Here is a 110,523-nt window from a genome sequence, read left to right on the forward strand (position 1 = left end):
GGCCGTCGTTTCCTCAACGCGTGATATCCCCGTCGTCTTTACCGCCGTGTCCGATCCGCTCGGCGCGCAGCTTGTCAAAAACATGGACAAGCCAGGTGGCAACGTGACCGGTCTTTCCGACATGTCGCCGGTCGGCGAGCATATCGCGCTCATCAAGGAAATCCTGCCGAACGTGAAGACGATCGGCTACCTCTACAATTCCGGCGAGGCGAACTCCGTCTCGCTGCTCGCCGCGCTGAAGGCCGAAGCCGACAAGGCCGGCATCACCATTGTTGAATCGGCTGCAACGAAGTCCGCCGAAGTGCAGGGCGCAGCGCGTGCGCTCGTCGGTCGCGCCGACGCCATCTACATCCCGACCGATAACACGATCATCTCGGCCCTCGAAGGTGCGGTTGCCGTTGCGGAAGAAAGCAAGCTGCCGCTCTTTACCGCTGATACGGATTCCGTTTCGCGTGGCTCGATCGCAGCGCTTGGCTTCAACTACTATGATGTCGGCAAGCAGACGGGAGAGATCGTCGTGCGGGTGCTGAAGGGTGAAAACCCGGGCGACATCGCGGTGAAGACCGCAGCTGGCAGCGACCTCGTCATCAACAAGTCTGCCGCGGCGAAGATGGGCGTGACTCTGCCGGAAGGCGTCGTTTCGCGCGCCAACAAGGTCATCGAATAAACGACCGTCGTTCCAAGGTCTTAGTGACAATCAGCCGCTCCCGTTTGCACGGGGCGGCTGTTGCATTACAGCGCCGCGCGCCAGATGGCGCGCAAAGGACGCTGTAACAGTGTAAAAACTGCGCATAATCCTTTCCTTAAATCGGTTCCGATTTAAGGGGTTATGCGCTAAAAGGCTCCGGTTTCGCGACGGGCGGAACGGAAACAAAAAGGGGCTGAAAGCCTTGAGCCAAATCGCATTCTGGGGGGCCGTCGAGCTCGGCCTGGTCTATTCCTTCGTCGCTCTCGGCGTCTATCTAGCTTTCCGAGTCCTCGATTTTCCGGACCTGACGGTGGATGGCTCGTTTCCGCTCGGTGCAGCCGTGACAGCCGTATTGATCATCGCCGGCGTCAATGCGTGGGTTGCGGCGCTGATCGCGATGGGAGCGGGGGCTGCTGCCGGCATGGTGACGGCACTCCTCAATGTGCGCTTCAAGATCCTCAACCTTCTCGCCTCGATCCTGACGATGATTGCGCTTTTTTCCGTCAATCTGCGGGTGATGGGAAAGCCGAATGTCGCGCTCATCAATGCCGATACGATGATCAGCCCCTTCTTCGGCCATGGGCTCAGGGATTTTTACGTGCGGCCGCTCTTCGTTGGCGTTCTGGTTGTCATCGCTGTCATCGTCGTCTGGCGCTTCCTTGAAAGCGATGCCGGGCTTGCGATGCGTGCGACAGGCGCCAATGCCCGCATGGCCCGCGCCCAGGGCGTCGATACCAGCCGGCAGATCTATCTGGGCATGGCGATTTCCAATGCGCTGGTGGCGCTTGGCGGCGCGCTCTTTGCGCAGACCAACGGGTTTGCGGATGTCACTTCGGGGGTCGGCACCATCGTCGTCGGCCTTGCTGCCGTCATCATCGGCGAGACGCTTCTCGGGCGGCGGGGGCTGCTGATTGCGCTTGTCGGATGCGTGTTCGGCTCGATCATCTACCGCATCGCCATCCAGCTTGCGCTGTCGAGCGATGTCATCGGCCTGCAGGCCTCTGACCTCAATTTCGTGACCGCGGTTCTCGTGACAGTCGCGCTCATTCTTCCCCGCCTTCGCGGAGGTGCTGCATCGTGATCAGTGTCAAGGATATCAAGGTCGTTTTCGGGCGTGGCACGCCGCTGCAGAAACAGGCGCTGAACGGCGTCAGCCTGACCATCGAGGAAGGCTCCTTCGTCACCGTCATCGGCTCCAACGGTGCCGGCAAATCGACGCTGCTCGGCGTGCTCGCCGGTGATGTCATTCCGAGCGAAGGCTCGGTTCTGATCGGCAAGACCGATGTAACTCGCAAATCGACATCGGCTCGTGCCGGTCTGGTCGCCCGTGTCTTCCAGGATCCGTTGACGGGAAGCTGCGGTGCGCTGTCGATCGAGGAGAACCTTGCTCTGGCCGCCCGCCGCGGCGAAAAACGCGGGCTTGCATCGGCGCTTGGCGGCAGCAGGCGCGATTATTTCCGGGAGCGGATTGCCGAGCTGAACCTCGGGCTGGAAAACCGGCTGAAGGACCGAATGGATCTTCTCTCGGGCGGCCAGAGGCAGGCCGTGTCGCTCGTCATGGCGACACTCGCCGGCTCCGAAGTGCTGCTGCTCGATGAACATACGGCAGCGCTCGATCCGGGCATGGCAGAGTTCGTGATGAATCTCACGCAGAAGATCGTTGCCGAGCGCAAGCTGACGACGATGATGGTGACACATTCCATGCGGCAGGCGCTGGATTACGGCCACCGCACGATCATGCTGCATGGCGGCGAGATCGTTCTCGACGTGGCCGGCGACAACAGAAAGAACCTGCAGGTCGAAGACCTGATCGCCATGTTCCGCAAGATGCGCGGGCAGACGCTCGACGACGATGCCCTGTTGATCAGCTGATCAACGTGCCTGTGTAAGGAGGATCTTGGCGGCAAAGACCGAGAAGACGCCGGCGAAGGTATAGTCCATGCCGCGCAGGACCTTCCTGTTGTTCTGCAGCCAGCTCGACAGCCAGTCGGCCGCCATGACGACAGCAGCGTTGACCGGCATGCCGACCAGGATGAAGCAGAGGCCGAGGAAGAGCAGCTTGTGCGTGACGGCGGGGTCGTTGGCGCTGACGAATTGCGGCAGGAAGGTCATGAAGAAGATGATGACCTTCGGGTTCAGCAGGTTGACCCAGAAACCCGACGAGATGTTCGAGAGGATCGTGCCCTTGGGGCCTTCGACCTTGGCAACCGTCAGCTTGGAGCCGTAGCGGATCGCCTGCACAGCCAGCCAGAAGAGATAGGCCGCACCGCCGGTCTTCAGGATCAGGAAGGCGGTCGGGGAAGCGGTAATCAGCGCCGAAATGCCGAAGGCAACCAGCATCGTGTGCACGACGATGCCGAGGCTCGTGCCGAGCACCACGAAAAGCGCTGCCTTCTTGCCCTGCGCAAGCGCACGGCTGATCGACAGGGTCATGTCAGGGCCGGGGGTTGCCGCAAGCAACAGCGTGGCGGCGGCAAAGGCGAGAAGCGTCGGAAAGCTCGGCAGGAAATCCATGGTCTACTCTGAAAGCCGGAAAAGTTCTGACGATTTCTTACCCGGCTTTCAGAAAATTACCAATCAAACCTTGTGATGGCCCCGATTACTTCTGTTCGAGGAAGGCCTTGAACTTGTCGGCATAGTCCTTGTGCCAGCGCGACAGCGGCGGGCGGTTCTCGATGATGTCGCCGATCGCCCAGGCCATGCGGCGTTCGTCCACCGGGCGGGCGACGTCGTTGTCAGGGCAGAGGATGTAGAAATCGCCGCGCTCAAGGCTTTCGACCATGAAATCGACGGTCTGTTCCGGCGTCCAGGCGCCAGCAGGCTTTTCCCTGCGGTCGCCTTTGGTGAGACCGGTGAAGACGAAGCCGGGGATCAGCAGATGCGCGGAAATACCTGCGCCTTCAGTGTTGCGCAGTTCATGCTCAAGCGCTTCGGTGAAGACCTTCACACCGGCTTTGGAGACGTTATAGGCCGGGTTGCCGGGCGGTGTGGTGATCCCCTGCTTGGAGCCGGTGTTGATGATGAGGCCGGGTTCGTTATGGGCGACCATGCCGGGACCGAAGGTTCTGACGCCGTTGATGACGCCGAGAAGATTGACGGCGAGAATATTGTCCCAATTGGACTGGGCGCTGAAGATCGAGGTTTCCGGGCCGATGCCGGCATTGTTCATCAGCACATGCACGCGGCCGAAGCGCTGGATGACGGCGCGTTCGAGGGCTTCGATCTGCTCCTTCTGAGAGACATCGGTCTCGACGGCCATCACATGTTCCTGGCCGGCAATTGCCTCGAGTTCGGCGCGGGCATCCGCCAGCCTGTCGCCGCCAAGGTCGGCGATCACGACGCTCATACCGACCTTTGCAAAGTATTTTGCGGCGGCAAGGCCGATGCCGGAAGCGCCGCCGGTGATGACGGCAACATTGGATTTCTTGAAAATGGCTTGAATATTCGTCACGGGACGGGCCTCTCCTCAGAGCATTGTTCGGACGATGCCGAATATGGGCTCCGGTTCCGTGCTGTCAAACCTTATCGGGCCCTATCGGGCCGGTTGCTATCCTCGTTGCCCTTGCGTCACGCGCCAATCTCGATAAAAGTGCCGCGATACCGGGCTTTGCGGGTGTGCCGCGGCCTCTATGCAACGGACCTCATCATCATGGCATCATACAAAGACGTGAAGAAAGTCGTGCTCGCCTATTCGGGCGGTCTCGATACCTCGATCATCCTGAAGTGGCTGCAGACCGAACTCGGCGCAGAAGTCGTCACCTTTACGGCCGATCTCGGCCAGGGCGAAGAGCTGGAACCGGCGCGCAAGAAGGCCGAGATGCTCGGCATCAAGGAGATCTACATCGAGGACGTGCGCGAGGAATTCGTGCGCGATTTCGTCTTCCCGATGTTCCGCGCCAATGCCGTCTACGAGGGCGTCTACCTGCTCGGCACTTCGATCGCCCGTCCGCTGATTTCCAAGCACCTGATCGAGATCGCCAAGAAGACCGGTGCTGATGCCATCGCCCATGGCGCGACCGGCAAGGGCAACGACCAGGTTCGTTTCGAGCTTTCGGCCTATGCGCTGAACCCCGATATCAAGATCATCGCGCCGTGGCGCGACTGGTCGTTCAAGAGCCGCACCGATCTGCTGGAATTCGCCGAGAAGCACCAGATCCCGGTTGCCAAGGACAAGAAGGGCGAGGCGCCGTTCTCCGTGGATGCCAACCTTCTGCACTCCTCTTCCGAGGGCAAGGTTCTGGAAGATCCGGCGCAGGAAGCGCCTGAATATGTGCATATGCGCACCATCTCGCCGGAAGCGGCCCCCGACAAGGCGACCACCATCAAGGTTGGCTTCCGCAAGGGTGATGCCGTCTCGATCAATGGTGTCGAGATGTCTCCGGCTACGCTGCTCGCGACCCTCAACAATTACGGCCGTGACAACGGCATCGGTCGCCTCGATCTCGTCGAGAACCGCTACGTCGGCATGAAATCGCGCGGTGTCTACGAGACTCCTGGCGGCACGATCCTGCTTGCGGCCCATCGTGCCATCGAGTCGATCACGCTCGACCGGGGTGCTGCTCATCTCAAGGACGAGCTGATGCCGCGTTATGCCGAGCTCATCTATTACGGTTTCTGGTTCTCGCCGGAACGCGAGATGCTGCAGGCCCTCATCGACAAGAGCCAGGAGCATGTCGAAGGCGAAGTGACGCTGAAGCTCTACAAGGGCAATGTCATGGTCATCGGCCGCGAGAGCGAAAAGTCGCTCTATTCCGACAAGCTCGTTACCTTCGAGGACGACCAGGGCGCTTACGACCAGAAGGATGCTGCCGGCTTCATCAAGCTCAACGCGCTGCGTCTTCGCACGCTCGGCAAACGTAACCTCAAGAAGTAAGTCACGCCAGACCGATCCTGAAAGGCCCGCCTGCTCTGCCGCGCGGGCCTTTTTTTGTGGCGCCGATTGCAGGTTGTAATGTCTTGACGCGGCAGGGCTATCGCATAAGCTGAGTCGTCATTACCGGAGCATTTCCATGCCGCTTTCCCTGCTTCTCGGCGCCTTTCTGGCGGCGCTTTTTTATGTACTCATTCCCGGCCCGGCCTTCCTGCAGCTTCTCGGCATTGGCGCCGGTCAGGGGCGCAAGGCTGGTGCCTTCTTCATGATGGGTCATCTCGTTGGCGACATCATCTGGTCGGGACTGGCGCTGGTTGCGATCGTCGGGGCCAAGACGATCGGCACCTTCATGTTCGACCTGCTCGGGCTTGCCTGCGGTTTCTATCTCGCCTGGATCGGCTGGAGTGCCGTCAATGCCAAGCCGAAGGCCGAGGGGCAGGCGCTGATGGTGGTGGAGCGGCCATTCCGCCGCGGGCTGATCTTCGGCGTCACCAATCCGAAGGGCTATCCAGTGGCGCTTGCCACCTTCACGGCACTGGTCGCGGGCTCGGCAAGCGCGCTCGATTTCGAGGCTCTGCCCATGCTGCTCAGCGTTTCCTTCGTCGGTTTCGTCACGGCTGACATCATCCTGATCGGCATCATCGGCGCCGGCGTCGTGCGTCGCTTCTACCGCGCGCATGAGCGGCTGATCGTCCGCTGCTCCGGTGTGCTCTTCATGGGCTTTGCCGTACAGGCGCTGTGGCACGCCACACCCGGCCTGCTTGGCTGGCGAAAGGCCTGATCAGGCCTCGTTGACGAGGAAGCCGACGACCGAATTCAGCGTCTGAACCTCATTCGGATCGCCGATCGACATGGCGATCTGAAGCTGGTTGCGATAATAGTCGAGGAAGTTGAAGCTCGTGCCGTCTGTGACGTTGGACAGGTCGATGACATTGCCGAGCGGATCGATCGCGTGCATCGGCAGCGGTTCGGATATTGCGGCAAACGTATTCTGATCGATCAGGCCGTTATCGTAGCCCTGGCGCGCATAGCTGCGCAATTCACCCGGGCTGACGGCTGTAAAATCGAGCGCCTGCCTGTTGTCAGAGTCTTCGATCTGGAATGAGCCTTGGGCGAGAGTGGGCTTCGGCTCAATTGTAGTATCAGCGGTCTTCGAACTTTTTGCGTTATTATTGGGATTATTTTTGAATAGCAAACTCTGAGAAGACCGCACGGAAAAGATTTCCATGCGCATGTCCTCTTACATGAAGATTAAAGAGAAACTAGCGTCTTGGCCTGATTCGCGTCAATCGTTAACGATTGGTTAATTTTTATGTATCAATTCTTGCCCCTAAGATTTAGCCGGGCGGGCAAAAGTCCAAGTCAGCCACATATCAATCCCATGATAGCCTCCCTATATTACCGATCCACTTGCCGGCATAAAGGACTTTCATATGTCTTCTCCCAGTCAATTCAATCAGGCACTTGTCAACTGGAATGGCCTTCATGGCCTGCCGCGTTTCGATGCGGTCGCCGATGGCGATTTCGCTGACGCCTTCGAGTCTGCACTTGCCTCGCACGAAAGAGAGATCGACGCGATCGCCGGTAACAAGGAAGAACCGAGTTTCGACAATACGGTCGTCGCGCTCGAAATCGCCGGAGATGAGCTGTCGCGCGTTTCCGCGCTTTTCTGGAATCGGGCAGGCGCCCATACCAACGACGTAATCCAGGCGCTGGAGCGGGATATTTCGCCGAAGATGTCGCGGCATTATTCGAAGATCGGCATGAATGCGGATCTCTTCAAGCGCATTGATACACTCTGGGAAAAGCGCGAAAGCCTCGGTCTGACGCTGGAACAGACACGCGTGCTGGAGCGGCACTGGAAAGGCTTCGTGAAATCGGGCGCCAAGCTGCCGAAGGCCGAGCAGGAGAAACTTGCCACGATCAACGAAAAGCTCGCAGGCCTCAGCACCAGCTTCGGGCAGAATGTGCTCGCCGACGAGAAGAGCTGGTCGCTGATCCTCTCCAGCGAAGACGAACTTGCCGGCATTCCCGATTTCCTGCGCGACGCGATGGCGGCGGCTGCCCGTGAGCGCGGTGAGGGTGGCAAATATGCCGTGACCCTGTCGCGCTCGATCATCGAGCCCTTCCTGACTTTTTCGGAGCGCCGGGATCTGCGTGAGCAGGCCTTCAAGGCCTGGGTGGCGCGCGGTGAGAATGTCGGTGCGACCGACAATCGCGGCATTATCAGAGAGACGTTGGCCCTGCGCGACGAAGTGGCGAAACTTCTCGGCTACGGCAACTTCGCCGAATTGAAGCTCGATAACACGATGGCGAAGACACCCGAGGCTGTGAACAATCTGTTGCGCGCTGTCTGGGCCAGAGCGGTGAAACGCGCTCATGAGGAAGAAGCCGATATCGCCGGGCTGATCGCTGCCGAGGGCAAGAACCACGAGGTCATGCCTTGGGACTGGCGCCATTACGCGGAGAAGATCCGCGCGCTGCGGTTCAATTTCTCGGAAGCGGAATTGAAGCCCTATCTGCAGCTCGAAAAGATCATCGATGCCTGCTTCGATGTAGCCGGCCGGCTGTTCGGCATTCGCGCGGTGGAGAAGAAGGGCATTGCTGCCTATCATCCCGACGTGCGCGTCTTCGAGATCCGCGATCGGGATGACAAGCTGGTCGCGCTCTTCCTCGGCGATTATTTCGCTCGTAGCTCGAAACGCTCAGGCGCCTGGATGAGCTCCTTCCAGTCCCAGCACAAGCTGGTGCTGAAGAATGGCCATCACGGCGAGTTGCCGATCATCTACAATGTCTGCAACTTCGCAAAACCCGCCGAAGGCAAGCCCGCCCTGCTTTCGCTCGACGATGCGCGCACGCTGTTTCACGAGTTCGGTCATGCGCTGCATGGCATGCTCTCCAACGTCACCTATCCCTCGGTCGCCGGTACAGGCGTCTCGCGTGATTTTGTGGAATTGCCCTCGCAGCTCTACGAACACTGGCTGACGGTTCCCGCCGTCCTCAAGGAATATGCCGTACATTTCGAGACCGGGCAGCCGATGCCGCAGGCATTGCTCGACAAGGTTCTGGCAGCCCGCACCTTCAATTCCGGCTTCAACACGGTGGAGTTCACCTCCTCGGCATTGGTCGACATGGCCTTCCATACCCGCGACAAGGTGGAAGACCCGATGGCGGTGCAGGCGGAAGTGCTTGCTGAAATCGGCATGCCGAAATCGATCGTCATGCGCCACGCCACGCCGCACTTCCAGCATATCTTCTCCGGCGGCTATTCGGCGGGTTATTACAGCTACATGTGGTCGGAAGTGCTCGATGCCGATGCCTTCGCCGCCTTCGAGGAGACGGGCGATGCCTTTAATGGCGAAATGGCCAGGAAGCTTCGGGACAATATCTACTCCACGGGCGGCTCCGTCGATCCGGAAGATGCTTACAAGGCTTTCCGCGGCAAGCTGCCGAGCCCGGACGCGATGCTGGTCAAGAAGGGGCTTGCGACCTTCGAGGAATTGACAGGCAGCGACGCTTAAGACAGTTTGATGACATGGAGCAGAGCGGCATGGTGATAGCCATGCCGCAGCTTTCGCGTGCCACCCCCTTTCGCAATCGCGAAAAAAACGGTATGAGCGCGCCAAACATAAATGGCGCGTCCACTAAGCGTAGCGCCCCAGCCTCAGAGATTATGACAAATGGCACTTCGCAACATCGCGATCATCGCGCACGTTGACCATGGCAAAACGACCCTCGTCGACGAGCTCCTGAAACAGTCCGGTTCGTTCCGCGAGAACCAGCGCGTTGCAGAACGCGTGATGGACTCGAACGATCTCGAAAAGGAGCGCGGCATCACCATTCTCGCCAAGGCGACCTCGGTGGAATGGAAAGGTGTCCGCATCAACATCGTCGACACCCCCGGCCACGCCGACTTCGGCGGTGAAGTCGAGCGCATTCTTTCGATGGTGGATGGCGCGATCGTTCTCGTCGACTCCTCCGAAGGCCCGATGCCGCAGACGAAGTTCGTTGTCTCGAAGGCATTGAAGGTCGGTCTTCGTCCGATCGTCGCGATCAACAAGATCGACCGTCCGGATGGCCGCCATGAAGAAGTCATCAACGAAGTCTTTGATCTCTTCGCCAATCTCGATGCGACCGACGAGCAGCTCGACTTCCCGATCCTCTACGGTTCCGGTCGCGATGGCTGGATGAACGTCAACCCGGAAGGTCCGAAGGATCAGGGTCTCGCGCCGCTTCTCGACCTGGTGCTCAAGCATGTGCCTGAGCCGACTGTCGAAGAAGGTCCGTTCCGCATGATCGGCACGATCCTCGAAGCCAACCCCTTCCTCGGCCGTATCATCACCGGCCGCATCGCATCGGGCTCGATCAAGCCGAACCAGGCCGTCAAGGTCCTCGGCCAGGACGGCAAGCTGATCGAAACCGGCAGAATTTCCAAGATCCTCGCCTTCCGCGGCATTGAGCGCACGGCGATCGAAGAAGCGCATGCGGGCGACATCGTCGCGATTGCAGGCCTCTCCAAGGGTACCGTCGCCGACACTTTCTGTGATCCGGCCGTCTCGGAAGCCATGAAGGCGCAGCCTATCGATCCGCCGACAGTCACCATGTCCTTCATCGTAAACGACAGCCCGCTGGCGGGCACCGAAGGCGACAAGGTGACGAGCCGCGTCATCCGCGACCGTCTCTTCAAGGAAGCCGAAGGCAACGTCGCCCTGAAGATCGAGGAAGCCGAAGGCAAGGATTCGTTCTACGTGTCCGGCCGCGGCGAACTTCAGCTCGCCGTTCTCATCGAAACCATGCGTCGCGAAGGCTTCGAACTTGCCGTATCGCGTCCGCGTGTCGTGATGCACAAGGATGAAAGCGGCCAGCTTCTGGAGCCGATCGAGGAAGTCGTCGTCGACGTCGACGAAGAACATTCCGGTGTCGTCGTGCAGAAGATGTCCGAGCGCAAGGCCGAAATGGTCGAGCTGCGTCCGTCGGGCGGCAATCGTCTTCGCCTGCGTTTCTACGCACCGACCCGTGGCCTGATCGGCTACCAGTCGGAGCTACTGACGGATACGCGGGGCACGGCGATCATGAACCGCCTGTTCCACGACTACCAGCCCTACAAGGGCGTCATCGGTGGCCGCGTTAACGGCGTGCTGCTCGCCAACGCTTCCGGCGAAGCCGTCGCTTACGCAATGTTCAACCTGGAAGATCGCGGCCCGATGATCATCGAGCCGGGCGAAAAGGTCTATGCCGGCATGATTATCGGCATCCATTCGCGCGACAACGACCTTGAAGTGAACGTCCTGAAGGGCAAGCAGCTCACCAACATCCGCGCCGCCGGCAAGGACGAAGCGGTGAAGCTGACGCCGCCGATCCGCATGACGCTCGATCGCGCGCTCTCCTGGATCCAGGACGACGAACTGATGGAAGTGACGCCGAAGAACATTCGTCTGCGCAAGATGTATCTCGATGCCAACGACCGCAAGCGTTTCGAAAAGTCGAAGGCAGCTCTCTAAGAGCCTCGGCTACTCCTTTAAAACCCCGGCCTTCGCGCCGGGGTTTTTTATTGTGCGCTGCGTCGATTCCGACTTGTGACAATCGTTAAAAAAGCGTTAAATTTTGCCTGTCGTCCACATATCAAGTCTGTGGGCAATCGATCACAATGCGGTCGACGCATATGGTTAATTGCCTCCGGCAGGACCAGAGTAAGCGTTATGAAGACGTTGTCGATCGATGTCCGGCGGGCTGAACCGCATGATGCCCGAGCCATTTCGGAAGCCCATCGGCTTTCCTGGCAGCATACTTATGCGGGCATCATTCCGCATCGTGCTCTGAACCAGATGATCGAGCGCCGCGGTGAAAACTGGTGGCGCAAGGCAACTCGCGGCCCGGCGACATTGCTCGTTCTAGATGTGGCGGGGACCGTCGCTGGTTACGCGACCCTCGGCCTTAATCGCGCACGCGCGCTGCCTCAGGAAGGCGAAATCTACGAGCTCTATTTGCGTCCGGAATATCAGGGTATCGGCCTCGGCAAGCTGCTTTTTGGCGAAGCCCGGCGGCTTTTGAAATCTCTGGGCTGCAACGGCCTGGTCGTCTGGTGCCTGGAAGAAAATGAAACGGCCGCCGACTTTTATCGCGACCATGGCGGTATCGATTTCTGCGAAGGTATAGAAAATTTCGACCATAAGCAGATTAAAAAGATCGGCTTCATCTGGAACTGATCGCGGCTTCACAAGCGGCCCATTTCATACTGCAAATATTCCACCTTTGGATGTCTTCGCATATTAAGCATTGCTTGCGAGGCATGTTGCGTTGCGAGATGAAACCGATTAACTGGCTTCGAAGCAATTCAATCTTGCGGGAGTTTCCTATGCGCATCGATGCCGTTTCAATCGGTAAGAATCCACCTGAAGACGTCAACGTTATCGTCGAAGTTCCCGTCGGCGGTCATCCGATCAAGTATGAAATGGACAAGGAAGCCGGTACGCTGGTTGTCGATCGCTTCCTCTATACCCCGATGACCTATCCGGGTAACTACGGCTTCGTGCCGCACACGCTTTCCGAAGACGGCGACCCGATCGACGTGCTGATCGCCAGCACCCGTCCGCTGGTTCCGGGCTGCGTCATCAACGTCCGCCCGATCGGCGTTCTGAAGATGGAAGACAATTCGGGCAAGGATGAGAAGATCATTGCCGTTCCGTCGCCGAAGCTGACGCAGCGCTATGACAAGGTCAAGGATTACACCGACCTTCCGGAAATCACGCTGAAGCAGATCGAACACTTCTTCGAGCACTACAAGGATCTGGAACCCGGCAAGTGGGTAAAGATCTTCGGCTGGGGTGATTACAAGGAAGCCGGTGAGCTCATCCTCGAAGCGATCGAACGCGCCAAGAAGGAAAAGGCCTGAGCCTAGCTTTTACGCAATTTCGGACGCAAAACCGCTGCACAGTTTTGCTGGAATTGCTTTAGCCGAACAGCCCTTCGAGCTTTTTCATCACATCCTCCGGGTCGCCATCGATCCGGAGGATTTTTTTGCGCGACGTATCGCCGGAAGCAAGGCTGACCGAGGACTTAGGAATACCCAAAGACTTGGCGACGAGCGCTATCATTGCCTTGTTGGCTTTTCCCTTTTCCGGTACGGCGGTGACGCGCGCCTTCAAGAGCATGCCGCCTTCGCCATCTGGTTCGATGCCGTCGACGGCATCCCGCCCGCCATTCGGCGTCAGCCGTACAGCAAGACGGATGTGATCACCGGAAAGCCTCCAGGGGTGGTTCAAGCGACCAGCGAGAACAGGAAGGGCCTGATCGGATTGTTGAGTATGGCCTGTATGAATAGGATGATCAGCAGCAGGATAATCGGAGAGATGTCGATGCCACCCAGATTGGGCAGAAAGCGGCGTATGGGCCGCAATGCAGGTTCAGTCGCGTTATAGAAGAACATACCCAACTGGTTCACAAACTGGTTGTTCGAATTGATGACGTTGAATGCGTACAGCCACGAGAAAATGGCGCTGGCAATGATCACGTACCAATAGAGGTTCAAAGCCACATTGATGATTAGAAATATGGCTTCAAGAATTCCCGCCATTACCGTCTCCAGTTCGTTGTTGACAGATATGTAGACATTGGCGATTAAACGAGCAAGGGCCGTGTGGAGACGCACGGCAAATCATGTTTAACGGGTCGCTCCGCAGGCAATTCCGCACCCGCTTTCTCGGAAAAGCTTCATGTCGCTTTCGCCCACCGGAGACCGTTTTGCCGCGTTCCGGCATCCGTCCTATACACGCTTCTTCTTCGCGCGGTTCCTGCTTTCCTTCTCACAGCAGATCGTCAGCGTCGCGGTTGGCTGGCAAATGTACGACCAGACCGGGAGCGCCATCTATCTCGGTCTGATCGGGCTTGTGCAGTTCCTGCCGTCTCTTGTGCTCATCCTCGTCACCGGCTCGGTGGCGGATCGGCATAATCGCCGCGCCATCGCCTCGATCTGCTCGCTCGTCAGCGCGATCTGCACGCTCGCGCTGCTCGGAATGACGATCACCGGCAGCTTTTCACCGATCCCGGTCTTCATCGTGCTTTTGGTCTTCGGCATCGAGCGGGCGTTCATGACGCCGGCCGTGCAGTCGCTTGCGCCGAACCTCGTGCCGGAGAAGGATCTCTCCAATGCGATCGCATGGAATTCGTCCTCCTGGCAGCTGGCGGCCATCACCGGCCCTGTGCTCGGCGGTCTGCTTTACGGCGTCAGCGCTTCGACGGCCTATACGGTCGCCGTCATCTTTTCTGCGCTCGGTGCGATCCTGCTCTACATGATCCCCAAGCCGCCGCAGAAGACGATGGGCGAGGCCAGGAACTGGGACATGATCCTCGGCGGCTTCCGCTATATCCGGGAAGAAAAGGTGGTGCTTGGCGCCATCTCGCTCGATCTATTCGCCGTTCTGCTTGGCGGCGCTACCGCGCTGATGCCGATCTTTGCGCGCGATATCCTGACGCTCGGGCCGTGGGGTCTCGGCCTGCTTCGCTCGGCGCCGGGCGTGGGCGCCATCATCATGGCGATCTTCCTTGCCGCCTATCCGCTGAAGCATAAGGCCGGCATATACATGTTCATCGGCGTGGCGATCTTCGGCCTCGGTACGATCGTGTTCGGCCTCTCGACCAATACCGAGGTGTCCATCGCTGCGCTTGCCATCATGGGCGCTGCGGACATGATCTCGGTCTATGTCCGTGAAAGCCTGATCGCGCTCTGGACGCCTGATCATCTGCGCGGCCGTGTCAACGCGGTCAATACGGTGTTTGTCGGCGCATCCAACGAGCTCGGGGAATTCCGTGCGGGTACTATGGCAGCGGTTTTCGGCGCCGTCCCGGCCGTCATTATCGGTGGCATCGGTACGCTCGCCGTAGCCGCCATCTGGGCAAGCGGTTTTCCGAAACTCAGGAAGATCGATACGCTCGACGCGCCTATACGAGAAGCGGTGTAGCAGCTGCTGCCGTTTTGCCCTCGAAGACGATATCCAGGAAGTCGCCGAGCCACGCTTTAAGCGGCGCATCGAACAGCATGCGGCCTTCCAGATGCTCGCGTCCCTGCTGCGCGTTCGGCAGGATGAAGCGGTGCGCGCCGTGCACGACCCAGCGATGCATCATCACCCGTGTCAGCTCCGCATGGAATTGCAGGCCCCAGGCATTGTCGTTGTAGCGGAAGGCCTGGTTGGGATAGGCGTCGCCGGATGCCAGCAACTCGGCGCCATGCGGCAGTTCGAAACCTTCCCGGTGGAAGTGATAGACCATTTTCGGCCAACGCATCAGCCGCCGGCCTCTCTCGGTCGTATGCAGCGGATACCAGCCGATCTCTGTCGACCCGTCACTATTGGCGGCGACCTTGCTGCCGAGATTGCGAGCCAGCATCTGTGCACCGAGGCAGATGCCGAGATAGGGGCGATTTTCCCTGAGGGGGACATCTAGCCAGTCGATCTCCGCCTTGACGAATTCGTCTGGGTCATTGGCGCTCATCGGGCCGCCGAAAATCACTGCACCGGCATGGTTTTCAAGGGTGCAAGGCAAGGGGTCGCCAAGGACGGGGCGACGGATATCGAGATCATAACCTTTCTCGACGAGAAGCTGGCCGACACGACCGGGGCTGGAACGCTCCTGATGAAGAATGATGAGAATGGGGCGCCTGTCGCGTCTCATGCTTCTGTCAGTCAGTGTCATCCTGCACCACCTGTGCGTCCGTGACCCTGGCGGCCGCCTCCTGCCGCTTCTGAATGCGCTCACGGGAAGACACACCCAGGAGATCGGCAATCCGCCAGATCACATGGTCTTCCATTTCGCTTCGCTCGCCATCGGCATAGACGATATCCCAGAGAATACCGATCAGCTCCAGACGCTGCTCGGTATTGAGATGTCTCTTAAGATCGGAGGTGAAGCGGAAATAATCAACCGCCGAGCTTTCGGCTTCCAGCCCCGCGGCCATCAGCGCATCAAGCTGTTTGCCGTCGAGCGCATATTGCTCCTTCAGGAGTTTGCGCAGCCGCTTCTTTTCGCTGTCCTTGATCTGGCCGTCGGCCTCCATGACCTGCATACAGAGTGCAGCAACTGCGATGCGTGGGTCATCGGGGGCGAAGCCTGCCTTAGGGCGGTCGGCGGTCAGATTCTGGAAGAATGCCTGAAAGCGTTCGAACATGCGGTTTTTTGTTCCATTTTAGAAAAGGCGGAGCCGTGTCTTGGGTTCCGGTTCCACCTTGGGGTCGCGGACGCCCGGATCATCCGGCAGGCCGCCAAAGAAGGGTTTAGGTTCAGACGTAGCAGGAACCGGCCGGGAGGCGGACGGTTCGGCAGTTTTTGCCGGTGTGGGTGCCGAAGTTGCCGGGCGCACGGCTTCGGCAATCGTCGCTGCCCGTTCCAGCTCGATGATGCGGTGGTCGTTGACCACGCTTTCCGGCCGGGTTTCGCGCAGCGGCGGTAGTGTCTTCAGCGCCGTTTCGATAGAGGCGGTCGAACCTTCCTCGACCGGTCCTTCGAGCTGGCCGAAAGGTGCCTTCCATTCGAAGGCGTCGAGACGGCCGGTCACCGGCGAGACCGGCAGCCATTTGTCGGAAACGAAACCATCGGCAACCCAGGCCGGATCACGCGGCGCCTTCAGTGCCTGTGCCAGCCAATGGCGCACGCGACCCTGATCGCCGGTTTCCGCTTCCTCGATATCCGCAAGCAACAAGAAGGCCGCCTCGCGGGGCTCGATACGGGCGGCAGCTTCCGCCTTGGCGCGGGCCTTGGAGAATTCCCGTGCATCGAGCGCCGCCTGTGCGACGACGAGGAGAGATTCGACATTGTTCGGCCGCATGCCTTCCAGCCGCTCGGCGCGCTTCAGGCGGTCGAGCGTTGAATCCCCGCTGCGGGCGCGGACATAGACGCGGCCAATCTCGGGATGCGGTCCAGCCTTCCAGGTCTGTTCGAGAATGGTGGCAGCCTTGCGGATACCGCCTTCGCGGAAAAGCGCCTTTGCGGCAATCAGGGCGGCAGGTACAAAATCCGCCGACAGCTTCAGTGCCTGTAGGGCATCATCGCGGGCGCCGGCGGGATTGCTTTCCAGCTTGTCATCGGCACGGGCAGTCAGCAGCACAGCATGCAGGCGGTTTGCTTCGGCTTTTTCGACAACCTTGGCGGCCTTCTGCTGTTCCAGCAGACGGATGGCGTCGTCCCAGCGACCGGACTGACTGCGATATTCGAGCGTCGCCTGCGCGGCCCATGGCAGGTAAGGCGCGTTATCTGCGGCCTTTTCGGCGTACTGGCGGGCAGCTTCGTTGGCACCGAGGCGTTTGGCCTCCAGATAAAGACCACGCAGGCCAAGTTCGCGCGTTTCAGGATCGTTGGCCATGGCCTCGAATTTGGAACGGGCTTCATCATAGCGGCCTTCGATGAGAGCGGCCTGTGCTTCGAGAAGATTGATCAGCGGCTCTTGGTCGGCGCGGATGAGGCCGCGCGAGCGGGCGGCCATCTTGCGCGCGAGCAGGGCGTTGCCTGCGCCGGCGGCAATGAGGCCGGTCGACAGGGCCTGGTAGCCGCGATCGCGTTTGCGAGCGCGGAAAAAGCGCGTCACCGAATGCGGAGAGGTCCAGATCAGGCGGACGAACCACCAGGCCACCATGACGGCAGCGATCAGCGCAATGATGGCGCTTGCCGCGACGATCAGTCTGGTCTGGTAGATCTGGCCTTCCCAGATCAGCGATAGATCGCCGGGGCGATCGGCAAGCCAGGAGAAACCATAGGCGAGAACGAGGACGAGGAGCGCGAAGACAACCAGGCGGACCATGCTCATCCTTCCTTGCCGGTGCCGGAAATGGCCTTGGAGAGAGCACCGCCAACGAGATCCTCGACGCGGATACGAGCTTCGAGTGATTGCTTGAAGGCGGCGGAAGCCTGTTTTGCGGTCGTAGGCAGGCTGTTCCATTCGGTGGCTGCACCGGGCAGGTCGCCGTTCTTCACCTTGTCCTCCATGCGCGCGGCGATCGCTTCAACGCTTTCGCCTTCGACATTGCCGACGGGGCGGACCGAGACCAGAGATTTGGCGCTCGACATAAGCCGGTCCGACCAGCTCTGGTTCGGATCGGGCTGGTTGACGGATTCGACGATGGCGTTGGCGACATCGGGAACCTGACGGATCAGCTCGGCGCGTGATGGCACACCGGTCTCGGCAAAGCCGCGCAGATCAGTTGCAGCGGGATCATCGGGTGCTACGCCGGCAAATGTATCGAGTTCGGCGATGAAGGGGCCGCCACGGTCGATCGCGGCCTTGAGAGCTGCGGCTGCTATGGCGCGGGCAACGGCGACATCCTCGCGCGGTTCGTTCAGCTTCTTTTCGGCTTCGGCAAGGCGGCTCGTAATGTCGGCACCGTTTGAGGCCTGCTGTTCGGTGGTCTGCGCAAGGCTCGTCTTCAACTGATCAATCTGAGCTGTCAGATCTGCAATCTTCTGGTTGAGTGCTTCGACATCGGCCGAGTCGGTCGATATGCTGGGCGCCGGTGTCTGAGGGGCCGTTTCGAGAGCTGCGATACGCTTTTCGAGGGCACTGTTATCGACGGCTGGCGCCGGATTGGCGGCAAGGCTTGCGACCGATTGCTTGAGGCCTTCGATCTCGCCGGAGAGGTCGGCCACTTCGGCAGAGTTCGTCTGCTGGGTGGAGGAGCCCGGCAGATAACCGGCATATTGAATCGCGCCGGCGCCAAGCAAGGCGACAAGGCCGCCGAAAATGCCGGCGGCAATCAGGCCCGACGTGACCACGCCCTTCTGTGGCGGAGGCGGCTGTACCGGTTCCGATGGCAGGGGCTCCTTCGGGAGGGGCTCTTCTTGCGCGCCGGCAGCGCGGTCGCTCTCGTGTTCCGACAGCGGTTCACCGCCGGCTTCCGCAGCGGCTACGGCTTCGGCGACAGGTGCGTTATCGGCTGCTTGTGCGGCTTCTTCGGCAGGCTTTTCAGAATCAGCCGCCGAGGCGAAGTCCTGCGCGTCCAGGTCAATCGTGACCGGCTTGTCGGAGCTCTTCGAGTGGCGTGGCGGATTTCCCGATACCATGAGGTCCTCATTATCCTGCATTGCAACGAAACTAGACAGGGATGGCAATTAAGGGAAGAGGTTAGATCAAATTTGGGCGGCTAAGGCCTTCTAAGCAGCGACAAAAGGCTTTTTTCATCCGGCATCGGCGAAATCTCCAGGACTGTCCTCAAAACGGATGGAACAGCTTCTGCTACAGTGTTGCTGAGACAAATGAGACGGATTTTCGGCAGCTGCAGCAAAAGGGACTCTACCTGCGGGATATGAAAGAAATTTCCGGCCGTGTGGCGGGAATAGAAAAGAACAGCATCAGGAGGGTTGTTCGCCAGGAGAGCTGCGACGGTCTCGGGGCTGGGCGCGACAGGCTCCATCCGGTAACACTCGGCCACCGAGAAATACCGCCCGAGCTCCCTCAGACGCGTCTCGAAGGTCTCGGCGCGCGGACTGCCGGCGAGATAGAGAAGCCTATCGACCTTGTTTGCCGCGATCAGCTCGGCCAGCTCGCGGCCGCTGCCCGACGATGCTGTGACAGAATGAAACCCCAACTTGCGGGCCTCGTCGGCCGTCGTTTCGCCAACGGCAAAGAGACGGCGCGAAAAGTGAGGTGCCAGCGCCTCCCCCAGAGACTGCAAGGTGCGCACCGTTTCGGCGCTCGTTATGGCTATCGCCCCGATGGTTGTTTCCAGAGCCTGCCGAGCGGCCGCCATGTCGTGGACGGGACGGGTGAGCGGCAGCAATAGTGGCTCGTGACCCAGCTCGCGCAAACGTTGAGCGGTGCGCTCGCCCGAATGCGCTGGACGGGTGACGAGCACGCGCATGCAGGCTAGCTCCAGTCCTCGAAGAAGCTGCTACCGGCCCTTGCGCGCACGTCCTGTCCGGCGCGAGTGCCAAGTGCAGCGGCGTCGCGGCGGTTGCCGTCGATGGTGATCGCATGCTGGTGGCGGCCGTCAGGAGTGAGGATGAGGCCCGAGAAGCGGATCTGATCACCCTCGCAGACGGCGTAACCGCCGATCGGCGTGCGACAGGAGCCATCGAGGGCGGCAAGGAAGGCGCGCTCGCAGGAGACTGTGTCGAAGGTCGGCGCATCGTTGATCGGCGCCAGCAGCTCGTCGATCCTTGTGTCGCCGATGCGGCTTTCGATGCAGATCGCGCCCTGGGCAGGTGCCGGTGGGAAGCTGTCGGGGTCGAGGATATCGGTGATCACCTCGACCTTGCCGAGGCGCTTGAGGCCGGCAAGCGCCAGAAGCGTCGCATCGACCTCGCCTTCCTGCAGCTTACGCAGGCGAGTGTCCACGAGGCCGCGGAAAGTGATGACGTTGATGTCCGGCCGCATGCGGTGGATCAGGGCCTGGCGGCGAAGCGAGGACGAACCGACGGTCGCGCCATGCGGCAGATCGATCAGTTTCGGCGCGGTGCGGCCGATCACGGCATCGCGAATATCTTCGCGCGGTAGATAGGCCGAAAGGTAGAGGCCTTCCGGCAGGTTCGTTGCCATGTCCTTGCTCGAATGCACGGCGAAATCGAGGTCACCGGACACAAGCTTTTGCTCGAGTTCTGCCGTGAAAAGTCCCTTGCCGCCGATCTCGGCCAGCGAGCGGTCGGTGATGCTATCGCCCTTGGTGGTCAGCACGACGATCTCGAACATCTCCTGCGGCAGATTGTGGGCTGCCATCAGCCGGTCGCGGGCTTCGTGTGCCTGCGCGAGCGCCAGCGGGCTGCCGCGTGTGCCGATCCGGAAAGGTTTTGTTTGCATCCGCTTTGATCCGTTGTTACCGGAGTTCTCGTAAACAGGTTTAAACCCTATCGCAATCAACGAACAGGTTTCATGGCTCCCTTTCTGCGCATCCTCGGCATCGAGACAAGCTGCGACGAGACCGCCGCTGCGGTCGTCGAGCGCGATGCGGAAGGCCGCTCCAACGTGCTGTCGGACGTCGTTCTTTCCCAGCTGGACGAGCATAGTGCCTATGGCGGCGTGGTGCCGGAGATCGCCGCGCGCGCCCATGTCGAAGCGCTGGACGAGTTGATCGACGAGGCCCTGAAGCGCGCCAACGTGTCGCTCTCGGATGTCGATGCGATCGCCGCGACTTCAGGGCCTGGCCTGATCGGGGGGCTGCTTGTCGGGCTGATGACCGGCAAGGCGATCGCCAAGGCAGCCGGCAAGCCGCTTTATGCAGTCAACCATCTCGAAGGCCATGCGCTGACGGCGCGGCTGACAGACGGTCTTTCTTTTCCCTATCTCATGCTGCTGGTTTCCGGTGGCCATACCCAGCTCATCCTCGTGCGCGGCATCGGCGAGTACGAGCGCTGGGGCACGACGATCGACGATGCACTGGGTGAAGCCTTCGACAAGACGGCGAAACTGCTCGGCCTTCCCTATCCCGGCGGGCCGGCAGTGGAGCAGATGGCGCAGGGTGGCAATGCCGATCGTTTCAATTTTCCGCGGCCGCTCGTCGGCGAGGCACGGCTCGATTTTTCGTTCTCGGGCCTGAAGACGGCTGTGCGGCAGGCGGCGACCGAGATTGCGCCGCTGACGGATCAGGATGTCGCCGATATCTGCGCCTCGTTCCAGAAGGCGATTTCCCGTACGATGAAGGATCGCATCGGCCGCGGCCTGCAGCGGTTCAAGACGGAATTTCCAAACCTCCCGGAAAAGCCTGCGCTGGTGGTGGCTGGTGGTGTCGCAGCCAATCTGGAAATCCGCAGCACCCTTCAGGCGCTCTGCGACAAGAATGGCTTCCGCTTCATTGCGCCGCCGCTCCGCCTCTGCACCGACAATGCTGTGATGATCGCCTGGGCCGGGCTGGAGCGCATGGCGAAGGGTGTTGCGCCTGACGATCTCGATGTGCAGCCGCGTTCGCGTTGGCCGCTCGATTCCAGAGCCGTGACCATGCTCGGATCCGGAAAGCGGGGAGCCAAGGCATGAGCGAGCGCATCGCCGTCGTCGGATCGGGTGCTTTCGGAACGGCGCTTGCGGCCGTGGTCGCCCTGACCGGGCGAAATTCGGCGATCCTTGTTGGCCGCGATCCGTCGCTGATCGAAGACCTCAAGGCGGAGCGGCTGCATGATGCTGTTCTGCCTGGCATCCCACTGCCGGAAATACTGGAGTTCTCTGCTGAGGCGGATGCAATCGGCGATGCGGGCATCGTGCTCTTTGCCATGCCGTCACAGGCGCAGGCGGATGCCGCGCGGCAGTATGGTCCTTACCTGGCTAAGGACGCTATTGTGGTCACCTGCGCGAAGGGGATCGAACGGCAGACCGGTGCGCTTCTGACCGACATGCTGGAGCGGGAATTGCCCGATCATCCGGTTGGCGTGCTCTCGGGTCCAGGCTTTGCCGCTGATATCGCCAAGGGGCTGCCGACAGCCATGGCGATCGCTGCGGCTGACATGCAGGTTGCCGAGCGGCTGGCGCAGGCGATTTCCGGCCGCACCTTCCGGCTCTATGCCTCGGCAGACCGCATCGGCGTGCAGCTTGGCGGAGCATTGAAGAATGTACTGGCGATTGCCTGCGGTATCGTCGAAGGCCGCGGTATCGGCGATTCGGCGCGTGCGGCGTTGATTGCCCGCGGGCTTGCCGAGATGTCGCGCTTCATCGTCGCCAAGGGCGGCAATGCCGATACGGCGCGGGGGCTTTCCGGCCTCGGTGATCTGGTGCTGACGGCAACCAGCCATCAGTCGCGCAACCTGCGTTTCGGCATTGCACTCGGGCGCGGCGAAAAGGTCGACCCTTCGCGCGGCGAGTTGGTGGAAGGGGCTTTTGCTGCAGCGGTTGCCTCGCGGCTTGCCGAAGAGCTCGGCGTCGAGATGCCGATCACCGATGCGGTTTCAGCGATCATTGAAGGTAAGCTCGGCATATCCGAAGCCATCGAACAATTGATGACACGTCCGATTACGACCGAATAGGAGACAGACATGCTTTTCGCCCTTCTCTGCAAGGACAAGCCCGGCCATCTCAACGTGCGCATGGAAACGCGCTCGACCCATCTCGATTATCTCAACAAGCTGAATGCCGAAGGCAAGCTTGCCATGGCCGGCCCGTTCCTCGATGCCGAAGGCAAGCCGAACGGCAGCCTCGTGATGGTCCATGCCGAAACAGCTGATGATGCCAAGGCACTCGGCGCTGCCGATCCCTATGCACTCGCCGGCCTGTTCGAAAGCGTCGAGGTGAAGCCCTTTAACTGGGTCTTCAACAAGCCGGAGGCTTAAGCGGGATGGCGCACTGGCTTTATAAATCCGAGCCCGCAGCCTGGTCCTGGGAAAAGCAGAAGGCGGCTGGCGAGAAGGGTACCGAATGGACCGGTGTGCGCAACTACCTTGCGCGCAACAATATGCGGGCCATGCAGATCGGCGACAAGGGGTTCTTCTATCATTCCAATGACGGGCTGGAGATCGTCGGTATCGTCGAGGTCTGCGCGCTTTCGCATCCGGATTCGACGGCGAAGGGCGACGATCGCTGGGATTGTGTCGATATCCGTGCCGTCGTGGATGTGCCGAAGCCGGTGACGCTGAAGGATATCAAGGCAAACGAAAAGCTGTCCAAGATGTCACTGGTCACCTCGATGCGGCTTTCCGTGCAGCCGGTGACGGATGACGAATGGGCCGAGGTCTGCCGCATGGGCGGTTTTGACAACCCGCCGCGCTGAGCAGCTTTGAAAACCGACCCGGAAACCTTCATCCGCGCCAATACCAGCCTGCTTGCGCCGCCGCATGTACCGGAGATCCGGCTGTACCTGGCCAGCGAGGCCCATGAGCTCTGGCTGAAGACGGAAGAAGAGCTGGAGGCGATCGGCCTGCCGCCGCCTTTCTGGGCATTTGCCTGGGCGGGCGGGCAGGGGCTGGCGCGCTATGTTCTCGATCACCGCGAAACGGTCAAGGGAAAGCGCATACTGGATTTCGCGAGCGGTTCCGGATTGGTGGGAATTGCCGCAAGCAAGGCTGGCGCAGCCAAGGTGACGGCCTCCGATATCGACCCGTGGTCGCAGACGGCGGTGCGGCTGAATACGGCTGCCAATTCGGTCTCGCTGGATTTCACCGGGGCTGATCTCATCGGTCTGAATGTCGATGCGGATGTGGTTCTCGCCGGCGACGTTTTCTACGACAAATCCTTAGCCGGTGCGCTGGTGCCTTGGTTCGAGACGCTCGCGGCCGGGGGCAAGGACGTGCTGGTCGGCGATCCCGGACGCGCCTATTTGCCGAAAGACAGGCTGGAATTCTGCGCCGTCTATGAAGTGCCCGTCACCCGGGCGCTCGAAGACAGCGAGGTCAAGAAGACGACTGTCTGGCGGTTCAGGCCCTAGGGCCGGATAACACAGACATTGGCCTCATAAGAGCAGGGGTCATCGGCGATGCCGACATCGATCACCTTGGCCTTCGGGGCAAGGTTACGTTCCGGCGTAGCCAGACGATAGAACCCGTCGCCGCCGACATAGGTTCCGCCATCCGTCTGGTAGGCATAGGACGATCCGGCGTAGAGGCCATTGCTCCCGTAGTTCTGGTCATAGCTCTGGGGCTGGGACGCAATGACGACGATATTGCCGCGGCCATAGCGGCTTGTCCCCGGATAGTTGAACTGCTTCAGAAAAGGGGTGCGCGGGCGATAGCGGATGACGTTGTCGCGTGTGAAGTGCAAGCCGCTATCCCACTGGGTGCGCCTGCCGAGGAAGACGCCGTCATTAAAGCCGCCATGGCGCGGAAAGCGATGATCGAAGTGGCGCTCTCCGGCTGCTGCAGGCAGCGCTGTCAGCACCGCAAGGAGAGCAAGGATGGTCTTGGACAGACTGCGAAACATGGACCAAACTCCGAAACGCTAACAAATCGTTAACGCCAGATTGCGCCAAAAGGCGGGGCTTGTCCACGCAGGCGTGCGGTCAGCTTAGAAATTGAGCGAAAGAGACGAGTTTCATCGAGTTGAAAACTTCCCGGTAACGCGAATCGATTAAATTAAAAGCAGGCAGCAATTATGCTTGTCGTCAGGGGTTTCGGTGATTAAACGTCGACAATGATGCAACGCACACAGAATTTTGTCATTCGTGTGGTTGACTGAGAAATGCCCCTGACATCAAGGGCAAAGAGAAGACGCCGCGAGGTTCTGATGGCGAATGTGACAAACCGGCCCCTGTCGCCGCATCTACAAATTTACAAGCCAATTCCCACCATGGTCATGTCCATCGTTCACCGTATCACCGGTGGCGCTCTGTACTTCGGCACGCTGCTGATTGCCTGGTGGCTGATCGCTGCTGCCAGCGGCCAGGGCTATTATGACTGGGCCAACTGGGTGCTTGGCAGTATTATCGGCAAGCTCGTCCTGCTCGGTTACACTTGGGCGCTGATCCACCACCTGCTCGGCGGCTTCCGCCACTTCATGTGGGACCTCGGACATGGTTTCGAGAAAGAATTCTCGACCAAGCTCGCCATCGCCAATATCATCGGATCGCTCTGTCTGACCGTGCTGGTCTGGGTGATCGGCTTCATCATTCGCTTCTGAAGGTCGCACTCATGGATATGCGCACTCCTCTGGGCAAGGTTCGCGGCCTCGGTTCCGCCAAGGAAGGCACCGATCACTTTTGGCGCCAGCGCCTGACGGCCGTTGCCAACGTACCCCTCATCATCTTTTTCGCGATCTTCATGATCGTCTATGCGGGTGCGCCTTATGCCGACGTGGTTCGCGCCCTCTCGAACCCGTTCGTCGCCGTCATCATGGGCCTGATGATCATATCCGGCACTATCCACATGAAGCTCGGCATGCAGGTCATCATCGAAGACTATGTTCACGGCGAGATCGGCAAGCTGCTGCTCCTGATGCTGAACACCTTCTTCGCGGTTCTGATCGCCGGCCTCTGTCTCTTCGCCATTCTGAAAATTGCATTCGTAGGATAACCGTATCATGGCAACGTCTTCACCCGCTCAGAATGGGAAGGCCTACACCTATGTCGACCATTCCTATGACGTAATCGTCGTCGGCGCCGGCGGCGCCGGCCTGCGTGCCACGCTCGGCATGGCCGAACAGGGCTTCCGCACGGCCTGCATCACCAAGGTATTCCCGACCCGCTCGCACACGGTTGCGGCCCAGGGCGGCATCGCTGCCTCGCTGCAGAACATGACGCCTGACAGCTGGCAGTGGCACCTTTACGACACTGTCAAGGGTTCCGACTGGCTCGGCGACGTCGACGCCATGCAGTATCTGACCATGGAAGCGCCGAAGGCGGTCTATGAGCTGGAGCACTACGGCGTGCCCTTCTCGCGCAACGAGGAAGGCAAGATCTATCAGCGTCCGTTCGGCGGCCACATGCAGAATTTCGGTGAAGGCCCGCCGGTGCAGCGCACCTGCGCCGTTGCCGACCGTACCGGCCACGCCATCCTGCACACGCTCTACGGCCAGTCGCTGCGCAACAATGCCGAATTCTTCGTCGAATATTTCGCGCTCGACCTCATCATGTCCGATGACGGCAGCCGTTGCACCGGCGTGATCGCATGGTGCCTGGACGATGGCACGATCCATCGCTTCGCGGCCAAGATGGTGGTGCTCGCGACCGGCGGTTACGGTCGCGCCTATTTCTCCGCGACCTCGGCCCATACCTGCACCGGCGACGGCGGTGGCATGGTTGCCCGTGCCGGCCTGCCGCTGCAGGATATGGAATTCGTGCAGTTCCACCCGACCGGCATCTACGGCTCCGGCTGTCTGATCACCGAGGGTGCGCGCGGCGAGGGCGGCTACCTCGTCAACTCCGAAGGCGAGCGCTTCATGGAGCGCTATGCGCCGTCGGCCAAGGATCTGGCCTCGCGTGACGTCGTTTCGCGCTGCATGACGCTGGAAATCCGCGAAGGCCGCGGTGTCGGCAAGAACAAGGATCACATCTTCCTGCACCTCGATCATCTCGATCCGGCCGTGCTGCATGAGCGCCTGCCGGGCATTTCCGAGAGCGCCAAGATTTTTGCCGGCGTCGATGTGACCCGCGAACCGATCCCGGTTCTGCCGACCGTTCACTACAACATGGGCGGCATTCCGACGAACTATTGGGGCGAGGTGCTCAATGCTGACAGCTCCAATCCGGAACGCATCATCCCCGGCCTGATGGCTGTCGGTGAAGCCGGCTGCGCCTCGGTTCACGGGGCAAACCGTCTTGGCTCCAATTCGCTGATCGACCTCGTGGTCTTCGGTCGCGCTGCGGCGATCCGCGCCGGCGAGGTCATTGACCGTGCATCGCCGGTGCCGGCGCTGAACATCGCCGCCTGCGACAAGATCATGGATCGTTTCGACGGTCTGCGCCATGCTAGCGGCGGCACGCCGACGGCGGTGCTGCGCGAGAAGATGCAGCGCGCCATGCAGGAAGATGCGGCGGTGTTCCGTACGCAGGAATCGCTGGAATCCGGCTGCCGTCGTCTTTCGGAAATCTGGGGCGAACTCAAGGACATCAAGGTCACCGACCGCTCGATGATCTGGAATTCCGACCTCGTCGAAACGCTCGAGCTGCAGAACCTGATGGCCAATGCCATCACCACGATCTACGGCGCCGAAGCCCGCAAGGAAAGCCGCGGCTCGCATGCCCGCGAAGACTATACGTCAGGTCCGTTCGCAGGTCGCGACGACGTCAACTGGCGCAAGCACACGCTGGCCTGGGTGAACGAGGCTGGTGATGTGAAGCTCGATTACCGGCCTGTCCACACCGACCTCATCGCAGACGGCATCGATCCCCACAAGATCGAGCCGAAGGCCCGCGTATACTGATCAGAGGAACCTGACATGGTTGAACTCGCTCTCCCCAAGAATTCCAAGATGCGCGAAGGCAAGGTGTGGCCGAAGCCGGCGGGTGCCAAGAACACTCGTGAGTTTCGCGTCTATCGCTGGAGCCCGGATGACGGCCAGAACCCGTCGATCGACACCTTCTACGTGGATGTCGACGATTGCGGGCCGATGGTTCTCGATGCGCTTCTTTACATCAAGAACAAGATCGACCCGACGCTGACGCTGCGCCGTTCCTGTCGTGAAGGCATCTGCGGTTCCTGCGCGATGAACATCGACGGCACGAACACGCTCGCCTGCACCAAGGGCATGGACGACATCAAGGGCACGGTGAAGATCTACCCGCTGCCGCATATGCCTGTTGTCAAGGATCTGGTTCCTGACCTCAGCAATTTCTATGCCCAGCATCGCTCCATCGAGCCCTGGCTGAAGACGGTTTCGCCGACGCCGGCCAAGGAATGGAAGCAGAGCCATGAGGACCGCCAGAAGCTCGACGGCCTCTACGAGTGCATCCTCTGTGCCTGCTGCTCGACCTCCTGTCCGAGCTACTGGTGGAACGGCGACCGTTACCTCGGTCCGGCCGTCCTGCTGCAGGCCTATCGCTGGCTGATCGATAGCCGTGACGAAGCGACTGGCGAACGTCTCGACAATCTCGAGGATCCGTTCCGCCTTTATCGTTGCCACACGATCATGAACTGCGCGCAGACCTGCCCGAAGGGTCTGAACCCGGCCAAGGCAATCGCCGAAATCAAGAAGATGATGGTCGAGCGTCGCGTGTGAGTGCTGACGCTTCAGCCGGCATTGAAGATTTTGATTCCGAGGCGGTCGCCGAAATCCGATCGCGGCTCGCCTCGGTGAAACAGCATGGTATACGCATCGGTTTTGCGATCGAAAGCGGAAGCCGCGCCTGGGGCTTTCCCTCGCCAGACAGCGACTATGATTGCCGTTTCGTTTATGTCCGTCCGGTCGCTGACCATATCGGACTGGTCTCGCATCGGGATGTAATCGAGTTTCCGATCGTGGGTGATATAGACACTGGTGGCTGGGATCTGCGCAAGGCGCTGCTGCTTGCCCTCAAAGGCAATGCCGTTGTCGTCGAATGGGTAAAATCGCCAATCGCCTATGAAGAAGAGCCCGGATTTCGCAGCCGTCTTTCCAGCGTGCTTGACGAGATCATGCTGCCGCAGAAGGTCGCGCTGCATTATGTCGGTCTGCTGCGCAGTCACTGGCAGATGCATGGGGACGGGCCAATCAAGCTCAAGAAGCTGCTATATGCGATCCGTCCGGCAATTGCGCTCGAATGGATGCGCTCGAATGAGTTTCAGAAGCTGCCGCCGATGAACATGATGCAGTGTCTGGCGGCAGTCACCATCGATGAGGGCTTGCGCAAGGCGATTCATGAATTGGTGATCGTCAAAAGCCAGACGCGCGAGATGGGCGAGGGTCTGCCGCCCAAGCGTATCCAATCCTTTCTCGCGACATCAATTGAGCGTTATCAGGACTTCGCCGAGCGAATCAAACTTGGTCAGGAAGCGGACGGTCGAGCACAACACCTTGCTGACATATTTTATCAGCAAGAAGTCCGGCGAGCGGTCGGTTGAATTGTGCCGGCCTTGCTATAGGTGTCACGAAGGCCGATTTGCGTTGTGCTGACTTGATTAACCAAAGTGAAATACGGTAATTCGAACCTACAATTGAAATATCTCTGCGGTTGAGACGGACATTCGGGAGCTTAATGATGCAGTTGCGATATGTGGTGACGGGTCTAACGGCCGCTCTGGCCTTGGCGGGATGCCAGCGCACCTCATATGATTACAGCAGTAACAACGCACCTCCGCCGTTGACCGCGCAGCCGGTACCCTCCGTGCAGGGCGGCCAGCTTCCGCCGCCGGCCGGGCAGTTTCCTGCCGCGCCGACCTCGACGGCGCCGATGGCTGGTGTTCAGCAGGGTGGCGCAGCACCCGCGACCTCTCTTGATGTCACCAAGGAATCGATGGTCGGCAGCTGGCGTGTCAACGGTACCTGCGACATGTTCCTGACGCTCACCAATCTCGGCAGCGGATCGCGCGGCGGTACGCGCGGTTGTGTTGGCGAGCTGACGGCTATGGGTTCCTGGGAAGTTTCCGGCAAGCAGGTTCTGCTCAAGGACCGCAGCGGCAACCAGATCGGTTCCGTCTACAAGGTTGCCGACAACAGCTTCAATGGCCAGACCTCGACCGGGCAGCCGATCACCCTCAGCCGGTAACTCAATCCGGCGGGGTTCCGCCGGTTGCGCATAGGCGGACAAGCCCTCATGCAGCCAATGCCAGACTATTCGCTCAGCGTCACCGAGCAGCTCAAATCGCTGACGGCTTCGGAGACGTTGCAGGTTGATTCCGCCCAGATGGATGTGGCCAAGTGTCTTGACCGGGTGCTTGCCTCTCTCAAGCAGAAACGGCCTGCCGCCAAGAGCAGCGCGCTCGGCTGGCTGTTTGCATCCAAGAAGAAGACGGAGAGCGGCATCAAGGGCCTCTATATCCATGGCAGCGTCGGGCGCGGCAAGACGATGCTCATGGACATGTTCTTCCAAATGGCGCCCTGCCGGAAAAAGCGGCGCGCGCATTTCCATGAGTTCATGGCCGATGTGCACAATCGCATCGCTGCTCACCGGCTGAAGCTGAAGAACGGCGAGACGAAGCAGGCCGATCCGATGCCGCCGGTCGCCGCTGCCCTTTTCGGGGAAGCGGAACTGCTCTGCTTCGACGAATTCACCGTCACCGATATCGCCGATGCGATGATCCTGTCGCGGCTGTTTTCCGAGCTTTTCGCGCGCGGCTGCGTGCTGGTGGCGACCTCGAACGTCGAGCCCGACAATCTCTACAAGGACGGCCTCAATCGCGGGCTTTTCCTGCCTTTCGTCGGTCTCCTCAAAAAACATGTCGAGATCGTTTCGCTCGATTCGCCGACCGACTACCGGATGGAGAAGCTGAACAGTCAGCCGGTCTATCTCGTCCCAATCGACGAGCGCACCGACATGGCAATGGACGCGTCGTGGACGCAGGCGCTGCACGGTCGCAAGGCGCAGCCGACGGACATTGCCATGAAGGGGCGGGCAATCCATGTGCCGCTCGCCGTCGATCGCATGGCGCGATTCTCCTTCTCCGATCTCTGCGAAAAGCCGTTGGGTGCAGTCGATTTCCTCGCCATCGCCGAACGCTTCGATACGATCTTCCTCGATCACATTCCCTTGCTCGGCCCTGAAAAGCGGAACCAGATCAAACGCCTCATCATTATGATCGATACGTTCTACGATCATGGCACCCGCCTCTATGCTTCCGCCGCCGCCATGCCCGAAGATCTGCTCGTCGAAAGACGCGGCACCGAAGGCTTTGAATTCGATCGTACGACATCTCGTCTTTTTGAGATGAGAAGCGCGGAATATCTTGCGGCGCATCATGAACGGCGAGCTGCCGAGTAACACTTTGGTGACAATTGATCTTACGTTTACGTAAGAATTTTAATATCTAAACGATTGAAATTGCTGCACCAAAAATAATGGATTGCCATTTTTTGGCTTTAGGTCTATGCGATTGCGGCATTGGGCGATGCCCGCGCGTCGCCCGACGGATTTTGATCGCAAAGGAAAAGCGAAATGGCGCGTAACAAGATCGCACTCATCGGTTCTGGCATGATTGGTGGCACGCTGGCGCATCTCGCCGGCCTGAAGGAACTGGGCGACATCGTCCTCTTCGACATCGCCGACGGTATCCCCCAGGGCAAGGGTCTCGACATCGCACAGTCCTCCCCGGTTGAAGGCTTCGACGCCAATCTGACCGGCGCCAGCGACTATTCCGCGATCGAAGGCGCTGACGTCTGCATCGTCACTGCCGGCGTTCCGCGCAAGCCGGGCATGAGCCGCGATGACCTTCTCGGTATCAACCTCAAGGTCATGGAGCAGGTCGGCGCCGGCATCAAGAAGTATGCTCCGAACGCTTTCGTGATCTGCATCACCAACCCGCTCGACGCGATGGTTTGGGCGCTGCAGAAGTTCTCCGGCCTGCCGGCCAACAAGGTCGTCGGCATGGCCGGCGTTCTCGACTCTTCGCGCTTCCGTCTTTTCCTCGCCAAGGAATTCAACGTTTCCGTTCAGGACGTCACGGCCTTCGTTCTCGGTGGCCACGGCGACACGATGGTGCCGCTCGCTCGTTATTCCACCGTTGGCGGCATTCCGCTGACCGACCTCGTCACCATGGGCTGGGTCACCAAGGAACGCCTCGAAGAAATCATCCAGCGCACCCGTGACGGCGGCGCCGAAATCGTCGGCCTCTTGAAGACCGGTTCGGCCTATTACGCTCCGGCTGCTTCCGCGATCGAAATGGCTGAATCCTACCTCAAGGACAAGAAGCGCGTTCTGCCTTGCGCTGCCCACCTGACGGGCCAGTACGGCGTCAAGGACATGTATGTCGGCGTTCCCACGGTCATCGGTGCCGGTGGCGTCGAGCGCATCATCGAGATCGATCTCAACAAGACCGAGAAGGACGCCTTCGACAAGTCGGTCGGCGCCGTCGCCGGTCTCTGCGAAGCCTGCATCAACATCGCGCCCGCCCTCAAGTAACTGGTGCGCTGAAGTTATCGAAATAGGGATAAACCCATGAACATTCATGAATATCAGGCCAAGGCTCTGCTGAAGGGCTATGGCGCGCCGGTCGCGCAGGGTGTGGCGATCCTCAAGGTTGAAGAAGCCGAGGCTGCCGCCAGGTCGCTTCCCGGCCCGCTCTACGTGGTCAAGAGCCAGATCCATGCAGGCGGCCGCGGCAAGGGCAAGTTTAGGGAACTCGGCCCGGATGCCAAGGGTGGTGTCCGTCTCGCCAAGTCGATCGATGAAGTCGTTGCGCATGCCAAGGAAATGCTTGGCAATACGCTGGTAACCGCGCAGACCGGCGAAGCCGGCAAGCAGGTCAATCGCCTCTACATCGAAGACGGTGCCGACATTGCTCGCGAGCTCTATTGCTCGCTCCTGGTCGACCGTTCGGTCGGCAAGGTGGCCTTCGTCGTTTCGACCGAAGGCGGCATGGATATCGAAGCAGTCGCTCACGATACGCCTGAGAAGATCCACACGATCGCCATCGATCCGGAAGCTGGTGTGACAGCTTCCGACGTTGCTGCGATCTCCAAGGCGCTTCAGCTTGACGGTGCGGCTGCCGAAGACGCCAAGACGCTCTTCCCGGCGCTCTACAAGGCTTTCGGCGAGAAGGACATGGCCCTGCTCGAGGTCAATCCGCTGATCGTGATGAAGGATGGCCACCTGCGCGTTCTCGATGCAAAGATGTCTTTCGATGGCAACGCTCTTTTCCGCCACGACGACGTGAAGACGCTTCGCGACGAGACGGAAGAAGACGCCAAGGAAATCGAGGCCTCCAAGTGGGACCTCGCCTATGTCGCGCTTGACGGCAACATCGGCTGCATGGTCAACGGTGCTGGCCTTGCCATGGCGACGATGGATATCATCAAGCTTTACGGCAAGGAGCCGGCAAACTTCTGCGACGTCGGCGGCGGCGCCGGCAAGGAGAAGGTCGCTGCAGCCTTCAAGATCATCACCGCTGACCCCAAGGTGGAAGGCATTCTCGTCAACATCTTCGGCGGCATCATGAAGTGCGATGTCATCGCCGAGGGCGTCATTGCCGCGGTCAAGGAAGTCGGTCTCAAGGTTCCGCTCGTCGTTCGCCTTGAAGGCACGAATGTCGATCTCGGCAAGAAGATCCTGAACGAATCGGGTCTGGCGATCACGGCGGCTGACGATCTCGACGATGCGGCCAAGAAGATCGTCGCTGCGATCAACGGTTGAGAACGGTCATGGCTTTCCAGTCCACGCCCAGTGCTGCTCATCTCCGCCTCGATGCCTTTGCCGGTGTCTGGGAGGGGGAAGAGCATGTCGCGGCTTCGGCGTGGACAAAAGAAGGCAAGGCCAGCGCTTCGCTTTCTGGCGAGGCGCTGTTCGGCGGATTTTTCCTCGAGCAGCGTTACTGCCAGATGCGCGACGGCGAAGTTTCCTTCGAAGCCCGCAATGTTTTCGGCTTCGATAGTTCGGACCAGAGCTACAAACTCTACCAGTTCGACAGCGTCGGTTTTGCTCCGCCCACGCCGGCTTCCGGCGCGTGGAATGGCGATGAACTCGTGCTGATCAAGACTTCTCCGCGCGGAAGGCAGCGCACCGCGTTCACATTTGAAAATGAAGACTGCTACCGGATGGGCGTCAGCTTTTCGCCTGCAGGCAGCGATACTTGGCAGGAGGTCGTCAGCGGCATCTATCGTCGCGCGTCTCTTACGTCTTCCAACCTCTTCTAGACAAAGGCCCCGCATGTCTATTCTCGTCAACAAAGACACCAAGATCCTTGTTCAGGGTCTGACCGGCAAGACCGGTACATTCCACACCGAACAGGCGCTTGCTTACTACGGCACGCAGATGGTCGGTGGTATTCACCCGAAGAAGGGTGGCGAAACCTGGACCGGCTCCAAGGGCGAAAGCCTGCCGATCTTCGCAACCGTTGCCGAAGGCAAGGAAAAGACCGGCGCCAACGCGTCCGTCATCTATGTTCCGCCGGCAGGTGCAGCCGATGCGATCATCGAGGCGATCGACGCCGAGATCCCGTTCATCACCTGCATCACCGAAGGCATCCCGGTCATGGACATGGTGCGCGTCAAGGCTCGCCTCGAGCGCTCCAAGTCGCGTCTGCTCGGTCCGAACTGCCCAGGCATCCTGACGCCGGAAGAATGCAAGATCGGTATCATGCCGGGCTCGATCTTCCGCAAGGGTTCGGTCGGTATCGTTTCCCGTTCTGGCACGCTGACCTACGAAGCTGTCTTCCAGACCTCCAACGAAGGTCTCGGCCAGACGACGGCTGTCGGCATCGGCGGCGACCCGGTCAAGGGCACCGAGTTCATCGACGTGCTCGAAATGTTCCTCGCCGACGAAGCCACGACCTCGATCATCATGATCGGCGAAATCGGCGGTTCGGCTGAAGAAGACGCAGCGCAGTTCCTCAAGGACGAGGCCAAGAAGGGCCGCAAGAAGCCGATGGCGGGCTTCATCGCGGGCCGTACGGCGCCGAAGGGCCGCACGATGGGCCATGCCGGTGCTGTGGTTTCCGGTGGCAAGGGCGACGCTGAATCGAAGATCGCGGCGATGGAATCGGCAGGCATCAAGGTGTCGCCGTCTCCGGCTCGCCTCGGCAAGACGCTGGTTGAAGTCCTCAAGGGCTAAACCAACTTATATACCCCGGGCGGAGGAACGGCATCCTGGCCTCCGCCCGGCTCTCCACTTACTCAATGCGGATGCGCCGCGGACAGGCGGCAATCGGAATGCGGCAGCCGGCGATGAAGCCGGCAAATTCATCTAAGTCAGGAGGCGGGCGGAAGCGTCCGCGTAACACCATGGCACGGCAAGAAGCCAACGAGCAATTTCAGATCACCTCGTTTCTGGATGGCGCCAATGCTGCCTATATCGAGCAGCTCTACGCCCGTTATGAAGACGATCCCAACTCGGTCGACGATCAGTGGCGGTCCTTCTTCAAGGCGCTGGAAGACGATCCTGCTGATGTGAAGAAGGCGGCCAAGGGAGCATCCTGGCGCAAGAAGAACTGGCCGCTGCAGGCAAGCGGCGATCTCGTCTCGGCGCTCGACGGCGACTGGGGCATCGTCGAAAAGGTCATCGAGACCAAGGTAAAGGCGAAGGCCGAAGCCGCCGGCCAGCCGGCAGGCGCCGCCGACGTGCTGCAGGCGACGCGCGATTCCGTCCGCGCCATCATGATGATCCGCGCATATCGCATGCGTGGCCATCTGCACGCCAAGCTCGATCCGCTTGGCATCGCCGCCCCGGTCGACGACTATCACGAGCTTTCGCCCGAAAATTACGGCTTCACGGCTGCCGACTACGATCGCAAGATCTTCATCGATAACGTGCTCGGCCTCGAATATGCGACCCTCCGCGAGATGATCGAGATCCTCGAGCGCACCTATTGCTCGACCCTCGGCGTCGAATTCATGCACATTTCCAATCCGGAAGAAAAGGCATGGATCCAGGAACGTATCGAAGGTCCGGACAAGGGCGTTGCTTTCTCGGCTGAAGGCAAGAAGTCGATCCTCGCCAAGCTCGTCGAAGCCGAAGGCTACGAACAGTTCCTCGACGTCAAGTTCAAGGGCACCAAGCGCTTCGGCCTGGACGGCGGTGAATCACTGATCCCGGCACTCGAACAGATCCTCAAGCGTGGCGGCCATCTCGGCCTCAAGGAAGCCGTGTTCGGCATGGCCCATCGCGGTCGCCTGAACGTGCTTTCCCAGGTCATGGGCAAGCCGCACCGCGCCATCTTCCACGAGTTCAAGGGCGGCTCCTATGCGCCTGATGAGGTCGAAGGTTCAGGCGACGTGAAGTACCATCTGGGTGCTTCCTCCGACCGCGAATTCGACGGCAACAAGGTGCACGTCTCGCTGACGGCAAACCCGTCGCACCTCGAGATCGTGGACCCGGTCGTCATGGGCAAGGCGCGCGCCAAGCAGGACATGAGTGCCACCGTCTGGGACGGCGACATCATTCCGCTGTCGGAACGCGCCAAGGTTCTGCCGCTCCTGATCCACGGCGACGCGGCCTTTGCCGGCCAGGGCGTCATTGCCGAAATCCTCGGCCTGTCCGGTCTGCGCGGCCATCGCGTTGCCGGCACGATGCACGTCATCATCAACAACCAGATCGGCTTCACCACGAACCCGGCCTTTTCGCGCTCGTCGCCCTATCCGTCCGACGTCGCCAAGATGATCGAAGCACCGATCCTGCACGTCAATGGCGACGATCCGGAAGCCGTGGTCTATGCGGCGAAGATCGCGATGGAATTCCGCATGAAATTCCACAAGCCTGTCGTGCTCGACATGTTCTGCTATCGCCGCTACGGCCACAATGAAGGCGATGAGCCGTCCTTCACGCAGCCGAAGATGTACAAGGTCATTCGTGGTCACAAGACAGTCCTGCAGCTCTATGCAGACCGTCTCGTTCGCGAAGGCCTGCTCACCGACGGCGAAGTCGAAAAGATGAAGGCCGACTGGCGCGCCCATCTCGAGCAGGAGTTCGAAGCTGGCCAGCACTACAAGCCGAACAAGGCCGACTGGCTGGACGGCGAATGGTCCGGCCTGCGCACGGCTGACAATGCCGACGAACAGCGCCGCGGCAAGACTGCCGTGCCGATGAAAACGCTCAAGGATATCGGCCGCAAGCTGTCGGAGATTCCGGCTGGATTCAACGCGCATCGCACGATCCAGCGCTTCATGGAAAACCGCGCCAACATGGTCCAGAGTGGCGAAGGTCTCGACTGGGCGATGGCCGAAGCGTTGGCTTTCGGCGCGCTCGTCGTCGAGGGCCACAAGATCCGTCTGTCCGGTCAGGATTGCGAACGCGGTACCTTCTCGCAGCGCCACTCGGTTCTCTACGATCAGGAAACCGAAGAGCGCTACATTCCGCTCGCGAACCTGTCGCCGACACAGGCCCGTTACGAAGTCATCAACTCGATGCTTTCGGAAGAAGCCGTTCTCGGCTTCGAATACGGCTATTCGCTGGCTCGTCCGAATGCGCTGACGCTCTGGGAAGCCCAGTTCGGCGACTTCGCAAACGGTGCGCAGGTCGTGTTCGACCAGTTCATCTCGTCTGGCGAACGCAAGTGGCTGCGCATGTCGGGCCTCGTCTGCCTGCTGCCGCATGGCTATGAAGGCCAAGGTCCGGAACACTCGTCCGCCCGTCTGGAGCGCTATCTCCAGCTCTGCGCGGAAGACAACATGCAGGTCGCCAACGTCACGACGCCGGCGAACTACTTCCACATCCTGCGCCGCCAGCTGAAGCGCGATTTCCGCAAGCCGCTCATCCTGATGACGCCGAAGTCGCTGCTGCGCCACAAGCGCGCTGTCTCGACGCTTGCCGAAATGGCTGGCGAATCCTCCTTCCACCGTCTCCTGTGGGACGATGCGGAGGTCATCAAGGATGGCCCGATCAAGCTGCAGAAGGATGCCAAGATCCGTCGCGTCGTCATCTGCACCGGCAAGGTCTATTACGACCTGCTGGAAGAGCGCGAAAAGCGCGGTATCGACGACATCTACCTGCTGCGTATCGAGCAGCTCTATCCGTTCCCGGCCAAGGCGCTCATCAACGAGCTGTCCCGCTTCCGGAATGCAGAGATGGTGTGGTGCCAGGAAGAGCCGAAGAACATGGGTGCATGGTCGTTCATCGACCCGTATCTGGAATGGGTGCTCGCCCATATCGATGCGAAGTACCAGCGCGTTCGCTATACGGGTCGCCCGGCCGCCGCTTCGCCGGCAACGGGCCTGATGTCAAAGCATCTGTCGCAGCTCGCCGCGTTCCTCGAGGATGCGCTGGGCGGCTAACAAAAAAGGGGGAGCGCGATGGCATATTTCTTCATGAGACTTGTGCCGCCGCGCTCCACATTCCCGCATGACGGGACCGGGGAGGAAATGGCGGCGATGAAACGCCATGCCGAATATTGGCACCAGAACGTTCTTGCAGGATCGGCGATTGCCGTTGGTCCTGTCTTCGAGGGTGAAGGGGCTTTCGGTATCGCGATCGTCGAGGTTGCAGACCAGGCAGCAGCGCACGCGCTTGCCGATGCGGACCCGATCATCACTTCCGGCTTCGGTTTTCGTTTCGACGTCTTGCCAATGCCCTCCGTCATTCTCCGGCCCTAAGCCGGGACCGCTGTCTAACACGATAACAAGCACAATCAGGATTTGAACAATGGCCACAGAAATCCGCGTTCCAACACTCGGTGAATCCGTCAGCGAGGCAACCGTCGGCACCTGGTTCAAGAAGGTCGGCGATGCCGTGAAGGCCGACGAGCCCATTCTCGAGCTTGAAACCGACAAGGTGACCATCGAAGTTCCGGCTCCGGCATCCGGCACGCTTTCGGAAATCGTCGCCCAGGCTGGCGAGACGGTTGGTCTCGGTGCGCTTCTCGGCCAGATCGCCGAAGGTGCGGCTGCCCCGGCAGCAGCACCTGCTGCACCTGCTCCGACGCCAGCTGCTCCGGTTGCTGCCGCTGCTGCTCCGGCCGCCTCCGTATCCTCCATGCCGCCGGCTCCGGCTGCGGCAAAGATGCTGGCGGAAAACAATCTCTCGGCCGATCAGGTTGATGGCAGCGGCAAGCGCGGCCAGGTTTTGAAGGGTGATGTCATCGCCGCTGTCGCCAAGGCTGCAGCAGCTCCAGCCGCTGCACCGGCAGCGCCTGCCGCCCCGCGCGGTCCTTCGACGGTAGAAGATGCGGGACGCGAAGAGCGCGTGAAGATGACGCGCCTGCGCCAGACGATCGCCAAGCGCCTCAAGGATGCACAGAACACGGCTGCGATGCTCACCACCTACAACGAGGTGGACATGAAGGCCGTCATGGACCTGCGCAATAAGTACAAGGATGTCTTCGAGAAGAAGCACGGCGTGAAGCTCGGCTTCATGGGCTTCTTCACCAAGGCCGTCACGCACGCGCTCAAGGAACTGCCGGCCGTCAACGCCGAGATCGACGGTACCGACATCATCTACAAGAACTACTGCCATGTCGGCATGGCTGTCGGTACCGACAAGGGCCTCGTCGTTCCCGTCATCCGTGACGCCGACCAGATGTCAATCGCCGAAATCGAGAAGGAACTCGGCCGTCTCGCCAAGGCAGCCCGTGACGGCTCGCTCTCCATGGCTGAGATGCAGGGCGGCACCTTCACCATCACCAATGGTGGTGTCTACGGTTCGCTGATGTCCTCGCCGATCCTCAACGCCCCGCAGTCGGGCATTCTCGGCATGCACAAGATCCAGGAGCGTCCGGTTGCCATCGGTGGTCAGGTTGTCATCCGCCCGATGATGTATCTGGCTCTCTCCTACGACCACCGCATCGTCGACGGCAAGGAAGCCGTGACCTTCCTCGTGCGCGTCAAGGAAAGCCTGGAAGATCCGGAACGTCTGGTTCTGGACCTCTAAGCGGAGCGATCTGCCATGCGAGACCGGATCATGCGAGCGGCGGGCGCAGTGTTCTGCGCCACGGTTGCCTTCATGCCGGTCTCGGCTCTCGCCTTCGATGTGAACAAGGCGAGCAGCAATTTCGACTTCGTATCGCTTGATGATGCCGAGCTTTCCGCACGCCACATCAAGACTGTCGACATGGGCAATGTCGAACTGACCTCGGGCCGTATCGTTGCCGCCGATCCGTTGGCACAGCCGGATCGGCCGGCATTGGCAAAGACGGTTCCTGTCGGTGAATATCCGGTACGGCTCTACGAGGCTTTCGGGCGGGTTGCGGCGTCAAGCATGCGCATTGCCGAGGGTAAGCCCGATCACTGGGAGCTTGCGACCATTCCGGGCCAGGATGTCGCTACGCTGAAGGATGACGAGATCTTCGGCTATCCCGTCGATGCCGGTCTCGGCAGCTACATGGATGCCGACACGCTTGATCTGATCGGGCAACGCGAGCAGCAGGTGCAGGCTGCAAAGCCGGATTCCGACGTGAACTACTATGACGTGGTCGCCTCCGAACTCGATGCCAACAAGGGGGTCTATGACCTGCACCGGCCGATCGCCGGCAAGAAGGGCAATGTGGCGATATTCTGGAGTGGCTGGGGCGATGGCTTCTATCCGGTATTTTGGGGACTGGACAAGGACGGGCGTCCGCTGGTGCTGCTGACGGATTTCCAGGTCACCGAGAATGCCGACGGGCGCAGGGAGCCGAACCACAAATGAACGGGCAGGGCACATGCTGACCAAGCAGAAAAGTGTAGTTGCGATGATGATCGCCGCGCTTTCCTGCGCGCCGGCTTCGGCCGTTGCCGCCGATTGCCAGCAGGGCAAGGCGATCTACGCTGATCGCGATGGCGCCTACGAACTGCGCTTTTCGCCGATTACGTCTGAAGCCGTGTCGTCAAGCCACCAGTTCAAGCTCAGCGCGCTCAAGACCTCAGTCGTCATGGATGGCTATGTCATGTCCTCGGACGATCCGGAGCGCACCATGGGCATGGTCCTGTTCAACTGCCCGGATGGCGATGTCACGGGTGCCGATCTCGATGGCTGCACGGTCTGGCAGGGCTTCGTCTATCGCGCAAGTGCCGATGGCGGGCTCGATAACCTGCAGTCCGGCGACAGCCCGGCAACCGAAAAGATCGTCTTTCCCGGCCTCGGCCCAGCGATCCGCCAGTCTTCCGCCTGGGGTGACGGCAAGGCGACCGTCGCTCCCTGGGACGTCCTCGATTTCAAGGGATGTGCACAATGACCGACAGTCCCGTTCTTCTCGTTACCGGTGGTAGCCGTGGCATAGGTGCTGCAGCCTGCCTGGCTGCCGCACGTCACGGCTGGCGCGTTGCGGTGAACTATGCCTCGAATGAAGAGGCGGCAAATGCCGTGGTCTCGGAGATCAAGAAGGCTGGCGGCAATGCGATCGCGATCAAGGGCGATGTCGGCAATGCCGCCGATATCGTCTCGATGTTCGAGGCGATCGATAGGCATTTCGGGCGGCTGGATGGGCTGGTGAACAATGCCGGTATTGTCGATTACATCGCACGTGTCGATGAAATGTCGGCCGAGCGCCTCGAGCGGATGATGCGGATCAATGTGACGGGTTCGATCCTTTGCGCCGGCGAGGCAGTGCGGCGCATGTCCACCCGGCATGGCGGACAAGGCGGCGCGATCGTCAATGTCTCCTCCATGGCGGCGGTGATTGGCGGGCCGGCACAATATGTCGACTATGCCGCATCGAAGGCAGCCATAGATACGTTCACGATCGGACTTTCCAAGGAAGTCGCGGCCGAGGGTATCAGGGTGAATGCGATCCGTCCCGGCATCATCGAAACGGATATTCATGCCTCCGGCGGGCAGCCGGACAGGCCGAAAGAAATGGCTTCATCGATCCCGATGAAGCGAACCGGACAGGCGGAGGAGGTGGCCGATGCGATCGTCTATCTGCTTTCGTCTTCGGCATCGTACATAACAGGCGCGATCCTCAATGTGAGCGGCGGGCGCTAGTCAATAACGCAAAGGGAAAAAGTAATGTCCTATGATGTGATTGTTATCGGAACCGGCCCTGGCGGCTATGTCGCGGCAATCAAGGCTGCGCAACTCGGCCTCAAGGTTGCCGTCGTCGAGAAGCGCGCCACTTACGGCGGCACCTGCCTGAATGTCGGCTGCATCCCCTCCAAGGCGCTGCTGCACGCTTCCGAGATGTTCCACGCAACGCATCACATGGAAGAGCTCGGCATCGAGGTCGCCGCTCCGAAGCTCAATCTCGAAAAGATGCTGGCGCACAAGGATGCGACGGTAAAGTCGAACGTCGACGGCGTTGCCTTCCTCTTCAAGAAGAACAAGATCGATGCCTTCCACGGCACCGGCAAGATCGTCTCCGCCGGCAAGGTCTCGGTGACCGCCGAAGACGGCACGGTTCAAGAAATCGAAGGCAAGAACATCGTCATTGCCACCGGTTCCGACGTCGCCGGCATTCCGGGCGTGAAGGTCGATATCGATGAGAAGATCATCGTATCCTCCACCGGCGCCATTGCACTGGAAAAAGTGCCGGAAACGATGATCGTCGTTGGTGGCGGTGTCATCGGCCTCGAGCTTGGTTCGGTCTGGTCGCGACTCGGTGCGAAGGTCACCGTCATCGAATTTCTCGACAAGATCCTCGGCGCGATGGATGCCGATGTCTCAAAGCAGTTCCAGCGCATGCTCGGCAAGCAGGGCATCGACATCAAGCTGAGTTCCAAGGTGACTGGCGTCGAGAAGGGCGACAAGGGCGCCAAGGTGACATTCGAGCCGGTCGCTGGCGGCGCTGCGCAGACGCTTGAAGCGGATGTCGTCCTGATTTCCACTGGCCGCATTCCCTACACGGCAGGCCTTGGTCTCGAAGAAGCTGGCGTCAAGCTCGACAATCGCGGTCGTGTTGAAATCGACAGCCACTTCAAGACCAATGTCGAAGGTATCTACGCGATCGGCGACGTCGTGACGGGTCCGATGCTGGCGCACAAGGCCGAAGACGAAGGTGTGGCACTTGCCGAAATCCTCGCTGGCCAGCACGGTCATGTGAACTATGACGTCATCCCGAGCGTCGTCTACACGCAGCCGGAGGTCGCCTCCGTCGGCAAGACTGAGGAAGAGCTGAAGGCCGCCGGTGTCGCTTACAAGGTGGGCAAGTTCCCGTTCACAGCAAACGGCCGCGCCCGCGCGATGCTGGCGACCGAAGGTTTCGTGAAGATCCTGTCCGACAAGGAAACCGACCAGGTGCTCGGCGGTCATATCGTCGGCTTCGGCGCCGGCGAGATGATCCACGAGATTACCGTGCTGATGGAATTCGGTGGTTCGGCAGAAGACCTCGGCCGCACCTGCCATGCGCATCCGACCATGTCGGAGGCCGTGAAGGAGGCAGCACTGGCCGCCTTCTTCAAGCCGATCCATCTGTAAGATTAAATATCAGCAATCATTCATAATGCCGCTTGCCTTCGGGCAGGCGGCGTTTTTATTTGGTGGGCAAGTTTCGCTAACTATTTGACGAAAGCCAAGAAAATGAATGATCGTGTCGTGTCGTGTCGTGTCGTGTCCGGCTACAGTCTCTCCCAGCGTTTCCTTCACTGGGCGACCGTGCTCCTGGTCCTCTTCAACCTTCTTTTCCCTGATGGCATGAATGCCTGGTACCGGCTTATCCGCCATGGCGGCACGCCATCACCCGAACAGATCGCTTCGGCCAATATCCACGCCTATGTCGGTATCGCAATCCTGCTTATGACAATCCTGAGACTCGGCCTGCGCTTCGTGCAGGGCGTACCGCCTGAAGCCGCAGACGAACCGGCGATCTTTCGGCTCGCCGCACGGCTGGCGCATGCGAGCCTCTATCTGCTGCTGCTCGCCCTGCCGGCTTCAGGCATCGGGGTCTATTATTTGGGTGTGGAAGCATTGGGCGCGCTGCATGCCGACGTCCTGAAGCTCATCCTCTGGATCGTCATCGTCGCGCATGTCTTTGGTGCGCTGGTCCACCAGTTCTATTGGAAGACAGATGTATTGCGGCGGATGACGATGGGATGAGAAGGACGACGGTCAGTTGACCGCGGTGACCGTGAAACCCTGCTGACGCAGCAGTTCGATGACACCATCCTTGCCTGGGAGGTGAAGGGCACCGACGGCCATGAAGACGTTGCCGTTGGCGAGGATGGGGGCGGCGCGTTCGGCCATCACCTTGTTGCGGTCGAGGATGATGCGCTGTTCGAAGGCGGCGTAATCGCTGCTCTCGTCGCTGCCTTCCGGCGATACGGTCTTCAGCATCGGCATGGTCATGCCGATATCGCCGGAGAGATAGATGGCGGTCATGGTTTCGACAACGTCGTTCATCTTGGCTCCGAGTTCCAAGGTTTCGATCAGCGACTTCAGATGAAATTCGATCGGCAGCTCGGCCATGGCCTGCAGCTGCTCGGCCAGGGTTTCCAGCCCCTTGACCTGCTTGCCCTCAGCGGCCGCATCGGCAGCGATCTTCTGGTCGAGGAACTGCACTCCCTTGGCCTTACGGGCGATCTCGCAGGCGGGAAGTGCGACAGCGCTTGCGATCATCCAGGGGCGCATGCGCGAAACGGCCGAGAGCGGGATGCCGCGCTGCTTCAATCCGGCTTCGAGGCGGGTATAGTCCTGAGGCGAAAGAAGCTTTTCGATGGTCGTGCCGTCCGTGAACATCATCAGGTCCGGCCTCATCAGAAGTGATGCAGTGGCCTTCTTCTCATCGAGGATTTCGTCGGACTCGATGACGACAGTATCGGCACCGTCATGGGCTTCCTGCGCGCGGGGCGGCAGGTTCAAGACGCGTGGATCGGTGACGTGCATGGTGCCGAGCAGCCAGGAAGTTTTGAGGCCGGGTTTTTCTATCTTCCAGAAAACGCCTTTGCCGTTCGGTGTGGCATCTGCCTCTTTCACCGCTTCGGCATACCGGCCCGGTTCGTTCTGCTGCAACTCCGTGAGCAAGTTCTTTCCGGTGCAGCTATCTTCGGCGGCATCGGCCGATGTGACGGAAAAGACGGCAGCGAGCAATGCGGCGGCAAGCAGCATGTGAAAAGCGGCGATCAGCCAGAGCAGGATACTGCCCGGCTGCGCGATATGGAAAGTGCGGTGGCCGATGGAGATCGTCATGATGGTAATCCGGTCACATGTGCTTCAAGCCTCATGCTCTACGCCGGGCTTGCGCATATTCCTTTAAGAGACAGCGTTAACGAAGGCTTACGCACGCGGATGCGCCCTATCATACACCTCCAGAAGCCTTGATGCATCGACGCCGGTATAGACCTGCGTGGTGGAAAGGCTGGCATGGCCGAGCAACTCCTGAATGGTGCGCAGGTCACCGCCGCCGGCCAGCAGATGCGTGGCGAAGGAGTGGCGCAGCGCATGCGGGGTCGCCGTTTCCGGCAGGCCGAAGGCACTGCGCAATTTCTGCATGGCGCGCTGGATGATGGCAGGCTGCAGCTTACCGCCGCGGGCGCCGCGAAAGAGCGGCTCGCCTTCGTCAAGATGAAAGGGGCAGAGCGCTCGGTATCTCTCAACCGCTTCGAAAACGATGGGCAACAACGGCACGAGGCGCGTCTTGTTGCCTTTACCGGTGATGCGCAGCGTGGTGGTGCCGGTCCTGATATCAGCAGGCGTCAGGTCGAGTGCTTCGGAAATGCGCAGGCCGCAACCATAAAGCAGCGTCATAACGGCGGCATCGCGCGCGGCAATCCATGGCTCGTCATGGAGCTGGGCTTCATTGCTGACTACGGTGATGGCCTGTCTGTCAGAGAGAGGCTTCGGAAGAGATTTCGGTTGCTTCGGGGATCGCACGGCGCCGGCGCCCGCGGCATTCACGAGGCCCTTCTTTTCAAGGTGACGCAGAAAGGAGCGAATGCCGGCGAGATTGCGAGCAACCGAGCGAGCGCCGGAGCCCTCTTTGCGCCGGGCGGCCAGAAAGGCGCGGAAGTCTGCCGGGCGCAGCGTTTCGATATCGCGCAGCGTCGTCGGGCCACCGAGATGACCGGTCATGAAGGTCAGGAACTGACGCGTGTCACGTTCATAGGCATCGAGCGTATGTTCGGAAAGGCGGCGTTCCCGGGCGAGGTTTTCGAGCCAGGCGCTGCGTTCCGTCATCAGGTGCGGATCGGCGATGATCAGGAGTTCATTCATGATTTTGGCTCTTGAATTTGCTTTTGGTGACGCCAATTCTGAAACAGTGGCGTTATGGAATTGCTAATGCTTGCCAAGCCCTTGTCATGTATCGATCATAATTCATTGAGATAGCTTATAGCTTCCGTAAAACAGGAATTTTCATGGCACGGCGCGATTCCATGACGGCCTTTGGACAGCTCGCGGAAGCGATTGCCCTGGTTTCACACGGAAAGCCCGGCCATATCGTCGATATGCTGATTGCCGAGCGCGGACAGAAGATCGTCCGCCATCCTCTGTGGCCGCTCATGCGGCCGTTTCTCTATACGCTGCTGCGCTACAACAAGGCGATCGAATTCGCCAATGACGTTGCCAACATGCCGGGCTTCCAGTCGTTCGAATATATGAGCAACCTGCTGAAGCTCGATATCAATGTCACCAATGCCGAGCGCATTCCGGCATCCGGCGGCTTCATTCTCGTCAGCAATCATCCAACCGGCATTGCCGATGGCGTGGCGGTGTTCGATCTCCTGAAGACGCGCCGGCCGGACATGATGTTCTTCGCCAACCGCGATGCGGTGCGCGTCAACCCACGCTTTGCGGAGATGATCATCCCGGTCGAATGGCGCGAGGAATTCAAGAGCAAGCTCAAGGCGCGCGAGACGCTGCAGCTCACCAACCTTGCGGTGAAGGAGGGCAAGGCGACCGTGCTGTTCCCTTCGGGCCGTATCGCCTATTGGGCAAATGGGCGATTGAACGAGCGGCCGTGGAAAACCTCTGCCGTCGGCCTTGCCCGTAAATACGGTCTGCCGATCCTCCCTGTTCACATGACAGCGCGCAATTCCGGGCTTTTCTACTGGTTTGCCAAATGGTCGACCGAACTGCGCGACATGACGGTCTTCTATGAACTTCTGAACAAGAAGAGTGACCGCTTCGATTTCGTCATCGGCAATCTCATTCCCGCAGAAGAGCTCGACGGCGACCTGAACGAGGTGACCAAGGCGCTCGAGAGGCACACGGTCTATGACATGGCTGTTGATGGCGACTCACGCTTCATGCCTGTGTCCCGGCAACTGGTTCCGGAGGCCGTTGCGGCCCATTCTTTTTAGCGTTGCTTTGCGCTAAAGCGGATGCATGCGTCTTCGCTCCATGTTTGCCAAGAATTACCGGTCACTGCGCTCGATCCGCATGGATCTGGCGGATACGACGCTGTTTCTCGGCGAGAACGGCGCCGGCAAGTCCAATCTCTATCGTGCGCTGCAGCTTGTGCAGTCGGCGGTTCGCGGGCGGCTGGCTTATGAACTTGCTGCCGAAGGCGGGATGCTCTCGGCTCTCTGGTCCGGGCCACGCCGCACATCCGATGGGCCAGCTCGAATCCACCTGGAAGTTGAGATCCTCGACGAGGAGCGTGCCGTCACATTCCGATATTCTGTCGAAGCGGGGTTGCGCCCACCGAAGGCCGCTGCGGGCTTTGCGCTCGAACCGCAGATCAAAGCTGAAGAGCTTTCCGTCGAAACCGGCCGCCGCGCGGTGGCGATGATGAAGCGGTCCGGTCCGGGCATCTCCGTTCGCGATGGTGCTGGGCGCATGCAGACCTATCCAGACGAGGCGCTGACATCCGAAACGGCGATCGCCCTGCTCGGCGATGCCGGCCATTTCCCCGAGGTTGCCGCCTTCCGTCGCATCGTCAACAATTGGCGCTTCTTTCACGGTTTTCGCACTGACAGGGCTTCTCCGCTTCGCCATCCCTGCCTTGCCGTCACCAGTCCCATGCTAGATGAGGATGGTGCCAATCTCGCCGCCGTCTTTGCGACGATTGCCCACACGCGGCAGGATACGGCCGAGCTCGATCGCATCCTGGCATCGGCGCTCGGCGGCGCAAGGCTTGTCGTGCCTGAGCCGGGCGAGACAGCGGAGTTCGGCCTGATGCTTCCCGACTTCCCGCACCGCGTCTTTCATCCGCGTGAACTGTCTGACGGGCAGATCCGCTTTCTCGGCCTTGCGGCTGCACTGCTCTCCTACAGGCTGCCGGCGCTCATCGCTCTGAACGAGCCGGAGGCGAGCCTGCATCCCGATATGCTGGTGCCGCTCGCCGACATGATCGCCGAAGCGTCAAAGAGCAGCCAGGTCTGGATCGTCACCCATTCGGTGCAACTGGCAGAGGCGGTGCGCGAACGCTGCGGCGTTCGTCCGCGAAAGGTTATTCGTGAGAATGGCGCCACGTGGATCGAAGGCATGCGGTTGACGGGAACGATCGCTGGTGAAGACGATGATGATTAACCCTCATTGTCGGCGGGTTCCATTTTACGGCCGTTGCGGGCATGGTCTGCCGCGATGAGTATAGATTCGTCCGATCTCTTTGGCGCGCTTTTCGAAGCCCCGCCCGTGACCCGCACGGTTCCGGTGCTGGTACCGATGCCGGCGCCAAGGCCCTATTCCTATTCGGTGCCTGAAGGCATGGCAGTCGAGCCCGGCTCGGTCGTGCAGGTGCCGCTTGGGCCGCGCCAGGTGATCGGTGTCGTCTGGGATGGCGGCGAAGATGGTGTGGATCCAAAGAAGCTCAGGCCCATCACCCATGTCTTCGATTGCCCGCCACTGACCAAGGAGATGCGGGATTTCATCGACTGGGTCGCCGCCTATACGCTTTCCCCACCCGGATTGGTGGCGCGCATGGCGCTGAGGGCGCCGAATGCCTTCGAGCCGGAGCCGATGGTGGAAGGGTTGCGTTTCATCGGCGGTGAGCCGGCGCGGATGACACCGGCACGCGCACGCGTGCTCGACACCGCCGCGGACGGGTTGTCCTGGACGCGGACCGGTCTTGCCCATGCTGCCGGTGTTTCCACCAGCGTTGTCGACGGGCTGATTGCACAAGGCATTTTCGAGACGATCTTCCTACCGCCGCCACCTGTCGTCGCCGAGCCTGATCCGGACTTTACCGGTGCCCGCCTCGAAGGTCCGCAGAAGGAGGCGGCCGAAGAAATTCTGGACGAAGTGCGCAAGGGCGAATTCGCGGTTTCGCTGATCGACGGCGTGACCGGTTCCGGCAAGACGGAAGTCTATTTCGAGGCGATCGCCGAGACGCTGAGGCGCGGCAAACAGGTACTGATCTTGCTGCCGGAGATCGCGCTCACTGCAAGTTTTCTCGAACGCTTCCAGGATCGGTTCGGTGCGAAACCTGCCGAGTGGCATTCCGACCTTGCCCCGCGTATGCGCGAAAAGGTCTGGCGGCAGGCGGTAACGGGAGAGGTGCGGGTCGTTGCCGGCGCGCGTTCGGCGCTGTTCCTGCCTTTCGAAGATCTCGGCCTCATCATTGTCGATGAAGAGCATGATCCTGCCTATAAGCAGGAAGACCGCGTCTACTACAACGCGCGTGACATGGCGGTCGTTAGGGCGCGGATCGGCGATTTTCCCGTAGTACTCGTTTCGGCGACGCCTTCGGTCGAAAGCCAGGTCAACGGCCAGAGCGGTCGCTACAGCACGATCCATCTGCCGACGCGTTTCGGCGATGCCGCGCTGCCCGACCTGCATCTGGTCGACATGCGGCGCCATGCGCCGGAACGCGGCGGTTTTCTGTCGCCGGTACTGATCCGGGCGATCGGCAAGACGGTGGAAAAGGGCGAGCAGGCCCTGCTCTTCCTCAATCGCCGCGGCTACGCTCCGCTGACGCTCTGCCGTGTGTGCGGCCATCGTTTCCAGTGCCCGCAATGTTCGAGCTGGCTGGTGGAGCATCGCTTTCGCCGGCAGCTGCAATGCCATCAGTGTGGTCATTCCGAGCCGACACCGGAGGCTTGCCCGGAATGCGGAACGCTCGACCACCTCGTCGCCTGCGGGCCGGGTGTGGAGCGCATCGCGGAAGAGGTGGAGCGGCATTTTCCGGACGCGCGCACCATCGTGCTCTCCTCCGACATCATGGGCGGAGTGAAGCGGCTGCGGCTGGAGCTCGACGCCATCGCCAAGGGCGAGGCGGATATCGTGATCGGCACGCAGCTTGTCGCCAAGGGACACAACTTTCCGCTGATGACGCTGGTCGGCATTGTCGACGCGGATCTCGGGCTCGCGAATGGCGACCCTCGCGCAGCGGAGCGGACCTTTCAGCTTCTGTCACAGGTTACGGGCCGCGCCGGTCGAACGGGCCTGAAGAGCCATGGCCTGCTGCAGACCTATCAGCCGCAGCATCCTGTCATGCAGGCAATCGTCTCCGGCGATGCGCGGGCTTTCTATGATCGTGAAATCGGCGAGCGGGAACGCGCTGCCCTGCCGCCCTTCGGCAGGCTCGCCTCGATCATCGTATCGGCAGACACGCGGCAGGATGCGGAAAACCATGCGCGCGGCATGCGCAACGCCGCGCCGCAGATTTCGGGCATTTCCGTTCTAGGGCCGGCGGAGGCGCCGTTGGCGCTGGTGCGTGGGCGCCATCGTTTCCGCCTCCTCGTGCATGGGCGCCGGAATTCCGACATGCAGGCCTATCTCAGGGCATTGCTCGCACAAGCGCCGAAGGAGCGCGGATCGGTTCAGGTGCAGCTCGATATCGATCCGCAGAGCTTCCTGTAGATCGTTACAGCCTCAGCGTTTCCGGATGTCGCTGATCATGGCATAAACGCAGAATCAGCTGATGATTTGGGGTTGAGGCATGGAATTCTACTTTCCGACGGAATTTGGCGAGCAGCTTGCCTTTGGTGCTGCGGCCTTCACCGCGCTTGCTGGCTTCATCATCATGTTCGCCCCCGGTCTTGCCATGCGGGCCTTCGGTCTGGCGCCACGGGGCGAGCGGCGTGAGGGTTACAGCGAAGTTCGATCGATGGGCGGCCTCTATCTTGGTCTCGGGGTTGCCGCGATCATGCTGGCGCAGGACTGGACCTATCTGGCGCTCGGAGCTTCCTTCGCGATGGCTGCTTTTGCGCGCATCATCTCCATCCTTTCTGATAAGGGGAGTACGCTCCTCAATTATTTACTTCTGGTTGTGCAGGCGGTCATAGCCGCATTGCCCCTGCTTCATGTGTTCGGCTTCCTTCAGAGCTGATCCAGAGCTGAAAATAAAGCGTTTCGCAGGCCGCTTTCGGGCGTTTCGGCAATTTTGCTGATAGAAAATCATGCGAATGGCGTATTCGGGCGCTACGCGTGTTGCGAGTCCGGAGATCCTATGTTAGACGGACCCCGAATTTCGGAAGAAGCAAGAGGCTTCTCTTGCGATTTCTGGGGGAAATCAAAACGAATTCAAAGTCATAGGTTCGGCGCCCGCCGAAAGTCGGATTTTGAATTGAAATCAGGGAAATTTGTGCCCGTGGCAGACACGTCCCAGCTTACTTCTGGTGTTGCAGAGCGCTATGCCTCGTCGCTTTTCGAGCTCGCGCTCGAAGAAGGCGCCGTCGACAGCGTTACCGCTGATCTCGATCGTTTCCAGGCCATGCTGGACGAAAGCGAAGACCTGAAGCGCTTTGTCCTGAGCCCGGTCTTTTCCGCAGAAGATCAACTCAAGGCCATCATCGCTCTCAGCGAAAAGGCTGGTCTCTCTGGCTTCTTTGTCAATTTCCTGAAGGTCGTGGCGCGTAACCGCCGCCTGTTTGCCCTGCCGGGCATGATCAAGGCCTTCCGCATCATTGCCGCCAACCATCGCGGCGAAATTTCTGCCGAAGTCACTTCGGCCCATGCTCTCTCCGTAGAGCAGGAAAATGAATTGAAGGTGGCGCTGAAGGGCGTCACCGGCAAAGACGTGGCAATTGCTGTCACGGTTGATCCGTCAATTCTTGGTGGTCTGATCGTCAAGGTCGGGTCCCGTCAGATTGATACGTCTCTTCGTACCAAACTCTCTACCCTTAAGCTTGCATTGAAAGAGGTCGGCTGATGGATATCCGCGCTGCGGAAATTTCCGCAATTCTTAAAGACCAGATCAAGAACTTCGGCAAAGAGGCAGAAGTCTCGGAAGTCGGCCAGGTTCTCTCCGTTGGTGACGGTATCGCTCGCGTTTACGGCCTGGACAACGTCCAGGCTGGTGAAATGGTCGAGTTCCCCGGCGGCATCCGCGGCATGGCGCTGAACCTTGAATCCGACAATGTCGGTGTCGTTATTTTCGGCTCCGACCGCGACATCAAGGAAGGCGACACTGTCAAGCGTACCGGCGCGATCGTCGACGTTCCGGTCGGTCCGGAACTGCTCGGCCGCGTTGTCGACGCTCTCGGCAACCCGATCGATGGCAAGGGCCCGATCAATGCGACCCGCCGTTCGCGCGTCGACATCAAGGCTCCGGGCATCATTCCGCGCAAGTCGGTCCATGAGCCGATGTCAACCGGCCTCAAGGCCATCGACGCGCTCATCCCGGTCGGTCGCGGCCAGCGCGAGCTCGTCATCGGCGACCGCCAGACCGGCAAGACCGCGATCCTTCTCGACGCGTTCCTCAACCAGAAGGCCATCCATGACAACGGTCCGGAAGGCGAAAAGCTTTACTGCGTCTACGTCGCTGTCGGCCAGAAGCGTTCGACCGTCGCGCAGTTCGTCAAGGTGCTCGAAGAACGTGGCGCACTGAAGTATTCGATCATCGTCGCTGCGACCGCTTCCGATCCGGCGCCGATGCAGTTCCTGGCTCCGTTTGCCGGCTGCGCCATGGGCGAATATTTCCGTGATAACGGCATGCATGCGCTGATCGGTTATGACGACCTGTCCAAACAGGCCGTTTCCTACCGTCAGATGTCGCTGCTGCTGCGCCGCCCGCCGGGCCGCGAAGCTTATCCGGGCGACGTTTTCTACCTGCACTCGCGTCTTCTCGAGCGCGCTGCAAAGATGAACGACGACAAGGGCGCCGGTTCGCTGACCGCTCTGCCGGTCATCGAAACCCAGGGTAACGACGTTTCGGCCTTCATTCCGACCAACGTGATCTCGATCACCGACGGCCAGATCTTCCTCGAAACCGACCTGTTCTATCAGGGTATCCGTCCGGCCGTTAACGTCGGTCTGTCGGTTTCCCGCGTCGGTTCCTCGGCTCAGATCAAGGCCATGAAGCAGGTTGCCGGCTCGATCAAGGGCGAACTTGCCCAGTATCGCGAAATGGCTGCCTTCGCCCAGTTCGGTTCGGACCTTGACGCTGCTACCCAGCGCCTGCTGAACCGCGGTGCACGCCTGACCGAGCTCCTGAAGCAGCCGCAGTTCTCGCCGCTGAAGACGGAAGAGCAGGTCGCCGTGATCTTCGCAGGCGTCAATGGTTACCTCGACAAGCTGCCGGTCACTCAGGTCGGCAAGTTCGAACAGGGCCTGTTGTCCTATCTGCGTTCGGAAGGCTCTGCCATCCTCGATGCGATCCGCACGGAAAAGGCTATCAGCGACGCTACGAAGGGCAAGCTCGTTGCTGCTCTCGACAGCTTCGCCAAGTCTTTCCAGTAATCAGGCCCTAGGTTAGGACGGATAGCGGATGCCTTCACTTAAGGATCTGAAAAACCGGATCGCCTCCGTCAAGGCGACGCAGAAGATCACCAAGGCGATGAAGATGGTCGCCGCGGCGAAGCTTCGGCGTGCGCAGGAGGCGGCCGAGGCCGCCCGGCCTTATTCGCAGCGTATGGGTGCGGTCCTGGCGAATATCGCCAAGGCCGTTACCGATGCGGACGGCGCGCCGGTCCTGATGACCGGTACGGGCAAGGATCAGGTACACCTGCTCGTCGTCTGCACGGCCGAACGCGGCCTGTGTGGCGGCTTCAATTCGCAGATTGCTCGCTTTGCTCGCGATCACGTTCGCAAGCTGGTCGCCGAAGGCAAGACTGTGAAGATCTTCACCGTCGGCAAGAAGGGCTATGACATCCTGCGTCGCGAATTCGCGTCGCTGATCGTCGAGCGCAAGGAACTGCGCGAAGTCAAGAAGATCGGTTTCGAGAATGCCGATCAGATCGGCAAGCGTATCATCGAGATGTATGAAGCCGGTGAGTTCGACGTTTGCACGCTGTTCTACTCGGAATTCAAGTCGGTGATCAGCCAGATCCCAACCGCGCAGCAGCTCATCCCGGCCAAGGCTCCTGAAGCTGTCACCGAAGATGCAGCCCATGCTGGTGCCGTCTATGAATACGAGCCGGATCCGGCGTCGATCCTCGACGAGCTGATCCCGCGCAACATCTCTGTCCAGATCTTCCGAGCTCTCCTTGAGAACGTTGCGGGCGAAATGGGTGCCAAGATGAGCGCGATGGACAATGCGACGCGCAATGCTGGTGAGATGATCAACAAGCTGACGTTGAGCTACAACCGTCAGCGTCAGGCTCAGATCACCAAGGAACTGATTGAAATCATTTCGGGCGCGGAAGCGCTCTGAGGTTAGGAAAAGAGGGTCAGAAAATGGCTGAGGCAGCTACCCCCAAGACCGGCTCTGTCGGCAGAGTCACACAGGTTATCGGCGCCGTCGTTGACGTTGCTTTCGAAGGCGAACTGCCGAAGATCCTGAATGCGCTGGAAACCGACAACAACGGCAACCGTCTGGTTCTCGAAGTTGCTCAGCACCTCGGCGAAAACGTAGTCCGTACCATTGCGATGGACTCGTCCGAAGGTCTTGTTCGCGGTCAGAAAGTCACTGATACCGGTGCTCCGATCATGGTTCCGGTCGGTAACGAGACGCTCGGCCGTATTATGAACGTCATCGGTGAGCCGGTCGACGAAGCTGGTCCGTTGGTTACCGCTCACAAGCGTTCGATCCACCAGGACGCTCCGGCTTACGTCGATCAGTCCACGGAAGCGCAGATCCTTGTCACCGGCATCAAGGTCGTCGACCTTCTCGCGCCTTACGCACGCGGCGGCAAGATCGGCCTTTTCGGTGGTGCAGGCGTCGGCAAGACCGTTCTCATCATGGAACTGATCAACAACGTTGCCAAGGCGCATGGTGGTTACTCGGTTTTCGCAGGGGTCGGTGAACGCACCCGCGAAGGCAACGACCTCTACCACGAAATGATCGAATCGAATGTCAACAAGCACGGCGGTGGCGAAGGTTCCAAGGCTGCGCTCGTTTACGGCCAGATGAACGAACCGCCGGGCGCCCGCGCTCGCGTCGCTCTGACCGGTCTGACGGTTGCAGAACACTTCCGCGACCAGGGCCAGGACGTTCTGTTCTTCGTCGACAACATCTTCCGCTTCACGCAGGCTGGCTCGGAAGTGTCGGCTCTGCTCGGCCGTATTCCTTCGGCCGTGGGTTATCAGCCGACGCTCGCAACCGACATGGGTCAGATGCAGGAACGCATCACCACGACGACGACGGGCTCGATCACCTCGGTTCAGGCCATTTACGTTCCGGCCGACGACTTGACCGACCCGGCACCGGCAACCTCGTTTGCTCACCTGGACGCAACGACCGTTCTGTCGCGTTCGATCGCTGAAAAGGGCATCTACCCGGCCGTCGATCCGCTCGACTCCACGTCGCGCATGCTCGACCCGATGGTTGTCGGCGAAGAGCATTACGAAGTGGCCCGCAAGGTCCAGTCGACGCTGCAGCGCTACAAGGCCCTGCAGGACATCATCGCGATCCTTGGCATGGACGAACTGTCCGAAGAGGACAAGATTGCCGTTGCCCGCGCCCGCAAGATCGAGCGCTTCCTGTCGCAGCCATTCTTTGTTGCCGAAGTCTTCACCGGCTCGCCGGGCAAGCTCGTTGCTCTCGAAGACACGATCAAGGGCTTCAAGGGCCTCGTCAACGGCGAGTACGACCATCTGCCGGAAGCAGCCTTTTACATGGTTGGTTCGATGGACGAAGCTGTCGAGAAAGCCAAGAAGCTCGCAGCAGCTTGATGAGCGACGCTCGGGACGAGATATTCTGCTGCGACACCCTCAAAAGTGTCGTGGCAGAGCTTCCTGAACCGGCAGCGCCGACCATCTACCGTGCCGATAACGGCGTGATGATGATGGTCGTCGGGTTGGCTCAGAGCGAGGAAGGCCTCGGTTATCTCGACCATGCGATAATGCACTGCCCGTTCTGCGGGACCAAACTGCAAGATGCAGAAGCCATAGCCGAGAAGGTAAGTCACTGATGGCTGACAATTTCAACTTTGAGCTCGTTTCGCCGGAGCGTCTGCTGCTGTCGGAGATGGTGACCGAGGTCGTCATTCCCGCGACCGAAGGCGAAATGACTGTTATGGCCAACCATGCTCCGACGATGACGACCATCAAGCCGGGTATCGTGAGCGTGCGTTCCGGTTCCGGATCGAAGCAGGATTACGTCGTGTTCGGCGGTTTCGCCGACATCCTACCGACTGGCTGCACGCTGCTTGCCGAATCCGCTGTTCCGGTCCAAGAGCTCAACAAGGATGAACTCACTCGCCGCATCGAAGCTGCGAAGAAGGAACTCGAAGATGCCGAGCATCACGAGCACAAGTCCAGGCTAGAGCACTTCATCATGGAACTGACCCACCTGCGCGGTGTCGTCCAGCAAGACTGATCGGCTCGGCCCGAGATAAACACAGTGAGAAAAGCGGCTTTCAAGGCCGCTTTTCTTTTTGCTAAGCCGCTCTGAACGGGGCTCAGCCATTCGCCATGCAGAGAACCGCATGGAGGCGAGCTGAGACATCCTGGAAAGTTTCTTGATGCCGAGGAGGCAGTTCTTATCACGGCGAAGGCTGCTGTTTCCACCCGGACTACGGAAACGAAAACAGGCGGCTTTTGACTGCCTGTGCCGGAGATTTCCTTAGCAGGACCTTCTTAGAAGCCAGTGCCACCGCGTAGTTCGGACAGCAGCGTGCCGAACAGGATCTTCATATCCAGCCAGAGGCTGAAATTTCTGATGTAATAGATATCGCTGGCGATGCGGGCTCGTGCCTCTGTCGGGCGCCCTGTCGGACCGCGCCAGCCGCGCGTCTGGGCGAGGCCGGTAATGCCCGGCCGCATCAGATGGCGATAATGATATTCGGGCACCAGTTCTTCGTAGAGCATGCCGGCCGCGCGCATGTTGATAGCATGGCAGCGGGGGCCGACGAGCGACATATCGCCTTTGATGACGTTGAGGAGTTGCGGCAGCTCGTCGATGTTGGTCTTGCGCAGGAATGCGCCGATCCGCGTCACGCGCCGGTCATCCTTGACTGTCTGTTCGATGCCGGTGGGATCGCAGAGATCCGCACGCATGGAGCGGAACTTGTAGACGGTGATCTTGCTGCCCTTCAGGCCCCAGCGAATCTGCCGGAAAAATACCGGCCCGCCATCATCGATCACGATGAGAAGCGCAATCGTCAGAAGTACGGGAAACAGGATGACCAGCGCGCCTGTTGCACCGAAAATGTCGAAAGCTCTCTTCAAGCCGAGCTGAAGCCTGTTCCGGCCATCCAAAGAGACAAAGCTTTCCGGCTGGCGAATGTTGGAATTCGCTGCGTCGAGAGCCATCATCTTCACTGCTTTTGCAGAGAAGGCCGTGTCTTGGAGCTTATTTGAAGTAAACACGTTCATTAAGCAACGTCCGTGGAAATACTCGCATATTGCGTCGCGCTGGCACAAATACATGGACGGGATCGATTTGTCACCCGCTTCCTTAATGTTTTCGTAACCATAACAGAGCCAAATTTGGGAGTATTTCGAATATGTTCCTGATATTTTTGGTTGGTTGGGAATTAACTATATTGAGTAGTGGCTGAATTCTTGCGCGTTATGCGTGCGGCGCGCCGTATTGCCTGTCGTTCGACAGCGAAATAGCTGAAGCTTGCGAGAAGAAAAGTGATCGCCGTCGCAAAGATGCAGCCGATAAACCAGTCCCGTAGCGGATGATCTTCGCCGATGCCGAATATGGCTGGAGAGATCGTCTGCATCGAGGTTAGAACGATGTCCTGCCAGATATAGATGCCGAATGAGACGGTTGCCGTGAAGCGCATGAAGGTATTGTCGAGCAATGCCGCAAGCAGCACGGAGCGTGAGAGGGCCACAAGCGCAACAGCGATCATGGCCGGAAACAGCGGAAAGGCGTAGGGGATTCCGAGCCATCCATAGGCTTCCCAAGGTCCGCCTGTTGAAAGCGGCAGCTGGGAGCCGGCGGTGACCAGGCAGGCAAGCGCAACGATGTCGAACCAGATCTGATGCTTTCGCGGCAACATGATCTGAATGCCGGCTGCGAGCGTACCGAGCGCAAAGACGGCGAAGAAGCCGACGGGATTATAGTTCGGCATCCACTCCTTCGCGCCGCCCTGCATGCCATATTGCCAGCCACGATCAATCTCGTTGGGGGGAACAAGCGTACGGAAGGTCTCATGGGTAAGCAGCGTCACGGCAATGATGCCGAACCAGGCAAGGCGCGTGACGAGCGGAGAACGGCGTTTTTCCGGGATAGCGAAAAGCCAGAGGAAGCCAAGCGGCAGCAGCACGTAGCTCGTTACTTCGAAAGATATGGACCAGAGCGGGCCGTTGCCTTCGACAGGAAAAAAGGTGCGCCAGTGCCATTGGCTCATGAAGAAGAGACCGCTGACATAGCGCATAACAAGTTCCGGCGTCAGTGCGTGCCCGAGCAGAGTAATGCTGAGGATGAAGCCCGCCGTCAGAGCCACCCAATAACCGGGCACGATGCGGGCCGCGCGACGCAGCACATAGGTGCGCGGGTCAGGCATGGCGCAACCGGCATCAAGGGAACGCCAGAACGGCAAGGCCAGCAGGAAACCGCTGAGGATGAAGAAGATGGCGACGCCGAAATTGCCGAAGCGCAGGGCGGTCAGCGTCGGCCGCAATCCTTCGGTCTTGTTGAGGTCGATGCGCAGAATGAGATGGTGGATAAGGACAAGCAGGCAGGCGGCTGCACGCAAGAAATCCGCTCCGGCCACCCGGTCCTGCTGCTGCATGTCACTCCCTCGCTCCTTGCCGGACTTTGCAGCGGAAAGCTGCTGCCGGCAAGGGCAGGGTCATCTCAGCCAAGCAGATCGTTGGTGTAATAGCCGGAAAAATCGGGCTTTTCCTTCAACGCCGCACCATTGGCATCGAGCAGGATGCCATGGTCGAACAGGAAAGCGCCGATCGCTTCGGCCTTGGCCGGATCGATGATGCCGATCGTGCCATTGTCGCCCTTGAGGAAATGGCCTTCGACCAGCGCCTTTTGCGATGCCTTGACCAGTTCGGTATTCAGCAACGCGCCGTTGCTGCCGGCAATCAGGAGGTCACAGGCCTCGTCCGGATTATCGACCGAATAGGCGTAACCCTTGAGCGTTGCCTGGATGAAGGCGCGGGCATTTTGCGGATTGGCCGAGAGATAGGCGTCACTGGAAGCGATCGCGGTCGTCTGTTCGTCAGGTATGCCGTAATCGCTATAGCACCAGCGGCCGACCTGCCGGTTCTCCAGTTGGGCCGCGATGCCCTCCCAGGTGTAGATTTCCAGCGTGAAGTCCACGGCGCCGTTATCGAGCGCCTCATAGGCCGAGGTGCCGAGCGTGACATTCTGGAAGGTGCCCTTGCCGCCGTCGTTGCGGATCATCGCGGAGACGAGCGCCTCCTCCCATGCGCCGCCGAAGCCGCCATAGGTTTTTCCGTCCAGGTCCTTGGGGCTTTTGATATCGTTGCGGCCGCCCTTGAAGATCAGCCTGCCGGTTTCCGTCTGCACGACGGCATAGACGAGTTTCACATCAGCGCCGGCGGCGCGCTGGGTAAAGGTCTCGATCTCTCCGCAAATGCCGAAATCGGCGACGCCGTTCGCGACCAGCGTGCCAGCGCTGGTATCGGCATAGGGTAGGATCTCGACATCGAGGCCGGCGGCCTCATAGAAGCCCTTCGCCTTGGCGACATAGATGCCGATATGATTGGTGTTCGGCGTCCAGTCGAGCGCGATACGCACCTTGGCGGCGGATTGGGCGAAGGCAGCATGGCCGGCGAGGCTTGCGGCCATGGCGGCAAAAAGGGTTTGTCGGCGGGTGAGAAGCATCGGGACCTCCTCAGGTTCTTTGCGGATGCAGCAATGTTTGAAGAATTTCGGTTTCGATCGCCTGGGCGGCCGGGGAGCCGAGATCGGCAAGCGTGCGCGGCCTTTTCAGCGGCACTTCGAACTCCCTGATCACGGCCGCCGGGCGGGCAGAAAGCACATAGATGCGGTCAGACAGGAAAACGGCTTCCCGCACATCGTGGGTGATCAGCAGGGCCGTCCAGCGATGATCGGTCCACATGCCCTGCAGCCATTCCTGCATCTGGGTGCGGGTCAGCGCGTCGAGTGCCCCGAAGGGCTCGTCGAGCAGCAGCATGTCCTGCCGCTGGATCACGGTGCGCAGCAGGGCCGCGCGCTGGCGCATGCCGCCTGAAAGGGCCGCGGGATAGTGATTTTCGAAACCGGCAAGGCCGAAGCGTTCAAAGAGAGGGGCGGCAACCGCTCGTGCCTGGCTGCGGCGCATACCGTGCACTTCGAGGCCAAGGATCGCATTGTCGATGACGCTTCGCCACGGCATCAGCGCATCGCGCTGGGGCATGAAGGCGAATGCATGCGCCGCTTGCGAAAGCGACATGCCGTCAAAGAAAATGTGGCCTTTATCGGCCTGCAGCGCCTGTGTCAGCAAACGGAGGATCGTCGATTTGCCGGAGCCGGAGGGGCCGACGATCGAGACGAATTCTCCTCTGGCGATATGAAGAGAAATGTCCTTCAGCACTTCCATGCCGTCGAAGGACTTCGAGACGTTCTTCAGCTCAAGCATCCCGCTCATGGGCGTTTCTCCGCAGGAGATTGCCAGGGCATGACGAAACGCTGCACCGCCAGCGTGAGACCGAAGAGGCAGAGGGTGAGGAGGGCGCTCACGACGACGGCGGCAAGCACGAGGTCGGGCCGGAAATTGTTCTTGGCATTGAGGATATAGATCCCGAGGCCACGTGCGGCACCTGCATATTCGGCGAAGATAGCGCCGACCACGGCATAGGTGATCGAAATGCGCAGGCCGGCAAAGAAGAAGGGCATGGCGGAGGGAAGCCTCGCCAGGCAGAAGATGCGCCAGCGGCTTGCCTTCATGGAACTCAGAAGCTCGGCGATATCTCGGTCCGTCGCTTCATAGCCCTGCAGCAGGGCTACCAGCAGCGGAAAGAAAGTGACGAGAGCAACGAGCAGAAGCTTCGGCAGCAGCCCGAAACCGAACCAGAGCACGACCAAGGGGGCAATCGCGACCAGCGGCAATGTCTGGCTGACGATGAAGAGCGGCAGCAGCGCGCGGCGCATGAAGGGCACGAAATCCATCAGCACAGACGAGGCGAAGGCGAAGACCAGCGACAAAGCGAAACCGCCGAGCGTCGCGCCAAGCGTCGGCCAGGTGTTGTCGAGCAGCGCCTGCCTGTTCAGCCAGCCCTGTGTCAGGATGCGCGAAGGCGAGGGCAGAATGGAGGGCTTGATGCCGGAGAGATCGACATAGAGCTCCCAGACGGCCAGGAAGGCAAGCACGGCAAGAATGGCGGGCAAGGCCCGCCTCAGTGGCGCAAATGTCGAATCCGGTTTCGATAAGGTCATTGCCGTCAAGCGTCTCAGGCTTTGCTCGGGCTGTTCGCGGAGACCGTGATATCCAGCGTCACATGGCCTTCGGGATCGCCAAAGCGATAGAAGGCTTCATGGATGGTCGCGAAGATCGCGCCGGCATCGCCGCACAGCTTGGTGCAGAAATTCTTGGAGCGGTCGAATGTGCCCGAGCGCTTCAGGAAATCGATGCAGCCGTAGATCTCGTCCATATGGGTGCCCGTTCCCATAACGTACAGAGAAAATTGGGCGGCCGTTGGCTGGCCGGTTTCTGTGGTGTCCTTGACTGCCGCGATCGCGGCTTCCACTCGCTCGGCGAGCGGCTCGGATCGGCTGGAAGACAGGCCGGCGCCACAGATCGCATCATCCGGTTCGCCGGGGCAGCCCCGCGAGATCGCTGCGGACAATACGCAATGCTCGCCGCTTGCGGCAGCCGAGACGAAGAGGTCGCGCATAGCGGCAAACAACACGTCGGGCGGGCCGACCATCAGCGTGGAAATATCGTCGGTTTCGATGCGAAGATGATAACGATAGGGATCGAGAGCCTTGATAGCGTCAAGGATGATGCCGACGAAATTGCCGGACATCGGATATAGAGACACTTGTGCGCCGGAAAACATTTGGACCTCGCTCCGCTGGCATTACCCAGATCAGCTTTGAAGGGTCCGGAGGCATGCGCCTCACATCTCAGCCCCGGCAATTCGGAGCTCCCCCGTGAAATTGTGGCGGAAGCTAGCACCGGGCCTGCGATACCGCAACCGTAAAATTCCTATCCGGCTACACGGTCGGAAAGGGCCAGGGCAGTTCGGACGCAGCTGTCAAGTGTTGGGAGGAACACCCGGACGGAGGTCCTGTCCGGGTGCCCAGCCGGTTCCGTACCTGCCAGAGACGGAATCGGATGTCGTTGTCTCAGGCGGCGATGCCGGCATAAGGAGTGTCGCTGCGGGCGGCGATCAGCGCCTCAGTCCACCATTGCAACTGGGCCATCATTCGGGAAAGCCGGCGCGACGCATCTTCCGTATCCTGCAGTCGGCCTTCATTGTCGAAACGGCGCCAGGGGGAATTGAAGCTGACGGCATCGCAGATCGTGACGGCGTGAAGCTCCGCAAAGACGAGGCGGAGCTGTTCGACCGCCCGCAATCCGCCGGAGACGCCGCCATAGCAGACGAAGGCGATCGGCTTGCCGTGCCACGGCTCGGCGAAGAGATCGATGAGGAATTTCAGGGAAGCGGTGAAGCTGTGGTTATATTCCGGCGTGACGAGGATGAAGCCATCGGCCTGATGGAGCCTGTCAGCAAGCCGCCTTGCCTCCGGATGATGCGGTACATGCTCTCGCGGCAGCGAGAATGCCAGCGGGTCGATGATGTCGATCTCGAATTGTGGAAAGCGGGTCAACTCTCTTTCGAGCCATTTCACAACCCTGTCGCAGATGCGCCCCTCACGCGTGCTGCCGTAGATGACCGCAAGCCTCATGGGTTTCTGCATGCATTGCTCCTTCTCGTTGCGGCTTTACGGCCTCGGGAGCGGAGTCTATAAAACCTCAACTAATATTAAGGTCAATAGGCGATGCAGCAAAATCCGGCATTCTCCTTGAGCAGGCTCCTGACGGTGGGCGAGGTGGCAGAGCGCAGCGGACTTGCGGTTTCTGCCCTGCATTTCTACGAGGCGAAGGGGCTGATCTCCAGCATCCGCACCCGCGGCAACCAGCGCCGATACGGCCGCGATGTGCTACGGCGCCTCGGCATTATCAAGGTGGCGCAACGGGTCGGCATTCCGCTTGCCGAAATCCAGACTGCCTTCGAAACCCTGCCGCAGAGCCGGACGCCGACAGTCGGGGACTGGCAGAAACTGTCGGCGCTCTGGAAGGATGATCTCGATGCGCGCATCAAGCAGCTGAGCCTGCTGCGTGACCATCTGACGAGCTGTATTGGCTGCGGCTGTCTCTCGATCGACGCCTGTCCGCTGCGCAATCCCTTTGACGTGCTCGGCAGGCAAGGCGCCGGTGCGCGGCTTCTCGACCCGGGGGCTTAGACCTTCGGGCTTTCTTTTGGCCGATGGCCGCATATGTTAGGCCTGATAGCGCAAGCGGCGGGCCGGCCCGCAAGGAGGAGAGCTTCGTGTTTCATCCCAAATTGTTCGAAAACCGCAATGTCGTCGTGACAGGTGCAGGCCGCGGTATCGGCCTCGAAGTTGCCCGGCAGTTTCTGGATTGCGGTGCGCGCGTGCTTGTCCATACCGGGCGTGATGGGGAACGTGAATTGCCGGATTTTCTGCTGACCGCCGAATCGGAACGCCGGGCCCTGCTGTTGCCCGCAGATTTCCTGCAGCCGGGCGGGGCTGCGAAGTTTGCGGAAGAGGCGCTCGAATTCTTCGACAAGGTGCATGTGCTGGTCAACAATGCCGGCACGATGTACGGGCGTTTTCCTGCCGGCGAGTTGACCGACGCCGATTATGAGACTGTCGTGCGCCTCAACCAGACGTCGGTGGTGGAGTTGACACGAGCGCTGCTTCCGGCGCTCCGGGCGGCAGGGGGCGCTGCTATCGTCAACACCGTTTCGATTTCGGCGCTGACGGGCGGAAGCCCCGGTTCTGCAATCTATTCCGCATCGAAGGCATTTGTTGCGACCTATTCGAAAGCGCTGGCCCGAGAGCTTGCGCCTGATGGTATAAGGGTCAACTGCGTCTCGCCCGGCACAATCGAAACCGATTTCCATGCACGCTATTCATCGCGTGAAAAGCTGGAGCAGACCCGCAAGTCGATACCACTACAACGGCTCGGAACAGCAGAGGATTGTGCCCCCGCCTATCTCTTCCTGGCGGCTCCATCACTCTCAGGTTACATCACGGGTCAAGTCCTGGAGATCAATGGTGGCCAGCTTATTTGCTGATTTGTTTGGACTTTTTTTGGCATTTCGCGACATTTGACGAATTCGCTTCTGCGAATATGATATTGTACTGATCTATCCTATTACCTCCTTCCGAGAAGCAAATGCCATTGCCTAAACCGAAGCCGGGCATGACCGGCCAGGACTTGCAGAAGCTTGCTGACAAAGCCCACGAGGCGAGCGATCTCCTGAAGGCGCTAGCCCATCAGACCCGGTTGCTCATCCTCTGTATCCTGTCGGAAGGGGAAAAGACGGTCGGCGAAATCGAGGATATCCTTGGAATACAGCAGGCTATGGTGTCCCAGCAGCTTGCGCGACTGAGGCTCGAAGGCCTCGTCAATACGCGGCGCGACGGGCGGCTTGTCTATTACAGCATGGGCAACGAAAGCGTCATGGCTTTCCTCGAATCACTTTTCAGTCTCTTTCCGGTTGCCGAGACGGGCTGAGCCTGCCAGCTCTTGCGAAGCCGAACGGCAAGCCGCAAAGATAGGCCTCATGCCCAATTCGGCAGGGAGGCCGGATGATCGACAAGCTGGAATTCTTCATCGCACTCGCTAATGAGAAACATTTCGGTCGTGCGGCAGAGGAATGCGGCGTCTCCCAACCCACGCTCTCGGCCGCCATTCGCCAGCTGGAAGATCAGCTGGGCGTCATGCTGGTGCAGCGTGGCTCCCGCTTTCAAGGATTGACGCCGGAAGGACAGCGTGTGCTCGAATGGGCGCGCCGCATCGTCGGGGACACGCGCACGATGCGCGAGGAAATGCGCGCCGCCCGCAAGGGTCTCTCCGGCCATCTGCGTCTGGCGTCCATTCCGACCGCGCTCGCGATGCTGTCGCGAATCACAACGCCCTTCCAGGAACGGCATCCCGACGTCACCTTCTCCATCGTCTCGCGCAATTCGCTGCAGGTGCTGAGCATGCTCGAAAACCTCGAGATCGATGCCGGCGTCACCTATCTGGAAAACGAGCCGCTCGGGCGCGTCACTTCTGTGCCCCTCTATGCGGAGCGCTATAATCTCATCACCGCCGCCGGCAGTCCGCTCTCGGATCGCGAGAGTGTGACATGGCGTGAAGTGGGTGATCTTCGGCTTTGCCTATTGACGGCTGACATGCAGAACCGGCGTATCATCAACCGGCATTTGGCCGAAGCAGGCGCAACAGTCCATCCGACACTCGAATCGAATTCGATGATCGTTCTTTTTTCGCACGTGCGGACTGGCCGCTGGGCAAGCATCATGCCGCGTAACGTTGCGATATCATTCGGCTTTCCTGCGGAGATCCGGATGATCCCGATCGTCGAGCCGGAGGCGCACCATCTCGTCGGCCTTGTCGCTCCTTATCGGGAACCTTTCACGCCGCTTGTCTCCGCCTTGTTGCATGAAGCAAGAACACTCGTTGAAGACGCGGAACTATGATAGAAAAAAGCTATCAATCAACAAGACTGCTTTATTGATTGCAACCTGCTTCCCTGAGACAGTTCCCTAGAAATCGCAATGACATGGGGAGTTTTGCGGTTCCCAGGGAATGCGCAAGCCGAAGGGAGGCTGCTGATGAATATACGTATCGCCCAGGGCGATATCACCGGGCGTATCCGTTCGATCGTTGCTGATCTTCGATCCCTCGAAGGCCCACTGCTCCCCATTCTGCATGAGGTTCAGGACGAGTTCGGTTACGTGCCGCAGGAGGCCCTGCCAGTCATCGCAGATGAGCTCAATCTTTCTCGCGCCGAGGTCCACGGTGTCGTAACCTTCTATCATGATTATCGTGATCATCCTGCCGGTCGGCACGTGCTGAAGCTCTGTCGCGCCGAAGCCTGCCAGTCGATGGGTGGCGATGCACTGGCCGAGCGTATCAAGACCCTGCTCGGCATCGATTTTCATCAAACGACACACGACGGCAGCGTCACGCTGGAGCCTGTCTACTGTCTCGGTCTCTGTGCCTGCGCGCCGGCCGCCATGTTCGATGGCGAAGTGCATGGCCGCGTCGATGACGACCTGGCGGCCGAACTCGTCGAGGAGGCGCGCCGATGACTGTGAAGATTTATGTTCCGCGCGATGCCGCAGCGCTCTCGCTCGGGGCCGAGAAGGTGGCAATGGCGATTACCCAGGAGATCGCCGCCCGCGGCCTTGATGCGACCGTCGTGCGCAACGGCTCGCGCGGAATGTTCTGGCTGGAGCCGCTGGTTGAGGTTGAGGTGTCCGGGAAACGGATCGGCTATGGGCCGGTCAAGGCGAAGGATGTCGTCGGGCTGTTCGATGCGGGACTGATTGACGGCGGGGCGCATGCGCTCTGTCTTGGGGAGGTCGAGGACCTCCCGTTCCTGAAAGGGCAGACCCGTCTCACCTTTGCCCGCTGCGGCATTACCGATCCGCTTTCGCTTGATGATTACGAGGCCCACGGTGGGCTTGCCGGTCTTCGCCGTGCAGTGTCGATGCAGCCTGCCGATGTCGTCAAGGAAGTCACCGATTCCGGCCTTCGCGGCCGCGGCGGCGCGGGCTTTCCGACCGGCATCAAATGGAAGACGGTGCTCGATGCCGCCGGTTCGCGCAAATATATCGTCTGCAATGCAGATGAGGGCGACAGCGGTACCTTTGCCGACCGGATGATCATGGAAGGCGATCCTTTCGTGCTCATCGAAGGCATGGCGATTGCCGGGCTTGCGACTGGCGCCACGAAAGGTTTCGTCTATACGCGTTCGGAATATCCGCATGCGATCGCCACGATGACGCAGGCGGTGAAAATCGCCCGAAAGGCTGGCATTCTGGGCGCTTCGGTGCTCGGCTCCGGCAAGGAATTCGACATGGAGATCCGCACCGGTGCGGGCGCCTATGTGTGCGGCGAGGAAACGGCGCTGCTCAACAGCCTCGAAGGCAAGCGGGGCATCGTGCGCGCCAAGCCGCCGCTGCCGGCGCATAAGGGCCTGTTCAACTGTCCGACCGTCATCAACAATGTCATCTCGCTCGCGTCCGTGCCTGTGATCATGGACAAGGGGGCCGCCTTCTATCGCGATTTCGGCATGGGCCGGTCACGCGGCACCATCCCGCTGCAGATCGGCGGCAATGTAAAATATGGCGGTCTCTACGAAACCGCCTTCGGTCTTTCGCTCGGCGATATCGTCGACAAGATCGGCGGCGGCACTGTGTCCGGCCGGCCGGTGAAGGCGGTGCAGGTGGGAGGGCCGCTTGGCGCCTATTTCCCGCGTGCGCTGTTCGATACCCCGTTCGACTATGAGGCCTTTGCCGCCAAGGATGGGCTTATCGGTCATGCTGGTCTGGTCATCTTCGATGATACGGCCGACATGCTGAAGCAGGCACGCTTTGCGATGGAATTCTGCGCGGTGGAAAGCTGCGGCAAGTGCACGCCCTGCCGCATCGGCTCGACCCGCGGGGTCGAAACCGCAGACAAGATCGCCCAGGGCATCGAGCCCGAAAAGAACCGCGAACTGCTCGCAGATCTCTGCAACACGATGAAGTTCGGCTCGCTCTGTGCGCTCGGCGGCTTCACGCCCTATCCTGTCATGAGCGCGATGACGCATTTCCCGGACGATTTTGCTCCGGTCCCTCTCATTGAAGCAGCGGAATAGACCATGTCTCTTGTTCACGAAATCGACTACGGAACACCGGCTTCGAAATCCGAAACAATGGTGACGCTGACCATCGACGGCCGGCAGGTGACGGTTCCTGAGGGAACCTCGATCATGCGCGCCTCCATGGATGCCGGCATTCAGGTGCCGAAGCTCTGCGCGACCGATATGGTCGATGCCTTCGGCTCCTGCCGTCTCTGTCTGATCGAAATCGACGGCCGCAACGGAACGCCCGCCTCCTGCACCACGCCGGTGGCGTCCGGCATCGTCGTCCATACGCAGACGGAGCGGCTGAAGAATATCCGCCGCGGCGTCATGGAGCTTTATATCTCCGACCATCCGCTCGACTGCCTGACCTGTGCAGCCAATGGTGATTGCGAGTTGCAGGACATGGCGGGCGCCGTCGGTCTGCGCGATGTGCGTTATGGCTATGAGGGCGACAATCATGTCAAGGCGCGCAACAGCGGCGAGATCAATCTGAAATGGATGCCGAAGGACGAGTCCAATCCGTACTTCACCTATGATCCGTCGAAGTGCATCGTCTGCTCCCGCTGCGTACGTGCCTGCGAGGAGGTTCAAGGCACCTTTGCGCTGACGATCGAGGGGCGCGGTTTCGGGTCGCGCGTTTCGCCCGGTATGCATGAGCATTTCGTCGATTCCGAATGCGTGTCCTGCGGCGCCTGCGTTCAGGCCTGTCCGACCGCGACGCTGACGGAAAAATCAGTCATCCGCATCGGCCAGCCGGAACATTCGGCCGTCACGACCTGCGCCTATTGCGGCGTAGGCTGCTCCTTCAAGGCGGAAATGCGTGGCGAAGAGCTGGTCCGCATGGTGCCGTGGAAGGATGGGCAGGCAAACCGCGGCCATTCCTGCGTCAAGGGTCGCTTCGCCTATGGCTACTCAACCCACAAGGACCGCATCCTCAACCCGATGATCCGCGAGAAGGTGACGGATCCCTGGCGTGAGGTGACCTGGGACGAGGCCTACGCCCATGTCGCTTCCGAGTTCCGCCGCATCCAGTATCAGTATGGTCGCGAAGCGATCGGCGGTATCACATCGTCCCGCTGCACCAATGAAGAGACTTACCTTGTCCAGAAGCTGATCCGCGCCGGCTTCGGCAACAACAATGTCGATACCTGCGCTCGCGTCTGCCATTCGCCGACAGGCTATGGGCTGGGTCAGGCCTTCGGCACATCGGCCGGTACGCAGAATTTCGACAGCGTCGAACAGTCCGATGTGGTCATCATCATCGGTGCCAATCCGACCGACGGCCATCCGGTCTTCGGTTCGCGCCTGAAGAAGCGGCTGCGGCAGGGAGCCAAGCTTATTGTCATCGATCCGCGTCGTATCGATATTATCCGCTCGCCGCATGTGGAGGCATCTTTCCATCTGCCGCTGAAGCCCGGCACCAATGTCGCAATCATGACGGCGCTTGCGCATGTGATCGTGACCGAAGGCCTCTACGACGAGAAATTCATCCGTGAGCGTTGCGACTGGTCGGAGTTCGAGGATTGGGCGGCTTTTGTCGCCGAGCCGCAGCATAGCCCGGAAGCCGTCGAGAAGTTTACCGGTGTGAAGCCGGAAGATCTGCGCGGCGCTGCCCGGCTTTTCGCGACCGGCGGCAATGGCGCCATCTATTACGGTCTCGGCGTCACCGAACACAGCCAGGGCTCGACGACGGTCATGGCGATCGCCAATCTTGCCATGGCGACCGGCAATATCGGCCGTCCAGGCGTCGGTGTGAATCCGCTGCGTGGCCAGAACAATGTACAGGGCTCCTGCGACATGGGCTCCTTCCCGCACGAGCTGCCGGGCTATCGCCATATCTCCGACGATGCGACGCGCGATATCTTCGAAAAGCTCTGGGGCGTGAAGCTCAACAACGAGCCGGGCCTGCGTATTCCGAACATGCTGGATGCTGCCGTCGATGGCTCCTTCAAGGGTATCTACATTCAGGGCGAGGACATCCTGCAGTCCGATCCCGATACCAAACATGTCGCCGCCGGTCTTGCCGCCATGGAATGCGTCGTCGTACAGGATCTCTTCCTGAACGAGACGGCGAACTATGCGCATGTCTTCCTGCCGGGTTCTACTTTCCTCGAAAAGGACGGCACCTTCACCAATGCCGAGCGCCGCATCAACCGCGTGCGTAAGGTCATGACGCCACGCAACGGCTATGGCGACTGGGAAGTAACGCAGAAGCTCGCCCAGGCCATGGGCCTCGACTGGCACTATACGCATCCGTCCGAGATCATGGACGAGATTGCCGCGACGACGCCGAGCTTCGCTTCGGTCTCTTACGATTATCTCGACAAGATGGGCTCCGTTCAGTGGCCATGCAACGAGCAGCATCCGCTCGGCTCGCCGATCATGCATGTGGATGGGTTCGTGCGCGGCAAAGGCAAGTTCATCCGCACGGAATATGTGGCGACCGACGAGCGCACAGGTCCGCGCTTCCCGCTGCTTCTCACCACCGGCCGCATTCTTAGCCAGTATAATGTCGGGGCACAGACACGCCGCACCGAAAATGTCATCTGGCACTCCGAAGACCGGCTGGAAATTCATCCGCATGATGCCGAACAGCGCGGCATCCGCGATGGCGATTGGGTGAAGCTCGGGAGCCGCTCCGGCGATACGACGCTCCGCGCATTGATCACCGATCGCGTGGCGCCCGGCGTCGTCTATACGACCTTCCACCATCCGGATACGCAGGCGAATGTCATCACGACGGACTTTTCCGACTGGGCGACCAACTGCCCGGAATACAAGGTGACGGCGGTGCAGGTTTCGCCTTCCAACGGCCCGTCCGAGTGGCAGGTCGAGTATGACGAGCAGGCCCGTCAGTCCCGCCGCATCGCCAGCAAGATGGAGGCGGCGGAATAATGACGGAAAGGCCGACCCGCATAAGCGTGACGGAGGTCGCCCGGAGGGGCGGCGTCATGACACGGGGCGAGCGTATCGTGCCCGAGGAAGTGCCGATCGCCTTTTCCTATGGCGGCAGTTCGCATGCCGTCATGATGGGTACGCCCGGTGACCTCGAGGATTTCGCGGTCGGTTTCAGCCTTACGGAGGGCATTATCACCGACCGCAGCCAGGTCGCTGGTGTCGAGCTCATCGAGGACGAGAAGGGTATCGACGTCCAGGTGACGCTTGTTGATGATGTCGAGGACGCGCTCAGAAAGCGGCGGCGCAGCATGGCAGGGCCTGTCGGCTGCGGCCTCTGCGGCATCGAGTCGATCGAGCAGGCGGTCAGGAAGGTGCCTGATGTTTCCAAGACCGAGCTGTCGCTGTCGCATGCTGATATCGTGCAGGCGATCGCGCTGCTCAACGATTCCCAGCCACTGCATCGCGAGACGCGAGCCGTTCATGGCGCCGGCTTCTACATCCCCGGCAAGGGATTGATCGCCGTACGTGAGGATGTCGGCCGGCACAATGCGCTCGATAAGCTCTGTGGCGCCGTCATCAGGGCGGGGCAGGCCGGCGCTTCCGGCGCTGTCGCCGTTACCAGCCGCCTTTCCGTCGAAATGGTTCAGAAGACGGCGATCCTCGGCGCGCCCGTGCTGATCGCCATTTCCGCGCCGACGGCACTTGCCATCCGCACGGCCGAGGAAGCCGGCATGACGCTTGTCGCCCTCGTTCGCGGTGAGGATTTCGAGATTTTCACCCACCCGCATCGCCTGTCGCCAGGAAGCATCGCCGATGTCGCATGATACCAAGACCAAACTCGTCTATATGGCAAACCAGATCGCAACCTTCTTCAAGACACAGCCCGAAAGCGAGGCTGCGCAAGGGGTTGCAACGCATATCAACAAATTCTGGGAGCCGCGCATGCGGCGGCAACTCTTCGAAATCCTGGAAAAGGAAGATAATGGCCTCGACGCACTCGTGCTGCAGGCTGTGCCCCTGATCCGGAAACCAGAGCCGGCAGAACAGCCACTTCGATAAACCGACATCGGCGGGCGGTTTTTCGGAGTGCCGACCAAAGGCTATGATCAGTAGGAGCTCGTGCCGCTTTTGCTGCGGCACGCGCTATTCGACTGAAACTGGTTCAGAATTCTTCCGAGCTTTCGGCGGCTGGCGCCGCCGCGCCACGGGCTCTCGGGACGCGGGTAACAAGATGCAGGGCCGGAGAGGCCGCTAGCTCTGTCATGTGCCGCGTCGCGGCGATATTACCGCCGGGGAGCTGGAACTGCGTGAGCAACGTCCGCAATGCATCGGCCTCTGCGGCAAGATCACGACTGGCGGCTGTGCTCTCCTCCACCATCGCGGCGTGGCGGCGGTAAATTTTCTGTATAAAAGTGAATACTAATAAATATGCATTTTCGCGAGAAAATTACACGTTCAGCTCGCATTGAAGCGTGAACAATAAAAAACCGCCCTTGCGGGGCGGTTCTTATCTCAATTATTTGGCAAACTGCTTGGCGTGGCGATCAGGCGGCCAGTTCGTCCGTCTCGTTTTCCTTGAACATCTTTGCGAGGTTCAGGAAGCAGATCATGCCGTTTTCGGAAGCGATGATACCTTCGCAGAACGCACGGTCGAAGGACGCGGTCACTTCCGGAACGGGTTGAACATGGCTGGAAGAAATCGTCAGGATGTCGGAAACACGATCAACCAGCATGCCGATGACCATATTGTGCACTTCTGCGACGACAATGGCGCTGCGTTCATTGGCGACAGTGCTCTTCATGCCGAGCTTGTAGGCGAGGTCGATGATCGGGATGACCGAACCGCGCAGGTTCATGACACCGATGACATCTTCCGGAGAGTGCGGGATCGGCGTCGACGGCGCCCAGCCGCGGATTTCGCGGATGGTCGTGGTCTTCACGCAAAACTCCTGATCGTGCAGGCGGAAGGCAATGATTTCGAGCGTGTCGCCGCTGAAGCTAGTGGAGTTGATCGTGGCCATTAGAATTCTTCCCAACTATCGTAAGCCAGGGCAGAAGCGACAGCGCCACCATTGGCGCGGACGAGCTTTGCCTTCATACCACGCGATGGCTTTGCACCCGGCGAAGCATCGTTACGGTTATCGATGACATTAACGGAAGAGTGTTGCCCAAATCTAAACTGTGAGACGAGATTGCGAAGGTTTTCAGTCTCGGACGAGAGTCGGGCGCTGGCCGCCGTCGTCTCTTCCACCATGGCAGCATTCTGCTGTGTGCCCTGATCCATGATGTTGACGGCCTTGTTGATTTCCACAAGCCCGGTCGATTGTTCGCGCGAGGACTCGACGATCGCCGTGACGTTGATGTCGATATTGCCGACCTGGGCGACGATCCGTTCCAGTGCTTGGCCGGTCTGGCCGACAAGGTCGACACCGCTTTTCACGTGCTCCGAGGAGGTGGTAATAAGCGCCTTGATCTCCTTGGCGGCGCTGGCCGAGCGCTGTGCGAGTTCACGTACCTCCTGGGCGACGACTGCAAAACCCTTGCCGGCTTCGCCGGCACGCGCTGCCTCGACGCCGGCGTTCAGCGCCAGCAGGTTGGTCTGGAAAGCGATCTCGTCGATCACGCCGATGATATTGCTGATCTCGCGCGAGGATTTCTCGATCTGACCCATGGCGTCGACCGCCTTGCGGACGATACTGCCGGAATGTTCTGCGCCGCGCTTCGTTTCCGCGACAAGCCCGCCTGCTTCGGCGGCGCGGCCGGCGCTGTCGGCAACAGTCTGGGTGATTTCATCGAGTGCGGCGGCGGTTTCCTCGACGGTTGCGGCCTGCTGTTCGGTGCGTTTGGACAGCACGTCTGCGGCTTCCTTCGTTTCACGCGCACCGCTGGCGATCGCCTCGGCGTTGTTGAGAACCGTGCGCATGGCGCTGCCGAGCCTGTCGATCGCGGCATTGAAATCGGTCCGGACCTTCTCCAGCGCGGGCGGGAAAGGATTTTCGACATGCTTCGTCAGATCGCCCTCGGCAAGCGCGGTCAGGCCGGTTGCCAGATCATCGACAGCACGGACGCGCTCGGTGACGTCGGTTGCGAATTTGACGACCTTGAAGACGCGGCCACTCATATCGAAGATAGGATTATAGGATGCCTGGATCCAGACGACCTTGCCGCCTTTGCCGATGCGCAAAAACTCCTCGGCAACGAACTGGCCGGCGGCGAGCTTCTTCCAGAATTCCTTATAGGCTTCGGAGCGCACATAGTCCGGCTCGCAGAACATACTGTGGTGCTTGCCGCGGATCTCCTCCAGCCGGTAACCCATGACCGAGAGGAAATTGTCGTTCGCTTGCAGGATCTCGCCGTCCGGCGTGAACTCGATGACGGCCTGAGCCCGCGAGAGGGCAGCGATCTTGCCTTCGGCATCGGCCGCTTTCAGCTTGGCGGCGGTCACGTCGCTTGCCAGCTTGACGATCTTGTAGGGTTTGCCGCCCGACATCAGCGGGTTGTAGCTAGCCTGGATCCAGACCTCGCGGCCGTCTTTGCCGATGCGCTTGTATTCGCCGGCATCGAATTCGCCCTTGCCAAGCTTCTGCCAGAACTCCCGGTAGGCTGCGGAGGTGACATAATCCGGCTCGCAGAAAATACTGTGATGCTTGCCGACAATGTCGCTGAGCTTGTACCCCAGCGCCCGGCAGAAATTCTCGTTTGCGTTCAGGATCTTTCCCTGCAGGTCGAATTCGATCGTCGCCTGCGATTTCATGAGAGCTGTGACGATCGCACGTGAATCCGGCGTCGCACCCAACGAAAACAATGACATTTCAATCCCCCGATGTGTGATGGCAACCAGCCGATGTCTCGGAGAATGGTTCGGATTTCGCGCATGACGGACCGCAGTAAAACTGCAGTATATCCGGCAATACTTGAAAGTCCGTCCGGCCCCGCAAACGCGGCGGATCGGCCCAATTCATTCGTGAACCCCATGGCTCTAAGATGCGGAGCTGATCTCTAATCGCATCAATTAAATATAATTTCTTGATTAAGAATTAGTAACCAAATCTACTTTCGACCGGATTTTGACAGCTTCGCATGAATTTTAACAGATGAAATCTAGTTTCATCTGAGAATATCCGGCATCGGTTGCAAAGTAATCCGCAACTTTACTTTAGGTTATTGTCTTTTCAATTTGCGAGATCGCCCAATCGACCTGTTCCTTGGTGATGACCAGCGGCGGCGCGAAGCGAATCGTGTGGTCGTGTGTATCCTTGGCGAGAAGGCCGCGATCCTTGAGGGCGTAACAATATTGCCGGGCACCACCGGCCTCCGGCTCCAATTCGACCGCGAGCATGAGGCCACGGCCGCGCACGTCCTTGACGATGTTGGAGCGAATGGAGCGCAGGCCTTCGAGAAAGTAGTCGCCCATCGTCTCGGCGTTCTCGATCATTCCTTCTTCAGTCAGCACCTTCAGGGCCGCGCGGGCGACCGCACAGGCCAACGGGTTGCCGCCGAAGGTCGAGCCATGCTGGCCGGGTTTGAGCACGCCGAGGACTTCAGAATTCGAAAGCACGGCTGAAACAGGATAAAAACCGCCGGAAAGCGCCTTGCCGATGAGAGTCACGTCGGCTTCGATACCTTCATGTTCTTCGGCGAGCAGCTTGCCGGTGCGCCCAAGGCCGGTCTGGATTTCGTCGAGGATGAGCGTGACGTTGTTTGCCGTGCAGAGCTCGCGCACACGGGTGAAGTAACCGGCCGGCGGAATGATGACGCCAGCCTCGCCCTGGATCGGCTCGATCAGTGCTGCGACGGTATTGGCATTGATGGCCGTCGCGAAGGCCTCTGCATCACCGAAGGGAACGATGCGGAAGCCCGGCGTATAGGGCCCGAAGCCGGTACGGGCGTCGGGGTCAGTCGAGAAGCTGATGATGCTCAGCGTGCGGCCGTGGAAATTGTTGGAGCAGACGATGATCTCCGCCTTGCCTTCCGGGACGCCCTTCACCTCATAGCCCCATTTGCGAACCGCCTTGATGGCAGTCTCGACGGCTTCCGCACCTGAGTTCATCGGCAGGATCTTGTGGGAACCAGTCAGCGCGGCCAGCTCTTCATAGAGATAGGCGAGCTGGTCGTTGCGGAAGGCGCGCGAGGTGAGTGTCAGGCGGCCGGCCTGCTCGACCATGGCGGCAAGGATCTTCGGATGGCAATGGCCCTGGTTGACGGCAGAATAGGCCGAGAGGCAGTCGAGGTAGCGCTTGCCATCCGTATCCCAGACATGAACACCTTCCCCCCGCGTCAGCACGACATCAAGCGGCTTGTAGTTATTGGCTCCAAGACGTTGTTCGGTGGCGATGAGGTTCGACGAGATGTTCATGGCCGGTGCTCCCTTATGCGGCGCGTGTAGGACGATCGAAGATACGGCGGCCGAAGAGGCTTGCCGTCATCTCCACCATGATGCGGGCGCTCTTGCCGCGGTCATCAAGGAAAGGATTGAGTTCGACGAGGTCGAGCGAGGAGACGAGGCCGCTGTCGGACAGCATCTCCATGATGAGGTGCGCTTCGCGGAAGGTGGCGCCGCCGGGAACGGTGGTGCCGACGCCGGGCGCAAAATCCGGATCGAGGAAATCGACGTCGAAGCTGACATGCAGCAGGCCGTTCGCCTTCTCGATCGTTTCCAGGATCTGGCGGAGGATTATAGCCACGCCCTGTTCATCGAGCGAGCGCATGTCGAAGACGTTGACGCCGTGCTTGCGGATTTCGACCCGCTCGGAGGCATCGACTGAGCGGATGCCGACCTGGAAGATCTTCTTCGGATCGACGAGTGCACGGTCCTTCGGCAGAATCTCTGCAAAATCTGCCAGACCGCAGAAGAAGGCGACGGGCATGCCGTGAATATTGCCTGACGGCGAGGTCTCGGGCGTATTGAAATCCGAATGGGCGTCGAGCCACAGCACGAAGAGCGGGCGGTCCTTTTCGGCGGCATAACGCGCCATGCCTGAGACACTGCCCATGGAGAGGCTGTGGTCGCCACCGAGGATCAGCGGGAAGTGGCCGGCTTTCGCCGCATCATAGGTGGCTGCTTCGAGGGCACGCGTATAGGCGCCGACGATGCGAAGATTATGTGCGTTCGGATGATTGGGAAGGTCCCTGGCCGGGACGATGCTGAGATCGCCCGTGTCGACAACAGTGTGGCCGAGATCGCTCAGCGCCTTGGCGACGCCTGCAATACGCAATGCTGTCGGTCCCATGCCCGCGCCTCTGCGGCCGGATCCTTCTTCGAGGGGAACACCGATAAGAGCGACAGATCGAGATTGTACTTCCATTCCGAGGGCTCCGTTCTGAGGCCTGTTTTGGCCGATAGTGGGATAAAGTGGCGGCGGCAAATAGATGGAAAAGTGTCAGAAATGGATTATGATTACGCAGATTGATAAAGCTAATTTGACAAAGTGAAACCGTGGACGATCTCGACAACGAGCTTCTGAGTGCACTTCGGCACAATGCGCGAATCTCCGTCTCCTCGCTTGCGGCGCTGACGGGGGCTTCGCGGGCGACGGTTGCCACGCGCATCGACCGGCTGGTCGAAAATGGCACGATTGCCGGCTTCACCATCCGCACCGGTCACGAGACGCGTTCCGCCGGCGTTCGGGCCATCGTCATGATCGAAGTGCATGGTAAACTTGCCGACAAGGTGGCAACCCAGCTTCGCGGCTTGCCGCAGGTGCGCGCGCTGCACAGCACCAACGGCAAATGGGATTTCGTCGCCGAGCTCGAGGATCGTGACCTCGTCTCCTTCGACGAGACGCTGCGCCGGATACGCCTCTTCGACGGCATCAATACCACCGAAACCAACATTCTGCTGAAGACCAGCAAGGCGAGCTTTTAGGCTTCAATTTTCCAGGCTGGCCTCAATATTCATGCTCGTAGACGATGCCCGCTTCGCCTGCACCATTGCCGCCGGCGGCACCCCGCAGCTTCACACCGCGGCCGACATCCAGATTGATGATTGCCTTGGCGCCGGCTTCTCCGCCCTGCTGCAGCTCGAAATAGGTCCGTTCGTTGAGGTAGCGGCCGACACTGACGCTGGTCCGGCCTTTTGCATCCGTGCTGATGTCGAGGTCGTCGACGCCGAGCTGGTTGCGGAGGCCTTCGAAGAGCGAGGTCGAGCGATTGCCGGCGAGCTGGCTGACGGCATCGGCAAGCTGGGCGATCTGCACCGGCGACAGGCGGGACATGGATTGGCCGAAGATGAGCTGGGCCAGCACTTCGTCCTGCGGTAGGGCAGGCGACGAGGAGAAAGTGATGGCGGGGTCGGTCGCGAGGCCCGCGACATCCACCGTGAGCGTCGTCGTGCCTGACGTGGAAGTGGCCTCCATGTCGAGGGCGGGCGTCAGGTCGCCAGCAAATGTGATGCGGCTGCGGTCGGAAAAATCGAGACGGCGGTTGAGGATCGTCAGACGGCCGCGACGCATGGTGAAGGCACCGGCAACTTCGGGCGCGGCAGCCGAGCCGCGGATCGTGATGTTGCCGCCGACTTCCGCATCGATGCCACGGCCGCGCACGAAGATCTGTGAGGGTGCATCGAGCTGGATATCCAGCATGATGGTCGAAGATTTTTCCCGGGGCTGCTGCTGAGCATTGTCCCTGAGCTGGGCGAGCACGGCGGGCGGCGCGTGGATATGGCGGATATCGATTTCACGCAGCGATGTCGGCAGCCTCTCCGGTACGGTGATCGAAGCCTTGTCGATGTGAAGCTTACCATCAAGCGTGGGATTGGAAAGCAGCGGTCCCCTAAGGCCGAGCGTGCCGTCGACTGTTGCGACAACCAGCGTGCCGTCGACATAGACCGCGTGGTCCAGGCGGATGGAAAGATCGGCGGGGAAACTGCCGCTGATGCCAACCGAGCCGCTCGCCGAGATCGAGCCGCCGCTTGCGAGCCTGCCGTTCAGCCGCGAAATGACGGCCTGCTGGCCGTTGAACGTGATGGTCGCGCCAAGGCCTTCGAGGGCGAGGTTGCGGCGCACGTCAATCAGCTTCGCGCCATCCGTCGTCACTGTGCCGTTGATGACAGGGGCAGCCGTCGTGCCGCTGACCTCCAGATTCACATTGGCGACGCCTTCGGCAACGAGACCTTGCTGGGCGAGCTGCGCGCCGAGAACGGCGAAGGGAAGGCTGCCGTTGAAACGCATCGACATGGCACGGTTGCCTGTCATCGCGAGAGTGCCGCCGCCTTTCAGAGAAAGTCCACCGTCGCCGACGAGACTGGTGTCGACCGTCAGGCGGTTGTCTGCCAGCTTGCCGCTAGCGCCGATTGTAAGCGGCGCAAGGCCGGCGCCCTTGGTCTGGCTCGTTTCGGCATTCTTCCAGTCGACCTTGAAATCGACCGAGGGAAGGGGAAGCGATCCCGAGGCAGTCGCTGTCGCCGTGATGGCGCCTTCGGCACCAAGGTTTGGAACGAACCCATTGGCGACGGCCGCCGGCAGATTGGTGACATCGGCCTTGGCGTTGACGCCCTTGACGGTCGTTCCGGCTATATCGAGATTGCCCGCTGCCTTCAGCGAGACACCGCCATTGCCGTTGAGATTCGCGTCGAAATCCAGCCGGTCTTTGCTGAGTTTGCCCGAAGCGGCGAGCGTCAGGCCGGAGAGGCCGGCAGTCCTGGTCTGTTTCGTTCCGGCGTTTTTCCATTCGATCTTGAAATCGGCGGAGGGGGCGGTGAGCGATCCGGAGGCCGTCGCCGTCGCTGTGATGATGCCTTCGGCTCCAACATCAGGGACGAACCCGTTGGCGACAGCAGCCGGCAGATTGGTGATATCAGCCTTGGCATCGATGCCCTGGATCGTGGTGCCCGCCAATGCGAGATTGCCGGCGGCTTTCAGCGAGACGCCACCTTTGCCATTCAAATCGGCGTCGAAATCCAGACGGTTGCTGACATATTTTCCCGAAGCGGCAAGCGCCAGGCCAGAAAGACCGGCGGTCTTGGTTTGGCGCGTTGCCGCGTTTGTCCAGTCGAGCTTGAAATCGACCACCGGTTCCGTCGGCGTACCCGAGGTGACGGCGGTGCCGGAGATTGTGCCTTCGGCGCCGAGGCCGGGTACGAAGCCGTTAGCGATATTTGCCGGCAGGCCGGCAATGTTGGCATTGACTGCGAGATCGCGAATTGTCGTGCCACTGATCGTCACGCCGCCATTTGCCTTCAGAAGCGCGCCATTATCGCTGCCGAGATTGGCGTCGAAATCGACCCTGTTGTTTTCATATTTGCCAGTGGCCTTGGCGGAAAGGCCGGTGAGTCGGTTGCTCTTTGTCTGGCGCGTTGCCGCATTTGCCCAGGCCAGATCGAAGGTGACTGCCGGTGTCGGCAGCGAGCCGGAGGCCGACGCCTTGCCGGAAATCGTGCCTTCGGCGCCCAGATCGGGAACGAAGCCGTTCGCAAGGCCGGCTGGAAGGTTTGCGAGATCTGCATCGACCTTTAGATTGCGCACCGCCGTCCCAGCAAGCTCGACATTGCCCGTCGCCTTCAGCGACAGAGCTTTCGGTCCGGCGAGGTTGGCATCGAAATCGAGTTTCTGGTCGGCAAAATGGCCGGCTGCCGCAAGGTCCAGTCCGGTCAGGCCGGCGGTCTTGGTGTGCCGTGTCGTGGCATCCTGCCAGCTGAGCTTGAAATTGGCAGCCGGTGCGGCAGGCGTGCCTGACGCCGAGGCTGTGCCGGAAATCGTTCCGCCGGCGTCGAGATCCTTCACGAAACCGTTGGCGATATTGGCCGGAACATTCGCAAGTTCGGCATCGACCTTGATGTTGCCGATCGTGGTTCCGGTAATAGCGACATTACCGAGCGCTTTCAGCGATAGTCCGCCCTTGCCGGTGAGCGCCGTATCGAAATCGAGCTTGTTATCCGCAAACCTGCCGGATGCGTTGAGCGACAGACCGGCAAGCTTGGCGCTCTTTGTCTGGCTCGTCGCGGCGTTTTTCCAGTTCAGCTTGAAATCGGCCGCTGGTGCCGCGGGCGTGCCTGTTGCCGTGACCGTTCCCGAAATCGTACCTTCTGCAGCAAGATCGGGAACAAAGCCGTTGGCGAGCTTTGCCGGCAGGCTGACGATGTCGGCGTTGATATTGAGGGTCGGGCCATTCGGATCCGCAAGGCCGACGTCGCCCGCCGCCTTCAAGGAAAGGCCGTCAGCGCCGCTAATGCCGCCATCGAAGTTCAGCTTGTTGTCGGCGAAGGTGCCCGATGTCGAGATGCCGAGAGGGGCGATGCTGGCGCCTTTTGTATGGCTGGTGGCCGCATCCTTCCAATCGAGCTTGAAATTGACAGCGGGGGCGGCCGGTGTCCCGGTTACGTTCACCGTCCCGGAAATCGTGCCGTCAGCGGCAAGATTGGGAACGAAGCTGTTGGCAAGGCTTGCCGGCAGGTCGGTGATGACGGCATCGAGCTTCAGGGTCTCACCAGCCGAACCGGTGACCGATACCGAGCCGCTGCCGGTCTTGACGGTCAGGCCGTTCAGGCTGGCAACTCCCTTCGTGACGTTGACCTGTGCGGGTGACGCCAGTTCGACCGGAATGTTGTGCGGCTTGGCGGCGAAGCGATCGAGACTGAGATCGATCATACCGCCTGCAGACTGCACGCTGCCGGCGGCCTGCAGCGGATTGCCGTCATAGCCTGCATCCAGATTGAAGTTGGTGCGGGTCTGCTGCTGGACGAAATCAAGCGCAATGCCGGTAAGCTTGTTGGTCCCGACGCCGAACTCGTCGGCCCGTATCGTGCCGCTCGCCGCAAAAGCCATGATATCGCTGACGGTCACGTCGATCGTCGGCTTGGCGATCGTCAGCGTATTTCGGCGAATGCCGCTGCCGTTGGCGGCAACCTTGAGCGCGATCCTGCCGTCATTGCCGGTGATATCGACGGAGCCCTTGAGGTCGCCTTCCGCCTTCTGGCCACCGAGAGCGGCAAGCAGGCTGATATCAGGGAAGTCAAAGGTGAGCGCACCAGCCGGCGTCATGCCTGACGAAAGCGTGAGGTTGCCCGCCAGGCGATTGCTGCCGACATCGGCCGTCAGCGCGGGGATAGAAATGATCCCCTTCTCGGATTTGACGTCCCCATTGATGCCGATCGGCTGGCCGTCGATCGTGCCGGTGGCGGCGATCCGGCCCTGCGGAGCAGCAGGATCGGCAGAGCCCGTCAGGTCGATGTTGAGATCGCCGACCTTGCGATCGGCCATCTGCAGGCTGGCGGCTTTCACATTGGCGGTGAGCGCAAGTGCTGGAAGCGTGCCGCTTGCCTTGATGCTGTAATCCGCTTCCCCGCTCGTGCCCGACAGCAGCTTGCCGATATCGGGAAGCTTGCCGGCGAGATCGGCCGTCAGCACGTCATCTTCGAGCGCGACATTGCCGCCTGCCTCGATGGTCGGGGATTTGATCGTGATGTTCGATAGCGTCACCTTGGAGGGGATCGTGCCGGCAATCTGGGTTTCGAGGTTGATCGGTGCATCGAACTTTTCGGCAACAGCCGGCGGCAAGGCGGCGGGCTGGACGGTAAATTTCGCATTGCCGGTCAGCGTATGGTCGGCCAGGCGATAGGAGCCGTTGAGATCGGCGCCGATATTGGCGCTTTCGACGGTCGTGCCGTTGAAGCCGATGCCGTTGCGCGAAATCTGAAGCGGCGCGACGAGTGTGATCGGACCCCGAACGGCGCGGTTGAGGTTGGGCTCGGTGAAGGTGGCGTCACCCGCGACGAGGCGCAACTGGATATCGCCGGCACCATTGGCGAGATTGAAAGCATCGCTCTTGGCCGTCAGCTTGACGTTGCCGATATCGGCCTGCGGCATCGTGGCGGAATCCAGCGATCCGCTGGCATTGATGCGCACGGCCTGCGCCTGTCCGGTCATCGCCAGATTGAGGCCCGAAATCATGAAGCGCGCTTCGCCATCGGCAAGCGGCCAGCGGAAATCGACCGGACCCGAGGTGCCGAGCACATTGGCATTCAGGCTGTTATTGCCGGCAGGATCGAGCGTGCCGGAAGCGGCGATGACGACGCTGCCGGTCGCGAGATTGCCGGTCTGAATATCGATCTTGCCATGATTGTCGAAGGTCGCGGATACATCGATATTCGTCTGGCCTGCAAAAAGCGGCCGGAATGCCATGGGGAGCAACGAGCTTACATCGCCGCCGCCCTTGAGGTCGAGATGATGCAAGCCGTCGGGCGTGATTGCGTGCTTGCCTTCCAGCGAGGCGCGTTGCTGGCCATCGAGGGCAGCCTGCAGCTTGCCGTTCCAGTCCGAGATCGGACCTTCGCCGTTGAGCGCGATATTGACCGCCGGGCTGCCGGGCAGACCGAGAAAGCCGGCGAGCAGGCCGCCCTGCGGTTCGGCAAGTTGGGCGTTCAGCCGCAAATGGCTGTTTGCCGGGGTGAAGGCGATATCGGCGGAGAGCTTGGCGTCGGGAACCTGATGGCGGTTGACGTTAACCAGCGCTTCACCGCCATCGCCATCGGCTCTGAGGTTGCCGGTGGCGGCAAGCGAGAAGGCGCGGCCGGTCAGCGGTGCGCCAAGGGAAATATCGGGCAAGGCGATATGCTCGATATCGATCTTCAGCGGCAGCCGGAAGCCCCCGCTGCTTCCTTCCTCCGGAGTCGCCGGCCTGGAAGGGAGGGTGCGTACCGGTTGGCGCCGCACGTCGATGGAGGCCACTGAGACCTGTCTGGCGTGGAAGGTACCAGTCAGCAGCGCTAGTGGATTCCAGTCGACGGCGATGCCGCGGATTTCTGCAAATGTGCCACGCGTGTCCGACAGGGTGATCTCGGCTGCGCGCAAGCCGCCGGTCAGCAGGCCCTCGGGTTCGCGCACGGATATCGTCATATCGCGGTTGGAGAGCGCGGAAGCGACATTTTCGGTGATGATGCGGGCACCGAAGGAGGTGAAGCCGAAGATCGCCAAAGCAATGACGGCAAGGATAATCGCCGCGCCGAGGCCGTAGCCGACGAGCCGCATTATCCAGTTCATGATTTTCGCCAACATTTGCATAAGAGCGGACACTATCCCGTTTTCATGACAGCTCACAGGTCGGAAAACACTGCGAAATCGGCATTTCTGATAACTGGCCTAGAACGACTGGCCTATGCCGGCATAAATTCCATAATCCGTCCCACCGTCGTACTTGTTCAGCGGTACGGCAAAATCAAGCCGAAGGGGGCCGAAAGGTGTTGCATAGCGGATACCGGCGCCTGCGCCGGCCCTGATATCGGAAAAATCAGGCGCAATGCTGTCCGAAACCGTGCCGACATCGAGGAAGGGCACAATGCCGATCGTATCGGTGATCCTGATACGCGCCTCAAAGGAGCCGGTTACATAGGAGCGACCACCGGTGGCCTCGTCGTTTTCGTTATAGGGCGAGATTTCCTGATAGCCGTAACCACGCACGGAACCGCCGCCGCCGGCGAAGAAACGCTGGGTGGCGGGAATATCCTGAACGCCGTCGCCGCCGATCAGCGTGCCGGCCGCGAGCTTGGCGGCGAGGACGATGCCGTCTTCGGCGCCGAGACCGAGATAGCCTGATATCGAGCCCTCGAAGGCCGAATAGACCGTTCCGTTCAAGAACTCATAGCCCGGCTTTGCCGACAGCGTGGCGTGGTAGCCCCCGGTCGGATTGAATTTGTCGTCGCGGGCGTCGCGATCATAGGTGATCGGCAGCGTGAAGGTCAGATAATTGTTGTTGCCGAAAGCGTCGTCGTCATTCTCAAAGCTCACCTCGCCGGCTGCGGAGATGGTGTCCTGATCCGTCAATTCATAGGAGAGGCCGAGCGAGGCGGTGATGAGCTTGGCATTATAGGCATCCGGATTTTGCGTCTTGGCGACGATCCCGGCCTTAAGGGTGGCGGACGGATTGATGAAGCCCGGTTTCGTGAAGAGAATGCCGGCGGAGTAGTCGAGATCGCCGAGGTCGGACGCTTCGCCGAGGCGTGAGACGGCGCCTTCGATGCGCAGCGATTCGGCCCCGCCGAACAGGTTGCGATGGCCCCAGTAACCGTTGACGCCGAAACCGTCGATCGTCGAATATTGCGCGCCGATGCCGAGGTAGCGCCGCTTGCCCTCGGAAACCTCGATCGTCATGGGCAAGGTACCATCGGAGGCCAGTGCGTCGCCTTCGTGGATCGTCACACTGGAGAACACGCCAAGCGCGCGCAGGCGCTCGCCTGCCTTCCTCAATGCCTCGGGCGAATAGGCTTCGCCCTTCTGCAGGCGGGAATAACGTTGGATGAATTCCGGCTTGACCCTTTCCTCGCCAGTGACGCCGACGTCGCCGATCGGAGCAACCGGACCACCTTCGGCAGCGAGAACGATATCGACGGTGTTCTTGCTATGGTCGGCGACCACGCGCCGCTCCGTCAGCTTGGCAAAGGGCCTGCCTTCGCTCTTCAACTGGTCGACGATCGTATCACCGGCTTTGATGACGGCGAGCGAGCCGGCTTGCTCGCCGGGCGCCAGATCATAATCGGCGGGATTGCGGTGCGCGGCATCGCCGCCGAACTGCACTTCATTGACAGTGAAGACCGGGCCAGGTGCTATATCCACCTTGACCGGGACGGGCTTTGAACGATCGAAAGTCGGGTTCGGCGGCAGATTGTCTATGTTGCGGCCGTCGATGGTAATCGTCACCACGCCGCCGTAGCGCGCCTTTTCGTAGAGTGTGGCGATCAGCCTGTCGCGGTCGTCGCGGGCTTTCACGACGACGCCCAGATCGCCTGAAACCGGACGGTTCTTGTCGCCGACGAGACGAGAGCTGTTCTCCAGCGCCTCCTTGAGGTCGCTATCGGCCGTCCCGGCTTCGAGGTCGACATCATACCGCACAGGATCGGGCACCTGCAGGTTCTCGTCCTCGTCCTTGCCGAATATGGTGATGCCAAAAAGCTTGAATGCGTAAGCATTGCCCACGAGGACTGGTGAAAATGCAGCCGCCGCTGCGACCACCACCATGGCGCCTGCTCGATACGCAATACCCGTTCTCAGGCCCGTCCCTCTAATCCGCATCCGCCGCTTTTTGGTTACATTAAAATGAAGCTCTGCGTTGCCCAGCCGATAGCAAGCTTAGCGGCAAAATCGCGCCACGTGTACCAATTTAAACTGCTGGCGCACTAATTTAGTACAAAAAAATCCCGGACGAGGGTCCGGGATTTCCATTTTTCCCATTCTGATTGCAGATCTCAGCGGCAATCATCGATGTAGCGGCGACCGTACCGGTCCCGGTAATAGCATTGGCCGGGCTGTTCTGCGACCCTGCCGATAAGCGCGCCCGAAACGCCGCCGATCGCTGCGCCGACTGCCGCGCCGCGCACGTCGCCGGTGACCACGCCGCCGATAACGGCACCAGACGCTGCGCCGATACCGGCACCTTGTTGCGTGGGCGTGCAGCTTGCGATCGAAAGGCCGATCAACGCGAGTACGAGGACTTTTTTCATTCTTCTCTCCGAGGTTTTGGCGCCCCAGCGGGCGGATGTCGTCCCTAACCTGTTTTTTCTCAGGCTAGCCCGAAAACTATGTCGCAAGAAGGGCTTGTCCACCATCAGCGAGCTTTTTTTAGTAAGGCGCGGGTTTCTTTCCACGATTAAAAGCGAATTTTCCGCCGGAATTGACGTCGATCAATTTCCCTGATCACGGCTCGCGTATTTTTTATCTGGAATCATTCAAAAGTCTGCGCCTTTTGCCGCAGTTGATGTTAAATCAGGGACGAAAGGGTTGACGTGCGGTTGCCGTCTCAGCAAGAAACAGCCGTACGAACTGGAGCATATGATGGATTTCGAAGCGTTTTTCAAAAGCGAGCTGGACGGGCTTCACACTGAGGGCCGTTACCGCGTTTTTGCCGATCTGGAGCGCCATCGCGGTAACTTTCCGCGTGCGACGCGCCACACGGCGAATGGCGAACAGGAAGTGACCGTCTGGTGCTCCAACGACTATCTCGGCATGGGCCAGCACCCCAAGGTGATCGAGGCGATGAAGGAAGCCATCGATCACTGTGGCGCGGGTGCGGGAGGCACCCGGAATATCTCTGGCACCAACCACTACCATGTTCTGCTTGAGCAGGAGCTCGCTGATCTGCATGGCAAGGAAGCCGCGCTGACGTTCACGTCCGGCTATGTTTCCAACTGGGCCGCGCTTGGTACGCTTGGCGCCAAGATCCCCGGCCTCATCATCTTCTCCGATGCTTTCAACCATGCCTCGATGATCGAGGGCATCCGCTACGCCAAGTGCGAGAAGGTCATCTGGAAGCACAATGACGTGGCCGACCTCGAAGCCAGGCTCGCTGCTGCCGATCCCAAGGCGCCGAAGCTCATAGCCTTCGAATCCGTCTATTCGATGGATGGCGATATCGCGCCAATCAAGGAAATCTGCGATCTCGCCGACAAGTATGGCGCCATGACCTATCTCGATGAAGTGCATGCCGTCGGCATGTACGGCCCGCGCGGCGGCGGTATTGCCGAGCGCGAAGGCCTGATGGACCGGATCACCGTCATCGAAGGCACGCTTGCGAAGGCATTCGGCGTCATGGGCGGTTATATCGCGGCTTCTACGGCGCTCTGTGATTTCATCCGCTCTTTTGCATCGGGCTTCATCTTCACGACGTCGCTGCCGCCGGCCCTCGCTGCCGGCTCGATCGCTTCGATCCGGCATCTAAAGGCGAGCCCCTTCGAGCGAGCTCGCCATCAGGATCGCGTTCGGAAGCTGCGCACGCTGCTTGACCAGCAGGGCATTCCGCACATGCCGAACCCGAGCCATATTGTGCCGGTCATGGTCGGCGATGCTGCCAAGTGCAAGTGGATATCGGATCTGCTGCTCGACAATTTCGGTGTCTATGTGCAGCCGATCAACTATCCGACGGTGCCGAAGAAGACCGAGCGCCTGCGCATCACGCCGACGCCGCTGCATTCGGATGCCGATATCGAGCATCTCGTCAGCGCGCTGCATTCGCTCTGGTCGCGCTGTGCGCTTGCCCGTCACGTCGCTTGACGTCACGGCGCCTGATAAGAAAATTTCTTTATCGGATGAGCCCGGCAGCCCGCTGCCGGGCTTCCTTGTCTGCGGCGAACACGTCGTCCATCGTCGCGGCCGCTGGCAGATTGATGAGATCGTCCATCACTTTTTCGGTGATCTCGGCCATGGCGAGGAAGGGCAGGCGACCCTCGATGAAGGCTTCGAGCGCCACTTCCTTGGCGCCGTTCAGCACTGCGCCCTGGACGCCGCCGCGCGTCATCGCCAACCGGGCAAGCCGGAGGGCAGGGAAACGTTTTTCATCCGGAGCCTCGAAGTCCAGCCGCGCGAGCTTGGCGAAATCCAGCCGCTCGATCGGCAGGTTCGCTCGGCGCGGATGGGAGAGGGCGTAGCCGATTGCGGTGCGCATATCCGGTGCGCCGAGCTGTGCCAGCACCGAGCCATCCGTATAGCCGACCATCGAATGGATGACCGACTGCGGATGAACGATCACCTCCACCTGCTCGGGGCGCAGGCCGAAAAGGTGCTTCGCCTCGATCATCTCCAGCGCCTTGTTGAACAGCGACGCACTGTCGATGGAAATCTTCAGGCCCATCGACCATCTCGGATGGGCGCGTGCGGTCTCGACCGTGACGTTGGCCATCTCCTCCAGCGAGGACGTGCGGAAGGGACCGCCTGATGCCGTCAGGATGATACGTTCCACCGCATGCCGCTGGTTTTCCTCCAGCACCTGGAAGATCGCATTGTGTTCGCTATCGACAGGCAACAGCTTGCCGCCACCGTTTCTCACCGACTCGATGAAGAGATCGCCTGCCGAAACAAGACATTCCTTGTTGGCGAGCGCGATATCGGCGCCGCGGCGCGCCGCGGCAAGAGTAGGAGCAAGGCCGGCCGTGCCGACGATGGCTGCCATCACCCAGTCCGCCTCGCGGTCTGCCGCCTCCATCAGGCCGGATTTGCCGGCAGCGACTGCGATGCCGCTGCCCGAAAGCTCGCTTTTCAGTGATTCGTAATGCCGGTCATTGGCGATGACGGCCAGCTGCGCGCCCGACGATTTCGCTTGCTGGGCCAGCAATTCTACATTGCCGTTGCCGGTCAGGACGGAAATTTCGAAATTGTCCCGGCCGCCCAGATGATCGATGACATTGAGCGTATTTTGGCCGATCGAGCCGGTCGAACCGAAGATACTGAGGCGCCGAGGCGCGGTTTCGCTCGTCATCATGGTCGATTTCGCAAGAAATTGCATATTCGGCATCGGCTCTACAGGGGATCGTGGGAGGCAGCAAGTGTGCGGTGCAGCAAATTTCAACTCCAGAGGGGTTTACATAGGTTCGCCATGATGTGATCCTGACAACAGTCCTCAAGGGGATGATCATTTGCTGCGGCCGGTTGCGGTCGAAAAAGGCAAATCCGCTGGGCACTGATGTGCCCGACGAGCAACCGGCAATTTATGCCACTGGCCGCGGGGCCAAACAAAAATCGAAGACTGAACCGGGATTGTGTGTCTGCGCCATCCTTCATTGCGTTCGATGCGAGCGCTCCACGTCCGCTCTGCGCCTATTGGTGCGCGATCGGCGTGCTAGTTCAAAACGATGCGATATTATGACGAAAATAAAGATTGCATGCTTTGTTTTTGCCCTTCTGCCGCTGGCCAATCCGGTATTTGCGGATGATCTGGTGATCTGGTCGCCGGTGAAGGTATCCACCAGTTCCTACAAAACGACGGTCGGGTTCCGCCTGCCGATGGAATGGGAGACGAGCGCCGGCGCAGATCTCGCGCTAGCCTCCAACAAGAGCGGGGCACCGTTGCCGAATTCTGGCCAGGCGATGCTCTGGGGCAAGCTGCAGAAGGTGAGCGTTACGCCGGCCAGCCGTGCGCAGCAGGATGTGACGCTGCAGGTCGATACGTTACGCGGCAGCGGCGCGCTTATGCTCAGCCGTTCGCGAAGCTGGATACTCTCAGATTCGCTCGACATGCAGACGACACGCGCGGTGAGCCTCGGTTACAGCGCCGTCGATGCGCGGCAGGCGACGGTGTCGGCTTCCCAGGCGGTCAAGCTGATCTATCCGTGGACCGGCACATCGATTTCGGCCGGGAGCAGCGTCAGCGATTTCAATGGCGACTTTTCCAGTACCGTTGCCGTCAGCCAGAACATCCTACCCAATCTCGGCCTGAGCGCGTCTGTGTCCGATCCGCTTTCGACGGGGCGGACGGGAAATGTCAATTTGAACTATCAGCTTCGCTGGTAGGCGAAACCAAAGTCCTGTCAGCAGCGTTTCTCCCTCACCACCAAGGAGGACAGAACGATGGTCTTCAAGGAACAGACATTTCATGGTCATCTGCCCGAAGCTGAGGCTGAATATGCCAATCGTGCGACGCTGGAATCTGCGGTTGCCAATGCACTGGCCGTTGCTGGCGGTATCGATGCATCCGATGTCGAGGTTACGGCCGAAGGCGACGAGATCGTTTTGAGCGGCCACGTCGGTACGGTTGATGAAATCGAGCGGGCAACAGTCATCGCAAGAACAGTTGAAGGCGTGCATACGGTTCGCAACCGTATTTTGCTTGCGGACTCGATGGTTAATGTTCGACATTAACTATTAACCAAATATTAACTTTCCGTAAGTTTATTCGCGCCGACCTCTGACCTAGGTTTGGACCTATTCCAGCCCCCGAAAGTCAGGTGTTTTGATGCATCAGATGGAAATGATCAATCGTCGGACATGGAGCAGCCCGCTCTCCCGACGCGACTATCGCAATAGCAACGGCTTCATCAATGAAGGCGAACGTATGGCGCTTGGCATTGGCCTCGCCAATGCGAAGGGCGGCAGCGTCCTCGATATCGGTGTCGGCGGAGGCCGCACCGCAGCGCTTCTTGCCAGCGAGGCGGACAACTATGTCGGTATCGACTATACGCCCGAGATGGTGACGCTTGCGCGCTCCAACCATCCGGGCCTTCGTTTTGAAAATATGGATGCACGTGATCTTTCAGCCTTTGCCAATGGCTCCTTCGATCTCGTCGTTTTCAGCTATAACGGTATCGACTCCGTCGATGCGGATGGACGCAGATCGGTCCTGCGTGAAGTATCGCGCGTGCTGAAGGCCGGCGGCACGTTTGCCTTTTCGACCTTCAATCGCAATTGGCATGGTTTTGGTGAAAACCGCGCCCGTTCTTCCATCGTCTGGTCCAATCATCCGGTGAAGCTGAGCTTCCGGCTCCTCAAGCACGCAATGGGACTGGTGCGGGAACGTCGTTTCGCGCCACTGGAGCAGCGGCATGGCGAACATGCGATCTTGCTGCATCGCGCCCATGATTTCGGCATCATGGTCTATGCCACGACACCCGGTCAGCTGCGCTCACAACTCACCGAAAGCCGTTTTACCGGCGAGCCGTTGCTCTTTTCAGTCGATGGTCGCCCGCTTGGTGGCGAAACGCTGGCAGACGAGGAATATTTCCACGTCGTGGCACGCAAGCCGTCGCTCAGCTGATCAGCCGAAGCGCTCGGTCAGGAAACCGGCGGGGGCCTTTTCACCGACGAGCCGATCGGTCTTATGTGTGGCGACGGGGCCTTGCGGCTGGTAGCTGATGGCGATGAGCAGACCGCAGGCGATTGCGCCGCCAATTGCAAGAAGAGTCATTCGAATACGCATGATGGATACTCCTGTTTTGCCGGTAAAACGCGGGAAAAATTCCGAAGTTCCTCATGTTTGAGAACAGCAGACCCCGGCCGGGTCTCCAGCCGGGGTCTTCGTATCTTAGCGGCAGACACGGGTCTTCCTGATCACGGTTTCGCCGTGGCTATGGATGCGTTCCGTGCGGGTCACGCAATCATGCGAAACGCGGCGCGGCGGCAGGTGATGGCGGTAGTAAGGACGATCCGCCATGCGGTGGTGATATCCGTCTCCGCCATTGTCATTTGTGATGGTTACGCTGGCCGCCTGCGAAGGCAGAGCAGCGGCGAAAATCGTAACCGCAGCAAATGCAGAAGCGATGATAATATTCTTCATGACAAGCCTCTCTTTCTAAGTTGGTCGGGTGATCAACTCGAACGAAGCGCAATCAGTTCAATCACATAGCGTTACCAAATGTGTCAGTGGCAACCTTTGCCCGTTCGAAATCGTTCTGGTGTCGGAACAGCCGGAGACATCGTCATGGGACAGATTGGAAGGGCAGTCACACTAGTCGTTGGACTTGCCGGCGGCACGCTTTTCTCGCAGGCGCCGGAATTCGCACAGCAATATCGCCAGCGTATCGGCGGGGCGATCGACGAGCTCAGGATCATCGTCGACGACTTCACGAAACAGGCCGCCGACCATCATCTCGATCGTCAGCAGGCGCTCGATGTCTATGCCCGTTCTCCCGACGATTTCCTGCGCGATCGCGGCCTTTCGATGCGCAGTACGCTGGAGCGCTATGAGCGCCTCGTCACCCAGCAATCGGATCTCGGCAGTGCGCCGCCGGTCGCCAAGCCCTTCGTGTTGATGCGCGATGCCGATGAGGGGATAATTGCCAATACATGGCGCGACTTCGTGCCCGGCGTCCCCGTCAGCTTCGCCGGCCTCGTCTGGGCGGCAATCGGCTTCCTCGGCAGTTGGATCGTCGCGGCACTGTTCGGGGTTGGCGCAAAACGCGCCGTGCGGTGGCGACCTGGCTATCGGTGAGAGAGTGGTGATCCCGACGCGATTCGAACGCGTGACCCCCAGATTAGGAATCTGGTGCTCTATCCTGCTGAGCTACGGGACCACTTGGATGCCATGCATACAAAAGGCTTGGCAGGAAGCCAAGCCTTTTCAGTATTTCTAATGTCGTTTCATCTCAGGCGCCGAGGCGCTGTTCGGCAAGGCGCACCCAGTAGGAAATGCCGTGGGCGATGGCTTCGTCGTTGAAGTCGTAGGCCGGGTTATGCAGGCCGGCGGTGTCGCCGTTGCCGATGAAGATGAAGGCGCCGGGGCGGACGTTCAGCATGTAGGAGAAATCCTCGCCGCCCATCATCGGATCGACCTCGGGATTGACGTTGGCTTCGCCGGCAATGTCGCTGGCGATGGCGACGGCATGTTCCGTTTCATCCGCATGGTTGAAGGTGACGGGGTAGTTGCGGTGGAAGTTGATGTCGGCTGCCGCACCATGGGCAGCGCAGATGCCTTCCACGACTTCGCGAAGGCGTGCTTCGGCCTGGGCGCGCACCTCGTCATCAAGCGTGCGGATCGTGCCGGCGAAGGTTGCGTCATTGGGGATGACGTTATGGGCGAAGCCGGCATTGAACTTGGTGACGGAGACGACGACCGAGCGCAGCGGATTGACGCTGCGCGAGGCGATCAGCTGCAGGTTCGAGACGATCTGCGCGCCGATGGCGATCGGGTCGATCGTACGGTGCGGCTGCGCTGCATGGCCGCCGCGGCCCTTGATGGTGACGGTGAATTCGTCGGTCGCCGCCATGATGGGACCTTTGCGGGTGGCGAACTGACCGACGGGTAGGCCCGGCAGATTGTGCATGCCGTAGACCTCTTCGATGCCGAAGCGCTCCATCATGCCGTCCTTGACCATCAGGTTGCCGCCGCCGCCGCCTTCTTCGGCGGGCTGAAAGATCACAGCGACATTGCCATTGAAGTTGCGGGTCTCTGCGAGATATTTCGCGGCACCGAGCAGCATGGCGGTATGGCCGTCATGACCGCAGGCGTGCATCTTGCCAGGTGTTTTCGATGCCCAAGGTTTGCCAGTGATTTCGGTGAGCGGCAGGGCATCCATATCGGCGCGCAGGCCGACCGTGCGGGCGCCCTCGCCCTTGCCCTTGATGAGGCCGACGACGCCTGTGCGACCGATGCCGGTGACGATTTCATCGACGCCGAATTCCTTAAGCTTTTCAGCAACGAAGGCAGCGGTATTTTCGACTGCGAAGAGAAGTTCCGGCCGCGCATGGATGTGGCGGCGCCACTCTGCGACTTCGTCCTGAAGTTCGGCGGCTCTATTCAGAATCGGCATTCTTGGCTTCCTGTGAATGAAATGCGTGGGGCCTGTCTGAAAGCATCACAAGGGCGTGATGCCTTGGAAATAACTTAGTCAATGACCTTTGCCATGTCATAGCCATATAGGGTAAATAGGGGAAGGTTTCGAGATAATTCCCTGAAGGACGAGCACTTGTCGACGCGCCACGATCGTTTGTTCGCCGCTTTGCGGCCCTTTTCTTTTATAGCGACAGCAACAGCGGTTCTTGTCTCGTCCGTTACCTTTGCTGAGGCCAATCCGCATATTCTCGTCGACGTGCAGACCGGCCGGGTGCTGGAGCATGAAGAAGCCTTCCGCAAGTGGTATCCGGCTTCACTGACCAAACTCATGACCGTTTATACGGTATTCGATGCACTCCGCTCCGGCCAGATCAGCCTCGACACGCCCGTTGTCATGAGCAAGCGGGCAGCCGCCGAACCGCCGGCCAAGATGGGCTTCAAGCCGGGCCAGAAATTCACGCTCGACAGCGCGCTCAAGATCCTGATGGTGAAGTCGGCGAACGATATCGCGGTCGCCGTCGCCGAGGCGGTCAGCGGCACCGAGGAAGCTTTCGTTGTCCGCATGAATGCCGAAGCGGCGAAGCTCGGCATGTCGGATTCGCATTTCATCAATCCGAACGGCCTGCCGGGCAAGGGGCAGTTTACGACGGCTCGCGACCTCGCGATCCTGTCGGTGGCGCTGCGCCGGGACTTCCCGCAATATGCCGGCTATTTTTCGCTGGAAGGCTTTACGACCGGCAAGCAGAACGTTCCGAACATCAATATGCTGATCGGCCGTTTTGCCGGTGCCGACGGTATGAAGACCGGCTTTATCTGCGCTTCGGGCTTCAACCAGATCGGTTCGGCGACACGCAGCGGCCGCACGCTGGTTTCCGTCGTGCTCGGCACCGACAGCCTGGCGGCCCGCGCTGACGCCACTGCCAATCTGCTGCAGAAGGGCTTCACCACGCAGTTTGCGGCAAATGATACACTGGGTTCGCTGAGGCCCTACGGTCCGGGGCAGGACCAGGTGAATGACATCACGGCCGATATTTGCAGCGCCAAGGGCGCGAAGGTGCGCAGCGAAACGCGCGACGAGGTCGGCCGCATGAAGGTGCAGTCGCCCTATATCCACGAAATGGATCACGAGCCGCAATTCGTCTTCGCCGGCCTCATTCCCGGCCAGGATCCGCAACCGGTCGCGCAAAACGACAAGACCGCCAAGGGCGATGCCGTGGAAGCGCTCGCCAATGTGCCGGTTCCGCTCCCGCGGCCGAAATCCTTCTAAGGAAAAACCATGAGCACGTTTAGCGACAAGATCCCGGTCACAATCCTGACCGGCTTCCTCGGCGCCGGAAAATCGACGCTTCTGAACCGTATCCTCAAAGATCCTGCCATGAAGGATGCGGCCGTCATCATCAATGAATTCGGCGATGTCGGCATCGACCATCTGCTGGTCGAAAGCTCCGGCGATTCCATTATCGAGCTCTCCGACGGCTGCCTCTGCTGCACCGTGCGCGGGGAACTGGTCGATACGCTGGCGAACCTTATGGATGCCGTGCAGACAGGCCGTGTGAAGCCGGTCAAGCGCGTGGTCATCGAAACCACCGGCCTTGCCGATCCGGCTCCCGTCATGCAGGCGATCATGGGCAATCCGATTATTGCGCAGAATTTCGAGCTCGATGGTGTGGTCACCGTCGTCGATGCCGTGAATGGTCTGCAGACGCTCGACAATCATGAGGAGGCGCGCAAGCAGACGGCCGTCGCCGATCGGCTCATCGTTTCGAAACAGAGCATAGCGGGTGACACGGATGCGCTGATGGCACGTCTGCATGGCCTCAATCCGCGTGCCGCCATCATGGATGCCGACAGCGATGAGGCAGGCTCAGCGCGTATTTTCGTCAACGGGCTTTATGATCCCGGCACAAAAATCGCCGATGTCCGCCGCTGGCTGCATGATGAGGACGAGCATGAGGGCCATCATCATCACGATCATGGCCACGATCACGGTCATCACCACCATCATCATGGCCACGAGCATCAGGACCCGCACGACGTCAATCGTCACGATGCGTCGATCCGTTCCTTCTCGATCATCGAGGAGAAGGCAATCGATCCGATGGCGCTCGAAATGTTCATCGATCTCCTGCGTTCGGCGCATGGAGAGAAGCTTCTGCGCATGAAGGCGATCATCGCCACATCAGACCGGCCGGAACGCCCGCTGGTGCTGCACGGCGTCCAGAGCATCTTCCACCCGCCGGTGCGGCTTGCTGCCTGGCCGGATCCTGAGGACCGGCGCACGCGCATGGTGCTGATCACCAAGGATCTGCCGGAGGCTTTCGTGAAAGATCTTTTCGATGCCTTCCTCGGCAAGCCGCGGATCGATACGCCTGATCGGGCTGCGCTCAGCGACAATCCGCTCGCCATTCCGGGCATGCGGATCTAATCAGAAAAGACTCTACCCCTTGCGGATCAGGAAACGGTGGCCGCGCTCGGTCTTTTCCGTGCTGACAAGCTCGTGGCCATCTTCATTGCAGAAATGCGGGATGTCGATGGCGGCAAGCGGATCGCTGGTGTCGACGAGGATCATCGCACCACTCGGCATGGCCGTCAGCTTCTTGCGCGTCTTGATGACGGGGAGCGGGCATTTCAGCCCGCGCAGATCGTAGAGAATGGCGTCCAAGCCGATCAGTTCCTGGCCCAGAACTTCCAGAACGGCTTCTTGGTGGCGTCGGCGGTTTCCTGCGGCGCGGGCTCGGGCGCGGCATAGGCCAGCGGGTTCTGCATCGGCACCGGAATATTGGCCGGCAGCGCTGCAGCGACGGTCGTGGCTTGAGCCTGCGTCGTCGGCGTCGCAGTCGCTGCGGTCTTGGTAGCAACGCTCTTCGCGGCCTGATTGGCCATCATGTCTTCGAGTTCGGCAACCTTGACCATGCGGCCGGCTTCCAGCGAGGTGCCCGTTGGCGCAAAAGCCAGTTCGCGGCCTTTGCGGAGCTTGGCGACAACAGCCTTGCGCTCGGCCTCTGTCGGGTCGTACCAGGCAAGGCCGTCATATTTTTTCAGGGCCGTCTGATAGTCGGCGTCATAGGTCTTGTCGTAGGAAGCGAGAGCCGCCGTCAGTGCCGGCGGCGTTGACATGGCCGGGCACTTGCCGGCCGGATTGAAGCTGCCGCCATCGGTTGCCTGCTGGTTGAAGACGTATTTCTTCTCGCAGACATTCACTTCCGGCGGGCGCTTGGTGACTTCGAAATTGTCGTAGCCGACCTTCAGCATCTTCCAGAAATCGTAGTTCTGATCGAGACGATGCTTGACCATGTTCTCGGCCGTCATGCGGAAGGGGAAGGCCTGAAGCTGTACCGTTTCCTGACCACCCTTGAGGGCGTCGCGGGCAAAGGCGTAGATTTCCAGAACCTGCTGGTCGGTCATGGAGTAGCAGCCTGACGACGAGCAGGCGCCATGGATCATCAGATCACTGCCGGAGCGGCCGTTGACGGCATCATAGCGGTTCGGGAAACCGGTGTTGATGGCGAGATAATATTTGGAATTGGGGTTCAGGTTAGCGCGAGTGAGGTTGTAGAAACCTTCTGGCGCCTGACGGTCGCCGGACTTCACCTTCGGGCCGAGTTTGCCGGACCAGGCGCAGATCTTGTAGTCGGCGATCTTGTCGAAACGGTTGTTCGTCTTCGCCTTCCAGATTTCCAGCGCGCCTTCTTCCTTGAAGATGCGGATCATGATCGGCGAGTTGCGGTCCATGCCCTTGGCCGACATGTCGGCAAGGATGCGGCTCGGAAGCGGCTGCTCCACCTTGTTCCTGACCGTCGAGAGGTCGATACCCTGCGCGGATTCCAATGCGTCATTGCAGCCGGTCAGAGCCAGCGCCATGAGCGAAACATAGGCAAGATGACGTATGCGCATTCAATCAGCCCATCAATAATGAGACCCAACCCGCTTACGAAAACCGGGCGTAGCGCGGAATCATAGGCGGCTTATACTTGATAAATCCTTACCAGCCTATGACTTACCCCGAAGTGCCCTGCAAGCGCTGATGTTACAGATAACATTATTGTGGCCAAGATTTGGCCCCAATCAATTACGCAGACCTGTGGATTTTACAGATTGCGGCCCATGGCGAGGAACTTCTGGCGGCGGTCATTGCGCAGTTGCTCGCCGGAACGGGAGGCCATTTCGGCAAGCGCGTTGGAGATTATATCGCCGGTGGCGGCGATGACGCTGTCGGGATCACGGTGGGCGCCGCCGAGCGGCTCGGGGATAATGCCGTCGATGACGCCGAGTGCCTTCAAGTCCTCCGCCGTGATCTTCATATTGGTCGCCGCTTCCTTGGCGCGGGTGGAATCACGCCAGAGGATTGAGGCGGCGCCTTCCGGCGAGATGACGCTGTAGATCGAATGTTCGAGCATGTAGACGCGGTTGCCGGTAGCAATCGCGATCGCGCCGCCTGAGCCGCCTTCGCCGATGACGATCGAGATCAGCGGCACCTTGACGCCGAGGCACATCTCCGTCGAACGGGCGATGGCTTCGGCCTGACCGCGCTCTTCGGCGCCGACACCCGGATAGGCGCCTGCGGTATCGACGAGGGTGATGACCGGAAGCTGAAAACGATCCGCCATTTCGAGGATACGGATCGCCTTGCGGTAACCTTCAGGACGGGCGCTGCCGAAATTGTGCTTCAGGCGGCTCTTGGTGTCGTTGCCCTTTTCCTGACCAATGACGGCGACCGGCTGGCCGCGAAAGCGGGCAAGGCCAGCCTGGATGGCGGCATCCTCGGAAAACTTGCGGTCGCCGGCAAGCGGCGTGAATTCCTGGAAGAGCGTCTTGGCATAATCGACGAAATGGGGACGCTGCGGATGGCGCGCGACCTGCGTCTTCTGCCAGGCGTTGAGCTTCGAATAGATCTCGACGATCGCCTCGCGGACGCGGACTTCGAGCCTGCCGACCTCGTCGGAGGTGTCGATGCTTTCGTCTTCCGTCGCCAGCTTCTTAAGCTCGATGATCTTACCTTCGAGGTCGGAGATCGGCTTTTCGAAGTCGAGATAGTTGTGCATGAGGTGCGTTTCCGTTCCTTGTGCGCGGGGCAGTTTCCTGGTTCCGTCCCTTGTCGCCGGTCCTATTCGTGCTTTTTCGCCTGTTTTGCAAGGGGGTGGTGCGTATGGACGAGTTGCTGGAGCCGTTCTTCCAGAACATGCGTATAGATTTGTGTCGTCGAAATGTCTGAATGGCCGAGGAGTTCCTGCACCACGCGCAGGTCCGCGCCGTTGGCCAGAAGGTGGCTCGCGAAGGCGTGTCGCATGACGTGCGGCGAAATCATCGAAGGTGTGAGGCCGGCGCGGATTGCCAGATTCTTGAGATCGCGGGCGAAGACCTGGCGCGGCAAGTATCCCTCTTTCGAGGCGGCCGGGAAGACCCAGGGGCTCTCCTGGGGCTGTTTTGATGCGGCGTTTTCCGACGCCAGCATGCCGCCGTAGGATTTCAGAGCGGCAATGGCCGATTGGGAAAGCGGTACCAGCCGCTCCTTGTTGCCCTTGCCGCGGATCATCAGGAAACGGCCTTCCTGATCGAGAACGCGGGCTGGAAGCGAGACGAGCTCGCTGACACGCATGCCGGTGGCATAGAGCAGTTCCAGCAGCGCCAGCATGCGCATGCGGTGAAGCTGGCCGGGGGCAGGGTCAGCGGCCTCGGTTTCTGCCTGAGTAAGCAGCTTGGTCACTTCCTCGACGCCCATCGTCTTCGGCAGGGAGCGGCCCTTTTTCGGCGCGTCGAGAATGCCGGTCGGATCGTCGGTGCGCAGGCCCTCGGCATAGAGGAATTTGTAGAACTGCCGCATGGAGGCAAGGCGGCGGGCCTGCGAGGAAGGCTTGAAACCCTGCGCGGATAGCGAGCCGAGATAAGCGCCGAGATCGCCCGAAGCCGCCTCTGTCAGGCGGATGCTGCGGCCGTGCAGGAAGGAGCGTAAGTCGTCCAGATCGCGTTCGTAGGATTGCAGCGTATTGACGGCAGCACCCCGCTCGGCACTCATCATTTCCAGAAATGATTCCACATGGACGCGGCCGAGATCCTTCATCGCGTCACTTCTTCGTGGTGTTGATCGTGCCCGTCGACGGCGGGTTTACCCGCTCGGAAGGGATGCGGATCGTCACATCCCGTTCCTGCGGCTCGACGAAGGTGACGAGCGCCCACATCGCTCCATAGATCAGTCCGGCGATGACCGCCAGGACGGACAGGAAACGGATTAGGCTCGGCATCCGGTTACTCCTTAGAACTCTGCTTCTGTTATAAGAAGCATGTTTGCAAGTGCAAGAAGCGGCAGTGAGACCATGATTCCCTTGCCCGCGACTTGACGCTACACCCGCATTTGTCGATACCGTTTGCAAACAAAGTGTGAATGGACCGATGAGTGAACCCCCAGTTTCCGTTGCAGACAGCCTGAGAGACAGAGCTCGCGCCGCGCTCGGTTCACGCAATCTGATCCTCGTCGGCCTTATGGGCGCGGGAAAATCCTCGGTCGGCCGCCTCCTGGCGCAGCAGCTCGGCGTTCCCTTCATCGACAGCGATATAGAGATCGAGCGCGTTTCGCGCATGACGATCACGGAGCTTTTCGCGGCCTATGGAGAAGAAGAGTTCCGGGCGCTCGAAGCACGGGTGATGAAGCGTCTGCTGAAGGGCGGGCCGCGTGTCGTCTCTACCGGCGGCGGCGCCTTCATCAACGCCCGTACGCGCAGGCATATCAAGAAGGGCGGCCTTTCGGTCTGGCTGAAGGCCGATCTCGACGTGCTCTGGGACCGGGTCAACAAGCGCGATACACGTCCGCTGCTCAAGACCGAAAACCCGAAGCAGACTCTCGAAAATCTGATGAACGCCCGCTACCCCGTTTATGCCGAAGCCGATCTCACGGTGCTTTCGCGCGACGTGCGCAAGGAAGTCATGGCCGATGAAGTGCTGAGAGCCGTGGTCGAGGCCCAGAAGGAAAGTGCAGTATCATGAACGCGATCACCTCCGCTTCCGCCGTCCGCAAGGTGCATGTACCGCTTGGCGAACGTGCCTATGACATTCTGATCGGGCCAGGGCTGATCGCCAGCGCCGGGGGCGAGATCGGCTCGCGGCTCAAGGGCCGCAAGGCGGCTATCATCACTGACGAGCATGTGGCACCGCTTTATCTCGATGCCTTGAAGGCGAGCCTCGATACCGCCGGCATCGCATCGGCGGCGGTCGTGCTGCCAGCCGGAGAAAAGACCAAGAGTTTCGAGCATCTGGTCAATGTCTGCGACAAGGTTCTCGAAGCGCGCGTCGAACGCAATGACTATGTCATCGCGCTTGGCGGCGGCGTCATCGGCGACCTCTCGGGTTTTGCGGCCGGCATCGTCAGGCGCGGCGTGCGCTTCGTACAGGTGCCGACTTCGCTGCTCGCTCAGGTGGATTCCTCCGTCGGCGGCAAGACCGGCATCAATAGCCGCCACGGCAAGAACCTCATCGGCGTTTTCCATCAGCCGGATCTTGTTCTCGCCGATACCGATGTCCTAAATTCCCTGAGCGAACGCGAATTCCGCGCCGGTTATGCCGAAGTCGCCAAGTATGGCCTGATCGACAAGCCGGACTTCTTCGCCTGGCTGGAGAACAACTGGCAGGCGGTCTTTGCAGGCGGTTCGGCCCGTATCGAAGCAATTGCGGTCAGCTGCCAGGCGAAGGCGGATGTCGTGGTTGCTGACGAGCGGGAAAACGGCCAGCGGGCGCTGCTCAATCTCGGCCACACCTTCGGCCACGCGCTGGAGGCCGCGACCGCCTATGACAGCAGCCGGCTGGTTCATGGTGAAGGCGTTTCGATCGGCATGGTGCTGGCGCATGAATTTTCGGCGCGTATGAACCTTGCGAGCCCCGATGATGCCCGCCGCGTCGAGGCGCATCTTAAGGCTGTCGGCCTGCCGACCCGCATGTCGGAAATCCCGGGAACCCTGCCGCCGGCCGAAGTGCTGATGGATGCGATCGCGCAGGACAAGAAGGTCAAGGGTGGTAAGCTCACCTTCATTCTCACCCGCGGCATCGGCCAGTCCTTCGTCGCCGATGACGTGCCGGCTTCCGAAGTGATCAGCTTTCTCAAGGAAAAACATCCCTGATGTCAGTCGAAGGCACCCTGGCGTTTTTATCGGTCTACTGGCCGGAGATCGTTTCGATCGTGGCCCTGGTATTGATGTCTGCCTTCTTTTCGGGATCCGAAACCGCGCTGACCGCCGTTTCGAGAAGCCGGATCCATACACTGGAGGCCAATGGCGATGAGCGCGCCGGTCTCGTCAGGACCCTCATCGAGCGTCGTGACCGGCTGATCGGTGCGCTGCTGATCGGTAACAACCTCGCCAATATTCTCTCCTCGTCGCTGGCGACAAGCGTATTTCTGGGGATCTTCGGCAATTCCGGTGTGGCGCTGGCGACGCTTGCCATGACCTTTATCCTCGTCATCTTCGCGGAGGTTCTGCCGAAGAGCTGGGCGATCTCCACGCCGGAGCGTTTTGCGCTCAATGTTGCAATACCGACACGGCTCTTCGTCGCCGTGGTCGGTCCACTCTCTTCCTTCGTCAATGCGATCGTGCGCCAGATCCTCGGTCTTTTCGGGATCAACCTGTCGCGTGAAGTCTCGATGCTGTCAGCGCATGAGGAGCTGCGCGGCGCCGTCGACCTGCTGCATCGCGAGGGTTCTGTCGTGAAGGCCGACCGTGACCGTCTCGGCGGCGTGCTCGATCTCGGCGAACTCGAGCTTTCCGATATCATGGTCCACCGCATGGCGATGCGGGCGATCAATGCCGACGATCCGCCGGAATCCGTGGTCCGGGCGATCCTCGAAAGCCCTTATACACGCATGCCGCTGTGGCGCGGTACGATCGACAACATCATCGGCGTCGTACACGCCAAGGATCTGTTGCGGGCGCTCGCCGAGCCGAACATGGAGCCGCAGCAGCTCGATATCGTGAAAATCGCCCAGAAACCCTGGTTCGTGCCCGACAGCACCAATCTCGAAGACCAGCTCAATGCCTTCCTCCGCCGCAAGCAGCATTTCGCCGTCGTCGTCGACGAATATGGCGAGGTGCAGGGCGTCGTGACGCTCGAGGATATTCTGGAGGAGATCGTCGGCGATATCTCCGACGAGCACGATATTGATATACAGGGCGTACGACAGGAGGCCGACGGTTCCATCGTCGTCGATGGTGGCGTATCAATCCGCGATCTCAACCGCGCGCTGGACTGGAACCTGCCGGATGAGGAAGCCACGACGATTGCCGGTCTCGTCATCCATGAATCGATGACCATTCCCGAGGAGCGACAGGCCTTCACTTTCTACGGCAAGCGCTTCGTCGTCATGAAGCGGGAAAAGAACCGCATCACCAAGCTGCGCATCCGCCCCGCCGAGGAAGACGAGACGAAACCCGCTTGACCAAGATTTCCGTTACCGGCGGCATTTCCGTGCGCCGGCTCATCCTGCAGGATCTGACATGTTCGACATTCTCTGGCGATCCGTCGCCATCGGCATCGGGGCAACCGTCCTCATGGATATCTGGGCGATCCTGCTCGCAAAGCTCGGCGTGACGCCGTCGCCGAACTGGGCGCCGGCCGGCCGCTGGTTCTGGCATCTCGGCAAGGGCAAGGTCTTTCACGATAATATCGCTGATGCCGCGCCCTATGCCAACGAGCTGGCGCTCGGCTGGATCGGCCACTACGCGGTTGGAATCCTCTACGGCATTCTGCTGGCGATCTTCGTCGGTCCGGTCTGGTTTGCCGCGCCGACTTTCCTGCCGGCCTGGATCCTCGGCATCGTCACCGTCGGTGCGGGCTGGTTTCTGATGCAGCCGGGTCTTGGGCTTGGCTGGGCGGCGTCGAAGACGCCGAACCCCACGAAGGTCCGTGTGCTCAATCTGCTCGCCCATACCGTCTTCGGTTTCGGGCTTTACGCGACGGCGCTCATTATCCGCTAGAGCAATTCACGCAAAAGTGCGCAGCGGTTTGTGTCCGGAATTGCGTGAAAGTAGGCTCTACCAGCGCGTCGGTTCGCCCGGCGCTGCCGGCTCGACGGCCAATGCGTGAAGCCCGGCATCCAGCTCGGGCTTCAAGAGGTCGGTGATCGCCCTATGCCGTTGCAGCCGAGACATGCCGACGAATTTTGCAGAGACGATGCGAACGCGCATATGCGTCTCGCCGGTGCCCGTGATATCCGGTTGGTGGCCGGCGTGCAGATGGCTCTCGTTGATGACGGAGAGGCGTTCGGGTGCGAAGGTCGCCTTGAGCTTCTCTTCGATGCTGGTCTGGAGTGTCATCACGGGGTCTTCTGAGTTCATGAAAAAGGTTCCCACCAAGCCAGCAACATTCCCGTTTGTCAATTCTTGTTGTCAGCAGTCAGCAGCCCCATAATTAGCGCCGCCATGAGACTTGATTCCAAATACTTCGATCGCATCCGAACGCGCCGCAGGCGAGAGCAGGAGCCCGAACAGGCACCTCCAAGCTGTCAGTGGGACGGCTGCGACAAAAAAGGCACGCATCGCGCTCCTGTGGGACGCAATGCGGAAGGCCAATTCTTTTTGTTCTGTTTCGAACACGTCAAGGACTACAACAAGGGATACAATTATTTCTCCGGCCTCTCGGACGGCGAAATTGCGCGCTACCAGAAGGAGGCGATCACCGGTCATCGCCCCACCTGGACGGTCGGCGTCAACAAGGATGCCAAGAACAGCCCGCTGCATGCCGAAGTTCGCTCCGGCGCCTATTCGCGCGTGCGTGATCCGTTCGGTTTCGTGAAGGAAGGTAGCGGCAAGGGCAGCGGCCCGCGTTTCCCGCAGGCCCGCAAGCTGAAATCGCTGGAAGCCAAGGCTTTCGATACGATGGGACTTGCGGCGAACGCCACTTCGGCGGAGATCAAGAGCAAGTACAAGGAACTGGTCAAGAAGCATCACCCCGACGCGAATGGCGGCGATCGCGGCTCGGAAGAGCGTTTCCGCGCCGTCATCCAGGCCTATCAATTATTGAAGCAGAACGGTTTTTGTTAATTCCCGTCCTTGCTCTTAAGCTTCAATCGGGTATGGTCCACATCGGCTGAGGCCGCAGGCAATCGCGGCATACATATTTGCGCGTTTTCCCGACATCGCCTCTGCCGACCTTCCGGACGCGGCGTTTCTTGTCCGGGACTCTTTCAAGAATGCTCGCAAGCGGTCATTATCCCGCCGAGGTTTCGTTTCAGTCCCGGAGAAGTATCGCCGACGTTCCGACTCTTGGAGAACGCGGAAAAGATACTGCGGCGCCATGGTTGCGCAATGGCTGAGATAGTGTGGTCGGGTGGCCGTCACCCGCCTTGGAGACATGATGAGCAAGATTGACCTTGATATTTCCGAACTGCCCGACACCACCGTTTCGGTCCGGGAGGTCTTCGGCATCGATTCCGACATTCGTGTGCCCGCCTACAGCAAGGGCGACGCCTATGTTCCGGATCTCGACTCCGACTATCTCTTCGACCGCGAGACGACGCTCGCGATCCTCGCCGGCTTTGCCCATAACCGACGCGTGATGATCTCCGGCTACCACGGCACGGGCAAGTCTTCGCATATCGAGCAGGTTGCCGCGCGCCTCAACTGGCCTTGCGTGCGTATCAACCTCGATAGCCATGTCAGCCGTATCGATCTCGTCGGCAAGGACGCGATCGTCGTCAAGGACGGGCTGCAGGTCACCGAATTCAAGGACGGCATCCTGCCCTGGGCCTATCAGCACAATGTCGCGCTCGTCTTCGACGAATATGATGCCGGCCGCCCGGACGTGATGTTCGTCATCCAGCGCGTACTGGAATCCTCCGGCCGCCTGACGCTGCTCGACCAGAGCCGTGTCATCCGTCCTCACCCGGCCTTCCGCCTGTTTGCGACCGCCAACACCATCGGTCTTGGGGATACGACGGGTCTCTATCACGGCACGCAGCAGATCAACCAGGCACAGATGGACCGCTGGTCGATCGTCTCGACGCTGAACTATCTGCCGCACGACCATGAAGTAAATATCGTCGCCGCCAAGGTGAAGAGCTTCGGCAAGGACAAGGAAGGCCGCGATACGGTTTCCAAGATGGTTCGCGTTGCCGATCTCACGCGCGCTTCGTTCATGAACGGTGATCTCTCCACGGTCATGAGCCCGCGTACCGTCATCACCTGGGCCGAGAATGCCGAGATCTTCGGCGATATCGCCTTCGCCTTCCGCGTCACCTTCCTCAACAAGTGTGACGAGCTTGAGCGTCCTCTGGTGGCCGAGCACTATCAGCGCGCCTTCGGCGTGGAACTGAAGGAAAGCGCGGCCAACATCGTGCTGGGGGCTTGAGGCCAGTCGATCATGGCATCTCGTGGTGACAATTCGAAAGCAAAGCCTGGTGCGCCCGTCGATGTCGAGCCGTTGCGGCGGGCGATAACGGGCTGCGTGCGCGCAATCGCGGGCGATGACCAGGTCGAGGTAGCCTTCGCCAATGAGCGTCCCGGCATGACGGGCGAGCGCATTCGTCTGCCGGAGCTTTCCAAGCGTCCGACGGCGCATGAGCTGGCGGTGACGCGTGGCCTTGGCGATTCCATGGCACTGCGTATCGCCTGCCACGACGAGAAGGTCCATTCCAGCATGGCGCCGCAGGGCTCGGATGCCCGGGCGATCTTCGACGCTGTCGAGCAGGCGCGCGTGGAATCGATCGGTTCGCTGCGGATGGAAGGCATGGCTGCCAATCTGCGTTCCATGACCGAGGAGAAGTACGCCAAGGCGAATTTCACCGGCATCGAACGGCAGGAAGATGCGCCGATCGGGGAAGCCGTTGCGATGATGGTGCGCGAAAAGCTCACCGGCCAGAAGCCCCCGGCTTCGGCCGGAAAAGTTCTCGACTTGTGGCGTTCCTTCATCGAAGACAAGGCTGGCAGCGAGCTCAACAATCTCACCGGTGTCATCAACGACCAGCAGGCCTTCTCGAAGGTCATCCGCAATATGCTTTCGGCCATGGAAATGGCCGAGGAATATGGCGATGACGACAGCGATCCTGACGCCGATGATCAGTCCAATGAGGATGACCAGCCGACGGGCGACGAGCAGAACGAAGATGAGGTCGACGAGGATGCCGGCAGCGATGCGGCGCCTGTCGAGGACAGCGAAGTCTCCGACGAGCAGATGGAGGACGGCGAAACCGAAGGCGCCGAGATCTCCGACGACGACATGATGGAAGAAGGCGACGACGATTCCGAGACGCCGGGCGAAACCCGCCGTCCGAATACGCCATTCGCCGATTTCAATGAGAAGGTCGACTACCACGTCTATACGGAGGAATTCGACGAGATCATTACAGCCGAAGAGCTGTGCGATGCCGCCGAACTGGAGCGCCTGCGCGCTTTCCTCGACAAGCAGCTGGCGCATCTTCAAGGCGCTGTCGGCCGTCTTGCAAACCGCCTGCAGCGCAAGCTGATGGCGCAGCAGAACCGTTCCTGGGATTTCGATCTCGAGGAAGGCTATCTCGATACGGCGCGACTGCAGCGCATCATCATCGATCCGACGCAACCGCTCTCCTTCAAGATGGAGCGCGACACGCAGTTCCGCGATACGGTCGTGACATTGCTGATCGACAATTCCGGCTCCATGCGCGGCCGGCCGATCACGGTTGCCGCGACCTGCGCCGATATCCTGGCGCGCACGCTGGAGCGTTGCGGCGTCAAGGTGGAGATCCTCGGCTTCACGACGAAGGCCTGGAAAGGCGGTCAGGCACGCGAGAGCTGGCTTGCCAATGGCAAGCCGCAGACGCCCGGCCGTCTCAACGACCTGCGACACATCATCTACAAGTCGGCCGATGCCCCGTGGCGGCGCGCGCGCACCAATCTCGGCCTGATGATGCGCGAAGGCCTGCTCAAGGAAAACATCGATGGCGAGGCGCTGATCTGGGCGCATAATCGCCTGCTGGCGCGGCGCGAGCAGCGCCGCATCCTGATGATGATTTCGGATGGTGCGCCGGTCGATGATTCCACGCTTTCGGTCAATCCGGGCAATTATCTGGAGCGGCATCTGCGCGCCGTGATCGAACAGATCGAGACGCGTTCTCCGGTCGAGCTTCTGGCAATCGGCATCGGCCATGACGTGACGCGTTACTATCGCCGCGCCGTGACGATCGTCGATGCGGACGAGCTTGCCGGCGCCATGACCGAGCAGCTTGCCGAATTGTTCGAGGACCATGCCGCACAGCCGCGCGGTGGCCGCCTGCGCCGCGCTGGTTGATACAGTCTTGGGGAAACATCCGCATGGCGTTTGAAAACCTGTCTCGCGCGGCTCTGGTCGTCCTTGGCCTCGCGACAGGCTTGTCAGGCGCTCATGCGGGCGAGCCTGCGAAGATCATCAGCCGCAAGATTTCGGATTTCCATATCGGTCGCGACGAAACCCGCTTCGGCCCCTTGGAATTTATCGGCGGGCTGGAGATGGTGTCGAGCAATTCCCTCTTCGGCTCGCTTTCCTCCATCCGCATGCGCCCTGACGGCAACACTTTCATCGGCGTGCTCGATACCGGGCACTGGCTGACGGGCAGCATCGAGCGTGATGCCAAGGGCAGGCTGTCCGGTCTTTCCGGTGTCGAGATCACGCCGATGAGGGATCGTGTTGGCCGGATACATGAGGGCAAGGGGCGCATGGATGCCGAAGGCCTCGCACTGGATGGCGACCGGATTCTTGTTTCCTTCGAGCAGGATCATCGCGTCGATGTTTATCCGAACCCCGGTTTTCTCGACTCGCGATCCTTGTCGACGGTCGGGATACTCATTCCCCGCGACGAGATGCGGGCAAACCGCGGCATCGAAACCGTTGTCGTAGCCCCCGCCTCGAGCCCGCTGAAAGGCGCGCCCGTAATCGTGGCGGAGCGTAGCCTCGACGAGGACGGTAACCGGCTTGCGGCTATTCTGGCCGGGCCGCAGAAGGGGCAGTTCACCGTCGAGAAGGATGGCAGCTTCGATGTGACTGACGGTGCCTTCCTGCCGGGTGGCGACCTGTTGCTGCTGGAGCGGCGCTTCAACATGGCCGAAGGTATCGGCATGCGCATTCGCCGCATCAAGGGAGCAGACATCAAGCCCGGCGCCATCGTGAACGGCGAGCTGCTCGTCGAGGGCAACTTCAATTACAATATCGACAATATGGAAGGGCTCGATGCCTTCCAGGCAGCCGATGGCACGACGCATATCATCCTGGTGTCGGACGACAATCACTCCATCCTGCAGCGCAATCTGATGCTGGAATTCCGGCTGGTCGATTGAGCGGCCTTCGAACGGCTGTCATAACTCTGCGCTATGCGGACCATCCCTTTCGATACCAGCCTTTGAGAGTTGTATGATGCGCATCCATATCACGGGGGCCTCGGGCTCCGGCACGACACGCTTGGCCTGGCGCTGGCCGAGCTGCTCGACATCCGTCATCTCGATACAGATCATTTCTTCTGGATGCCGACCGATCCGCCCTTCACGACGCAGCGCGAGGTTGGGGCGCGTATCTCGATGCTCAGGCAAGAAGCGCTGCCCGATGCCGGCTGGGTGCTTTCCGGCTCGGCGATAAAATGGGGTGCGGAATTCGAGCCACTATACGATCTGGTGGTCTTTCTGAGGATCGATCCCGTCGCGCGTATGGAGCGCATCCGCAAGCGCGAGGAGGAGCACTACGGCGAGAGGATCAGGCCCGGTGGCGACATGGCGGTGAAAAGCCGCGAATTCATGGAATGGGCAGAGAGCTACGATACGGCGGGACCGGAACGCCAAAGTCTCGTTGGGCATGAGGAGTGGCTGAAGACGCTGACGAGGCCGATTTTACGGCTCGATTCATCACGGCCTGTCGATGAACTCATCGCGGAGGTGCTGAGCCACCCGGCGGTCATTGCAGGGCGCCTTCAGTCGTCGTGAGATCTGCAGTTGGCGTTGCCATCGGTTGGTGCGGGCTGGCTGCAGTAAGGTCTGCAGCCAGCCCGTCCAGCATTCATGATCAGAGCGTTTTCCTGGGTCGCTCGACCAGAAATGATCGCCATCCAGGCGAAAGGTGGGGAATGCGAGGATTCCGATCCGAGGGCGGATTGTGGGACGGTATTTACCGTGCCGCAGCGGACGGCACCGGGCGCAGCACGTTCATGAGTGCGCCATAGGGCAGCAGCATCACCAGGCCGACAAGCATCTTCACCGAGAAATCACCGAGCGCCCAAGAGATCCAGCGCGGGGCTTCCGTCGAGAGGACGCCGAAGATCGGCGCGTTTTCCAGCGCAAACGGCTCGTTCGGGCCGAGGAAGACAAAGAAGGCGGCAAAGGACAGCGAGAAGAACATCACCGTATCCAGCGCCGAGCCGATCAGCGAGCCGACGAGCGGTGCGCGCCACCAGGCCTGACGACGCAGGCGGTTGAAGACGGCGATATCGAGAAGCTGGCCGGCGAGATAGGCCGAGCCAGAGGCGATCGCAATACGCGGAACCGAGGTGAAGAAGGAAAGGGCGACACCAACGACAAAGCCGGCGAAAACCACCTTACGCGCAGCCTGCGGGCCGAACTGGCGGTTCGTCAGGTCGGTGATCAGGAAGGCGATCGGATAGGAAAAGGCGCCCCAGGTGAGAATGTCGGCGAGATTGATGCCGGCAACCGTGGCGTTCAACGGAAACTGGACGAGGAAATTGGACGCGACGACGACGAGCGTCATCAGCGCGACATAGATAAGGGTATAGCGGGTCGTCAGCATTTTTTTATCCTGGGTGATGCCACCAGTTCGAGTGAGATTTCAGCCAGGAACAAGGCCGGGCCAACAAGCAAAAGGCTTGTCCGGATATTATCCGTGCAAGCCTTTTGAAGCTTTTGAAAGACTGAGGCCGAGCTTAGGCAGCAGCAACTGCTGCTTCGGCGGTCTTCTTGACGATCTGGCGACGCAGCAGGCGAGCGCGCATCGAAAGTTCGCCTTCATTTGCCTTCAGCAGGAAGGCATCGAGGCCGCCACGATGCTCGACGGAACGAAGAGCAGCAGCCGAAACGCGAAGACGGTAACGCTGGCCGAGCGCGTCGGAGATCAGCGTAACCTGGCACAGGTTCGGGAGGAACCGGCGCTTGGTCTTGTTGTTGGCATGGCTGACATTGTTACCAGTCAGGACTCCCTTGCCGGTCAATTCGCACATGCGGGACATGGAACACCTATTTCTTGTTTTTCTCGGGCCATTGAATGACAATCCGGCAACAACCGGCTGCGCAATCCATCAGGCCATGATTGGAAAGTTGCGGTTCTATAGTCAGACCGGTCGCGCGCGTCAAGCCAAACCTTGGCCTTTCCCGCAATTCTGTCAAAAAGCTGCTGTTTTCTTCGTGATGCGGCAGGAGTATAGACCGCAG

General features: G+C 60.2%; 109 protein-coding genes, 1 tRNA gene, 1 pseudogene and 1 riboswitch. Of the genes and pseudogenes, 70 read left to right on the forward strand and 41 right to left on the reverse strand.

Annotation, left to right across the window (positions count from 1 at the left end):
• From AC1DTN_RS16365 to AC1DTN_RS16375, 3 genes are all read left to right on the forward strand, one after another.
• A partial coding sequence (locus AC1DTN_RS16365; protein WP_477921772.1) for an ABC transporter substrate-binding protein occupies positions 1-667 on the forward strand: 667 nt, incomplete at its 5' end.
• A 223-nt stretch (positions 668-890) separates the two neighbouring features.
• Positions 891-1,769, forward strand: a complete 879-nt coding sequence (locus AC1DTN_RS16370; RefSeq protein WP_310385041.1) for an ABC transporter permease — start codon at positions 891-893, stop codon at positions 1,767-1,769.
• Positions 1,766-2,560, forward strand: a complete 795-nt coding sequence (locus AC1DTN_RS16375; protein WP_477921774.1) for an ABC transporter ATP-binding protein — start codon at positions 1,766-1,768, stop codon at positions 2,558-2,560. The genes AC1DTN_RS16370 and AC1DTN_RS16375 overlap by 4 nt, the downstream gene beginning before the upstream one ends.
• Here AC1DTN_RS16375 and AC1DTN_RS16380 read toward each other — a convergent pair whose 3' ends face one another.
• Positions 2,561-3,202, reverse strand: a complete 642-nt coding sequence (locus AC1DTN_RS16380; protein ID WP_477921776.1) for a LysE family translocator — start codon at positions 3,200-3,202, stop codon at positions 2,561-2,563.
• An 85-nt stretch (positions 3,203-3,287) separates the two neighbouring features.
• Positions 3,288-4,139, reverse strand: a complete 852-nt coding sequence (locus tag AC1DTN_RS16385; protein ID WP_477921778.1) for an SDR family NAD(P)-dependent oxidoreductase — start codon at positions 4,137-4,139, stop codon at positions 3,288-3,290.
• 198 nt (positions 4,140-4,337) lie between these two features.
• Between AC1DTN_RS16385 and AC1DTN_RS16390 the strand changes: the two genes are divergently transcribed.
• On the forward strand, positions 4,338-5,561 hold the full coding sequence (locus AC1DTN_RS16390; RefSeq protein ID WP_477921780.1) for an argininosuccinate synthase: 1,224 nt from the start codon (positions 4,338-4,340) through the stop codon (positions 5,559-5,561).
• 136 nt (positions 5,562-5,697) lie between these two features.
• A complete protein-coding gene (locus AC1DTN_RS16395; RefSeq protein WP_477921782.1) occupies positions 5,698-6,339 on the forward strand; it encodes a LysE family translocator in 642 nt (213 codons plus the stop codon).
• On the opposite strand, the gene AC1DTN_RS16400 is transcribed toward AC1DTN_RS16395, so the two are convergent.
• Complete coding sequence (locus AC1DTN_RS16400; RefSeq protein WP_439016786.1) at positions 6,340-6,786, reverse strand: hypothetical protein; 447 nt, start codon at positions 6,784-6,786, stop codon at positions 6,340-6,342.
• 205 nt (positions 6,787-6,991) lie between these two features.
• Here AC1DTN_RS16400 and AC1DTN_RS16405 point away from each other — a divergent pair, with 205 nt between their 5' ends.
• The 4 genes from AC1DTN_RS16405 to ppa all read left to right on the forward strand — a co-directional run bounded on the left by AC1DTN_RS16405 (position 6,992) and on the right by ppa (position 12,450).
• Positions 6,992-9,079, forward strand: a complete 2,088-nt coding sequence (locus AC1DTN_RS16405) for a M3 family metallopeptidase (protein ID WP_439016785.1) — start codon at positions 6,992-6,994, stop codon at positions 9,077-9,079.
• Between the two features lie 159 nt (positions 9,080-9,238).
• Positions 9,239-11,059: a translational GTPase TypA gene (gene typA / locus AC1DTN_RS16410; protein ID WP_097617978.1), complete on the forward strand. Its 1,821-nt coding sequence runs from the start codon at positions 9,239-9,241 to the stop codon at positions 11,057-11,059.
• A 198-nt stretch (positions 11,060-11,257) separates the two neighbouring features.
• Positions 11,258-11,764, forward strand: a complete 507-nt coding sequence (locus AC1DTN_RS16415; RefSeq protein WP_113319748.1) for a GNAT family N-acetyltransferase — start codon at positions 11,258-11,260, stop codon at positions 11,762-11,764.
• A gap of 149 nt (positions 11,765-11,913) precedes the next feature.
• Positions 11,914-12,450: an inorganic diphosphatase gene (gene ppa, locus AC1DTN_RS16420; RefSeq protein WP_037101776.1), complete on the forward strand. Its 537-nt coding sequence runs from the start codon at positions 11,914-11,916 to the stop codon at positions 12,448-12,450.
• A gap of 58 nt (positions 12,451-12,508) precedes the next feature.
• Here ppa and AC1DTN_RS16425 read toward each other — a convergent pair whose 3' ends face one another.
• Positions 12,509-12,820 carry a DUF167 domain-containing protein gene (locus AC1DTN_RS16425; protein WP_477921785.1) on the reverse strand — a complete coding sequence of 104 codons (312 nt, stop codon included), beginning with the start codon at positions 12,818-12,820 and terminating at the stop codon, positions 12,509-12,511.
• Positions 12,817-13,131, reverse strand: a complete 315-nt coding sequence (locus AC1DTN_RS16430) for a YggT family protein (RefSeq protein WP_439016783.1) — start codon at positions 13,129-13,131, stop codon at positions 12,817-12,819. Before AC1DTN_RS16430 ends, AC1DTN_RS16425 begins: the two co-directional genes overlap by 4 nt.
• A 139-nt stretch (positions 13,132-13,270) precedes the next feature.
• On the opposite strand from AC1DTN_RS16430, the gene AC1DTN_RS16435 reads away from it, so the two are divergent.
• Positions 13,271-14,515 carry an MFS transporter gene (locus AC1DTN_RS16435; protein WP_439016782.1) on the forward strand — a complete coding sequence of 415 codons (1,245 nt, stop codon included), beginning with the start codon at positions 13,271-13,273 and terminating at the stop codon, positions 14,513-14,515.
• On the opposite strand, the gene AC1DTN_RS16440 is transcribed toward AC1DTN_RS16435, so the two are convergent.
• From AC1DTN_RS16440 to hemC, 6 genes are read right to left on the reverse strand one after another with little or no spacing between them, the layout of a single operon-like run.
• The gene (locus AC1DTN_RS16440) at positions 14,496-15,245 is read right to left on the reverse strand and encodes a glutamine amidotransferase (RefSeq protein ID WP_439016781.1); all 750 of its coding nucleotides are present in this window, start codon (positions 15,243-15,245) and stop codon (positions 14,496-14,498) included. The two genes, AC1DTN_RS16435 and AC1DTN_RS16440, sit on opposite strands and share 20 nt — an antisense overlap.
• Entirely contained in the window at positions 15,232-15,717 is a 486-nt protein-coding gene (locus AC1DTN_RS16445) for a tellurite resistance TerB family protein (protein ID WP_439016780.1), read from the reverse strand. Before AC1DTN_RS16445 ends, AC1DTN_RS16440 begins: the two co-directional genes overlap by 14 nt.
• An 18-nt stretch (positions 15,718-15,735) precedes the next feature.
• On the reverse strand, positions 15,736-17,343 hold the full coding sequence (locus tag AC1DTN_RS16450) for a heme biosynthesis protein HemY (RefSeq protein ID WP_439016779.1): 1,608 nt from the start codon (positions 17,341-17,343) through the stop codon (positions 15,736-15,738).
• A 2-nt stretch (positions 17,344-17,345) separates the two neighbouring features.
• On the reverse strand, positions 17,346-18,620 hold the full coding sequence (locus tag AC1DTN_RS16455; RefSeq protein ID WP_477921788.1) for a COG4223 family protein: 1,275 nt from the start codon (positions 18,618-18,620) through the stop codon (positions 17,346-17,348).
• Between the two features lie 59 nt (positions 18,621-18,679).
• A complete protein-coding gene (locus AC1DTN_RS16460) occupies positions 18,680-19,396 on the reverse strand; it encodes a uroporphyrinogen-III synthase (protein ID WP_439016777.1) in 717 nt (238 codons plus the stop codon).
• A gap of 5 nt (positions 19,397-19,401) precedes the next feature.
• Complete coding sequence (gene hemC / locus AC1DTN_RS16465; protein ID WP_439016776.1) at positions 19,402-20,331, reverse strand: hydroxymethylbilane synthase; 930 nt, start codon at positions 20,329-20,331, stop codon at positions 19,402-19,404.
• Positions 20,332-20,403: 72 nt separating this feature from the next.
• Between hemC and tsaD the strand changes: the two genes are divergently transcribed.
• From tsaD to AC1DTN_RS16490, 5 genes are read left to right on the forward strand one after another with little or no spacing between them, the layout of a single operon-like run.
• Positions 20,404-21,501 (forward strand): tRNA (adenosine(37)-N6)-threonylcarbamoyltransferase complex transferase subunit TsaD, encoded by a 1,098-nt coding sequence (gene tsaD / locus AC1DTN_RS16470; protein WP_310385004.1) that lies wholly within the window; start codon positions 20,404-20,406, stop codon positions 21,499-21,501.
• Complete coding sequence (locus tag AC1DTN_RS16475; protein ID WP_113319737.1) at positions 21,498-22,481, forward strand: NAD(P)H-dependent glycerol-3-phosphate dehydrogenase; 984 nt, start codon at positions 21,498-21,500, stop codon at positions 22,479-22,481. Before tsaD ends, AC1DTN_RS16475 begins: the two co-directional genes overlap by 4 nt.
• Before the next feature lie 9 nt (positions 22,482-22,490).
• Positions 22,491-22,784 carry a YciI-like protein gene (locus AC1DTN_RS16480; protein ID WP_007814473.1) on the forward strand — a complete coding sequence of 98 codons (294 nt, stop codon included), beginning with the start codon at positions 22,491-22,493 and terminating at the stop codon, positions 22,782-22,784.
• Between the two features lie 5 nt (positions 22,785-22,789).
• Positions 22,790-23,221 (forward strand): EVE domain-containing protein, encoded by a 432-nt coding sequence (locus AC1DTN_RS16485; RefSeq protein ID WP_113319736.1) that lies wholly within the window; start codon positions 22,790-22,792, stop codon positions 23,219-23,221.
• A 6-nt stretch (positions 23,222-23,227) separates the two neighbouring features.
• On the forward strand, positions 23,228-23,875 hold the full coding sequence (locus tag AC1DTN_RS16490; RefSeq protein WP_310385000.1) for a class I SAM-dependent methyltransferase: 648 nt from the start codon (positions 23,228-23,230) through the stop codon (positions 23,873-23,875).
• Here the strand turns inward: AC1DTN_RS16490 and AC1DTN_RS16495 are convergent.
• Positions 23,872-24,366 carry a hypothetical protein gene (locus AC1DTN_RS16495; RefSeq protein WP_477921791.1) on the reverse strand — a complete coding sequence of 165 codons (495 nt, stop codon included), beginning with the start codon at positions 24,364-24,366 and terminating at the stop codon, positions 23,872-23,874. The two genes, AC1DTN_RS16490 and AC1DTN_RS16495, sit on opposite strands and share 4 nt — an antisense overlap.
• A 303-nt stretch (positions 24,367-24,669) precedes the next feature.
• Here AC1DTN_RS16495 and sdhC point away from each other — a divergent pair, with 303 nt between their 5' ends.
• The 19 genes from sdhC (at position 24,670) to AC1DTN_RS16590 (ending at position 43,381) form a co-directional block, all read left to right on the forward strand.
• Positions 24,670-25,062 (forward strand): succinate dehydrogenase, cytochrome b556 subunit, encoded by a 393-nt coding sequence (gene sdhC, locus AC1DTN_RS16500; protein WP_310384996.1) that lies wholly within the window; start codon positions 24,670-24,672, stop codon positions 25,060-25,062.
• Positions 25,063-25,073: 11 nt separating this feature from the next.
• On the forward strand, positions 25,074-25,454 hold the full coding sequence (gene sdhD, locus AC1DTN_RS16505; RefSeq protein ID WP_113324704.1) for a succinate dehydrogenase, hydrophobic membrane anchor protein: 381 nt from the start codon (positions 25,074-25,076) through the stop codon (positions 25,452-25,454).
• Between the two features lie 7 nt (positions 25,455-25,461).
• Positions 25,462-27,303, forward strand: a complete 1,842-nt coding sequence (gene sdhA, locus AC1DTN_RS16510) for a succinate dehydrogenase flavoprotein subunit (protein WP_037101745.1) — start codon at positions 25,462-25,464, stop codon at positions 27,301-27,303.
• A 15-nt stretch (positions 27,304-27,318) separates the two neighbouring features.
• Positions 27,319-28,098 (forward strand): succinate dehydrogenase iron-sulfur subunit, encoded by a 780-nt coding sequence (locus AC1DTN_RS16515; protein WP_310384993.1) that lies wholly within the window; start codon positions 27,319-27,321, stop codon positions 28,096-28,098.
• Entirely contained in the window at positions 27,996-28,919 is a 924-nt protein-coding gene (locus AC1DTN_RS16520) for a nucleotidyltransferase domain-containing protein (protein ID WP_439016771.1), read from the forward strand. Before AC1DTN_RS16515 ends, AC1DTN_RS16520 begins: the two co-directional genes overlap by 103 nt.
• Positions 28,920-29,056: 137 nt before the next feature.
• Positions 29,057-29,563, forward strand: coding sequence for a protease inhibitor Inh/omp19 family protein (locus AC1DTN_RS16525; RefSeq protein ID WP_439016770.1), 507 nt, complete (start codon positions 29,057-29,059; stop codon positions 29,561-29,563).
• A gap of 48 nt (positions 29,564-29,611) precedes the next feature.
• On the forward strand, positions 29,612-30,775 hold the full coding sequence (gene zapE, locus AC1DTN_RS16530; RefSeq protein WP_477921795.1) for a cell division protein ZapE: 1,164 nt from the start codon (positions 29,612-29,614) through the stop codon (positions 30,773-30,775).
• Positions 30,776-30,949: 174 nt separating this feature from the next.
• Entirely contained in the window at positions 30,950-31,912 is a 963-nt protein-coding gene (gene mdh / locus AC1DTN_RS16535) for a malate dehydrogenase (RefSeq protein WP_477921797.1), read from the forward strand.
• A 36-nt stretch (positions 31,913-31,948) separates the two neighbouring features.
• Positions 31,949-33,142 carry an ADP-forming succinate--CoA ligase subunit beta gene (gene sucC, locus AC1DTN_RS16540; protein WP_310384986.1) on the forward strand — a complete coding sequence of 398 codons (1,194 nt, stop codon included), beginning with the start codon at positions 31,949-31,951 and terminating at the stop codon, positions 33,140-33,142.
• Between the two features lie 8 nt (positions 33,143-33,150).
• Positions 33,151-33,642, forward strand: coding sequence for a DUF1579 family protein (locus tag AC1DTN_RS16545; protein ID WP_439016767.1), 492 nt, complete (start codon positions 33,151-33,153; stop codon positions 33,640-33,642).
• 13 nt (positions 33,643-33,655) lie between these two features.
• On the forward strand, positions 33,656-34,558 hold the full coding sequence (sucD, locus tag AC1DTN_RS16550; protein ID WP_477921801.1) for a succinate--CoA ligase subunit alpha: 903 nt from the start codon (positions 33,656-33,658) through the stop codon (positions 34,556-34,558).
• A 170-nt stretch (positions 34,559-34,728) separates the two neighbouring features.
• Positions 34,729-37,713, forward strand: a complete 2,985-nt coding sequence (locus AC1DTN_RS16555) for a 2-oxoglutarate dehydrogenase E1 component (RefSeq protein ID WP_477921802.1) — start codon at positions 34,729-34,731, stop codon at positions 37,711-37,713.
• An 18-nt stretch (positions 37,714-37,731) separates the two neighbouring features.
• Positions 37,732-38,031, forward strand: a complete 300-nt coding sequence (locus AC1DTN_RS16560) for a YciI family protein (RefSeq protein WP_477921804.1) — start codon at positions 37,732-37,734, stop codon at positions 38,029-38,031.
• 49 nt (positions 38,032-38,080) lie between these two features.
• Positions 38,081-39,304 carry a 2-oxoglutarate dehydrogenase complex dihydrolipoyllysine-residue succinyltransferase gene (gene odhB / locus AC1DTN_RS16565; protein ID WP_477921806.1) on the forward strand — a complete coding sequence of 408 codons (1,224 nt, stop codon included), beginning with the start codon at positions 38,081-38,083 and terminating at the stop codon, positions 39,302-39,304.
• Positions 39,305-39,319: 15 nt separating this feature from the next.
• Positions 39,320-40,060: a DUF4241 domain-containing protein gene (locus tag AC1DTN_RS16570; RefSeq protein WP_477921807.1), complete on the forward strand. Its 741-nt coding sequence runs from the start codon at positions 39,320-39,322 to the stop codon at positions 40,058-40,060.
• A gap of 13 nt (positions 40,061-40,073) precedes the next feature.
• Positions 40,074-40,586 carry a hypothetical protein gene (locus AC1DTN_RS16575; RefSeq protein WP_439016765.1) on the forward strand — a complete coding sequence of 171 codons (513 nt, stop codon included), beginning with the start codon at positions 40,074-40,076 and terminating at the stop codon, positions 40,584-40,586.
• Entirely contained in the window at positions 40,583-41,335 is a 753-nt protein-coding gene (locus tag AC1DTN_RS16580; RefSeq protein WP_113324716.1) for an SDR family oxidoreductase, read from the forward strand. The genes AC1DTN_RS16575 and AC1DTN_RS16580 overlap by 4 nt, the downstream gene beginning before the upstream one ends.
• Before the next feature lie 24 nt (positions 41,336-41,359).
• Positions 41,360-42,763, forward strand: coding sequence for a dihydrolipoyl dehydrogenase (lpdA, locus tag AC1DTN_RS16585; RefSeq protein ID WP_439016764.1), 1,404 nt, complete (start codon positions 41,360-41,362; stop codon positions 42,761-42,763).
• Positions 42,764-42,865: 102 nt separating this feature from the next.
• Positions 42,866-43,381: a cytochrome b gene (locus tag AC1DTN_RS16590; protein ID WP_477921813.1), complete on the forward strand. Its 516-nt coding sequence runs from the start codon at positions 42,866-42,868 to the stop codon at positions 43,379-43,381.
• A gap of 12 nt (positions 43,382-43,393) precedes the next feature.
• On the opposite strand, the gene AC1DTN_RS16595 is transcribed toward AC1DTN_RS16590, so the two are convergent.
• Both AC1DTN_RS16595 and AC1DTN_RS16600 read right to left on the reverse strand, forming a co-directional pair.
• Positions 43,394-44,470: a TraB/GumN family protein gene (locus AC1DTN_RS16595; RefSeq protein WP_439016761.1), complete on the reverse strand. Its 1,077-nt coding sequence runs from the start codon at positions 44,468-44,470 to the stop codon at positions 43,394-43,396.
• Between the two features lie 87 nt (positions 44,471-44,557).
• Positions 44,558-45,493, reverse strand: coding sequence for a tyrosine recombinase XerC (locus AC1DTN_RS16600; RefSeq protein WP_439016760.1), 936 nt, complete (start codon positions 45,491-45,493; stop codon positions 44,558-44,560).
• A 143-nt stretch (positions 45,494-45,636) separates the two neighbouring features.
• On the opposite strand from AC1DTN_RS16600, the gene AC1DTN_RS16605 reads away from it, so the two are divergent.
• The 10 genes from AC1DTN_RS16605 to AC1DTN_RS16650 all read left to right on the forward strand — a co-directional run bounded on the left by AC1DTN_RS16605 (position 45,637) and on the right by AC1DTN_RS16650 (position 55,862).
• On the forward strand, positions 45,637-46,581 hold the full coding sequence (locus AC1DTN_RS16605; protein WP_439016759.1) for a GNAT family N-acetyltransferase: 945 nt from the start codon (positions 45,637-45,639) through the stop codon (positions 46,579-46,581).
• A gap of 25 nt (positions 46,582-46,606) precedes the next feature.
• Entirely contained in the window at positions 46,607-47,752 is a 1,146-nt protein-coding gene (locus AC1DTN_RS16610; protein ID WP_477921816.1) for an AAA family ATPase, read from the forward strand.
• Positions 47,753-47,806: 54 nt separating this feature from the next.
• Positions 47,807-50,023 carry a primosomal protein N' gene (locus tag AC1DTN_RS16615; RefSeq protein ID WP_310384958.1) on the forward strand — a complete coding sequence of 739 codons (2,217 nt, stop codon included), beginning with the start codon at positions 47,807-47,809 and terminating at the stop codon, positions 50,021-50,023.
• A gap of 79 nt (positions 50,024-50,102) precedes the next feature.
• On the forward strand, positions 50,103-50,492 hold the full coding sequence (locus AC1DTN_RS16620) for an AGROH133_08824 family phage infection protein (protein WP_113324257.1): 390 nt from the start codon (positions 50,103-50,105) through the stop codon (positions 50,490-50,492).
• A 255-nt stretch (positions 50,493-50,747) separates the two neighbouring features.
• Positions 50,748-51,314 (forward strand): F0F1 ATP synthase subunit delta, encoded by a 567-nt coding sequence (locus AC1DTN_RS16625; protein ID WP_310385471.1) that lies wholly within the window; start codon positions 50,748-50,750, stop codon positions 51,312-51,314.
• On the forward strand, positions 51,314-52,843 hold the full coding sequence (gene atpA, locus AC1DTN_RS16630) for a F0F1 ATP synthase subunit alpha (RefSeq protein ID WP_113324255.1): 1,530 nt from the start codon (positions 51,314-51,316) through the stop codon (positions 52,841-52,843). The genes AC1DTN_RS16625 and atpA overlap by 1 nt, the downstream gene beginning before the upstream one ends.
• A 28-nt stretch (positions 52,844-52,871) precedes the next feature.
• Positions 52,872-53,756 carry a F0F1 ATP synthase subunit gamma gene (locus tag AC1DTN_RS16635; RefSeq protein ID WP_113324254.1) on the forward strand — a complete coding sequence of 295 codons (885 nt, stop codon included), beginning with the start codon at positions 52,872-52,874 and terminating at the stop codon, positions 53,754-53,756.
• Positions 53,757-53,779: 23 nt separating this feature from the next.
• Positions 53,780-55,216, forward strand: coding sequence for a F0F1 ATP synthase subunit beta (atpD, locus tag AC1DTN_RS16640; RefSeq protein WP_310384953.1), 1,437 nt, complete (start codon positions 53,780-53,782; stop codon positions 55,214-55,216).
• Positions 55,216-55,455 (forward strand): hypothetical protein, encoded by a 240-nt coding sequence (locus tag AC1DTN_RS16645; protein ID WP_439016757.1) that lies wholly within the window; start codon positions 55,216-55,218, stop codon positions 55,453-55,455. Before atpD ends, AC1DTN_RS16645 begins: the two co-directional genes overlap by 1 nt.
• On the forward strand, positions 55,455-55,862 hold the full coding sequence (locus AC1DTN_RS16650) for a F0F1 ATP synthase subunit epsilon (protein WP_113324251.1): 408 nt from the start codon (positions 55,455-55,457) through the stop codon (positions 55,860-55,862). The genes AC1DTN_RS16645 and AC1DTN_RS16650 overlap by 1 nt, the downstream gene beginning before the upstream one ends.
• Before the next feature lie 260 nt (positions 55,863-56,122).
• On the opposite strand, the gene AC1DTN_RS16655 is transcribed toward AC1DTN_RS16650, so the two are convergent.
• From AC1DTN_RS16655 to AC1DTN_RS16685, 7 genes are all read right to left on the reverse strand, one after another.
• Positions 56,123-56,860 (reverse strand): sugar transferase, encoded by a 738-nt coding sequence (locus tag AC1DTN_RS16655; protein WP_405049739.1) that lies wholly within the window; start codon positions 56,858-56,860, stop codon positions 56,123-56,125.
• A gap of 161 nt (positions 56,861-57,021) precedes the next feature.
• Entirely contained in the window at positions 57,022-58,233 is a 1,212-nt protein-coding gene (locus AC1DTN_RS16660) for an acyltransferase family protein (RefSeq protein WP_477921819.1), read from the reverse strand.
• A gap of 65 nt (positions 58,234-58,298) precedes the next feature.
• The gene (locus tag AC1DTN_RS16665) at positions 58,299-59,303 is read right to left on the reverse strand and encodes an ABC transporter substrate-binding protein (RefSeq protein WP_477921821.1); all 1,005 of its coding nucleotides are present in this window, start codon (positions 59,301-59,303) and stop codon (positions 58,299-58,301) included.
• A gap of 10 nt (positions 59,304-59,313) precedes the next feature.
• Complete coding sequence (locus tag AC1DTN_RS16670; RefSeq protein WP_477921823.1) at positions 59,314-60,069, reverse strand: ABC transporter ATP-binding protein; 756 nt, start codon at positions 60,067-60,069, stop codon at positions 59,314-59,316.
• Positions 60,066-60,857, reverse strand: a complete 792-nt coding sequence (locus AC1DTN_RS16675) for an ABC transporter permease (protein WP_025668737.1) — start codon at positions 60,855-60,857, stop codon at positions 60,066-60,068. The genes AC1DTN_RS16670 and AC1DTN_RS16675 overlap by 4 nt, the downstream gene beginning before the upstream one ends.
• A gap of 14 nt (positions 60,858-60,871) precedes the next feature.
• Complete coding sequence (locus tag AC1DTN_RS16680; protein WP_477921825.1) at positions 60,872-61,480, reverse strand: YkoF family thiamine/hydroxymethylpyrimidine-binding protein; 609 nt, start codon at positions 61,478-61,480, stop codon at positions 60,872-60,874.
• Positions 61,471-61,584: riboswitch (TPP riboswitch) on the reverse strand. (Overlaps the previous gene by 10 nt.)
• Before the next feature lie 185 nt (positions 61,585-61,769).
• Positions 61,770-62,345: an NADPH-dependent FMN reductase gene (locus AC1DTN_RS16685; RefSeq protein WP_477921827.1), complete on the reverse strand. Its 576-nt coding sequence runs from the start codon at positions 62,343-62,345 to the stop codon at positions 61,770-61,772.
• An 81-nt stretch (positions 62,346-62,426) separates the two neighbouring features.
• On the opposite strand from AC1DTN_RS16685, the gene soxR reads away from it, so the two are divergent.
• The 9 genes from soxR (at position 62,427) to AC1DTN_RS16730 (ending at position 71,272) form a co-directional block, all read left to right on the forward strand.
• The gene (gene soxR, locus AC1DTN_RS16690) at positions 62,427-62,891 is read left to right on the forward strand and encodes a redox-sensitive transcriptional activator SoxR (RefSeq protein ID WP_113324243.1); all 465 of its coding nucleotides are present in this window, start codon (positions 62,427-62,429) and stop codon (positions 62,889-62,891) included.
• A gap of 86 nt (positions 62,892-62,977) precedes the next feature.
• Complete coding sequence (locus AC1DTN_RS16695) at positions 62,978-63,748, forward strand: SDR family NAD(P)-dependent oxidoreductase (RefSeq protein ID WP_113324242.1); 771 nt, start codon at positions 62,978-62,980, stop codon at positions 63,746-63,748.
• A gap of 101 nt (positions 63,749-63,849) precedes the next feature.
• Entirely contained in the window at positions 63,850-64,191 is a 342-nt protein-coding gene (locus AC1DTN_RS16700) for an ArsR/SmtB family transcription factor (RefSeq protein WP_113324241.1), read from the forward strand.
• Between the two features lie 74 nt (positions 64,192-64,265).
• A complete protein-coding gene (locus tag AC1DTN_RS16705; protein ID WP_113324240.1) occupies positions 64,266-65,159 on the forward strand; it encodes a LysR family transcriptional regulator in 894 nt (297 codons plus the stop codon).
• Between the two features lie 135 nt (positions 65,160-65,294).
• Entirely contained in the window at positions 65,295-65,774 is a 480-nt protein-coding gene (locus AC1DTN_RS16710) for a formate dehydrogenase subunit gamma (RefSeq protein ID WP_310384930.1), read from the forward strand.
• Positions 65,771-67,327 (forward strand): formate dehydrogenase beta subunit, encoded by a 1,557-nt coding sequence (locus AC1DTN_RS16715; RefSeq protein WP_477921830.1) that lies wholly within the window; start codon positions 65,771-65,773, stop codon positions 67,325-67,327. Before AC1DTN_RS16710 ends, AC1DTN_RS16715 begins: the two co-directional genes overlap by 4 nt.
• Before the next feature lie 3 nt (positions 67,328-67,330).
• The gene (gene fdhF, locus AC1DTN_RS16720) at positions 67,331-70,210 is read left to right on the forward strand and encodes a formate dehydrogenase subunit alpha (RefSeq protein ID WP_477921831.1); all 2,880 of its coding nucleotides are present in this window, start codon (positions 67,331-67,333) and stop codon (positions 70,208-70,210) included.
• Positions 70,210-71,037 carry a formate dehydrogenase accessory sulfurtransferase FdhD gene (gene fdhD / locus AC1DTN_RS16725; RefSeq protein WP_477822232.1) on the forward strand — a complete coding sequence of 276 codons (828 nt, stop codon included), beginning with the start codon at positions 70,210-70,212 and terminating at the stop codon, positions 71,035-71,037. The genes fdhF and fdhD overlap by 1 nt, the downstream gene beginning before the upstream one ends.
• Positions 71,027-71,272, forward strand: a complete 246-nt coding sequence (locus AC1DTN_RS16730) for a formate dehydrogenase subunit delta (RefSeq protein WP_192728947.1) — start codon at positions 71,027-71,029, stop codon at positions 71,270-71,272. Before fdhD ends, AC1DTN_RS16730 begins: the two co-directional genes overlap by 11 nt.
• Before the next feature lie 485 nt (positions 71,273-71,757).
• Here the strand turns inward: AC1DTN_RS16730 and AC1DTN_RS16735 are convergent, their stop codons facing one another.
• The 4 genes from AC1DTN_RS16735 to rocF all read right to left on the reverse strand — a co-directional run bounded on the left by AC1DTN_RS16735 (position 71,758) and on the right by rocF (position 76,518).
• Positions 71,758-72,234 carry a chemotaxis protein CheW gene (locus AC1DTN_RS16735; protein WP_113324233.1) on the reverse strand — a complete coding sequence of 159 codons (477 nt, stop codon included), beginning with the start codon at positions 72,232-72,234 and terminating at the stop codon, positions 71,758-71,760.
• A complete protein-coding gene (locus tag AC1DTN_RS16740) occupies positions 72,234-74,024 on the reverse strand; it encodes a methyl-accepting chemotaxis protein (protein WP_477921833.1) in 1,791 nt (596 codons plus the stop codon). The genes AC1DTN_RS16735 and AC1DTN_RS16740 overlap by 1 nt, the downstream gene beginning before the upstream one ends.
• A gap of 345 nt (positions 74,025-74,369) precedes the next feature.
• Positions 74,370-75,569 (reverse strand): ornithine--oxo-acid transaminase, encoded by a 1,200-nt coding sequence (rocD, locus tag AC1DTN_RS16745; protein ID WP_477921835.1) that lies wholly within the window; start codon positions 75,567-75,569, stop codon positions 74,370-74,372.
• Positions 75,570-75,582: 13 nt separating this feature from the next.
• Positions 75,583-76,518 carry an arginase gene (gene rocF, locus AC1DTN_RS16750; RefSeq protein ID WP_477921836.1) on the reverse strand — a complete coding sequence of 312 codons (936 nt, stop codon included), beginning with the start codon at positions 76,516-76,518 and terminating at the stop codon, positions 75,583-75,585.
• 131 nt (positions 76,519-76,649) lie between these two features.
• Here rocF and AC1DTN_RS16755 point away from each other — a divergent pair, with 131 nt between their 5' ends.
• A complete protein-coding gene (locus tag AC1DTN_RS16755; protein ID WP_113324229.1) occupies positions 76,650-77,078 on the forward strand; it encodes an Lrp/AsnC family transcriptional regulator in 429 nt (142 codons plus the stop codon).
• Between the two features lie 22 nt (positions 77,079-77,100).
• Here the strand turns inward: AC1DTN_RS16755 and AC1DTN_RS16760 are convergent, their stop codons facing one another.
• From AC1DTN_RS16760 to AC1DTN_RS16770, 3 genes are all read right to left on the reverse strand, one after another.
• Complete coding sequence (locus AC1DTN_RS16760) at positions 77,101-83,208, reverse strand: translocation/assembly module TamB domain-containing protein (RefSeq protein WP_477921837.1); 6,108 nt, start codon at positions 83,206-83,208, stop codon at positions 77,101-77,103.
• 78 nt (positions 83,209-83,286) lie between these two features.
• On the reverse strand, positions 83,287-85,212 hold the full coding sequence (locus AC1DTN_RS16765) for an autotransporter assembly complex protein TamA (RefSeq protein WP_477921838.1): 1,926 nt from the start codon (positions 85,210-85,212) through the stop codon (positions 83,287-83,289).
• 173 nt (positions 85,213-85,385) lie between these two features.
• The gene (locus tag AC1DTN_RS16770; protein ID WP_007822262.1) at positions 85,386-85,640 is read right to left on the reverse strand and encodes a YMGG-like glycine zipper-containing protein; all 255 of its coding nucleotides are present in this window, start codon (positions 85,638-85,640) and stop codon (positions 85,386-85,388) included.
• A 331-nt stretch (positions 85,641-85,971) separates the two neighbouring features.
• Between AC1DTN_RS16770 and hemA the strand changes: the two genes are divergently transcribed.
• Complete coding sequence (hemA, locus tag AC1DTN_RS16775; protein WP_439016745.1) at positions 85,972-87,186, forward strand: 5-aminolevulinate synthase; 1,215 nt, start codon at positions 85,972-85,974, stop codon at positions 87,184-87,186.
• Positions 87,187-87,214: 28 nt separating this feature from the next.
• On the opposite strand, the gene dxr is transcribed toward hemA, so the two are convergent.
• Positions 87,215-88,390: a 1-deoxy-D-xylulose-5-phosphate reductoisomerase gene (dxr, locus tag AC1DTN_RS16780; RefSeq protein ID WP_439016744.1), complete on the reverse strand. Its 1,176-nt coding sequence runs from the start codon at positions 88,388-88,390 to the stop codon at positions 87,215-87,217.
• A 380-nt stretch (positions 88,391-88,770) separates the two neighbouring features.
• Between dxr and AC1DTN_RS16785 the strand changes: the two genes are divergently transcribed.
• From AC1DTN_RS16785 to AC1DTN_RS16795, 3 genes are all read left to right on the forward strand, one after another.
• Positions 88,771-89,418 (forward strand): hypothetical protein, encoded by a 648-nt coding sequence (locus AC1DTN_RS16785; RefSeq protein WP_310384911.1) that lies wholly within the window; start codon positions 88,771-88,773, stop codon positions 89,416-89,418.
• A 57-nt stretch (positions 89,419-89,475) separates the two neighbouring features.
• Complete coding sequence (locus AC1DTN_RS16790; protein ID WP_113319726.1) at positions 89,476-89,766, forward strand: BON domain-containing protein; 291 nt, start codon at positions 89,476-89,478, stop codon at positions 89,764-89,766.
• 94 nt (positions 89,767-89,860) lie between these two features.
• A complete protein-coding gene (locus AC1DTN_RS16795; RefSeq protein WP_113319725.1) occupies positions 89,861-90,658 on the forward strand; it encodes a class I SAM-dependent methyltransferase in 798 nt (265 codons plus the stop codon).
• On the opposite strand, the gene AC1DTN_RS16800 is transcribed toward AC1DTN_RS16795, so the two are convergent.
• Entirely contained in the window at positions 90,659-90,820 is a 162-nt protein-coding gene (locus AC1DTN_RS16800; protein WP_310384905.1) for a hypothetical protein, read from the reverse strand. It lies immediately after the preceding gene.
• Between the two features lie 105 nt (positions 90,821-90,925).
• On the reverse strand, positions 90,926-91,177 hold the full coding sequence (locus tag AC1DTN_RS16805) for a hypothetical protein (RefSeq protein WP_113319724.1): 252 nt from the start codon (positions 91,175-91,177) through the stop codon (positions 90,926-90,928).
• Positions 91,178-91,321: 144 nt separating this feature from the next.
• Here AC1DTN_RS16805 and AC1DTN_RS16810 point away from each other — a divergent pair, with 144 nt between their 5' ends.
• Positions 91,322-91,831, forward strand: a complete 510-nt coding sequence (locus AC1DTN_RS16810; RefSeq protein WP_113319723.1) for a DUF2937 family protein — start codon at positions 91,322-91,324, stop codon at positions 91,829-91,831.
• Between the two features lie 5 nt (positions 91,832-91,836).
• Here AC1DTN_RS16810 and AC1DTN_RS16815 read toward each other — a convergent pair.
• Positions 91,837-91,913: transfer RNA gene (locus tag AC1DTN_RS16815), tRNA-Arg, on the reverse strand.
• Between the two features lie 72 nt (positions 91,914-91,985).
• Positions 91,986-93,149, reverse strand: a complete 1,164-nt coding sequence (locus AC1DTN_RS16820; RefSeq protein WP_113319722.1) for a M20 aminoacylase family protein — start codon at positions 93,147-93,149, stop codon at positions 91,986-91,988.
• Between the two features lie 156 nt (positions 93,150-93,305).
• Between AC1DTN_RS16820 and AC1DTN_RS16825 the strand changes: the two genes are divergently transcribed.
• Positions 93,306-94,439: a D-alanyl-D-alanine carboxypeptidase family protein gene (locus tag AC1DTN_RS16825; protein WP_113319721.1), complete on the forward strand. Its 1,134-nt coding sequence runs from the start codon at positions 93,306-93,308 to the stop codon at positions 94,437-94,439.
• A 9-nt stretch (positions 94,440-94,448) separates the two neighbouring features.
• Positions 94,449-95,597 carry a CobW family GTP-binding protein gene (locus AC1DTN_RS16830; RefSeq protein ID WP_477921843.1) on the forward strand — a complete coding sequence of 383 codons (1,149 nt, stop codon included), beginning with the start codon at positions 94,449-94,451 and terminating at the stop codon, positions 95,595-95,597.
• A 12-nt stretch (positions 95,598-95,609) separates the two neighbouring features.
• Here the strand turns inward: AC1DTN_RS16830 and AC1DTN_RS16835 are convergent, their stop codons facing one another.
• The 5 genes from AC1DTN_RS16835 to AC1DTN_RS16855 form a co-directional block, all read right to left on the reverse strand.
• Positions 95,610-95,834: a sulfurtransferase TusA family protein gene (locus AC1DTN_RS16835; protein ID WP_439016741.1), complete on the reverse strand. Its 225-nt coding sequence runs from the start codon at positions 95,832-95,834 to the stop codon at positions 95,610-95,612.
• Positions 95,835-95,839: 5 nt separating this feature from the next.
• The gene (locus AC1DTN_RS16840; RefSeq protein WP_439016740.1) at positions 95,840-97,066 is read right to left on the reverse strand and encodes a L,D-transpeptidase family protein; all 1,227 of its coding nucleotides are present in this window, start codon (positions 97,064-97,066) and stop codon (positions 95,840-95,842) included.
• Positions 97,067-97,260: 194 nt separating this feature from the next.
• Complete coding sequence (locus AC1DTN_RS16845) at positions 97,261-98,214, reverse strand: acetyl-CoA carboxylase carboxyltransferase subunit alpha (RefSeq protein WP_113319717.1); 954 nt, start codon at positions 98,212-98,214, stop codon at positions 97,261-97,263.
• A gap of 62 nt (positions 98,215-98,276) precedes the next feature.
• Positions 98,277-99,230, reverse strand: coding sequence for a site-specific tyrosine recombinase XerD (gene xerD / locus AC1DTN_RS16850; RefSeq protein WP_477921846.1), 954 nt, complete (start codon positions 99,228-99,230; stop codon positions 98,277-98,279).
• Between the two features lie 4 nt (positions 99,231-99,234).
• Positions 99,235-99,411 carry a hypothetical protein gene (locus AC1DTN_RS16855; protein ID WP_007822234.1) on the reverse strand — a complete coding sequence of 59 codons (177 nt, stop codon included), beginning with the start codon at positions 99,409-99,411 and terminating at the stop codon, positions 99,235-99,237.
• 148 nt (positions 99,412-99,559) lie between these two features.
• Between AC1DTN_RS16855 and AC1DTN_RS16860 the strand changes: the two genes are divergently transcribed.
• Genes AC1DTN_RS16860 through AC1DTN_RS16875 form a run of 4 tightly spaced genes read left to right on the forward strand, consistent with a single transcriptional unit; the run spans position 99,560 to position 103,125 of the window.
• Complete coding sequence (locus AC1DTN_RS16860; RefSeq protein ID WP_007822233.1) at positions 99,560-100,150, forward strand: shikimate kinase; 591 nt, start codon at positions 99,560-99,562, stop codon at positions 100,148-100,150.
• Complete coding sequence (aroB, locus tag AC1DTN_RS16865) at positions 100,147-101,277, forward strand: 3-dehydroquinate synthase (RefSeq protein ID WP_477921848.1); 1,131 nt, start codon at positions 100,147-100,149, stop codon at positions 101,275-101,277. Before AC1DTN_RS16860 ends, aroB begins: the two co-directional genes overlap by 4 nt.
• Positions 101,277-102,587, forward strand: coding sequence for an HlyC/CorC family transporter (locus tag AC1DTN_RS16870; RefSeq protein ID WP_477921849.1), 1,311 nt, complete (start codon positions 101,277-101,279; stop codon positions 102,585-102,587). The genes aroB and AC1DTN_RS16870 overlap by 1 nt, the downstream gene beginning before the upstream one ends.
• A gap of 58 nt (positions 102,588-102,645) precedes the next feature.
• A complete protein-coding gene (locus AC1DTN_RS16875) occupies positions 102,646-103,125 on the forward strand; it encodes a DUF2938 domain-containing protein (protein ID WP_113319713.1) in 480 nt (159 codons plus the stop codon).
• A gap of 57 nt (positions 103,126-103,182) precedes the next feature.
• Here the strand turns inward: AC1DTN_RS16875 and AC1DTN_RS16880 are convergent, their stop codons facing one another.
• Positions 103,183-103,464 carry a BolA family protein gene (locus AC1DTN_RS16880; protein ID WP_037071995.1) on the reverse strand — a complete coding sequence of 94 codons (282 nt, stop codon included), beginning with the start codon at positions 103,462-103,464 and terminating at the stop codon, positions 103,183-103,185.
• Positions 103,465-103,569: 105 nt separating this feature from the next.
• On the opposite strand from AC1DTN_RS16880, the gene AC1DTN_RS16885 reads away from it, so the two are divergent.
• The 5 genes and pseudogenes from AC1DTN_RS16885 (at position 103,570) to AC1DTN_RS16905 (ending at position 109,068) form a co-directional block, all read left to right on the forward strand.
• Entirely contained in the window at positions 103,570-104,190 is a 621-nt protein-coding gene (locus AC1DTN_RS16885) for a J domain-containing protein (protein WP_113319712.1), read from the forward strand.
• Positions 104,191-104,503: 313 nt separating this feature from the next.
• Positions 104,504-105,496 (forward strand): cobaltochelatase subunit CobS, encoded by a 993-nt coding sequence (cobS, locus tag AC1DTN_RS16890; RefSeq protein WP_007822226.1) that lies wholly within the window; start codon positions 104,504-104,506, stop codon positions 105,494-105,496.
• Between the two features lie 12 nt (positions 105,497-105,508).
• Positions 105,509-107,410, forward strand: coding sequence for a cobaltochelatase subunit CobT (gene cobT / locus AC1DTN_RS16895; protein ID WP_113319711.1), 1,902 nt, complete (start codon positions 105,509-105,511; stop codon positions 107,408-107,410).
• Between the two features lie 23 nt (positions 107,411-107,433).
• On the forward strand, positions 107,434-108,432 hold the full coding sequence (locus AC1DTN_RS16900) for an esterase-like activity of phytase family protein (protein ID WP_477921851.1): 999 nt from the start codon (positions 107,434-107,436) through the stop codon (positions 108,430-108,432).
• Positions 108,433-108,505: 73 nt separating this feature from the next.
• Positions 108,506-109,068 (forward strand): annotated as a pseudogene (locus AC1DTN_RS16905) (ATP-binding protein).
• A gap of 181 nt (positions 109,069-109,249) precedes the next feature.
• Here the strand turns inward: AC1DTN_RS16905 and AC1DTN_RS16910 are convergent.
• Both AC1DTN_RS16910 and rpmB read right to left on the reverse strand, forming a co-directional pair.
• Complete coding sequence (locus AC1DTN_RS16910; protein ID WP_439016735.1) at positions 109,250-109,885, reverse strand: VUT family protein; 636 nt, start codon at positions 109,883-109,885, stop codon at positions 109,250-109,252.
• Positions 109,886-110,018: 133 nt separating this feature from the next.
• A complete protein-coding gene (gene rpmB / locus AC1DTN_RS16915; RefSeq protein ID WP_477921852.1) occupies positions 110,019-110,321 on the reverse strand; it encodes a 50S ribosomal protein L28 in 303 nt (100 codons plus the stop codon).
• Positions 110,322-110,523: the final 202 nt, after the last annotated feature.

Source organism: Rhizobium sp. 01T444 (genome assembly GCF_056398305.1).

What these genes read in the sequence shown, in the direction of transcription:
- AC1DTN_RS16570 (WP_477921807.1), top strand. Translation starts at nt 39,320, where the DNA reads ATGCGAGACCGGATCATGCGAGCGGCGGGCGCAGTGTTCTGCGCCACG.
- AC1DTN_RS16575 (WP_439016765.1), top strand. Translation starts at nt 40,074, where the DNA reads ATGCTGACCAAGCAGAAAAGTGTAGTTGCGATGATGATCGCCGCGCTT.
- AC1DTN_RS16665 (WP_477921821.1), bottom strand. Translation starts at nt 59,303, where the DNA reads ATGCTTCTCACCCGCCGACAAACCCTTTTTGCCGCCATGGCCGCAAGC.
- AC1DTN_RS16615 (WP_310384958.1), top strand. Translation starts at nt 47,807, where the DNA reads ATGAGTATAGATTCGTCCGATCTCTTTGGCGCGCTTTTCGAAGCCCCG.
- AC1DTN_RS16435 (WP_439016782.1), top strand. Translation starts at nt 13,271, where the DNA reads ATGTCGCTTTCGCCCACCGGAGACCGTTTTGCCGCGTTCCGGCATCCG.
- AC1DTN_RS16645 (WP_439016757.1), top strand. Translation starts at nt 55,216, where the DNA reads ATGAGCGACGCTCGGGACGAGATATTCTGCTGCGACACCCTCAAAAGT.
- AC1DTN_RS16600 (WP_439016760.1), bottom strand. Translation starts at nt 45,493, where the DNA reads ATGAATGAACTCCTGATCATCGCCGATCCGCACCTGATGACGGAACGC.
- AC1DTN_RS16860 (WP_007822233.1), top strand. Translation starts at nt 99,560, where the DNA reads ATGAGTGAACCCCCAGTTTCCGTTGCAGACAGCCTGAGAGACAGAGCT.
- AC1DTN_RS16880 (WP_037071995.1), bottom strand. Translation starts at nt 103,464, where the DNA reads ATGACACTCCAGACCAGCATCGAAGAGAAGCTCAAGGCGACCTTCGCA.
- AC1DTN_RS16555 (WP_477921802.1), top strand. Translation starts at nt 34,729, where the DNA reads ATGGCACGGCAAGAAGCCAACGAGCAATTTCAGATCACCTCGTTTCTG.
- AC1DTN_RS16675 (WP_025668737.1), bottom strand. Translation starts at nt 60,857, where the DNA reads ATGACCTTATCGAAACCGGATTCGACATTTGCGCCACTGAGGCGGGCC.
- AC1DTN_RS16610 (WP_477921816.1), top strand. Translation starts at nt 46,607, where the DNA reads ATGCGTCTTCGCTCCATGTTTGCCAAGAATTACCGGTCACTGCGCTCG.
- AC1DTN_RS16900 (WP_477921851.1), top strand. Translation starts at nt 107,434, where the DNA reads ATGGCGTTTGAAAACCTGTCTCGCGCGGCTCTGGTCGTCCTTGGCCTC.
- AC1DTN_RS16790 (WP_113319726.1), top strand. Translation starts at nt 89,476, where the DNA reads ATGGTCTTCAAGGAACAGACATTTCATGGTCATCTGCCCGAAGCTGAG.
- cobT (WP_113319711.1), top strand. Translation starts at nt 105,509, where the DNA reads ATGGCATCTCGTGGTGACAATTCGAAAGCAAAGCCTGGTGCGCCCGTC.
- AC1DTN_RS16730 (WP_192728947.1), top strand. Translation starts at nt 71,027, where the DNA reads ATGTCGCATGATACCAAGACCAAACTCGTCTATATGGCAAACCAGATC.
- AC1DTN_RS16660 (WP_477921819.1), bottom strand. Translation starts at nt 58,233, where the DNA reads ATGCAGCAGCAGGACCGGGTGGCCGGAGCGGATTTCTTGCGTGCAGCC.
- atpD (WP_310384953.1), top strand. Translation starts at nt 53,780, where the DNA reads ATGGCTGAGGCAGCTACCCCCAAGACCGGCTCTGTCGGCAGAGTCACA.
- sucD (WP_477921801.1), top strand. Translation starts at nt 33,656, where the DNA reads ATGTCTATTCTCGTCAACAAAGACACCAAGATCCTTGTTCAGGGTCTG.
- AC1DTN_RS16770 (WP_007822262.1), bottom strand. Translation starts at nt 85,640, where the DNA reads ATGAAAAAAGTCCTCGTACTCGCGTTGATCGGCCTTTCGATCGCAAGC.
- sdhC (WP_310384996.1), top strand. Translation starts at nt 24,670, where the DNA reads ATGGCGAATGTGACAAACCGGCCCCTGTCGCCGCATCTACAAATTTAC.
- AC1DTN_RS16855 (WP_007822234.1), bottom strand. Translation starts at nt 99,411, where the DNA reads ATGCCGAGCCTAATCCGTTTCCTGTCCGTCCTGGCGGTCATCGCCGGA.
- AC1DTN_RS16480 (WP_007814473.1), top strand. Translation starts at nt 22,491, where the DNA reads ATGCTTTTCGCCCTTCTCTGCAAGGACAAGCCCGGCCATCTCAACGTG.
- AC1DTN_RS16785 (WP_310384911.1), top strand. Translation starts at nt 88,771, where the DNA reads ATGACGAAAATAAAGATTGCATGCTTTGTTTTTGCCCTTCTGCCGCTG.
- AC1DTN_RS16450 (WP_439016779.1), bottom strand. Translation starts at nt 17,343, where the DNA reads ATGGTCCGCCTGGTTGTCTTCGCGCTCCTCGTCCTCGTTCTCGCCTAT.
- AC1DTN_RS16735 (WP_113324233.1), bottom strand. Translation starts at nt 72,234, where the DNA reads ATGGCCACGATCAACTCCACTAGCTTCAGCGGCGACACGCTCGAAATC.
- rocF (WP_477921836.1), bottom strand. Translation starts at nt 76,518, where the DNA reads ATGGAAGTACAATCTCGATCTGTCGCTCTTATCGGTGTTCCCCTCGAA.
- odhB (WP_477921806.1), top strand. Translation starts at nt 38,081, where the DNA reads ATGGCCACAGAAATCCGCGTTCCAACACTCGGTGAATCCGTCAGCGAG.
- AC1DTN_RS16525 (WP_439016770.1), top strand. Translation starts at nt 29,057, where the DNA reads ATGCAGTTGCGATATGTGGTGACGGGTCTAACGGCCGCTCTGGCCTTG.
- rocD (WP_477921835.1), bottom strand. Translation starts at nt 75,569, where the DNA reads ATGAACATCTCGTCGAACCTCATCGCCACCGAACAACGTCTTGGAGCC.
- AC1DTN_RS16580 (WP_113324716.1), top strand. Translation starts at nt 40,583, where the DNA reads ATGACCGACAGTCCCGTTCTTCTCGTTACCGGTGGTAGCCGTGGCATA.
- AC1DTN_RS16635 (WP_113324254.1), top strand. Translation starts at nt 52,872, where the DNA reads ATGCCTTCACTTAAGGATCTGAAAAACCGGATCGCCTCCGTCAAGGCG.
- AC1DTN_RS16655 (WP_405049739.1), bottom strand. Translation starts at nt 56,860, where the DNA reads ATGAACGTGTTTACTTCAAATAAGCTCCAAGACACGGCCTTCTCTGCA.
- AC1DTN_RS16840 (WP_439016740.1), bottom strand. Translation starts at nt 97,066, where the DNA reads ATGCGCATACGTCATCTTGCCTATGTTTCGCTCATGGCGCTGGCTCTG.
- AC1DTN_RS16875 (WP_113319713.1), top strand. Translation starts at nt 102,646, where the DNA reads ATGTTCGACATTCTCTGGCGATCCGTCGCCATCGGCATCGGGGCAACC.
- cobS (WP_007822226.1), top strand. Translation starts at nt 104,504, where the DNA reads ATGAGCAAGATTGACCTTGATATTTCCGAACTGCCCGACACCACCGTT.
- AC1DTN_RS16415 (WP_113319748.1), top strand. Translation starts at nt 11,258, where the DNA reads ATGAAGACGTTGTCGATCGATGTCCGGCGGGCTGAACCGCATGATGCC.
- AC1DTN_RS16680 (WP_477921825.1), bottom strand. Translation starts at nt 61,480, where the DNA reads ATGTTTTCCGGCGCACAAGTGTCTCTATATCCGATGTCCGGCAATTTC.
- AC1DTN_RS16390 (WP_477921780.1), top strand. Translation starts at nt 4,338, where the DNA reads ATGGCATCATACAAAGACGTGAAGAAAGTCGTGCTCGCCTATTCGGGC.
- AC1DTN_RS16910 (WP_439016735.1), bottom strand. Translation starts at nt 109,885, where the DNA reads ATGCTGACGACCCGCTATACCCTTATCTATGTCGCGCTGATGACGCTC.
- AC1DTN_RS16515 (WP_310384993.1), top strand. Translation starts at nt 27,319, where the DNA reads ATGGTTGAACTCGCTCTCCCCAAGAATTCCAAGATGCGCGAAGGCAAG.
- AC1DTN_RS16605 (WP_439016759.1), top strand. Translation starts at nt 45,637, where the DNA reads ATGGCACGGCGCGATTCCATGACGGCCTTTGGACAGCTCGCGGAAGCG.
- AC1DTN_RS16620 (WP_113324257.1), top strand. Translation starts at nt 50,103, where the DNA reads ATGGAATTCTACTTTCCGACGGAATTTGGCGAGCAGCTTGCCTTTGGT.
- AC1DTN_RS16845 (WP_113319717.1), bottom strand. Translation starts at nt 98,214, where the DNA reads ATGCACAACTATCTCGACTTCGAAAAGCCGATCTCCGACCTCGAAGGT.
- AC1DTN_RS16670 (WP_477921823.1), bottom strand. Translation starts at nt 60,069, where the DNA reads ATGAGCGGGATGCTTGAGCTGAAGAACGTCTCGAAGTCCTTCGACGGC.
- AC1DTN_RS16800 (WP_310384905.1), bottom strand. Translation starts at nt 90,820, where the DNA reads ATGCGTATTCGAATGACTCTTCTTGCAATTGGCGGCGCAATCGCCTGC.
- sdhA (WP_037101745.1), top strand. Translation starts at nt 25,462, where the DNA reads ATGGCAACGTCTTCACCCGCTCAGAATGGGAAGGCCTACACCTATGTC.
- sucC (WP_310384986.1), top strand. Translation starts at nt 31,949, where the DNA reads ATGAACATTCATGAATATCAGGCCAAGGCTCTGCTGAAGGGCTATGGC.
- AC1DTN_RS16440 (WP_439016781.1), bottom strand. Translation starts at nt 15,245, where the DNA reads ATGACACTGACTGACAGAAGCATGAGACGCGACAGGCGCCCCATTCTC.
- AC1DTN_RS16400 (WP_439016786.1), bottom strand. Translation starts at nt 6,786, where the DNA reads ATGGAAATCTTTTCCGTGCGGTCTTCTCAGAGTTTGCTATTCAAAAAT.
- AC1DTN_RS16595 (WP_439016761.1), bottom strand. Translation starts at nt 44,470, where the DNA reads ATGACGATCTCCATCGGCCACCGCACTTTCCATATCGCGCAGCCGGGC.
- ppa (WP_037101776.1), top strand. Translation starts at nt 11,914, where the DNA reads ATGCGCATCGATGCCGTTTCAATCGGTAAGAATCCACCTGAAGACGTC.
- AC1DTN_RS16380 (WP_477921776.1), bottom strand. Translation starts at nt 3,202, where the DNA reads ATGGATTTCCTGCCGAGCTTTCCGACGCTTCTCGCCTTTGCCGCCGCC.
- typA (WP_097617978.1), top strand. Translation starts at nt 9,239, where the DNA reads ATGGCACTTCGCAACATCGCGATCATCGCGCACGTTGACCATGGCAAA.
- AC1DTN_RS16810 (WP_113319723.1), top strand. Translation starts at nt 91,322, where the DNA reads ATGGGACAGATTGGAAGGGCAGTCACACTAGTCGTTGGACTTGCCGGC.
- hemA (WP_439016745.1), top strand. Translation starts at nt 85,972, where the DNA reads ATGGATTTCGAAGCGTTTTTCAAAAGCGAGCTGGACGGGCTTCACACT.
- lpdA (WP_439016764.1), top strand. Translation starts at nt 41,360, where the DNA reads ATGTCCTATGATGTGATTGTTATCGGAACCGGCCCTGGCGGCTATGTC.
- AC1DTN_RS16765 (WP_477921838.1), bottom strand. Translation starts at nt 85,212, where the DNA reads ATGCGGATTAGAGGGACGGGCCTGAGAACGGGTATTGCGTATCGAGCA.
- AC1DTN_RS16760 (WP_477921837.1), bottom strand. Translation starts at nt 83,208, where the DNA reads ATGCAAATGTTGGCGAAAATCATGAACTGGATAATGCGGCTCGTCGGC.
- AC1DTN_RS16710 (WP_310384930.1), top strand. Translation starts at nt 65,295, where the DNA reads ATGAATATACGTATCGCCCAGGGCGATATCACCGGGCGTATCCGTTCG.
- AC1DTN_RS16685 (WP_477921827.1), bottom strand. Translation starts at nt 62,345, where the DNA reads ATGCAGAAACCCATGAGGCTTGCGGTCATCTACGGCAGCACGCGTGAG.
- AC1DTN_RS16715 (WP_477921830.1), top strand. Translation starts at nt 65,771, where the DNA reads ATGACTGTGAAGATTTATGTTCCGCGCGATGCCGCAGCGCTCTCGCTC.
- AC1DTN_RS16805 (WP_113319724.1), bottom strand. Translation starts at nt 91,177, where the DNA reads ATGAAGAATATTATCATCGCTTCTGCATTTGCTGCGGTTACGATTTTC.
- mdh (WP_477921797.1), top strand. Translation starts at nt 30,950, where the DNA reads ATGGCGCGTAACAAGATCGCACTCATCGGTTCTGGCATGATTGGTGGC.
- AC1DTN_RS16495 (WP_477921791.1), bottom strand. Translation starts at nt 24,366, where the DNA reads ATGTTTCGCAGTCTGTCCAAGACCATCCTTGCTCTCCTTGCGGTGCTG.
- fdhD (WP_477822232.1), top strand. Translation starts at nt 70,210, where the DNA reads ATGACGGAAAGGCCGACCCGCATAAGCGTGACGGAGGTCGCCCGGAGG.
- fdhF (WP_477921831.1), top strand. Translation starts at nt 67,331, where the DNA reads ATGTCTCTTGTTCACGAAATCGACTACGGAACACCGGCTTCGAAATCC.
- AC1DTN_RS16740 (WP_477921833.1), bottom strand. Translation starts at nt 74,024, where the DNA reads ATGTCATTGTTTTCGTTGGGTGCGACGCCGGATTCACGTGCGATCGTC.
- AC1DTN_RS16430 (WP_439016783.1), bottom strand. Translation starts at nt 13,131, where the DNA reads ATGGCGGGAATTCTTGAAGCCATATTTCTAATCATCAATGTGGCTTTG.
- tsaD (WP_310385004.1), top strand. Translation starts at nt 20,404, where the DNA reads ATGGCTCCCTTTCTGCGCATCCTCGGCATCGAGACAAGCTGCGACGAG.
- rpmB (WP_477921852.1), bottom strand. Translation starts at nt 110,321, where the DNA reads ATGTCCCGCATGTGCGAATTGACCGGCAAGGGAGTCCTGACTGGTAAC.
- AC1DTN_RS16795 (WP_113319725.1), top strand. Translation starts at nt 89,861, where the DNA reads ATGCATCAGATGGAAATGATCAATCGTCGGACATGGAGCAGCCCGCTC.
- AC1DTN_RS16460 (WP_439016777.1), bottom strand. Translation starts at nt 19,396, where the DNA reads ATGCGCGTGCTCGTCACCCGTCCAGCGCATTCGGGCGAGCGCACCGCT.
- xerD (WP_477921846.1), bottom strand. Translation starts at nt 99,230, where the DNA reads ATGAAGGATCTCGGCCGCGTCCATGTGGAATCATTTCTGGAAATGATG.
- zapE (WP_477921795.1), top strand. Translation starts at nt 29,612, where the DNA reads ATGCAGCCAATGCCAGACTATTCGCTCAGCGTCACCGAGCAGCTCAAA.
- AC1DTN_RS16455 (WP_477921788.1), bottom strand. Translation starts at nt 18,620, where the DNA reads ATGCAGGATAATGAGGACCTCATGGTATCGGGAAATCCGCCACGCCAC.
- AC1DTN_RS16485 (WP_113319736.1), top strand. Translation starts at nt 22,790, where the DNA reads ATGGCGCACTGGCTTTATAAATCCGAGCCCGCAGCCTGGTCCTGGGAA.
- AC1DTN_RS16475 (WP_113319737.1), top strand. Translation starts at nt 21,498, where the DNA reads ATGAGCGAGCGCATCGCCGTCGTCGGATCGGGTGCTTTCGGAACGGCG.
- AC1DTN_RS16590 (WP_477921813.1), top strand. Translation starts at nt 42,866, where the DNA reads ATGAATGATCGTGTCGTGTCGTGTCGTGTCGTGTCCGGCTACAGTCTC.
- AC1DTN_RS16650 (WP_113324251.1), top strand. Translation starts at nt 55,455, where the DNA reads ATGGCTGACAATTTCAACTTTGAGCTCGTTTCGCCGGAGCGTCTGCTG.
- dxr (WP_439016744.1), bottom strand. Translation starts at nt 88,390, where the DNA reads ATGATGACGAGCGAAACCGCGCCTCGGCGCCTCAGTATCTTCGGTTCG.
- AC1DTN_RS16885 (WP_113319712.1), top strand. Translation starts at nt 103,570, where the DNA reads ATGAGACTTGATTCCAAATACTTCGATCGCATCCGAACGCGCCGCAGG.
- AC1DTN_RS16830 (WP_477921843.1), top strand. Translation starts at nt 94,449, where the DNA reads ATGAGCACGTTTAGCGACAAGATCCCGGTCACAATCCTGACCGGCTTC.
- atpA (WP_113324255.1), top strand. Translation starts at nt 51,314, where the DNA reads ATGGATATCCGCGCTGCGGAAATTTCCGCAATTCTTAAAGACCAGATC.
- aroB (WP_477921848.1), top strand. Translation starts at nt 100,147, where the DNA reads ATGAACGCGATCACCTCCGCTTCCGCCGTCCGCAAGGTGCATGTACCG.
- hemC (WP_439016776.1), bottom strand. Translation starts at nt 20,331, where the DNA reads ATGCAAACAAAACCTTTCCGGATCGGCACACGCGGCAGCCCGCTGGCG.
- sdhD (WP_113324704.1), top strand. Translation starts at nt 25,074, where the DNA reads ATGGATATGCGCACTCCTCTGGGCAAGGTTCGCGGCCTCGGTTCCGCC.
- AC1DTN_RS16820 (WP_113319722.1), bottom strand. Translation starts at nt 93,149, where the DNA reads ATGCCGATTCTGAATAGAGCCGCCGAACTTCAGGACGAAGTCGCAGAG.
- AC1DTN_RS16560 (WP_477921804.1), top strand. Translation starts at nt 37,732, where the DNA reads ATGGCATATTTCTTCATGAGACTTGTGCCGCCGCGCTCCACATTCCCG.
- AC1DTN_RS16700 (WP_113324241.1), top strand. Translation starts at nt 63,850, where the DNA reads ATGCCATTGCCTAAACCGAAGCCGGGCATGACCGGCCAGGACTTGCAG.
- AC1DTN_RS16705 (WP_113324240.1), top strand. Translation starts at nt 64,266, where the DNA reads ATGATCGACAAGCTGGAATTCTTCATCGCACTCGCTAATGAGAAACAT.
- AC1DTN_RS16870 (WP_477921849.1), top strand. Translation starts at nt 101,277, where the DNA reads ATGTCAGTCGAAGGCACCCTGGCGTTTTTATCGGTCTACTGGCCGGAG.
- AC1DTN_RS16405 (WP_439016785.1), top strand. Translation starts at nt 6,992, where the DNA reads ATGTCTTCTCCCAGTCAATTCAATCAGGCACTTGTCAACTGGAATGGC.
- AC1DTN_RS16445 (WP_439016780.1), bottom strand. Translation starts at nt 15,717, where the DNA reads ATGTTCGAACGCTTTCAGGCATTCTTCCAGAATCTGACCGCCGACCGC.
- AC1DTN_RS16545 (WP_439016767.1), top strand. Translation starts at nt 33,151, where the DNA reads ATGGCTTTCCAGTCCACGCCCAGTGCTGCTCATCTCCGCCTCGATGCC.
- soxR (WP_113324243.1), top strand. Translation starts at nt 62,427, where the DNA reads ATGCAGCAAAATCCGGCATTCTCCTTGAGCAGGCTCCTGACGGTGGGC.
- AC1DTN_RS16395 (WP_477921782.1), top strand. Translation starts at nt 5,698, where the DNA reads ATGCCGCTTTCCCTGCTTCTCGGCGCCTTTCTGGCGGCGCTTTTTTAT.